The sequence below is a fragment of the Vibrio sp. Y29_XK_CS5 genome (genome assembly GCF_024181835.1).
Lineage (GTDB): Bacteria > Pseudomonadota > Gammaproteobacteria > Enterobacterales > Vibrionaceae > Vibrio > Vibrio harveyi.
The window spans coordinates 1379567-1494909 of record NZ_JAMZAM010000001.1; the positions used below are offsets into that span (position 1 = coordinate 1379567).

Annotated in this window: 107 protein-coding genes (1 of these 107 cut by a window edge); 53 read left to right on the forward strand and 54 right to left on the reverse strand. The window is 45.4% G+C overall.

The genetic code is table 11. The features are described 5' to 3' along the window. The 3 genes from NL647_RS06190 to NL647_RS06200 all read right to left on the reverse strand — a co-directional run bounded on the left by NL647_RS06190 (position 1) and on the right by NL647_RS06200 (position 3068). On the reverse strand, positions 1–1413 hold the full coding sequence (locus NL647_RS06190) for a PTS mannitol transporter subunit IICB (protein ID WP_367618287.1): 1413 nt from the start codon (positions 1411–1413) through the stop codon (positions 1–3). A gap of 13 nt (positions 1414–1426) precedes the next feature. Next, positions 1427–1870, reverse strand: coding sequence for a PTS sugar transporter subunit IIA (locus NL647_RS06195; protein ID WP_005425097.1), 444 nt, complete (start codon positions 1868–1870; stop codon positions 1427–1429). 478 nt (positions 1871–2348) lie between these two features. Further along, a complete protein-coding gene (locus tag NL647_RS06200; protein WP_253649829.1) occupies positions 2349–3068 on the reverse strand; it encodes a GntR family transcriptional regulator in 720 nt (239 codons plus the stop codon). Positions 3069–3381: 313 nt separating this feature from the next. Between NL647_RS06200 and mngA the strand changes: the two genes are divergently transcribed. From mngA to manA, 3 genes are all read left to right on the forward strand, one after another. Continuing rightward, complete coding sequence (gene mngA, locus NL647_RS06205) at positions 3382–5316, forward strand: PTS 2-O-a-mannosyl-D-glycerate transporter subunit IIABC (protein WP_253649830.1); 1935 nt, start codon at positions 3382–3384, stop codon at positions 5314–5316. 421 nt (positions 5317–5737) lie between these two features. Beyond that, the gene (gene mngB, locus NL647_RS06210; protein ID WP_253649831.1) at positions 5738–8377 is read left to right on the forward strand and encodes a mannosylglycerate hydrolase; all 2640 of its coding nucleotides are present in this window, start codon (positions 5738–5740) and stop codon (positions 8375–8377) included. Positions 8378–8492: 115 nt separating this feature from the next. After that, the gene (manA, locus tag NL647_RS06215) at positions 8493–9686 is read left to right on the forward strand and encodes a mannose-6-phosphate isomerase, class I (RefSeq protein WP_253649832.1); all 1194 of its coding nucleotides are present in this window, start codon (positions 8493–8495) and stop codon (positions 9684–9686) included. Between the two features lie 246 nt (positions 9687–9932). Here the strand turns inward: manA and NL647_RS06220 are convergent, their stop codons facing one another. Continuing rightward, positions 9933–11705, reverse strand: a complete 1773-nt coding sequence (locus NL647_RS06220) for an SgrR family transcriptional regulator (protein ID WP_253649833.1) — start codon at positions 11703–11705, stop codon at positions 9933–9935. 227 nt (positions 11706–11932) lie between these two features. Here NL647_RS06220 and NL647_RS06225 point away from each other — a divergent pair, with 227 nt between their 5' ends. Next, a complete protein-coding gene (locus tag NL647_RS06225; protein ID WP_009696400.1) occupies positions 11933–12073 on the forward strand; it encodes a hypothetical protein in 141 nt (46 codons plus the stop codon). Between the two features lie 237 nt (positions 12074–12310). Next, positions 12311–12850, forward strand: coding sequence for a redoxin domain-containing protein (locus tag NL647_RS06230; RefSeq protein WP_009701413.1), 540 nt, complete (start codon positions 12311–12313; stop codon positions 12848–12850). A 105-nt stretch (positions 12851–12955) separates the two neighbouring features. On the opposite strand, the gene NL647_RS06235 is transcribed toward NL647_RS06230, so the two are convergent. Continuing rightward, positions 12956–13324 carry a helix-turn-helix domain-containing protein gene (locus tag NL647_RS06235; protein ID WP_050922409.1) on the reverse strand — a complete coding sequence of 123 codons (369 nt, stop codon included), beginning with the start codon at positions 13322–13324 and terminating at the stop codon, positions 12956–12958. Positions 13325–13478: 154 nt separating this feature from the next. Then, positions 13479–14063: an NAD(P)H-dependent oxidoreductase gene (locus NL647_RS06240; protein WP_045486677.1), complete on the reverse strand. Its 585-nt coding sequence runs from the start codon at positions 14061–14063 to the stop codon at positions 13479–13481. 269 nt (positions 14064–14332) lie between these two features. On the opposite strand from NL647_RS06240, the gene NL647_RS06245 reads away from it, so the two are divergent. The 3 genes from NL647_RS06245 to NL647_RS06255 all read left to right on the forward strand — a co-directional run bounded on the left by NL647_RS06245 (position 14333) and on the right by NL647_RS06255 (position 16179). After that, positions 14333–14674 (forward strand): helix-turn-helix transcriptional regulator, encoded by a 342-nt coding sequence (locus NL647_RS06245; protein WP_005452482.1) that lies wholly within the window; start codon positions 14333–14335, stop codon positions 14672–14674. An 85-nt stretch (positions 14675–14759) separates the two neighbouring features. After that, positions 14760–15815: an ACR3 family arsenite efflux transporter gene (gene arsB, locus NL647_RS06250; RefSeq protein WP_253649834.1), complete on the forward strand. Its 1056-nt coding sequence runs from the start codon at positions 14760–14762 to the stop codon at positions 15813–15815. 151 nt (positions 15816–15966) lie between these two features. After that, a complete protein-coding gene (locus NL647_RS06255; RefSeq protein ID WP_005452486.1) occupies positions 15967–16179 on the forward strand; it encodes a hypothetical protein in 213 nt (70 codons plus the stop codon). Between the two features lie 20 nt (positions 16180–16199). Here NL647_RS06255 and NL647_RS06260 read toward each other — a convergent pair whose 3' ends face one another. Both NL647_RS06260 and NL647_RS06265 read right to left on the reverse strand, forming a co-directional pair. Continuing rightward, a complete protein-coding gene (locus NL647_RS06260; RefSeq protein ID WP_187993193.1) occupies positions 16200–16982 on the reverse strand; it encodes a helix-turn-helix transcriptional regulator in 783 nt (260 codons plus the stop codon). Positions 16983–17013: 31 nt separating this feature from the next. Next, positions 17014–17547 (reverse strand): YbhB/YbcL family Raf kinase inhibitor-like protein, encoded by a 534-nt coding sequence (locus NL647_RS06265; protein ID WP_005452491.1) that lies wholly within the window; start codon positions 17545–17547, stop codon positions 17014–17016. A 192-nt stretch (positions 17548–17739) separates the two neighbouring features. Between NL647_RS06265 and NL647_RS06270 the strand changes: the two genes are divergently transcribed. The 3 genes from NL647_RS06270 to NL647_RS06280 all read left to right on the forward strand — a co-directional run bounded on the left by NL647_RS06270 (position 17740) and on the right by NL647_RS06280 (position 21301). After that, entirely contained in the window at positions 17740–18531 is a 792-nt protein-coding gene (locus tag NL647_RS06270) for a PhzF family phenazine biosynthesis protein (RefSeq protein WP_029788593.1), read from the forward strand. Positions 18532–18728: 197 nt separating this feature from the next. Further along, positions 18729–19346 carry an NAD(P)H-dependent oxidoreductase gene (locus tag NL647_RS06275; protein ID WP_009696407.1) on the forward strand — a complete coding sequence of 206 codons (618 nt, stop codon included), beginning with the start codon at positions 18729–18731 and terminating at the stop codon, positions 19344–19346. Next, positions 19343–21301 carry a monovalent cation:proton antiporter-2 (CPA2) family protein gene (locus NL647_RS06280; RefSeq protein WP_005452494.1) on the forward strand — a complete coding sequence of 653 codons (1959 nt, stop codon included), beginning with the start codon at positions 19343–19345 and terminating at the stop codon, positions 21299–21301. The genes NL647_RS06275 and NL647_RS06280 overlap by 4 nt, the downstream gene beginning before the upstream one ends. A 51-nt stretch (positions 21302–21352) precedes the next feature. Here NL647_RS06280 and NL647_RS06285 read toward each other — a convergent pair whose 3' ends face one another. Next, positions 21353–21646, reverse strand: a complete 294-nt coding sequence (locus NL647_RS06285; RefSeq protein ID WP_253649835.1) for a hypothetical protein — start codon at positions 21644–21646, stop codon at positions 21353–21355. A gap of 152 nt (positions 21647–21798) precedes the next feature. Beyond that, positions 21799–22665 (reverse strand): LysR family transcriptional regulator, encoded by an 867-nt coding sequence (locus tag NL647_RS06290; RefSeq protein ID WP_253649836.1) that lies wholly within the window; start codon positions 22663–22665, stop codon positions 21799–21801. A 117-nt stretch (positions 22666–22782) separates the two neighbouring features. Between NL647_RS06290 and NL647_RS06295 the strand changes: the two genes are divergently transcribed. Beyond that, positions 22783–23154: a nuclear transport factor 2 family protein gene (locus tag NL647_RS06295; RefSeq protein WP_009696409.1), complete on the forward strand. Its 372-nt coding sequence runs from the start codon at positions 22783–22785 to the stop codon at positions 23152–23154. A gap of 149 nt (positions 23155–23303) precedes the next feature. Continuing rightward, positions 23304–23540 carry a hypothetical protein gene (locus NL647_RS06300; RefSeq protein ID WP_253649837.1) on the forward strand — a complete coding sequence of 79 codons (237 nt, stop codon included), beginning with the start codon at positions 23304–23306 and terminating at the stop codon, positions 23538–23540. 183 nt (positions 23541–23723) lie between these two features. Here the strand turns inward: NL647_RS06300 and NL647_RS06305 are convergent, their stop codons facing one another. Continuing rightward, complete coding sequence (locus NL647_RS06305; RefSeq protein ID WP_005452504.1) at positions 23724–24818, reverse strand: permease; 1095 nt, start codon at positions 24816–24818, stop codon at positions 23724–23726. A 251-nt stretch (positions 24819–25069) separates the two neighbouring features. On the opposite strand from NL647_RS06305, the gene NL647_RS06310 reads away from it, so the two are divergent. Both NL647_RS06310 and sigZ read left to right on the forward strand, forming a co-directional pair. Further along, on the forward strand, positions 25070–25363 hold the full coding sequence (locus tag NL647_RS06310) for a helix-turn-helix transcriptional regulator (RefSeq protein WP_005433559.1): 294 nt from the start codon (positions 25070–25072) through the stop codon (positions 25361–25363). Then, positions 25350–25910, forward strand: a complete 561-nt coding sequence (gene sigZ, locus NL647_RS06315; RefSeq protein WP_253649838.1) for an RNA polymerase sigma factor SigZ — start codon at positions 25350–25352, stop codon at positions 25908–25910. Before NL647_RS06310 ends, sigZ begins: the two co-directional genes overlap by 14 nt. Positions 25911–25917: 7 nt before the next feature. On the opposite strand, the gene NL647_RS06320 is transcribed toward sigZ, so the two are convergent. Beyond that, positions 25918–26811, reverse strand: coding sequence for a LysR family transcriptional regulator (locus NL647_RS06320; protein ID WP_005452507.1), 894 nt, complete (start codon positions 26809–26811; stop codon positions 25918–25920). An 85-nt stretch (positions 26812–26896) separates the two neighbouring features. Here NL647_RS06320 and NL647_RS06325 point away from each other — a divergent pair, with 85 nt between their 5' ends. Next, positions 26897–28012 (forward strand): linear amide C-N hydrolase, encoded by a 1116-nt coding sequence (locus NL647_RS06325; protein ID WP_074051331.1) that lies wholly within the window; start codon positions 26897–26899, stop codon positions 28010–28012. A gap of 104 nt (positions 28013–28116) precedes the next feature. Here NL647_RS06325 and NL647_RS06330 read toward each other — a convergent pair whose 3' ends face one another. Then, positions 28117–28296, reverse strand: coding sequence for a hypothetical protein (locus tag NL647_RS06330; protein WP_005452512.1), 180 nt, complete (start codon positions 28294–28296; stop codon positions 28117–28119). A gap of 9 nt (positions 28297–28305) precedes the next feature. Continuing rightward, positions 28306–29085 (reverse strand): SDR family oxidoreductase, encoded by a 780-nt coding sequence (locus NL647_RS06335; protein ID WP_053049281.1) that lies wholly within the window; start codon positions 29083–29085, stop codon positions 28306–28308. Between the two features lie 325 nt (positions 29086–29410). Here NL647_RS06335 and NL647_RS06340 point away from each other — a divergent pair, with 325 nt between their 5' ends. Beyond that, positions 29411–30400, forward strand: a complete 990-nt coding sequence (locus NL647_RS06340) for a zinc-binding dehydrogenase (protein ID WP_017190790.1) — start codon at positions 29411–29413, stop codon at positions 30398–30400. 70 nt (positions 30401–30470) lie between these two features. On the opposite strand, the gene NL647_RS06345 is transcribed toward NL647_RS06340, so the two are convergent. Then, positions 30471–31820, reverse strand: coding sequence for an alpha-amylase family protein (locus tag NL647_RS06345; protein ID WP_005452517.1), 1350 nt, complete (start codon positions 31818–31820; stop codon positions 30471–30473). Between the two features lie 591 nt (positions 31821–32411). On the opposite strand from NL647_RS06345, the gene NL647_RS06350 reads away from it, so the two are divergent. Then, positions 32412–33458, forward strand: a complete 1047-nt coding sequence (locus NL647_RS06350) for a hypothetical protein (protein WP_253649839.1) — start codon at positions 32412–32414, stop codon at positions 33456–33458. A gap of 122 nt (positions 33459–33580) precedes the next feature. Here the strand turns inward: NL647_RS06350 and NL647_RS06355 are convergent, their stop codons facing one another. Next, entirely contained in the window at positions 33581–34183 is a 603-nt protein-coding gene (locus NL647_RS06355) for a GNAT family N-acetyltransferase (protein ID WP_009696417.1), read from the reverse strand. 207 nt (positions 34184–34390) lie between these two features. Beyond that, positions 34391–34684 (reverse strand): peptidylprolyl isomerase PpiC, encoded by a 294-nt coding sequence (gene ppiC, locus NL647_RS06360; protein ID WP_079722410.1) that lies wholly within the window; start codon positions 34682–34684, stop codon positions 34391–34393. Positions 34685–34937: 253 nt separating this feature from the next. On the opposite strand from ppiC, the gene NL647_RS06365 reads away from it, so the two are divergent. Continuing rightward, positions 34938–35852: a chemotaxis protein gene (locus NL647_RS06365; RefSeq protein ID WP_005452523.1), complete on the forward strand. Its 915-nt coding sequence runs from the start codon at positions 34938–34940 to the stop codon at positions 35850–35852. An 18-nt stretch (positions 35853–35870) separates the two neighbouring features. On the opposite strand, the gene NL647_RS06370 is transcribed toward NL647_RS06365, so the two are convergent. The 4 genes from NL647_RS06370 to hutW form a co-directional block, all read right to left on the reverse strand. After that, positions 35871–36407: an ATP:cob(I)alamin adenosyltransferase gene (locus tag NL647_RS06370; RefSeq protein WP_005452525.1), complete on the reverse strand. Its 537-nt coding sequence runs from the start codon at positions 36405–36407 to the stop codon at positions 35871–35873. 104 nt (positions 36408–36511) lie between these two features. Then, the gene (gene hutZ / locus NL647_RS06375; RefSeq protein WP_005452526.1) at positions 36512–37042 is read right to left on the reverse strand and encodes a heme utilization protein HutZ; all 531 of its coding nucleotides are present in this window, start codon (positions 37040–37042) and stop codon (positions 36512–36514) included. Positions 37043–37176: 134 nt separating this feature from the next. After that, positions 37177–37680 carry a heme utilization cystosolic carrier protein HutX gene (gene hutX / locus NL647_RS06380; RefSeq protein WP_172581065.1) on the reverse strand — a complete coding sequence of 168 codons (504 nt, stop codon included), beginning with the start codon at positions 37678–37680 and terminating at the stop codon, positions 37177–37179. A gap of 17 nt (positions 37681–37697) precedes the next feature. Beyond that, complete coding sequence (gene hutW, locus NL647_RS06385) at positions 37698–39068, reverse strand: heme anaerobic degradation radical SAM methyltransferase ChuW/HutW (protein WP_009701463.1); 1371 nt, start codon at positions 39066–39068, stop codon at positions 37698–37700. A gap of 166 nt (positions 39069–39234) precedes the next feature. On the opposite strand from hutW, the gene NL647_RS06390 reads away from it, so the two are divergent. The 10 genes from NL647_RS06390 to NL647_RS06435 all read left to right on the forward strand — a co-directional run bounded on the left by NL647_RS06390 (position 39235) and on the right by NL647_RS06435 (position 49472). Continuing rightward, positions 39235–39987, forward strand: a complete 753-nt coding sequence (locus NL647_RS06390; protein WP_049537875.1) for an energy transducer TonB — start codon at positions 39235–39237, stop codon at positions 39985–39987. Then, positions 39987–40685, forward strand: coding sequence for a MotA/TolQ/ExbB proton channel family protein (locus tag NL647_RS06395; RefSeq protein ID WP_005452532.1), 699 nt, complete (start codon positions 39987–39989; stop codon positions 40683–40685). The genes NL647_RS06390 and NL647_RS06395 overlap by 1 nt, the downstream gene beginning before the upstream one ends. After that, positions 40682–41095 (forward strand): biopolymer transporter ExbD, encoded by a 414-nt coding sequence (locus NL647_RS06400; protein ID WP_005452533.1) that lies wholly within the window; start codon positions 40682–40684, stop codon positions 41093–41095. The genes NL647_RS06395 and NL647_RS06400 overlap by 4 nt, the downstream gene beginning before the upstream one ends. Before the next feature lie 26 nt (positions 41096–41121). Next, complete coding sequence (locus NL647_RS06405; RefSeq protein ID WP_005452534.1) at positions 41122–41991, forward strand: hemin ABC transporter substrate-binding protein; 870 nt, start codon at positions 41122–41124, stop codon at positions 41989–41991. A 9-nt stretch (positions 41992–42000) separates the two neighbouring features. Next, complete coding sequence (locus NL647_RS06410) at positions 42001–43038, forward strand: iron ABC transporter permease (protein WP_172581067.1); 1038 nt, start codon at positions 42001–42003, stop codon at positions 43036–43038. Next, entirely contained in the window at positions 43038–43820 is a 783-nt protein-coding gene (locus tag NL647_RS06415; protein WP_009696422.1) for a heme ABC transporter ATP-binding protein, read from the forward strand. The genes NL647_RS06410 and NL647_RS06415 overlap by 1 nt, the downstream gene beginning before the upstream one ends. Positions 43821–44226: 406 nt before the next feature. Then, positions 44227–45858, forward strand: a complete 1632-nt coding sequence (locus NL647_RS06420; protein ID WP_005452538.1) for a methyl-accepting chemotaxis protein — start codon at positions 44227–44229, stop codon at positions 45856–45858. A 639-nt stretch (positions 45859–46497) separates the two neighbouring features. Next, a complete protein-coding gene (locus NL647_RS06425; RefSeq protein ID WP_253650110.1) occupies positions 46498–47445 on the forward strand; it encodes an HlyD family secretion protein in 948 nt (315 codons plus the stop codon). A 3-nt stretch (positions 47446–47448) separates the two neighbouring features. Next, a complete protein-coding gene (locus tag NL647_RS06430) occupies positions 47449–48375 on the forward strand; it encodes an ABC transporter ATP-binding protein (RefSeq protein ID WP_187993202.1) in 927 nt (308 codons plus the stop codon). Further along, complete coding sequence (locus tag NL647_RS06435) at positions 48375–49472, forward strand: ABC transporter permease (RefSeq protein ID WP_033001387.1); 1098 nt, start codon at positions 48375–48377, stop codon at positions 49470–49472. Before NL647_RS06430 ends, NL647_RS06435 begins: the two co-directional genes overlap by 1 nt. Positions 49473–49843: 371 nt before the next feature. On the opposite strand, the gene NL647_RS06440 is transcribed toward NL647_RS06435, so the two are convergent. From NL647_RS06440 to NL647_RS06475, 8 genes are all read right to left on the reverse strand, one after another. Beyond that, entirely contained in the window at positions 49844–50206 is a 363-nt protein-coding gene (locus NL647_RS06440; RefSeq protein WP_253649840.1) for a RidA family protein, read from the reverse strand. A 14-nt stretch (positions 50207–50220) separates the two neighbouring features. After that, positions 50221–51267, reverse strand: a complete 1047-nt coding sequence (locus tag NL647_RS06445) for a lactonase family protein (protein WP_172581068.1) — start codon at positions 51265–51267, stop codon at positions 50221–50223. 80 nt (positions 51268–51347) lie between these two features. Next, on the reverse strand, positions 51348–53801 hold the full coding sequence (locus NL647_RS06450) for a beta-N-acetylhexosaminidase (protein ID WP_253649841.1): 2454 nt from the start codon (positions 53799–53801) through the stop codon (positions 51348–51350). Positions 53802–54182: 381 nt separating this feature from the next. Then, positions 54183–54812, reverse strand: a complete 630-nt coding sequence (locus NL647_RS06455; protein WP_009706204.1) for a bifunctional 4-hydroxy-2-oxoglutarate aldolase/2-dehydro-3-deoxy-phosphogluconate aldolase — start codon at positions 54810–54812, stop codon at positions 54183–54185. 16 nt (positions 54813–54828) lie between these two features. Further along, positions 54829–55773: a sugar kinase gene (locus NL647_RS06460; protein WP_253649842.1), complete on the reverse strand. Its 945-nt coding sequence runs from the start codon at positions 55771–55773 to the stop codon at positions 54829–54831. Between the two features lie 103 nt (positions 55774–55876). After that, a complete protein-coding gene (locus NL647_RS06465) occupies positions 55877–57400 on the reverse strand; it encodes a sodium:solute symporter family protein (protein WP_186175539.1) in 1524 nt (507 codons plus the stop codon). A 223-nt stretch (positions 57401–57623) separates the two neighbouring features. Beyond that, positions 57624–58016, reverse strand: coding sequence for a RidA family protein (locus tag NL647_RS06470; protein ID WP_005425100.1), 393 nt, complete (start codon positions 58014–58016; stop codon positions 57624–57626). A 51-nt stretch (positions 58017–58067) separates the two neighbouring features. Continuing rightward, positions 58068–59513, reverse strand: coding sequence for an amidohydrolase family protein (locus NL647_RS06475; RefSeq protein ID WP_253649843.1), 1446 nt, complete (start codon positions 59511–59513; stop codon positions 58068–58070). Between the two features lie 179 nt (positions 59514–59692). On the opposite strand from NL647_RS06475, the gene NL647_RS06480 reads away from it, so the two are divergent. Next, a complete protein-coding gene (locus NL647_RS06480) occupies positions 59693–60964 on the forward strand; it encodes an amino acid deaminase (RefSeq protein ID WP_253649844.1) in 1272 nt (423 codons plus the stop codon). A gap of 89 nt (positions 60965–61053) precedes the next feature. Continuing rightward, on the forward strand, positions 61054–61917 hold the full coding sequence (locus NL647_RS06485) for a MurR/RpiR family transcriptional regulator (RefSeq protein ID WP_005425077.1): 864 nt from the start codon (positions 61054–61056) through the stop codon (positions 61915–61917). A 155-nt stretch (positions 61918–62072) separates the two neighbouring features. On the opposite strand, the gene NL647_RS06490 is transcribed toward NL647_RS06485, so the two are convergent. The 3 genes from NL647_RS06490 to fdhF form a co-directional block, all read right to left on the reverse strand. Next, positions 62073–62444 (reverse strand): hypothetical protein, encoded by a 372-nt coding sequence (locus tag NL647_RS06490; RefSeq protein WP_005452561.1) that lies wholly within the window; start codon positions 62442–62444, stop codon positions 62073–62075. Positions 62445–62694: 250 nt separating this feature from the next. Then, complete coding sequence (locus NL647_RS06495) at positions 62695–63621, reverse strand: endonuclease/exonuclease/phosphatase family protein (protein WP_253649845.1); 927 nt, start codon at positions 63619–63621, stop codon at positions 62695–62697. A 92-nt stretch (positions 63622–63713) separates the two neighbouring features. Beyond that, entirely contained in the window at positions 63714–67952 is a 4239-nt protein-coding gene (gene fdhF / locus NL647_RS06500) for a formate dehydrogenase subunit alpha (protein ID WP_253649846.1), read from the reverse strand. Between the two features lie 314 nt (positions 67953–68266). Here fdhF and NL647_RS06505 point away from each other — a divergent pair, with 314 nt between their 5' ends. From NL647_RS06505 to NL647_RS06525, 5 genes are all read left to right on the forward strand, one after another. Beyond that, complete coding sequence (locus NL647_RS06505; RefSeq protein WP_253649847.1) at positions 68267–68680, forward strand: hypothetical protein; 414 nt, start codon at positions 68267–68269, stop codon at positions 68678–68680. 137 nt (positions 68681–68817) lie between these two features. Next, positions 68818–70230, forward strand: coding sequence for a TolC family protein (locus tag NL647_RS06510; RefSeq protein WP_005452568.1), 1413 nt, complete (start codon positions 68818–68820; stop codon positions 70228–70230). Between the two features lie 97 nt (positions 70231–70327). After that, entirely contained in the window at positions 70328–72052 is a 1725-nt protein-coding gene (locus NL647_RS06515; protein WP_253649848.1) for an efflux RND transporter periplasmic adaptor subunit, read from the forward strand. After that, positions 72049–75258 carry an efflux RND transporter permease subunit gene (locus tag NL647_RS06520; RefSeq protein WP_253649849.1) on the forward strand — a complete coding sequence of 1070 codons (3210 nt, stop codon included), beginning with the start codon at positions 72049–72051 and terminating at the stop codon, positions 75256–75258. The genes NL647_RS06515 and NL647_RS06520 overlap by 4 nt, the downstream gene beginning before the upstream one ends. A 77-nt stretch (positions 75259–75335) precedes the next feature. Further along, the gene (locus NL647_RS06525) at positions 75336–75806 is read left to right on the forward strand and encodes a cupredoxin family protein (protein WP_253649850.1); all 471 of its coding nucleotides are present in this window, start codon (positions 75336–75338) and stop codon (positions 75804–75806) included. A 62-nt stretch (positions 75807–75868) separates the two neighbouring features. Here NL647_RS06525 and NL647_RS06530 read toward each other — a convergent pair whose 3' ends face one another. Then, positions 75869–77200 (reverse strand): ferric reductase-like transmembrane domain-containing protein, encoded by a 1332-nt coding sequence (locus NL647_RS06530; RefSeq protein ID WP_253649851.1) that lies wholly within the window; start codon positions 77198–77200, stop codon positions 75869–75871. 212 nt (positions 77201–77412) lie between these two features. Between NL647_RS06530 and blaCARB the strand changes: the two genes are divergently transcribed. The 5 genes from blaCARB (at position 77413) to NL647_RS06555 (ending at position 81758) form a co-directional block, all read left to right on the forward strand. Further along, entirely contained in the window at positions 77413–78264 is an 852-nt protein-coding gene (gene blaCARB / locus NL647_RS06535) for a CARB/PSE/RTG family carbenicillin-hydrolyzing class A beta-lactamase (RefSeq protein WP_005452579.1), read from the forward strand. Between the two features lie 127 nt (positions 78265–78391). Beyond that, the gene (locus NL647_RS06540) at positions 78392–78907 is read left to right on the forward strand and encodes a TetR/AcrR family transcriptional regulator (RefSeq protein WP_009700062.1); all 516 of its coding nucleotides are present in this window, start codon (positions 78392–78394) and stop codon (positions 78905–78907) included. Further along, positions 78907–79959 carry an alcohol dehydrogenase family protein gene (locus NL647_RS06545; RefSeq protein WP_172458649.1) on the forward strand — a complete coding sequence of 351 codons (1053 nt, stop codon included), beginning with the start codon at positions 78907–78909 and terminating at the stop codon, positions 79957–79959. Before NL647_RS06540 ends, NL647_RS06545 begins: the two co-directional genes overlap by 1 nt. A gap of 387 nt (positions 79960–80346) precedes the next feature. Next, entirely contained in the window at positions 80347–81330 is a 984-nt protein-coding gene (locus tag NL647_RS06550) for a YopT-type cysteine protease domain-containing protein (protein ID WP_017189508.1), read from the forward strand. After that, positions 81330–81758 (forward strand): CesT family type III secretion system chaperone, encoded by a 429-nt coding sequence (locus tag NL647_RS06555; RefSeq protein ID WP_017189509.1) that lies wholly within the window; start codon positions 81330–81332, stop codon positions 81756–81758. The genes NL647_RS06550 and NL647_RS06555 overlap by 1 nt, the downstream gene beginning before the upstream one ends. 136 nt (positions 81759–81894) lie before the next feature. Here NL647_RS06555 and NL647_RS06560 read toward each other — a convergent pair whose 3' ends face one another. After that, positions 81895–82467 carry a GNAT family N-acetyltransferase gene (locus tag NL647_RS06560; protein WP_188014591.1) on the reverse strand — a complete coding sequence of 191 codons (573 nt, stop codon included), beginning with the start codon at positions 82465–82467 and terminating at the stop codon, positions 81895–81897. 7 nt (positions 82468–82474) lie between these two features. Beyond that, positions 82475–83638: a MerR family transcriptional regulator gene (locus NL647_RS06565; protein ID WP_253649852.1), complete on the reverse strand. Its 1164-nt coding sequence runs from the start codon at positions 83636–83638 to the stop codon at positions 82475–82477. 194 nt (positions 83639–83832) lie between these two features. Here NL647_RS06565 and NL647_RS06570 point away from each other — a divergent pair, with 194 nt between their 5' ends. Continuing rightward, a complete protein-coding gene (locus NL647_RS06570; protein WP_253649853.1) occupies positions 83833–84486 on the forward strand; it encodes a DsbA family oxidoreductase in 654 nt (217 codons plus the stop codon). Positions 84487–84542: 56 nt separating this feature from the next. On the opposite strand, the gene NL647_RS06575 is transcribed toward NL647_RS06570, so the two are convergent. The 4 genes from NL647_RS06575 to NL647_RS06590 form a co-directional block, all read right to left on the reverse strand. After that, positions 84543–85019 carry a hypothetical protein gene (locus tag NL647_RS06575; RefSeq protein ID WP_029788413.1) on the reverse strand — a complete coding sequence of 159 codons (477 nt, stop codon included), beginning with the start codon at positions 85017–85019 and terminating at the stop codon, positions 84543–84545. Between the two features lie 77 nt (positions 85020–85096). After that, a complete protein-coding gene (locus NL647_RS06580) occupies positions 85097–87913 on the reverse strand; it encodes a pitrilysin family protein (protein WP_253649854.1) in 2817 nt (938 codons plus the stop codon). Further along, positions 87910–89613, reverse strand: coding sequence for an ABC transporter ATP-binding protein/permease (locus NL647_RS06585; protein WP_050925764.1), 1704 nt, complete (start codon positions 89611–89613; stop codon positions 87910–87912). The genes NL647_RS06580 and NL647_RS06585 overlap by 4 nt, the downstream gene beginning before the upstream one ends. Before the next feature lie 72 nt (positions 89614–89685). Beyond that, the gene (locus tag NL647_RS06590; RefSeq protein WP_253649855.1) at positions 89686–92025 is read right to left on the reverse strand and encodes a TonB-dependent siderophore receptor; all 2340 of its coding nucleotides are present in this window, start codon (positions 92023–92025) and stop codon (positions 89686–89688) included. A gap of 519 nt (positions 92026–92544) precedes the next feature. On the opposite strand from NL647_RS06590, the gene NL647_RS06595 reads away from it, so the two are divergent. Genes NL647_RS06595 through NL647_RS06620 form a run of 6 tightly spaced genes read left to right on the forward strand, consistent with a single transcriptional unit; the run spans position 92545 to position 97347 of the window. Then, positions 92545–93288 carry a DUF3450 family protein gene (locus NL647_RS06595; RefSeq protein ID WP_253649856.1) on the forward strand — a complete coding sequence of 248 codons (744 nt, stop codon included), beginning with the start codon at positions 92545–92547 and terminating at the stop codon, positions 93286–93288. Positions 93289–93290: 2 nt separating this feature from the next. Continuing rightward, positions 93291–94634: a MotA/TolQ/ExbB proton channel family protein gene (locus NL647_RS06600; protein ID WP_253649857.1), complete on the forward strand. Its 1344-nt coding sequence runs from the start codon at positions 93291–93293 to the stop codon at positions 94632–94634. Then, positions 94628–95140: a MotA/TolQ/ExbB proton channel family protein gene (locus NL647_RS06605; RefSeq protein ID WP_110416242.1), complete on the forward strand. Its 513-nt coding sequence runs from the start codon at positions 94628–94630 to the stop codon at positions 95138–95140. The genes NL647_RS06600 and NL647_RS06605 overlap by 7 nt, the downstream gene beginning before the upstream one ends. Beyond that, positions 95130–95537, forward strand: coding sequence for a biopolymer transporter ExbD (locus tag NL647_RS06610; RefSeq protein ID WP_253649858.1), 408 nt, complete (start codon positions 95130–95132; stop codon positions 95535–95537). The genes NL647_RS06605 and NL647_RS06610 overlap by 11 nt, the downstream gene beginning before the upstream one ends. Before the next feature lie 19 nt (positions 95538–95556). Continuing rightward, entirely contained in the window at positions 95557–96168 is a 612-nt protein-coding gene (locus NL647_RS06615; RefSeq protein WP_253649859.1) for an energy transducer TonB, read from the forward strand. Positions 96169–96171: 3 nt separating this feature from the next. Then, complete coding sequence (locus NL647_RS06620) at positions 96172–97347, forward strand: tetratricopeptide repeat protein (protein ID WP_253649860.1); 1176 nt, start codon at positions 96172–96174, stop codon at positions 97345–97347. 78 nt (positions 97348–97425) lie between these two features. Here the strand turns inward: NL647_RS06620 and NL647_RS06625 are convergent, their stop codons facing one another. The 4 genes from NL647_RS06625 to NL647_RS06640 all read right to left on the reverse strand — a co-directional run bounded on the left by NL647_RS06625 (position 97426) and on the right by NL647_RS06640 (position 100726). Further along, a complete protein-coding gene (locus NL647_RS06625; RefSeq protein WP_367618291.1) occupies positions 97426–97824 on the reverse strand; it encodes an NUDIX domain-containing protein in 399 nt (132 codons plus the stop codon). Positions 97825–97852: 28 nt separating this feature from the next. After that, positions 97853–98368 (reverse strand): GNAT family N-acetyltransferase, encoded by a 516-nt coding sequence (locus NL647_RS06630; RefSeq protein WP_050922842.1) that lies wholly within the window; start codon positions 98366–98368, stop codon positions 97853–97855. A 188-nt stretch (positions 98369–98556) separates the two neighbouring features. Then, on the reverse strand, positions 98557–99963 hold the full coding sequence (locus NL647_RS06635; protein ID WP_017189522.1) for a cytochrome-c peroxidase: 1407 nt from the start codon (positions 99961–99963) through the stop codon (positions 98557–98559). Positions 99964–100573: 610 nt separating this feature from the next. Further along, positions 100574–100726, reverse strand: a complete 153-nt coding sequence (locus tag NL647_RS06640) for a hypothetical protein (RefSeq protein WP_005452601.1) — start codon at positions 100724–100726, stop codon at positions 100574–100576. Positions 100727–100997: 271 nt separating this feature from the next. Between NL647_RS06640 and speG the strand changes: the two genes are divergently transcribed. Then, positions 100998–101528, forward strand: coding sequence for a spermidine N1-acetyltransferase (gene speG, locus NL647_RS06645; protein WP_005452602.1), 531 nt, complete (start codon positions 100998–101000; stop codon positions 101526–101528). 50 nt (positions 101529–101578) lie between these two features. Here the strand turns inward: speG and NL647_RS06650 are convergent, their stop codons facing one another. The 5 genes from NL647_RS06650 to NL647_RS06670 all read right to left on the reverse strand — a co-directional run bounded on the left by NL647_RS06650 (position 101579) and on the right by NL647_RS06670 (position 108551). Continuing rightward, positions 101579–102697 carry an OmpP1/FadL family transporter gene (locus tag NL647_RS06650; protein ID WP_253649862.1) on the reverse strand — a complete coding sequence of 373 codons (1119 nt, stop codon included), beginning with the start codon at positions 102695–102697 and terminating at the stop codon, positions 101579–101581. A 326-nt stretch (positions 102698–103023) separates the two neighbouring features. Further along, on the reverse strand, positions 103024–105180 hold the full coding sequence (locus NL647_RS06655; protein WP_253649863.1) for a prolyl oligopeptidase family protein: 2157 nt from the start codon (positions 105178–105180) through the stop codon (positions 103024–103026). 162 nt (positions 105181–105342) lie between these two features. Next, complete coding sequence (locus NL647_RS06660) at positions 105343–106914, reverse strand: ABC-F family ATP-binding cassette domain-containing protein (RefSeq protein ID WP_253649864.1); 1572 nt, start codon at positions 106912–106914, stop codon at positions 105343–105345. A 342-nt stretch (positions 106915–107256) separates the two neighbouring features. After that, positions 107257–107652, reverse strand: a complete 396-nt coding sequence (tsaA, locus tag NL647_RS06665) for a tRNA (N6-threonylcarbamoyladenosine(37)-N6)-methyltransferase TrmO (protein WP_005452613.1) — start codon at positions 107650–107652, stop codon at positions 107257–107259. Between the two features lie 8 nt (positions 107653–107660). Continuing rightward, a complete protein-coding gene (locus NL647_RS06670; protein WP_253649865.1) occupies positions 107661–108551 on the reverse strand; it encodes a DMT family transporter in 891 nt (296 codons plus the stop codon). 114 nt (positions 108552–108665) lie between these two features. Between NL647_RS06670 and NL647_RS06675 the strand changes: the two genes are divergently transcribed. Together NL647_RS06675 and NL647_RS06680 are read left to right on the forward strand one after the other, a co-directional pair. Next, the gene (locus NL647_RS06675; RefSeq protein WP_253649866.1) at positions 108666–109259 is read left to right on the forward strand and encodes a TetR/AcrR family transcriptional regulator; all 594 of its coding nucleotides are present in this window, start codon (positions 108666–108668) and stop codon (positions 109257–109259) included. Between the two features lie 59 nt (positions 109260–109318). Further along, entirely contained in the window at positions 109319–109570 is a 252-nt protein-coding gene (locus tag NL647_RS06680; protein WP_253649867.1) for a DUF6482 family protein, read from the forward strand. Between the two features lie 16 nt (positions 109571–109586). On the opposite strand, the gene NL647_RS06685 is transcribed toward NL647_RS06680, so the two are convergent. Genes NL647_RS06685 through NL647_RS06695 form a run of 3 tightly spaced genes read right to left on the reverse strand, consistent with a single transcriptional unit; the run spans position 109587 to position 112372 of the window. After that, a complete protein-coding gene (locus NL647_RS06685; protein ID WP_047513985.1) occupies positions 109587–110783 on the reverse strand; it encodes a multidrug effflux MFS transporter in 1197 nt (398 codons plus the stop codon). A gap of 4 nt (positions 110784–110787) precedes the next feature. Then, on the reverse strand, positions 110788–111495 hold the full coding sequence (grxB, locus tag NL647_RS06690) for a glutaredoxin 2 (protein ID WP_253649868.1): 708 nt from the start codon (positions 111493–111495) through the stop codon (positions 110788–110790). A 13-nt stretch (positions 111496–111508) separates the two neighbouring features. Then, entirely contained in the window at positions 111509–112372 is an 864-nt protein-coding gene (locus tag NL647_RS06695) for an MBL fold metallo-hydrolase (protein WP_239924260.1), read from the reverse strand. 106 nt (positions 112373–112478) lie between these two features. Here NL647_RS06695 and NL647_RS06700 point away from each other — a divergent pair, with 106 nt between their 5' ends. Further along, positions 112479–113381 carry a LysR family transcriptional regulator gene (locus NL647_RS06700; RefSeq protein ID WP_017818559.1) on the forward strand — a complete coding sequence of 301 codons (903 nt, stop codon included), beginning with the start codon at positions 112479–112481 and terminating at the stop codon, positions 113379–113381. A gap of 98 nt (positions 113382–113479) precedes the next feature. After that, positions 113480–113905, forward strand: a complete 426-nt coding sequence (locus NL647_RS06705) for a universal stress protein (RefSeq protein ID WP_049537950.1) — start codon at positions 113480–113482, stop codon at positions 113903–113905. A gap of 65 nt (positions 113906–113970) precedes the next feature. On the opposite strand, the gene NL647_RS06710 is transcribed toward NL647_RS06705, so the two are convergent. The 3 genes from NL647_RS06710 to NL647_RS06720 all read right to left on the reverse strand — a co-directional run. Then, the gene (locus tag NL647_RS06710) at positions 113971–114189 is read right to left on the reverse strand and encodes a hypothetical protein (RefSeq protein ID WP_009697073.1); all 219 of its coding nucleotides are present in this window, start codon (positions 114187–114189) and stop codon (positions 113971–113973) included. A gap of 119 nt (positions 114190–114308) precedes the next feature. After that, the gene (locus NL647_RS06715) at positions 114309–115061 is read right to left on the reverse strand and encodes a DeoR/GlpR family DNA-binding transcription regulator (RefSeq protein WP_009697072.1); all 753 of its coding nucleotides are present in this window, start codon (positions 115059–115061) and stop codon (positions 114309–114311) included. Beyond that, positions 115054–115343 carry the 3' end of a glycerophosphoryl diester phosphodiesterase gene (locus tag NL647_RS06720; protein WP_009697071.1) on the reverse strand. The gene runs 463 nt beyond the window's last position, so only the last 290 of its 753 coding nucleotides appear in the window; the start codon falls outside the window, past its right edge; the stop codon is at positions 115054–115056. Before NL647_RS06720 ends, NL647_RS06715 begins: the two co-directional genes overlap by 8 nt.

Consider the following 115343-nt stretch of genomic DNA (forward strand, 5'->3'; position numbering starts at 1 on the left):
TTAGGCTGGTTGCTCAGTCGCGACCGTTTGTTGCTTAATCTTATCCATCAGCTTGTCAAGCGCTGGGTCATTAAGGAAGTTCTTAATTGTCACGACAGGCAAGCCTGTTGCGTTTACTGCGCGGCTTTCTAAACTTTCGTGTGTCACGACAATGTCGGCCTCACTTGGCACTTTTTCGATGGCAAAGTTCTTCACTTCAATATCAATCCCGGCTTGTACTAACTTGCGCTTGAAGGTTGAAGCCCCCATTGCGCTTGAGCCCATACCAGCGTCACAAGCAAATGCGACAAATGAAATTGGTTTGTTTACTTGTTGCGTTGCAGGTTTAATTGCACCTTCCGCTTTCATGTCTTTCATCTCAGAGACAGACTGTTCAAACTCGTCTTCTTTGTTTTCTGCTTTGCTCATCTTCAGAATCGCACTTGCGACAAGGAAGGAAACTATTGTTGCTGTTGTGACACCTGCGATGGTCGCTAGGAAACTGCCTTTTGGAGTAAGAGCTAGGTAAGAGAAGATTGAGCCTGGACTTGGACCTGCTACCAAACCTGCATCCAGTAGGTTGAAGGTTGCGATACCAGTCGCCGCACCTGCAATCATTGCCACAATCATAATTGGCTTCATTAGCACGTACGGGAAGTACAGCTCGTGAATACCACCGAAGAAGTGAATGATGATGGCACTTGGCGCAGAACGTTTAGACAGACCTTGACCAAACTTCGCGTAAGCCAACAGCATACCAAGACCCGGACCTGGGTTAGATGCCACCATAAAGAAGATAGATTTACCTGTTTCAGCTGCCGCCTGCAGACCTAGTGGGTAGTAAATACCTTGGTCGATAGCGTTGTTTAGGAACAGCACTTTCGCTGGTTCATTGATGATCGCAAGCAAAGGAAGGAATCCCGTTGCAACCAAAGCTTCAATGCCCGACTTCACGAATAAGTTAGCCGCCGTTACTGCAGGACCAACAATCTCATAGGCGAATAGACATAAAATCATGCCCACAATACCCAATGAGAAGTTGTTCACCACCATCTCAAAGCCCGAAGGGATGCGATGTTGGATTCGTTTATCCATTTGCACCACAACCCAAGCACTGAGCGGACCCATAATCATTGCGCCGACAAACATTGGAATGTCAGCACCAACAATAACGCCCATGGTACCGATGGCACCGGCAACCGCTCCGCGTTTGTCACCAACAATCTGACCGCCCGTATATCCAATTAACAGCGGCAATAAGTAAGTGATCATTGGACCAACAAGTTCACCAAATGCTTTGTTTGGCATCCAACCCGTTGGAATAAAGAGTGCAGTAATAAAGCCCCAAGCGATAAAGGCTCCGATATTTGGCAGCACCATGGCGGTCAAATGACCCCCGAAGGCTTGCACATTGGCTCGCATGTTTGGTTTCACGTTATATTCCTTTTTAGTATGCTTTTATTATGTCTAGCACTTGCTCCTTAGATGAGGCTTGTGCCAGCTTTGCAATGTTCTCTTCGTCCACAAACATCTCGCTTAACGCTTGAATCACCTCAATGTGGGTATCAGAGTCTTTTGCAGCTAGGGTAATAAGAATGTTGGCAGGACCAAGGTCCGAACCAAAATCAACTGGTGAAGGGAAGATATGAATGCCCAAGCCCGTTTTTAGCACACCGGTTTCTGGACGAGCATGTGGCATTGCCAGTCCTGGGCACAACACATAGTAGGGGCCATTTTCTTCGGTCGATTGGATGATGGCATCCGCGTATTGCTGAGAAACGTAACCTTTGTCTTCTAGGTATTGCGTTGTCTTTTTAACTGCGTCTTGCCATTGGTAAGCGCGGTCATTAATAACATCTACTAGTTCGTGGTCGATTAATTCATACAGCATTTTTAAACCCTATCAACAGTTCGGTTTCGATGGGTTAATTATCAATAAGAGTAGCTAAACCACGCAACCACGCTCCTTTTGTGCAACAAATCACAATTAAATAGCTGTCAATTTGTTTTAATCAACGTAGTTCAAAAATAGACAAAGAAAATTAGCAACAAATTTTCTTTAAGCAACATGTCAATAGGCATAGTTTGAACCCACGCACCAATCCAAACATTTCTAAAATTTACCAATAATATAACTTGATCACATTACGACTCTTGACTCACTATTTATCGTGATTAAATTCAAACTTCATTTTCCACTGATTAGGTTCCAACACGTTTCGAACAGGGACAATCATCACACTTGTTTGCGAAAAGAAATCGAAACGTTGCTTAGTTTCAGCAAATAATGAATAGCAAGTAGATAGTGAATAGCAGATACAGAAAACCCGCCGAGTGGCGGGTTTGAGAAGAAGTGAGTTGTATCGCACTTACGTCTTATGACGTTTCGCCACCAGCGTAAACTTGTAGTCAGTCGATTTGAAGTAGTTGCGGCTGTATTCAAAAACCACATCCCCCTGCAAGAAACCGCGCGTGCGCTTTTCGATGATCGGCTCAGCCGGGTCAATATCTAGCAACTCTGCAATGTCTTGCGGTGGCAATACCGGGATGATTTCTTGCTCACTGCGATCAATCACCATGCCCTTCTCTTTCTCAATAAAGTGGTACTTAGAACCTTGCATCACTTGGTAGGTGAGATCAGGGAACATGTCTGTCGGCAGCCAAGTTTCTTCTACTGTGATTGGGTTGTCGTCAAGGTAACGAACGCGTTTCACGTAAAAGACTTTGTCATCTTCATTAATGTTCAGCGCATCAGCCATCGTGAGCGATGCTTTAGTAATCTCGAACGCGACCACATCGCTGTGCGTCACTGCATTTAGGTGCGCCCACTTCTCTGCAAAACTGGTCTGCTGGTAAATGTCGTAGTTAACCTTGTTCTCTTTCACATAGGTACCACTACCCTGCACACTCTCCAGTTCACCATTTTCAATCAGCAATTTTAACGCTTGGCGAACCGTGACTCGGCTACAAGAAAATTCTTCGCGTAACTGAGCTTCGGTAGGAAGAGCGGTTCCTACTTTGTATTCGCCATCGCTGATCTTCTCGCGAATCGCATCCGCAATCTGGCGATACATTGGCAGTCTTGCCATGTTTACCTCTATAAAAACAATACAAATGACCATTCAAGTGAACTTGTTTGAGACAACTCAAGAACCGAGCACACTGGAGTGAACTATCATTGCAAGAAAGACTTGGTTTATGAGCTCTATAATACGAATTCAGGTCAACATGACAAGCACTTGTTCGCATATCGGCATACAAAAACAAGCCAAAACAATACAACAATAATACATATTTTAATTCAACTGCGATCCTGATCACGGATCATTTGTATTTAAAAGGTATTATTCACATCATTGTTGAATGCACAACAATGTCGAATGTGACAATGGGACAAAAGTTATGAAATTAACCTCTCTTACAAACCCATCGCTGATAAACCTACAAACGACGTTTGAAAGTCGTGACGCAGCGATTCGTGCACTTGCCGACCAGCTAAACCAGGAAGGCAAACTGCATAACAAGGAAGAATACCTACAAGCAGTGTTTGCTCGCGAAGAGCAAGGTCCGACGGCGCTAGGCGAAGGCTTAGCAGTACCGCACGGTAAGACAGATGCAGTAAAAGAGGCAGCATTTGCCGTAGCCACACTAAAGCAAGACTTAAAGTGGCAAGGTCTGGATGAAGACGAAGACGTAAACCTGATCTTCTTAATCGCAATTCCAAATGCGGAAGCAGGTTCAACACACATGCACCTGTTGACCGAACTGACCACAACCCTAGTGGATGACGATGTTCGTGAGGCAGTGCTAAATGCTACAAATGTAGAACAAATTTTCGCTTTGCTTGATGGCCAAGCAGAGCAAGAAGAAAAACAAGACCAATTAGATACAAATGCACCAACCATCGTTTGTGTGACGGCTTGCCCTGCGGGTATTGCGCACACTTACATGGCAGCAGAATACCTAGAGAAGACAGGTAAGAAGCTGGGTTACAACGTGCATGTTGAAAAGCAAGGCGCAAACGGTATTGAAGATCGTCTGACTGCTGAACAGCTCAACAGTGCAACAGCGGTCGTTTTCGCGGCTGAAGTGGCAATCAAAGAGTTAGAGCGTTTTGATGGTATTCCTCGTGTAGAAGTACCAGTTGCTGAGCCAATCAAACACTCTGAGCGCATTCTTAACGAAGCGGTTGAAGCAGGTAAAGCAGGTCGAAGCGCTGGTGCTGCAGTTGCAACCAACGACAAACCGAAGAAGCTACCACTTAAAACTGAACTAAAACAAGCACTGCTATCAGGTATCTCTTACGCGGTTCCTCTTATCGTTGCAGGCGGTACCGTACTTGCTGTTGCCGTGCTATTGGCACAAATGTTCAACCTACAAGATTTGTATGCAGAAGAAGGCTCTTGGCTGTGGATGTACCGCAAGCTAGGTGGTGGTCTACTGGGTACATTGATGGTTCCTGTACTGGCGGCATACACCGCTTACTCATTGGCAGATAAACCAGCACTTGGTCCAGGTTTTGCCGCAGGTATCGCTGCGAACCTTATCGGCTCTGGCTTCCTTGGTGGTGTTGTCGGTGGCTTGATTGCCGGTTACGTCATGCGTTGGGTAAAAGAAAACGTACGTCTAAACCCTGCGTTCAACGGCTTCCTAACCTTCTACCTATACCCGGTTATCGGTACTTTGGTTGCTGGTTCATTGATGCTGTTCGTTATCGGTAAACCTGTTGCTTGGCTAAACCAAGGTTTGACGGACTGGCTAAACGGCATGTCTGGCACCAACGCCCTACTTCTAGGCGCAGTAATTGGTTTATTCGTATCGTTCGACCTTGGTGGTCCAGTAAACAAAGCCGCTTACGCATTCTGTTTGGGTGCAATGGCGAACGGCGTTTACGGCCCATACGCTATCTTCGGTTCGGTGAAAATGGTCTCTGCGTTCACAGTAACGGCTTCAACCATGCTTGCACCTCGCCTGTTTAAAGATTTCGAAATCGAGACGGGTAAATCAACGTGGTTGCTTGGTCTAGCGGGCATCACTGAAGGTGCGATTCCAATGGCTATCGAAGATCCAATCCGCGTCATTGGCTCATTCTTACTTGGCTCTGTCGTAACAGGCGCAATGGTGGGTGCTGCTGGCGTAGGTCTATCGACTCCGGGTGCAGGTATCTTCTCAATCTTCCTACTACACGATGCAGGTCTAGGCGCATTCACTGCTGCGGCAATCTGGTTTGGCGCTGCGCTGATTGGTGCAACTATCTCGACCATCACTCTCATCATGTGGCGAGCACACGCAGTAAAAAAGGGCAAATTTGTCACTGAGGCTGCCGCTCAGCCATAACCCGAATTATTTATACCCAAGTAACTTCAAGCTGCTTGGTTCAGCGAGAATGACTTGGTTTGTAGACGCGGCGGCGATTTGAAGGTCTAGTGGGTCTAAATCAAAAATCGGCAACAAAGTATACATGCCAAGGCAACTCGCCCTTTGGGAGCGTGTCATTGACCCGATTTCTGCTTCAAACAATTTGGAAATAGAGAGCTATTACACTGCATTGTTTTCCTTGAACTCGAATCAATGACAACGCTCTGAATCCTGCAGTTTGAAATCACTTGGGTATATAGATTCGCTCAACACAAACTTTGGGCGTGGGATTTCTGCGCCCTAAATATTCGTCGGCAAGCATAAACGCCGCAAAAACGAATAGAAAACAATCAAATTTAAAACAAATTAACGGCAATTATTGCCTAAGACGGTAAAAGTTATGACTACATCTCGCGTTCATATTACTCCTCACATGCACTGGGATCGTGAATGGTACTTCACTACAGAAGAGTCTCGCATTCTGCTAGTGAACAACATGGAAGAAATCATGACTCGTCTGGAAAACGATCCAGACTACAAATACTACGTTCTAGACGGTCAAACCGCAGTTCTGGAAGATTACTTCGCAATCAAGCCAGAAAATAAAGAGCGCGTACGTGAGCTAGTACAAGCTGGCAAACTGATTGTTGGTCCTTGGTACTCTCAAACGGATACGATGCAAGTATCTGGCGAATCTATCGTACGTAACATGCTTTACGGATTGCGTGACTGTCTAGCGCTAGGTGAGCCAATGAAGATTGGTTACCTGCCAGATTCATTCTCTATGAGCTCTCAGCTACCAGCTATCTACAACGGTTTCGGTATCAATCGCGCGATGTTCTGGCGTGGTTGTTCAGAGCGTCACGGTACAGATAAAACCGAATTCTTGTGGCAATCAAACGATGGCAGCGAAGTCTCTGCGCAAGTACTGCCACTGGGCTACGCGATTGGTAAATACCTACCGCAAGACGAAGAAGGTCTGCGCGCACGTCTAGATAAATACTTCCCAGTGCTAGAAAAACCGTCGGTAACCAAAGACATCCTGCTACCAAACGGTCACGACCAAATGCCTATCCAAAAAGACATCTTCGAGGTGATGGATAAGCTACGTGAAATCTACCCAGACAAAGAATTCAAAATGAGCCGCTTTGAAGAAGTGTTCGAGTGTATTGAAGCCGAGCGCGATCAGCTTGATACCATCAAAGGCGAGTTCAACGACGGTAAATACATGCGTGTTCACCGTACTATTTCTTCAACGCGTATGGACATCAAACTGATCCACGCAGAAGTAGAAAACAAGATCGTAAACATTCTTGAGCCATTAGCGTCTATCGCATGGACACTGGGCTTTGAATACCACCACGGTCTAATCGAGAAGATGTGGAAAGAGAGCATGAAGAACCACGCTCACGACTCGATTGGCTGCTGCTGTTCAGACAAAGTACACGCAGAGATCTTGAACCGTTACATTCTTGCGGACGACATGGCGACCAACCTGATCAACTTCTACAAACGTAAGATTGTTGACCACATGCCAGCGCGCGAAGGTTGCGACAAGCTAGCACTATTCAACCTATTGCCATACGCTCGTGAAGAAGTGGTAAACACCACCATCACTATCCGTGCAGAACAGTTCAACCTGTTTGATGAAAACGGCACGCCAGTTGAGTACTTCATCCAAGATCAACGCGTAATCGACCCAGGTAAGATTGACCGTCAAATCGTTCACTACGGTAACTACGACCCGTTCATCGAATACGACATTCAAATCAAGCACACTGTGCCAGCAATGGGCTTTACTACCCTACACATTCAAGCGAATGAGAAAGGCACGCAAAAAGTGGCGGAGCAGAAGGAGTTCCTTCTTGAGAACGAATTCTACCGCATCAATGTAAACTCAAACGGCACTCTGAACATTTTCGACAAAGAGACAGAGCACCTTTTCGAACAAGCGCTGCGCATTGAAGACGGCTCTGACGATGGTGACGAATACGACTACTCACCTTCTCGTAAAGAGTGGCTGCTGTACTCAGACGAATTCGATGCAGAAGTGAATGTGAAGCACGAAGGTTTCCAATCTGTGGCAACCATCAAGCTGCGCATGAACTTGCCTGAGAACCTACAACAACGTGAAGAGCGTACAGGTCAAAACGGTTACCTAGACGTGAACTGCCAAGTGGTTCTAAAACAAGGTACACGCCGTATTGAAGTTCGCATGGAGCTAGACAACCAAGCAGACGACCACCGCGTTCGCGTATTAGTACCAACACCGTTTGTGTCTGAAACCGTAGTAGCAGACAACCAGTTCGGTTTGATCACTCGTCCAACGAACGATCCAGAAATGGCGAACTGGGAAGCAGACGGCTGGAAAGAAGCACCAGTGCCGGTTTACCAGCTAATGAACTTTGCTGCGGTTGAAAACGCACAAGGTGGTATGGCACTAATGAGCAACGGTCTGCGTGAGTTTGAAGTGATTTCAAGCCAAGGCAATGAAGAGCGTGACACATTCGCCCTAACCCTTCTACGTGGTATCGGCGTATTGGGTAAAGAAGAGTTGTTGCTTCGTCCGGGTCGTCCATCTGGTATCAAGATCCCGACGCCAGATTCACAAGTACGCGGCAAGATCGTCTGTGAGTTCGCACTATTTGGTTTCGCGGGCAACCACATCGAAGCAAACGTAATGGCGGCAGCGCGTGACAACGTGACTCCAATCCAATGCTACAACAAGATCCCTTACAACGCGATGAAGCTGAACGTAGGTGAGCAAAACCTACCGCTAACGCACAGCTTGCTAAACAAATCGCTAGAAGGTGCAGTACTGAGCGTACTGAAGAAAGCGGAAGACGAGGATGCACTCATCCTGCGCGTCTACAACCCATCAGAGAGCGAAGTGATCAACGACACAGTGGCATTTACCTCAGAAGTAACGTCATGGAAAGAAACACAGCTAGACGAGAAAGTGCTATCAAACGAAGTGGACACAGCATCGTTCGGCACGCTGAAGCCGTGTCAGGTTAAGTCTTTCCAAGTGAAGTTCTAATCCGGTTCTTAGGATAAGGTCATCGACTAGATAACCCGTCCAAACCGACTCAGGCTTGCTCTCATCGTGGAGCAAGCCTCTCCTCTTCTTTCGTTCCAATCAAGAGAATATCGCCATGCAACATGCTCTATTCAAACTGGACAATGTGATTCAAAACTACGCTTGGGGTAGCCACACGTCGATTCATGATTTATTCGGCATCGACAATCCAGCGAACGAGCCACAAGCAGAAATCTGGATGGGTGCTCATCCAAACGGTTGTTCAAAGCTTGCTGACACCAAACAACTGCTGTCAGAAGTCATCAACCAAAACAAAACGCAATCGCTGGGTGATTACACCGCAGCACGTTTTGGTGAACTGCCGTTCCTATTCAAAGTACTGGCAGCTGAAACACCGCTGTCTATCCAAGTACACCCTAGTAAGCACAAAGCAGAAATTGGCTTTGCTCGTGAAAACGAACAAGGCATTCCACTTAATGCTGCAAACCGTAACTACAAAGATCCAAACCACAAACCAGAGTTGGTTTACGCGCTGACGTTTTACAAAGCGATGAACGGCTTCCGCCCAATTGAACAGATCTTATCTCTGTTTGAGCAAGCGAACATCTCTACTCTAGAGACAGAAATCAACGCACTGAAAGCCACACCAAACAGTGAAGGTCTTAAAGTGTTCTTCTCAGCAATTATGTCGTTGGAAGGCGAACGCAAACAGCAGGCTTTGAATGAGCTATACGCAAGCCTAGAGCGCCCTGCGAAAACCGCTATGGCACGAGAAGCTTACGGTTATATTCAAGACTTCCGTCAGCATTACGTGGACGATATTGGTCTGTTTTCGCCATTGATGTTGAACACGATTGAACTCGCTCCGGGCGAAGCAATGTTCCTCCATGCAGAAACGCCACACGCATACGTTCAAGGGACAGGTTTGGAGATCATGGCGAACTCAGACAACGTGCTGCGCGCTGGCTTAACACCTAAGTACATCGATGTTCCTGAGCTTATCGACAACACCATCTTCAACGCAATTGACCCAGAACAAATCAAGCTCGCGCCCGTGCATAAACAAGGCAAGCTTAGTTACCCAATTCCGGTGGATGATTTCGGCTTTGAAGTGATGGCTGTTGAAGGCACTGCAACGACTCAATTCGTGCGTAGCGCAGAGATTTTGTTTTGTATCGAAGGGGAAGTCTCGGTTTCTAGCCAAGACGATCACATCACATTGAAAGCGGGTGAATCGGTTTTCGTCTGCAGCAACTCAGTGAAGTACGTTTGCCAAGGTCACGGCACCTTAGCTCGCGCCTTTAACTGATTGGCGAAATGAACTGACAGCTTATTGGATAGCGGCTTTCTGTTATCCAGTAAGCACGCTCCTAACCTAGGTTTGCGCTGATTTTGTCAGTGGTCAGCAATAACCACCTTGTCACGCTCCACTTCGATGACGCTTTTCGAAGACGAGCAGACCGTTACCGTTAATATTCATGGTCCACTCCATCACCAAGACTTTTGACCATACCCACCAGTGTCGAGCGAAGCACATTGGTGGGATTTTTTTACTTTAATCTGCCGACCACACCGAGCGAATATCCGGCCAGCCCCAGTTGGTTAGGGCAACGTCTTCTAGAACACCTTGAAAGCGTAAAGTTTGCGTATGATGGAACATAGGCGCTATCCAATACTCACTGACCAATGTTGAGGCGATCGGCTCTAACGCTTTGAGATAATCCTCTAACGCCGTATAGCCACGTACATTCTCTAGTTGCTCATTCAACCATTCGGCATTCTCTTCTCCCAAGGTGTGATGTAATACGACGTTGCTGAAAAAGTTAGTAAACGCCGAAGCGTGGCGATTGTCATCCAAGTTGATATTGGTGATCACTAACGTCTCATCAAGGGTACCATTTCGAGCTTTTTCACTTAACTCTCGGTAGGTGTACATGACGATATCAACCTTACTTCCCGTTCCCTCTAAATGACTCGCGATTGCACGCGCGCATCGACGCAATGCCGTATAGTTATAGCCGGCAATGGTGATGTTTTTTGGTAGTTTGCTCTCTTCACCAAACGGACGTAATACAGGCTTCCAGTTTGGTAGTAAGTTGTAAGCAGGCACGCTTCCAAACACAATATTTTCTTTGCGCATGACCTCCGTAAGTCGCTCCGGTTGGATTAACTCTGCAATATAGCGACGTTGACTCTGAGAAAGCGGATGCCTAGCATGCTGATTAAACAGAGCGAACAAACATCCATCCTCTGTACGACTATGTTGGCTTGCAGGTGCAGACTCTGCATCTTGGGTCGACATATAATGCCCACACATGCTCTCAGAAAGCTCATCTCTGACTTTTTCCACCTGCTTTTGAGGGGGATTTGCGGCTAAGGATGGGTTTTCCATCTTCTCGTCATTGACGATCCAGATCGTCACCATATCAGTCAGTACTCGACATGCGTAATAACCATCGAACGCCTGCAGCTTTAACCGATGAGCACTGTGCTCAATCACAGAGAACGGACCACTACCAACGACCAAGTTGTTGTTGGCAACGTTGACTTGGCTAACGGGTTGAATGCCATATTTTACACCAGAGATTAGCCCTGCAAACCCCAAGTCTGGCTTACTAAGGGTAAAGACCACTTTTAGAGGATTTGGCGCAGTAATGTTTGCCACATGGGCAAGTTCTTTTTCATACAGTTCGAGTGAACTGAGTTTGGCAAAAAGGCTAACGACTGTATCGGCATTTATCGGTGTGCCATTGTGGAATGTTAGCCCCGGACGAAGATAAAACGTCCATTCATAGCTTTTCTCATCATATCGCCAATGGTGTGCCAGCTCTGGCTTCACCACACCGTAGTAGTCACTCGATACCAAGCAACAATAAATTTGGCGCAAGAAAAAGCGTTCACTGCTGCGGTGCAATTGGTGCGGGACAATACGTTCAAACATGCGTTTATAAGTGAGCTGAATATTGAGTCGACCTTCTTGAACGGATGCACCCGATGTGGTCTTGAGTAGTCGACCAAATGCCGCCTCGTCTTCATCAAGGATCGCTAGCGCTTTTTCATATTTCCCTCGTTTGATCCGCTCCAGTGCGAGGCTTTCCTTTAGTGCACTCAGCTCAATATTTAACAGAAGCGTCGAACGTTGATTTCGCCCTGCTTTTGGTTGCCAACTCAACCATTCTTGCTCCTGCATTTGAGACAGCAAGCTGCGTGCATGGCGAGGAGAAGTAAACAGCAAGTCAGCAACTTCCTGCAATGTGGTTTTGACTTCACCACCAATGCCAAGTGGAGTAAGCCGTTGGTAATAACGAAACAAGTTGAGATCAGACACCGAGCGCCCTCAATAAGTGGGTATAAGTTTATTTTACTCAACTTCATCCGTAGAAAATAAGAAAACTTCCTATCACTTTGTTCCTCTTTTTGCTCCCCTGATAATAAAAATTGGTGATTTAGCGCACTTCCCGCACCTAATTAGGAATAAACACCAGAAATCTACTCTCTTTTTCAGCTCCTCTTTTCTTTGCATACTGAATTCATCAGCAACAAGGAGGAAATGTCATGCGATGTAGAAGCACAACTCAATCGACTGAAACGTTGCCTACCATGGCAGCTTATTTCCAAAAGCGCGTAGCGCAATCAGAAAACAAACTTGAAGTTTTAGCTCTGACTTACATGATCGAATTGTTTAATTGGTCATAACGGAAAGAACAACACCAAGCAGAACTTAGCTCCTGATACCACACCCCCACTTCGTTGTATCTTTAAGTTCTGCTTTTTCTTTTCCCATCTTTTATTCTTGCCATTTCCGACTAGGTTACTAAAAGTTAACTAGTTGAAATGCTTTGAAACAGGGTCTACATTGAAGCTTAAATCTCCAACCCAATAGCTGCTATTGAGAAAGGAGGTTCATGGATAATGACCGATTCAGGAGTCAATATGGCAACTTCAGTAAAACTTAAAGCGGGCGACAATTTCCCTTCTCTTCAAGCAACTTTGCTAGATGGTTCAAGCGTGACATTAGGTCAGCCGCAAGGTGATGCGACTTGGCAAGCTGTATTCGTTTATCGTGGTAAGCACTGTCCTCTGTGTACCAAATACCTCAACGAGTTAGAGGGATACAAACAAGCTTTCGCGGAAGCGGGCGTTGATATTCTTGCAGTTTCAGGCGATTCAAAAGAGCAGCTAGAAGGACACCTAGAGAAACTCGAAATCAGCTTCCCTATTGCTTACGGACTCACCGAAGAGCAAATGAAAACGTTGGGTTTGTACATTTCCATACCGCGTTCAGAACAAGAGACCGACCACAATTTCGCAGAACCCGGTTTGTTTGTGGTGAATGAACATGGCAACTTGCATGTCGTCGATATCTCAAACAACCCGTTTGTTCGACCAGAACTTGGGGCGTTATCACGTGGTTTAGCTTGGATCCGTAATCCAGATAATAACTACCCTATCCGAGGTACGTTAGATTACTAAACGCCTCTCGCTAGACAACAATCAGACATAAAAAATGCCAGCAATACGCTGGCATTTTTATTGGCTTAAACGGTGAATTCGTAGTGCTAAACCACTATTCGGCTATTACTTTCGTAACTCAATTTGGTGCGTTTCAGACCAAATTCGCAAATCATCAAGGATCTTAAGTGCCGTACGCCCAAATTCGGTCAGCTCGTAACTGACTGCTATTGGGCGGTCACTGATAACTTGGCGTACTACCATGCCTTCGGCTTCCAACTCTTTTAAACGTTGGTCAATCATCTTCTTACTGGCGCCGCCAAGCATTCGAGCTAAATCATTGAAACGAACTGGACCATCTTTCAAGTGATAAATCAGAGAGCCTTTCCATTTGCCACCAATCAAGCGCATCCCTTTTTCAATAGCACACGGCTCTGAGCACACATTCGCCACAGACTTGCGACCTTTGCTATCCACACTGATTCTACTTTCCACGATTCACCTCAAGATACGCACCTAATCTAGGTAACGAAAAGTACGTTAGTTACATTTCGTGCTTTAGAGTAATAAAAACATTCCCTCGCCGCAAACAAATAAAAATGGACCGCATACAGCAGTCCACCTTAATTCATCGATTACTCTAGGATAATTAGAAGTTTTCGTTTATATGCGCTTCGAAACGAGCAAAATCATTTTCAATGTCGCCATTCTTCATTACGTCATAGCAAGCAAAAGTCGGTAGTGCACCCATACCAAAGAAGCGGAAGTTAGCGTGCATATGAAGCATTAAATCGTCCACACTTTTACCTTGGAATAAGTATTCATTCTCATCATCAAACGACTCTTTTGGTGCATTGAATGTCAGTGACAGCATGTATTTGCTGTTTGTTTGAGTACCACCCGTACCGTAGTTTTTCTTTGGGTCCTCTGCACTACGTCCATCGAAAGCACATAGCGCGCCCCCCATGCCAGCGGTAAACACGTCATCCATGTATTTTTTGAATGACCAAGGCACAGACATCCAGTTTATTGGGCTTTGGATGATCACTTGATCAGCCCATTCAAAGTGCGCGAGTTGCTCCTCTACGTTGATTTCATCTTGCATTGTCACAACGCGAACCTCATGGTCTTTTGCTTGTAGAAGCGTCTGTGCTTTGTCGACAAGAGAAGCGTTTAGACGACCTTCAGAGTATGGAGATGGCTCGTGTGCATTGATGATCAGAACATTGCTCATGGGATTACCTTTAAATAAGTTCACAAGATGACGCGATAACCGTGGTGCGCCTCATGTGGTTTATTATGGTAACCTAGAGCCACAATGCAATTAGTTAACTTTTAGTAACCTACTAAGATTTTTCATATAACTTTGTTTTTGAAAGAAATATTTCTTAAACTTTTTCTTTATCGTGATTTCCCGATTAAATTTCCATTGAATTGTTGCATCTTACATAGAGCAGGCGTACACTTTATCGCAATTCGACGATTAACTATTAAGGCTTGTCAATGAGTGATAAATGCAACACAACTTGCGGCGTAGCTTTTGAGACCACACAGCAGCAACTTGAGAAGGAACAAGCGTTAGCGGCTCAAGCTAAGGCGCTGTCACATCCCGCTCGTTTGCGCATCCTTCATATTCTGCATACGCTTGATACCATGGGCGGTTGCCTAAACAGTGATTTGGTCTCTGAGCTTGGTCTTGCACAATCTACCGTTTCAGAGCATTTACGTATTCTTAAGCAGGCTGGCTTTATCAGTGCAGAGCCAAACCCTCCTAAGGTTTGCTACCGCATTCAGCGCGACGCGTTTGATCAATTCAATCTAGATTTTTCCAAACTATTTAACTAATTGTCTTTGTGTGCTGGTACGGCGCACAAAGATAAACTATACCTTCAACTATCGCCTTTCGACGATAAACGAATAAGAGAACACTATGACTACTCAAGTTTTAAATAGTGCCAGCGACAAAATGAGCTTCTTGGACCGTTACCTAACGGTTTGGATTTTTGTGGCAATGGCAATCGGTGTAGGTATTGGCGCTACATTCCCTCAAGTTGCAGAGTGGAACGAGTCAATGTCTGTTGGCAGTACAAACGTACCGTTAGCGATTGGTTTGATTTTGATGATGTACCCACCACTCGCAAAAGTGAACTACAACCTACTAGGCAAGGTGACTAAAGACAAAAAAGCCATAACGCTGTCCTTGGTCATGAACTGGATTGTCGGCCCTATTTTGATGTTCATCCTTGCATTGACTTTCCTAGGTGATCATCCGGGGTACATGGTCGGCATTATTCTTATCGGTCTTGCTCGCTGTATCGCGATGGTATTGGTGTGGAACGACATTGGCGGCGGTAACAAAGAATACGGTGCAGCGTTGGTTGCGTTGAACAGTGCATTCCAAATCGTGACTTACAGTGTGATGGCATGGCTATTCATTACTGTCTTGCCACCTGTCTTTGGTTACGAAGGTTTCGTGGTTGATATCTCAATGATGGACATCGCTGAAAGCGTGCTAATTTACCTTGGTATTCCATTTTTAGCAGGCTTCCTAAGCCGTAAATGGCTGGTCGCAGCAAAAGGTGAACAATGGTACAACGAGGTATTTATTCCGCGCATTTCACCAATTACTTTGATTGCCCTTCTGGCGACGATCGTGCTGATGTTCAGCTTGAAAGGCGAAATGATTCTAGAACTGCCAATGGACGTATTCCGAGTGGCCATTCCGCTCGCAATCTACTTCGTATTGATGTTCTTCGTGAGTTTCTTCGTTGGTAAGAAAATGGGTATCGATTACGACAAGAACGCATCAATTGCCTTCACCGCAACGGGTAACAACTTCGAACTTGCTATTGCAGTTTCCATTGCAGTATTCGGTCTGAACTCAGATCAAGCGTTTGCAGGTGTAATTGGTCCGCTTATCGAGGTACCCGTATTGATTGCTCTGGTGAACGTTGCGCTTAAAATGAAGCAGAAATACTATAAATAACAACTCGTAATCATCGCTCAAAAACGCCTTTCATAAATGTGAAAGGCGTTTTTTGTTTGTGTTAATAGGCATAACGCGCTCAACAAATTCTAATATGCTAACTTGAGGGTTAAACAATGTTCTAAATTGAAGATTCAAAAGGAGTTTGGGTATGAATTTAGAATATAAAAAACTGAAGTGGCATGCTGTTCTCAAGCTTTCCCAAGAAACGATTAAATACTTGAATGAAGAAAACAGCAGCAAGCTGAATGACACCGATAAAGTCAGGGCGAACGTTCACGCAGCACAGTTACTTCAGCAACTCTTAACAGAACTCGCTACAACCGATTTAACCCCGCTCCCACCGCAACAAGGGTTCAAGTGACCTGAATGTTGTCGTCGGATTTAGTTCACAACAACCGTTTTGATGTAATCGCTTGGAGTAAGTCCAAACTTCCCTTTGAAGCGTTGGCTAAAGCGTCCTTCGGATTGGTAACCACACAATTGTGCCAACATGGCAACGTTGTAGTGACCGTTTTGCATTAAATACAGAGCATGATTTAAGCGTACTTCCGCGAGAACTTCTCGGTATTGCGTTCCCTCTTGCTTGAGCTTTCTGATCATGGTTGCTCGGCTCATTGCAAAACGTTCAGCGACCCCTTCTAGTGAGTGCTCTTCACCAGGTGAATGTGATAAGTAACGGCTTAATTTTTGACTGAATGTGGTATTGGCGCTGGCAAACAAGTGGTGCAAAACACCTCGTTCCGCGAGTTGTTGATACAACCCCATCACCCAGAAGCTCTGGGTTTCTTGACTCATCGACTGCTGATCAAATGAAAACAGAGCGTTTAACGTATCTTCCAATGCTTTATCCGCCAACAGTGTCGGTTGTTCGCCTTCTCCACCAATGCTCATACTAAGTTCAAGCATGGTCTCTGTTGGCAAACAGTGGAAACTGAACATTCGCGAAAGGAACTTTCCTTTCTGTGGCAAATTCTCAAAGCTCAGCGATGCAGAGGCTTCACACAACAGTAATTCAGAATGAGAGAGATCCAGTGCCGACTCTTTCCAAAATAAACGCTTACTGCCCGTGATGATCTGCACAATACTAGGGGAATGAATCCTCACATTACGCAGTTTTTGTAACTGCTCTGCACGAAACAACGTGACTTGATATTGGTGGCTCATCGATTCCCCTCGCCCTAATTTCTGCTGCACTTTAGCGGGTGTAAGTCGCCGTCAGCTTAGCTTTGTCTAACGCCATGCTATTCAGTGTGAAACCAACCACAGCTGCTGGTGTATTTTCATCTAAATTCAGTTTATCTGTTGGCAGTGCCCAAACCGTAAATTGGTAACGGTGCATGCCGTCAGCTTCTGGAGGGCATGCGCCACCGAAACCAACCGTTCCATAATCGATGCGAGATTCTTTACCACCCAATTTAGCAATATTAACATCACGAGGTAACTCACTGACCGACGCCGGGATATTGAATGCAATCCAATGCCAAAAGCCACTACCTGTTGGCGCGTCTGGGTCGTACGCCGTGATAGCAAAGCTCTTTGTACCAGCCGGTGCATCTTTCCACATCAATTGTGGTGAATGGTTTCCACCATCACATCCCCAACTGTTGTATTCAAAAGTCTTCGCCATTGGGTGACCTTCTTGAATATCTTTACTCGACAGCTCAAACGCTTGAGCCGAACCAATGGTAAGCAAACTGAGTGCCAATACAGATTTAGTCATTGCTTTCATGATAATGTTCCTATTTCTTAAGTTCGGAATTAGTGTATTCCCGAATAGAGATAGCAACCTTTCAATAAGTATCACACTAAATCAGTTTAAGCCAATTTTTGACACTTTAAGTTAAAGCATCACTTAAATGCTTCTCGACACCGAGTACAGACTGATCTGGTTAGCTCATTACCAATGAACAAGGAAGAACAGATGGAATTAGATATTTATATCGTCGACGCATTTACTGACACTCAGTTTAAAGGTAACTCTGCTGCAGTCGTCCCATTAAAAGAATGGTTAACCCCAGACCTCATGCAGAGCATTGCTACTGAAAATAACCTGTCTGAAACTGCTTTTCTCAAGTCTGTCGGTGAAAACCAATATGAGATTCGCTGGTTCTCGCCAATGACAGAAATCGATTTCTGCGGTCACGCCACTCTCGCCGCTTCACTGGTGTTGTTTGAGAAATTAGGCGTACAGGAAAAAATCGAGTTTCATACGTTAGAAGTGGGAACACTCAGCGTAGAAAAAAACGCATTGGGTAAGATCGAAATGACCTTCCCTTTACGAATCCCTCAACCTATTTCCGATATTCCACAAGCACTGATTGAAGGCTTAAGCTGCAAAGTAGAGCGCGTGTTATTGAGCCCACAAGCGTACTTTGTAGTGCTCGAAAACCAAGACGAAATACTCGAGGTTCAATATCAATCCGAACAGCTTAAAACACTTGCTCCTTATGATGTTGTCGTCACAGCAAAAGGAGAAGAGCATGATTTCGTTTCACGCTACTTTTGGCCAGCTAACGGCGGTGATGAAGATCCAGTAACTGGATCAATTCATGCCGGCTTGGCACCTTTGTGGGCAGAAGAACTAGGAAAAACCTCTCTCGTGGCGTATCAAGCTTCCACACGCGGAGGCATTCTTCATTGTGAGGTTAAAGCAGAGCAGGTAAAAGTCTCGGGCGATGGTGTGCTTTACATGCAGGGAAAAATCTTCGTGTAATCGCTCTACTGCATATAGAAAAAGTATCACTTTCGCGAATTAAGATTATCTTCATTTCGTTGAAAGTGATTTTAAACTTTTCGATGTTCTATCCCTAAAGTAGATAGGATAAGGTTTATGAGTTACAGTTTGTTACAGCAATTAAAAGTCTTTCATTCTTATAGCAAAAATAGTTTAGACGCTTAGCAAGGATCCTCATGATAAATAAAAAAGTCCTCATTCTCTTTGCGCATCCTTCCCAGCATCGCTCTGAAGTGAATGCTCCTCTTTTTAAAGCAGCTAATACCGTTGAAGGCGTGACCTGTGTCGATCTCTACGCAGAATACCCGCACTTCAATATCAACATTGACCGCGAACAGCAGCGATTGCGTGACCACGATGTGGTGATCTTTCAATTCCCATTGTACTGGTACTCCACACCAGCCATTTTAAAAGAGTGGCAAGATCTCGTGTTGGAATATGGCTTTGCTTATGGCTCTGAAGGCACAGAGCTTCATGGCAAAACCCTACTTTGCGTGTTATCTGCTGGCGGTAAAGAGGAAGCGTACAAAGCTGAAGGTTATAACCATTTCACCATTCGAGAGCTACTTGCTCCAATCGAGCAAATGTCAGCACTCACGGGGATGAATTACATCGCACCACTCGCGCTATTTGGTTCTCGTACTGCACAAGAAGAAAACCGAATCGATCAGCATGTTGAACGCTACAAAACACTGCTCAATGCGTTAGTTAGCAACACGCTAGACATTGAAGCCGCTGCTTCGCTTATCAAGCTTAACAGCGCACTACCACAACTAATTAAGGAAGCGTCATGACAGGGATATTCTTACAAGCCTTTGTTTACCTTATTGCCGCCGTCATAGCCGTTCCTTTAGCAAAACGTTTAGGCTTAGGCTCGGTGCTTGGGTATCTCATCGCCGGTGTGGTTATTGGTCCAATCATTGGTTTAGTTGGTGAAGAAACAACGACAATTCAACACTTTGCTGAATTTGGCGTAGTGATGATGCTGTTCCTCGTTGGTTTGGAGCTTGAACCCAAAATGCTCTGGGCGATGCGTAATCGCTTAATGGGCTTAGGTGGACTCCAAGTTGGTGGTACAGCAGCACTGATCATGGCGATTGCGCTTTACTTTGGTCAGCCATGGACGATTGCATTAGCGATCGGTTTAATTTTTGCGCTTTCATCCACGGCGATTGTTTTGCAAACCTTTAGCGAAAAAGGGTTAACCAAAACCGAAGGGGGTCAAAACGCATTCTCGGTACTGCTTTTCCAAGATATTGCCGTTATTCCAATGTTGGCGTTCATTCCACTATTGGCACTCCCTGAACTTGTGGAGCAGGCACAGTCTGCAGCGCAATCTGCGGCGGAGCATCACGAAGAGCTCAGCTTAGTTGCTGGACTTCCTGGCTGGGCGTACGGCATGGTCATTACGGCTTCCATCGCTATCGTAGTCGTTGGTGGGCATTTCTTAAGTCGTCCACTGTTCCGCTACGTAGCAAGCTCGGGATTACGTGAAATCTTTACTGCTACAGCATTGATGCTAGTGATCGGTATCGCTGCGTTAATGAGCTTAGTCGGTCTCTCCCCTGCTCTAGGTACTTTCCTAGCAGGCGTAGTATTGGCGAACAGTGAATTCCGCCACGAGTTAGAATCAAACATTGAGCCATTCAAAGGGCTCTTGCTTGGTCTGTTTTTCATTACCGTCGGTGCTGGCATCGACTTCTCTGTGCTGTTCAGCGACTTTGGTTTGATCATCGGCTTGACGCTTGGCGTAATGGTCCTGAAAGCGGCGATTCTCTTTATCCTTGCTTTTATCTTCCGTATCAAAGGCAGCAACCGTTGGTTATTTACCTTGAGCTTGGCGCAAGCGGGGGAATTTGGCTTCGTATTGCTGAGCTTCTCAGTTCAAAACCACGTCATCCCGTTCGAACTTTCGCAAACACTGGCGTTAGTCGTTGCGATCTCTATGTTCCTAACGCCCGGCTTATTTATCTTATTCGACAAGGTTATCCTTCCTCGCTTCGAGAGTGAATCGAATGAGCGTGAAAGTGACACCATTGAAGAACAAGGCACAGTCATCATTGCGGGCATCGGTCGTTTTGGTCAGATCATCAATCGCTTGTTGGTTTCTAACGGTGTTCAAACGGTCGTATTAGACCACCAAGCAAGCCAAGTAGATAACATGCGCCAAATCGGCACACGCGCTTACTTTGGTGATGCTATGCGCCCAGATATGTTGCACACAGCAGGCATTGAGCACGCAGCAGCACTTGTGGTTGCCATAGATAACCAAGAAGCGAGTGTTGAATTGGTCAAATACGTTAAGCACACCTATCCGAAAGTGAAAGTGATCGCGCGCGCTTTCGACCGTGGTCACGGTTATCTGCTTCGACAGGCGGGTGCTGACATCATTGAATCAGAAACATACCACTCCGCTTTAGAAATGGGCGGTCATGTGATGAAGTCTTTAGGGATTCATCCGTTCTTCGTTGAGCAACAAAAAGCGACTTACAAACGAGTAGAAGATCGTAAGTCCGACATGCTTTATGAAGCGTGGGCAGATGATTCGGAAGGCGAACGTTACGACAATAACTTCCGTCAGCTGTTTATTCATCTAGAAGAAAAAATGGCAGAGGAAATGCAGAAGGATCGTCACGATAAGCTTTCGCGTTCCGAACGTGGTTGGACTCCACCACCAAAAGGGTACGCGGACGACTTCAACGAAGAAAATGTTCAAGAACTTCACCTTCCGAAAGAAGACGCTCAATAAACGCGAAAACCTCCCACAGGGAGGTTTTTTATTGCCCCAAAAACAACCGCGTTACATAAGATCACTCATTAAGATCTCGTACTCTTCATTCGCTTCATCCACTAAATGGGAAAGCTCTAACGCATCGGTCTTAGCAAGATTAAACTGCCATGGGACCATATCTTCTTTACCACAAATACGAGTTTGAGCACCGCTGCTTTCAAAAGAAAGATCATCAAACTCGGTAGTATGGTGCTCTTGAAGTTCGACAATTTCGACTTCCAATTTGCCGACGGGATTGACTTCAACATGGGCGTGTAAATCTGAGCTATTCGATAAACAATACTCTCGATGAACTGCAATCATGGCTGCCTCCTTGGTCTGCCAACTGACAACTCATCAAACAGTGTAGCCGAGGGATTTTGAACGTGGGGTGAAATAATGATGAAGATTGATCCCAAATAAAAATGCAGCGGATTAATGCTCGTTACATTCTCAATTTTGATGGAGTCAAACTCTTAGCTTCTGCATGTAATCACTTGCTCAATACGTTCTTCAATTGCTTGAATCGCTAATGTCACAGACATCGGCACATGCGCATGATAAGGATGTAATACGTAAATTGGATTCACTTTTGAGGCTTGTGCATTAGGTACTGGTTCAAGGAGTGGATTCGAGTCCAGAATAAAATCAGGAACAACCCCAAAGCCCAATCCCATCTCTAAAAGACTCACCACATCAAACACGCTGTTCGCTCGATGCTTCACTGGGTATTGAACTTGGTGGTCTTGTTTCTCCAAAAAGAACGTATGAACAATGGGTTCGACCTGCCAATGTTGAGCGATATAAGAAGCATCTTCAATGTCAGATTGCTCCCCTCTCGCGCGGCACAATACGTCACAAAACTGCCCAATTTTCCGCTGTTTAATGTTTGAATCACCAGACGCTCCAACTCGGATTGCAAGGTCAATATTCTGCTGAATGATATCGACATGTTTATCATCACTGATCAAATTTAAATGCACATCGGGGTAATCGGCAAAAGCAGCCGTTAAGGCAGGTAATACGATCGAGCGCATTAATGCGTTGGGAGCCGTCACTGTGATCACTCCCACTGGGGTTTGCTTCAACTCTGCTGCTTCTAGCCACGCCTCTTCCGCTTGCTTCGTCATTTGCGCGCACTGCTGATAAAAGTGCTCACCAGAGGGTGTCAACGTTTGCTTTCTGGTCGTGCGTTTAAGTAAACACGTATCCAACTCCCCCTCAAGTTGTTTGAGTGCAGAGCTCAGTACAGATTTAGAAAGTTCTAACTTCTCTGCGGCTTTGGAGATCGAGCCACACTCTACAATGTGAACGAATAGAGACATCAAACGCAGCTTATTCATCACTTTTCCTCATTGTTCTATTTAGCAGAACATTCCGTTCTTATTCGTTTGTTTTTCTGATTCAATTCTACCTCTATGATTGCCACATAAACAAACACCAAACACAGGAATTTCAGGATGACTCAATCAGTTTTAGAACGCGCTCAAGCAGGCATTTCAGCATGGCAAATCGCTTTTAATAATCAGGACGCTGCAGGATGCGCAGCACAATACGCCGAAGATGCAATCATGGTTGCCAAACCTTTTGGTACATTTGAAGGTCGTGAAGCAATTCAAGCATTCTGGCAAAACATCATGGACCAAGGTTTTAACAGCGTGGACTACACCAACACGAAATGGGAACAAGATAGCGAACAAGGTTACATTCTGACGTCCGATTGGACGATGAACAAAGCGTTTGGTGTGGTGCATAAAGAACTATGGGAGATCCAAGCTGACGGTCTTTCTCGTCTGACCTATGACGAGTTCGAAGTACTTGGCGAACGATAAAAGTTATTGATAGTTATCGCAAATATTTATTCAGTTACATTGACAATAAAATAACCAATCAATATCATTTCAGCCGGAAAAATGTGAACGAACATCACAATAATTATAATTATCCGTCTATTAATAAACAATTGGTTGAATATTTAATCATGTCAAAACTCTTTTTTGCGTCACTTTTGATGCTTTTATCATTTCAGTCTGCGGCGTTTACGCCCAAAGAAGTGTGCTTCGATCAAGATTCGGAGTTTATTGGATGGCTTACCGACGAAGAGTGTGCCGCTTTAAATGGCAACAGTCCTGATGACTTTACTCAAAACTCGGAATATTCACATCCTACGCGAGAGCCAATCGAAGAATCAGAAGAACCCGTAGTCATTGTCTTATAGTAATTAAGCCTCGACTATGAACATTCTTCCGAAAACAAAGAGCCCATTTCGCTGTATTTAAATGGGCTCTTTTTGTTTCCTTATCCCTGACAGGCGCATCCGGTAAACATAAAAAATCCCCAAGTCTGAATGACTTGGGGATTTTTGTTTTTAAGTAATCGTGCTTATCCCGTCTAACTTTTATTAAGCAAAGATAAAGCTGTATAAGTAACCCGCGCCCATTGCCATACTTAGGATGACAAATAGGAAAGCTGCAATCATTTGGTTCTTAAAGATAGATTTCAACAAAATCACTTCTGTAAGACTTGCGCCAGCGCTACCAATGATCAATGCCATAACTGAGCCCAATGCCATACCTTTTTGTACTAACGCCGCACTTAGTGGAATCACTGCCTCTGCACGGATGTACAATGGAATACCAATGATTGCTGCTACCGGAATCGCGTACCACTTCGCTTCACCTGCGTATTCTGCAATCAGATCCGTTGGGATGAAACCATAAATGAATGAACCAATCGCAATCCCCATCATTAGGTAAGGGAACACTTGTTTAAAGTCTTTCCAAGTTGAGTGCCAAATACGAACCCAACGGCTTGGTTGCTTCTCTTCGACAATCGTCGCTGTTGCAGTACCGTCTGATGAACAGCAAGATACTTCCACTTTAGGTTCAGCTTTTGGCGCATCACCACAACAAGATGTTTTCGCCACAACTGGAGCTGGTTCACCACAAGCGCTGGTACCACAGCTAGATGCTGGTTTCGCTTCTTCTTTTTTCTTGCTTGAGTCACCGCAAGAAGTACCGCATGAAGAAGAACCTACTGCTTCGTATGCTTCTGGTTTTACGTAGCGCTCAAACCCAAGTTTTTCAAGTACATAACCTGCTACTACTGATACTGTCATCGCAATAGCAAAGTAGAATACTGCCACTTTCCAACCAAAGGTCACCACAAACAAGCCAATGATCACTGGGTTAAGCAGTGGACTTGCAAATAGGAACACCATCATTGGTCCAAAACCCGCCCTTGCACGCAACAATCCTTTTAAGAAAGGAATCGTTGAACATGAACAGAAAGGCGTAATCGAGCCTAGCAACGCTGCAATAAAGTAGCCCTTACCCTTTTTAGAGCTCAGGATAGACTGAATTTTTTCTGGTGTTAGAAAGTCTTGCAACACACCCACGATATAGCTAATTGCTAGGAATAGAATGATTAGTTCGGTTGCAAGAAACGCAAACATATCAAGCGCTTCTTTGGCCATTGTCATGATTTCTGGATTCATATTTTATCTCCTACTGATGTCACATCAGTAACTGTAAATTTCCTAATGAAGCTGAATTCTTCATTTCTATTTTTCTCGAATTATAGAATTAAAAATCGATGCGTCAACCATTATATTTCGATAAATATCGAAATATAAATTTAACCCTTACTAATCAATAAATTAGATATTGAAATTTTCTTGTTTGCTATTCATCTACACTTTCACTATCATCGAAATGTATTTATCGTCAGTCATTCCAAGAGGTCAGTATGGAACTCGAAGCTGTAGCAAAAGCGCTCAAAGAGCTAGGACACCCTACCCGTCTATGTATCTATAAAGAGGTGGTTAAAGCGGGCTATGAAGGTATCGCAGTTGGTGGCGTACAAGATAAACTTGGCATTCCAGCTTCTACTCTTTCTCATCACATTTCGAGCCTTGCCTCAGCTGGCTTAATCAGTCAGCGTCGTGAAGGTCGTACTTTGTATTGTGTTGCTGAGTATGAATGTTTAGATACGGTTATTGGCTTCCTGCGTGACGAGTGTTGTATCAATGAAAACTGCTAACCTTGAATCGATTTGGAGCGAATACGAACACGCTATTCACGCCTTCTTGCGCTCTAAAGTCAGTAATGAAGATGATGTAGACGACCTCAAACAAGAAATCTTGCTTAAGACTTATCAGAATCTTGGGGATATTCGTGATGTATCGAGCATCAAGTCATGGCTATTCCAAATCGCTAATAACGCCATCATCGATTTCTACCGCAAACGTGCACGAAACCAGCGTGATAATGACCTCATCGCTGAAGATCTGTGGTTTGAAGAACAAGCAGCGAGTCTTAAACAAGAGTTGTCAAAGTGCATTGCACCGTTTGTGCAGGCGCTACCAGAAGAGCAATCGCAACTGCTCTCTTCTATTGAGCTTGAAGGTATGAGCCAAAAGAAGCTCGCAGAACAGCAAGGCATCAGCTACTCGACTCTCAAATCACGTGTTCAAAAAGGACGGGGAGAATTGAAAAAGCTGTTTGAGGAATGTTGTAGCTTCTCATTCGATAAACAAGGTCGCATGACAGATTGCAACCAAAACGGTTCTTCTTGCGATAAATGCTAAGCAGTTTTTAAACCTGCTTATCAAACCATTCGGTCACCAACGCCACCAGCTTTTGATGCACAGGGCTTAACGTATTGCCTCGCTTTAATAATACATAACCTGCACGACCTTCGTTCGCCATAAAGTCTATGTTTAAAGGGACAAATTCGCTCTTTTCATCATGAGCTTGCACTAAATGATGAGGAAGCAAGGCAAAGCCATCATTTTTCAATAGTCGCATCAACACATCAATGTTGCTGATTCGGGAGATATTTGGTGACATCACCTGTTGATTGCCAAGTGCACTGGTACTGAAATTCTCTGCAATGTATTGGTGATGTGATGCGAGGTCCTGCAGAGTCACAACGGGGTTCTGCGCTATCGAGCTTTTCCGATGCGCATAGAAGGTAAACCTCGGATAGCCCAAGTTTATAAAAGACATCCCTTCAGTTGGGAACGCTTTACCACTGTTAAGTACCACCGCAAAATCCGCGTGTTTCGCCATAAGCATGTCTAGCGCTTCATCTCGGCTGCGATGTAACCAATGAATCGCCGTATTTTTGTATTGCTTGCGCAGAGACAGGTCGATGTCTGCGATGGCATCACACGGCACCGACATGTCGTGACAAATCGTTATTTCCGGAACATCCCCTTGAGAGTAGCTATCACAAGAAAGTTCTAAAGACTGCATTTGGTAAAGGATGTGCTTGGCTTGAGTAACTAACGTCGCCCCTACTTCCGTCAAGACTGGTGTTCTTCCTTTGCGTTCAAACAAGATCACATCCCAATCAATTTCGAGATCGCTGACTTGGTGATGCAGCGTCGCCCTGTCTTTCCCGATTACCCTTGCGGCTTGGCTAAACGATCCATGCTCCGCGACAGCAACAAATGCAGTAAGTTGGTCAAAACTGGCTCTGGGCATTAGAAGATCCTCAAACAATAAACCCGTTTATCTTAGCTCAACCGACATTCTTTTGTTGCAAAGTTTGCAACATAACTGAGATTACATGGTGAATATTCCACGTAATAATGACCTCGTATTGAAACGTTACGAGGGCAATTCAATGAAAGGTTTTAGCAAAAAAGTACTTCTAGCAGCATCAGTCGCAATGGCAGTCGGCAGCATCTCTACCGCAGCAAATGCGTGTTCACGTTTGGTTTGGAAGACTCAAGACCACGGTGTATTTGTCTCTCGTACCATGGATTGGATGGAAGCCAATCAGCCAACTATTGACGTTCGCCACGCAGGTCAAACCTACCGTGGATACGATAAAGGCGATGCGCTTACGTGGACATCGAAATACGCTTCTATCGGTGTGAGTATCTACGGCGTGGGCATTATTGACGGCTTTAACGAGAAAGGATTTGCGGCGAATGCATTGTTTTTGGATGAAGAGAACTCTGGCGCGCCACAAGCGGGAAAACAACAAGTTGAAAACTCGCGCTTTGTCGCTTACCTGATCGATAGTTTTGCATCCGTTGATGAAGCATTGAAGCACCTAGATTCGATCCAAATACAACAGTTCAGTCACAATGGCATTGAAATGAAGGGACATTACTCACTAGAAGATGCAAGTGGCGATTCTGCCGTATTGGAATACATTAATGGTGCTTGGCAAGTGCATCATGGCAAACAATATGACGTGATGACTAACAGCCCAGAGTACGCGCAACACTTGAAAAACTGGCAAGAAGCGCAACCAAAAGCGAAGAGTGATGTGAATGGTGAGTTCCCAATTCCGGGTAACATCAACTCTGCTCAGCGCTTTATCTGGAACAGCTATATGAAGGATCAGCTTAAAGAGCCAAGTAGCTACACCAATGGCATTGCGAAACTCGACAGTGTGACCTACAAAATCCCATTGGATGCAGCAAACCGCCCTGTGAATGGTGAAATGCGCGGCTACGCGACCATCTATGGTTTGGTGTACAACTTAGACCAAAAAGTGATGAACGTACGCTATCAGTATGATGACAGCTACACACAGTACTCAGTGGACTTTAATAAGTTGAATGACGGTCATAACTACACGATCAAAGCCGACTTACCGGATCTGTTTGGTGACATTTCATCTCGCTTAGAAAAAGGCGACGGTGTAATGGGTCAGCACTTAGTGAAATAGCTCTGATTATGTAAAAAAACAGAACTTGAAAGGTGTGTGGACAAAAGCACCATTCAAAAAAGCGCCGACATGCTCGGCGCTTTTCCTTTCTATTCGTTTTGTACTCAATGACGCTGCTCTCGATAATGCCCAGGGGAGACTCCCCTCCAAGTGCTATACGCTCGAATGAATGAGTCGGCAGGTAACTTGGCGTATGCCAGCACCAATTGCGGGTCGATATCCATATCGTTAAGCAGCACTTTCCAACTCTGAGGTACGCTGAACTGACTCGCTCGCTTGATCATATCTGATTCCTAAGCACTTTTTTCCATAGTTTGACGCGATATTTTTAGCACCAATTTTCTTGGTAGAAAAGGGACGATCCACTCAAGGATGAACTTCAAACCGCCTTCGTTGAACGCCACCAACTTGCCTTGTTCCATAGCGCTATAGCCACACTCAGCAACAGAACGAGGAGACTTAGCATTTTTGAAGACTTCCACTCCTTGTAGATCCCCTGCGGCAACAAAACCCGTCGCTACCGCACCCGGACACAAAGCTGTGGCAGTTACGTTGGTGTCTCTAAGCTCTTCTGCTATCGCTTGGGTAAACGAAGTAACATAAGCCTTAGTTGCGTAGTACACCGCTTGCAATGGACCTGGCATAAACGACGCCGTTGATGACACATTTAAAATCTTACCGCGATTGCGTGCCACCATGCCTTGCAGGTACAAGTGAGTCAGATTGGTTAACGTCACCATATTAAGTTGCATCATGGCTTGGTCCGCCACGAGATCACGTTCATGGAATTTTCCGTGACCACCAAAGCCAGCGTTGTTAATGAGCATATCAATTTGCAACCCTTGCGCTTCGGTTTGTTCAAACACACGTGAAGCAGATTCAGCTTCAGTCAAATCTTCTGCAATGACAAAAACTTGTACCTTATGTTTGTCGCGAAGCTCTGATGCCAGTGCCTCTAGCTTGTCTTTAGAGCGGGCTACAAGCACTAAGTCTCCACCCTTTTCGGCGTGTATACGCGCTAATTCTTCACCGATACCACCTGATGCGCCTGTAATTAATGCTGTATTTGCCATGTGCTTGTCCTCTAATGTTCTGACTGATTCGCTGTTGGTCACAGCGTAGTTGGTATGGACACAGTTTATGCAATCCAATCACGCCACACACTGGCAAAAGATGCCACCTTGCTTGCCAATCGTGCCACTCATTAAGAGACCTTTGATTACAGAAATTTATTACATTTAAAACAAATGATAATTTTTAGCTCACTTATGCAATAGCTAACATGTCGAAATGACTTCAAGGTGCGTGGGAATACGCATCGAACAACATGGAAATTTCCAACTATCCTAACTTTGTTGGGCTGCATAAATCTGGGTTCCAAACCCTCTGGGGAAACGAATGAAAGCAATCACCTATCAAAAAGATCAAGATACCTTTACTTATACTGACATCGATACGCCAGAGATAAACAGCAGCTTCGATGTACTAGTGAAAGTTCATGCCGTTGGGCTCAATCCTGTCGATGCAAAAGTAAACCTTTGGCACGAGATGGTCGACGGGATAGATGATACATTCGTTGGTGGTCTCGATGTTTCGGGGGAAATCGTTGCCATTGGCGACAAGGTATCAGGTTGGCAGGTGGGCGATCGCGTACTCTACCATGGCAACATGCGTCGAATGAGCGGTGGCTTTGCCGAATACGCAATTCAGGACTCGCGCACGCTGGTTACGCATCCTGATGTTGATCCAGAAATCGCAGCCGCTTCTCCATGTGCAGGTTGGACGGCTTATCGAGCCCTTGTCGACAAGCTGAACATTTCTACCCGTAAGAGTATCTTTATTGCGGGCGGCTCTGGTGGTGTTGGTAGTTTTGCTATTCAGTTAGCTCGCTTCTTTGGCGTAGAAACCATCATAACCACAAGCTCTGCTGCAAACCATGAGTTCGTACGTTCGTTGGGTGCAACACACGTAATTGACTACAAACAAGAGAATGTACGTGAGCAAATTATGTCAATTACTGAAGACTTAGGAGTGGAAGTATCTTTGGATTGCGTTGGTGGCGACAACGACATCTTATGCGCCTCTGTGCTTGGTTTTGAAGGTGAAATGGTTGAACTAGTAAGAACAACTCGCGCAACAGAATACCCAGGCGCTTTCCTGCAAGGACTCACTTTTCATCAGTTGAGTCTAGGCTCAGGGCATGTTCATGGTGAACAAGGCTTTGCTTCAATGGTTAACGCTGGGGTGGAATTCTCGCATATGTTAGAACGCGGTGAGGTTATGGTGCCAAAATTGGAAGTGGTAGAACTAAAAGACGTCGCTCAAGCTCTAGTCTTTATTCGTCAGCAACGAACGGTCGGAAAAATCGTCGCGAAGCTCATCGACTAAGCACTCAATCCCAAGCGACAAAAAGGAAAAGGAAGCGCAAACTCCAAAGCAGTTTACGCTTCAAGGGGTATTATTTCTCTACAAGCAGCATCGCCGATTTTGCTGCCACTTTAATCTCTTCAGTACAAGGCATCTCTTCGCCTGTCATCATGTCTACCAAGGCTTTATTCAAGGTAAGTTGTAGTGATTGTGCTCGTGAAGATTTATTCAGCACTAAGATGCCCTTTTCACCACGTTGCAACACCAACATATCGTCGTTACCTTCAAGCACCGTCATCGGTTCACCATGCACTAGGTTATGGAACGCTACCATCTTCGCCATACGCGTATCTTTCCACGCATTTCGCCATCTTGGTCGACCATCTGCGCCCTTTATGCCACTGGTATCCAAATCCGTGTAAACAAGTGGTACACCTCCATCGCGGCCTAGGATGTAGGCATACGCTAGCCACTCGTTCTCTTCATCCATGACTAAATCCAAGAACACATCGTTATTTGGAATATCGTGAGTGATAGCAAAAGTAATGGCTCGACGGTTCGACAACGCTTGACCAAAACAGTACGGGTCGATCAAAGACTTAAAGCTGCCTTTCTTTGAGAACGCCTTAAAGATGGTTGAGAACAACGGAAAGTCATATGCACCCAATCGTGTCTCTTTCAAATACGGTTCCAAGAACAGCTCATACTCTTCTTCTGTTGCGCCACCATCGGTGATGATCTCACCAAAGATATGCACATCTCGCGTGATCTCTTCTGTCCAAACCAGCTTTAGGTGCTCTAGGGTCATATGCTTCGCAGCATCGATACGGAAACCTTTCACACCCATTGACTTAAGCGCCTTTAAATACGCTTTTTGCTGCTCAACAACGTGCTTGCATACACGCAAAGTTGGTAAGCCAGGATCGGTAGGACCACCAGTGATTCGACCGTTTTGCACTTGCCATTTGTCTTTCCAATCTTTGATCCCAAAGGCTTCAACAAAGTCATTTTCGTCAAATAGCGGCTCAGATAAATCGCCAAATAGAATCAGGTCTTGATACTTGCTCGCATTTTGTTGGTAGTCGTCCATCACGCCTTGACGTGGATACTGTAGATCCGGACGAAGGTGCGCTTCGTTCGCCATATGATTAAAAACGACATCGGCATAAACCAGTACGCCTACATGATTGAGTGCTTCAATCATGTTTTTGAAATCTACTGTGTTACCGAGTGCATTGTCGATAACCCGATAATCTTGAGGTTGGTAACGCTGCCACCAGCGTTCGTCTTGCGCGCTTTTCATCGGTGGAGAAACCAACACCGAGCCATAACCTAGCTCGCTGATTTCCGATGCGCGTTGGGCAATGTCAGCATACTTCCAATCAAAAGCGTGCAAGATAACATTTGCACCTGTTGATAGTGTTTCCTGTAAGCCACTCATGTTTCTCTCCTCGTCGCGTTCGCTCACCCATTGTTACTCAAATTCGTCGTGAGCGAATCCAATAGCCGAAATTATAAGAACTATTGACGCGTCGCCCTCACCCCTTTTGTGTTTCTGCTAGGGGGAAAAACAAGGCGTAGCTCATCCCTTGTTAAGGGTTAAACGTGTGTTTAAAAGCACTTTAACACCATAGAGATAACTAGACATGAAAACATGAACCACTAAGTATCTGTTTTATAAATACTTTATTAAACTCATCATAACCCATGCTTAATCGAGCTAATACGCCTTTTCTCAATAAGAATGAGAGAAAAGAGCGCAACAAGACCATATGTAACAAATATTTAAGAAAGTGAAACTGCTGCTTACGTCACAGTTGGTGCGAATAATAAAACGTTCAAAGTGAAACCTATCCCTTTAATCACCCTTTAGATGGATAAAGAATCCATCAAGTTCAACACTTTAGAACTACACAGCAATACATAGAGCAATGAAACTATGAAGCGCGTCGTCACCTAACTATAGGGTGGTCACCTTTTAAAACTACATATGCAACAATTTGTGCTTATTTTTGAGTGCATGAGGAAAAACATGTCTTTTTGGGGAGTTACATTCGCGATCTGCATTCAGCTGGTTACTGCAGGCATTTTTGGAATGGTCGTAGCGGCTTGGATTGCTTTTAAAGCAGAAACTTATGATAAAAACGATTACCAACATATGTTTTTCCTCGTTAATTTTATCTGCTTTATCCTAGCGCTATTTGCCTCTGTCGGGTTACTAATCTACGGTCTTATTTTTAGTGACTCATCTCATTACTATCAATATCTAGGGCTACCTTGGTTTTTTGCTCTGACTGGTTTTTCGTACCACATATACTGCCATTTAAGGTACAGCAAAGCATACCGCATGAAGGAAATGCAAATGTGGCGTGAACACTGGTATGAAACGTTAGAAATAGAGACCGATGAGGATTTATCTAAGTTTAAACTTGACGATGTCATTCGATTTGGCGCTTGGAAAGCAAGCTCAGAAAAGCAAGCCTCTTGTCTCGATATTTTACCTGCAGGAGAAGAGGTCTATCAGCGGGTTCAACAAGCAAAAGCACTGGCGGCAACCAAAGTACCAGCAGACGACCAGATGGTACTCAATAAGCTAAAAGAGTTTGAAGCCTCTGTTTCAACAGTGTATCGCCTCTCATACAAAGCAAGTCATGCGTTTGGGTTCAAGAATGACGAATCTCACTCCTTTCAACGTAATGTCCGTAGAGGGAACAAAGATACCTACCCAGACCTTGAAGACGAAGTTTCGAAAGTACTGGATGCTCTAAATGAAATTGCCATCGTCACGATATCCAACAACTCGGGCGAGACAATGATCGATGCGCACATCTTTTTGCAATATGCATTAGAAGGGTTATTTGGTGAGCAGGAAATACTGACGAACTATGTACTATGGAGTTATGTAGAACACTTTTATCACGTCAACCCATTCCAATTAGCACTAGAGCTATCGCAAATGGGCGTGAAGGTCCTCAAGAAAGACGGTGAAATCTTTGTCTTTGTCGAAGAGCCAGAACAATCATCGCTACGGTTAGAGGACTTCAATTCAGGAACTCAGTATGCAATGAGTACTAGCTAAAGAAAAAGCCAAGTGATGCTTGGCTTTTTTAATTTTAAGTACGGTACCACATCTAAACAGCATGCTCATTACGCTGTACTTTTTAAAGCGCTCAAAGTCTGTTATTTGCTCCGCTGTTGTTCTTACAACTTTTTGATCATAAGTTTTATTGATTGGTGTTCTTCTGTAGCATGAAACGGCTTCGTACCATTAAAAAGAAATTCGTCATATTTCACACTTGCTTTTGCACTGAACCCCATTCTCTCAAACACATATTGTGAACGAGAACCCGCAGATTCAGCTTGCACAAAACGGAAACCAAGTGCCCGACCATTATTAAGAGCTGCGTTAATCAACGCAGAGGCAATACCTTGACCACTGTGATCATTGCGAACACCGATAAACTTAACTTGTAAATAAGAACGCTCAGGAACAGTAAGCGTCTCAAAGTATTTTGAATTGAGCTCTTTGAGAATAGCCATCATTGAATCATCATCAGCATTGTCAAAAGATAATGCTTCTTTGAGGTCACAACACAATACGCCAGCAATAATTTCATTGTTGCTATCAACTGCGACATAACCTAGATTGCTTTCCACGTTGGTCACACTCATATATGTCAAGTAATCTAGAAACTCTTCGTTGACATGTTCGCTGTCAACTTGATTGCTAGCAAACGAGTCGAAAATAACTTTAGCTACAGAGTCGATGTGTTTGTGTGTAATTGGTTCGATTGTAAATGGCATAATGCACTCCATTGGGAGTAGCACAACAGATGCACTACTCCATGATTAAAAGTAGTGCCAAGGAATCTAAAGGTGAATTCTTGCGGGGCAAGGAGCGGAATAACCAACCGCTCTTTATCGTTTTAGGCGAAGGAATTGTAGATTAATAGTTCGCAGAAGGGAATAATTTTTGCCTACGACCAAGCATCTCTAGGCAGAAACTATTAACTAAGTACGGTAAAGAACCTTCACAACGTGCCAGCCGAATTTAGTTTTTACTAGGTGCGGAGTTAGAACCTCACCTGAAAAGCAAACTTTGTCGAACTGTGGCACCATTTGACCACGGCGAAACTCACCTAGGTCGCCACCACGTTTACCAGATGGACAAGTTGAGTATTTCTTTGCCAACGTCTGGAATTTAGCACCTTTCTTAAGTTGCTTAATGATGTCTTCAGCTTGTTCTTTGTGCTTTACCAGAATGTGTAAAGCGGCTGCTGTATTTGCCATGTGTTTGTCTCTCACTGTTCGGGTGGCGCAAGTTTACCGAAACGCTTCAATATCGCAATGATTTCTCAAATTCAGGCTCTATCTTCATCCATTAATGATCGAAACTCGCAGACAAGTTGATGAAAAGTTACCCATTATTGAACGTTATTTCTCTCTTTATTTGTTCTATTTCCTAAAAAGCTCATTTTTCCACGTTCTACGGTTGAAGCTGTCGCCTTATAAGATTAGATTAGTTACATAAATCAGTGATATTGATAAGGTTATTTTCATGGCAAAAGTCGCAAGTAAAGCGAACCAATCTCAGGGCATGTTGGTGTTTAAACTCACCCTGCAACAGAACTTCGCAATTGGCACACTTAAAGTCCGTGAAATTGTTCCTTACATGCCAACGACCAAGATTCCATATTCTCATCACCACGTGATTGGGACCGTCACGATTCGTGACTTAACGGTACCAGTGATTGATATGGCAGCAGCGATTGGATTCCGTCCGATTCAAGAAGAGGAATACAAAAACTGCTATCTGATCGTGACAGATTGCTTGCGCACGGTGGTTGCGTTCATGGTACGAAGTATCGAGAAAATCATAGAATGTGACTGGAAAGCAATTGAAACGCCACCAGAAAGTGCAGGTCACAACATCTTTGTTACTGGCATTACTCGCTATGAAGAGAAAATCGTCCAAATGTTAGATGTCGAGCTTCTGCTTTCGAAGATCTACCCTCAATATGAAAACACTAAGATTCCTATGTTGACAGACATTGAGCGTGAACGCCTGAAAGCCTTGAGTATCCTTTTAGTTGACGACTCTTCGATTGCACGCAAACAGTTAAGTGACGCGTTGGATCGCATCAATATCCCTTATCAAATTTGCAAAAATGGCTCTGATGCACTCGATTTAATGAAGCGAGAAGCAGAAGAAAACCGCCCTATTGATCTTCTAGTAAGTGATATCGAAATGCCAGGATTGGACGGTTATGAACTTGCATTTGAAGTTCAAAACGATTCCGCACTGAACAACTCTTACCGTATTCTTCACACCTCTCTCTCTAGCGAGATTTGTGTTGACCGAGCTCACCAAGTTGGTGCTCATGAAGCACTAGAGAAGTTCAATGCAGGAGAATTGATTGAAGCTATGCTGCGCGGCGCAAAAGAGCTAGAAGCAAAAGCGATGGCATCATAACGACTTTAGTTTGTCTCGTTATTTACTTGGCATCGTGTAGCTGCGAGACACAAACTCCGTTTCTTCCACTTGATAAATGTGATTGATATAGGAAGCCAAGCTATAAAGCACGTTAGCTAGCAGGTTTGAATAGCGGAACAAAATTGGGGCGGGTTGCTTCTTACCTGAATGCTCTACCGCAACCAATGCGCGAACGACCTTCTTGGCTTGGCAGCGACACAAATGTAATTGGCTGGAAGTTGGGTGACCACCGGGAAGTACAAACCCCTTAAAACCACCGTCAATGCGCGCTTTGATTGCGTCGTAGTCAGCTTTTAACTCATCAACTTCCGCTTCTGTGATTGCGAGCTTGCCGCGGATAGAGCCGTTCACATGGTACACGTTTGGCTGCATGCGAGTTAGGACGTCGCGACTAAAATCATCTAACTCCATCGATAGCACAAGCCCAATTCGACTGCACAACTCGTCTGCCGTAATTTCAAAATCGCAGACCGGACTGTCTTCATAAATGAATGGGTAACAAATCTCGCCAAGTTCCTTACTTACTGGTCTCATGCTCTTTCTCTGTACTTTTGGTCTAATAAAAAGGGAGTTATTATAACCTAACTCCCTTTGGGCATTCACACCCGTTTAGACGATCATTAAGTTAGAAAGCCAGCTTACGCTTTTTCGACTCTCTTGTGACCTTCTTGAAGGTGAACAAAATCAACCAAATCATCACCAGACACTTGGTAAGCCTGACCAAAACCTTTTACGAATAGACCTTGCTCTGCTTTTAGGTTAAATAGAACAAAGTCTTCTAGTTGGCTTAGACCGTCGATGATTTCACCAAAACGATCTTTCATTTGACCAACAACTTGCTGCCACATTTCAGAGTCACGTTCTACAACTGTCGCAACCGCATCAAACGTTAGACGCTTGCGAGCAAACAACTGCTTAGATGAATCCTCATCTTCAATCATCATCAAAGATACGTTTGGATTCTCAAGCAGATTGCGCGCGTGACGAGCAATCTGAGAAATAAGAACGAAGTAACCTTCCTGGTTTTGTACGTATGGGGCGTAACTTACGTTTGGACGACCTTCCGCATCAACTGTTGCTAGTTGAATCGTACGGCGCTCCTGACGAAATTCCTTAATTTCTGGTCCTAGACGACCTTGTAAACGCTCTTGTTTAACTTGCTGATCCATTTTGATACCTAACTTTACTTGTTTTGTGTTTCCGAATTTAAACTCGGTTATTCTTTGATAAACGACGCCACCCCACCTGTTGGCGGATGGAGCAAGCGTCGTATGCATTTAACATTGTTAATTCTATGTTGGAACTACTGATTGAACTCAGCTTGCATTGTACGGAATGCCATTACTTGCTCTTCAATCAGTTCGCGCTTTTCATTACGACCGAGGTAGATCTTAAAGATGTTGCTACCGCACTCAGAGAAGAAACCAAAGTAGTGGCTTTCACGCCCCATAAACGGCTTACTTACTAACGCGATGTTTTTCACGTTATCCAGTTTAAGGTGACCGTGAAGCTCCCCTTCTTTGCCCATTAAGTTGTAGTAACCACGTGCCACTTTGCCTTTCGGGAACGGTGCTTTCACTTCAAAGATTGAGCCGAAAGAATGAACAATCGTCGTTACAGGACCAAAGCCTACAAGACCTTCTAAAATGCTTTGAGCTTGCTCACCCGGAGCCACCGCTACCATTTCTTGAGGTAGTGCTGCAACCACATCAAATTCCGATACGCCAAGGCGCTCTGCCATCGCCGCAGGTAACAGTTGCGGTTCTTGTTCTAGTAGGCTTTCAACCTGTTGCTTAATTGATTCCATTGGTTTTTCCATTTCTTTTAGATGTTAGATACTTTTGGTACGTTTTCGTTCATTTCCGACGTTAGTACCTGAATACATGCCTGTGCGAGAGAAACAGCCCAGAAGCTCCCTGCAAGGGTTAGCACTAAGCTACGCTCTTGAAGCTCGACCAAGCCCTTGTCGTGCCATACTTTGAACAACGGCATTAGGAAGTTAAAGGTGTCTTCACCCATGAAGTTTGGCAGTTTGTTCCCTTGAACAATGCCACGGTCGAAACCTGACTTTAGCGCAGCAAAGAGTGGCTCTAGCGGGCTCTGTTTCATCATCATCGCGATGGTGCTTTGCCCTTCATTGACGGCTTTGACATAAGTGTCTAGCGTGCGATGTTGCATCATGCCGTAACCACCGATGTTACCGCCGGCACCACAACCAACCGGAAGCACTTCTGCATACGTTTTCGCTAAGCTGTTGTATAAGCTGCGTTCACGGTTATCGATCGCCCAATGGTTTACACTGAGCTGCTTCATATGGTGTTTCGACATGAATTTCGCACCGAGCTCGTACATACCAGCTTTTTCAGGCGTGGTTGCCGGTGGTGGCATCTTACCCTTCTCAACTAGGTTCAACATTGGGGCTGTCCCACCAACAACCAGTTGATATAGGTCCAAACCGTGCGCGCCAGTAGACATAAAGTCGTGCAAATCTTGTTCGAGCACTTCCTTTGTCTGATAAGGCAAGCCATATAGCAGATCTATAATGACGGGAATTTTGTCTTCTTTAGCGAGCTCAGCAACGCGGTTCAAGACATCTTCACGATCATCTAAACGCTTAGCACTACGACGTACTTTGGTATTGAAGCTTTGCACACCAAATGAAAAACGGTTGAAACCTCCGTCTAGCGCTCCCTGATACAGCTCGTCCGAGAATCGGTTAATACGCCCTTCTAGGGTAATTTCACAATCGGCGGCTAAAGGGAAATAGTCATGAATTGCCTGACCAAGAATACGAACCTGATCTGCAGATAAATCTGTAGGCGTGCCCCCACCGATATAAACCGCATGAAAAATGCCACTTTGTGTCCATGGCAGTGCTGCTTTCTCTTTCAGCTCTTTCATCAGCGCTTCAAAGTACTCATCAACAAGCTTACGGCTCGCAGCATTTTGGAAGAAGTTACAAAAAGTGCAGCGCACACGACAAAATGGCACATGAATGTACAAGCAACGCTTATTGTTCTTTTGCGTTGTTTCAGAAGTGATCCGTGACAGGATTTCACCTTGTTGTGGCGGTGGCACAGGCATACTGCTACCACCCGCGTGCGCAGAGTGTTTTTTCACAAACGCAAAACGCAGCGGATCGGGGCTGTCACTCCCGAGAATTGATTCGTCAAATTTATAAATGTCGACGCTCATATTTACTCACTTAAAGCCCACCACACAAAGGATTGAGGCTCATTTCAAAAAAACTGTAAAGATCATAATTTGCACGTAATGATAATGCAATTGATAATTGATCTTATTTCCTTTTCGAGCAATAATCTTCCCACTTGATAATGATTCCTACTACCGAGATTTACCCGTGAACGTAAAAAGATATGCCATTGCCGGTGGCGCCTCTTTAGTGGTGCACGCAGCGCTTCTTTTTGTCTCCCAAGAGACAAAAGTGTTTGCAATGCCAGCAGGCAATCCCACCAGCTCGGTAAGCTTGAATTTAGTCTCAGCGCCAAAACCGGTACAAGCGGCTCCTACGCCACAAGAAGTGGTGGAAGAGAAGCACCCGGAGCCAAAGAAACAACCTGAGCCTCCGAAGCCAAAACCAAAGCCTGAGCCGATTAAAAAGACGGTAGAAAAGCCGATCGTAAAAAAAGAAGCGGTGAAGAAAAAACCAGTCCAAAAGAAACCTGAACCGGTTAAAAAACCTCAACCACCAAAACCCGTTGCAAAGAAAGATCCGCAACCAAAAGAAAAAGTGGAAGAGAAAATCGCAAAAGAACCTCAACCACAACAAGCGGCTCCTACTGATCAATCGAAAGGGGCGACATCACAGCCTGTAATGATTGACCAACCGACGTTTGTTTCTCAACCAGTACAACCTCGTTACCCACGTTCAGCGCAAAAGCGTGGTATTGAAGGGGTTGCGCTGTATGAAATTTGGCTTGACGAAAACGGCAACCAAATTAAACAAGTACTTATCGAATCATCTGGTGCAGAAATGCTCGATCTTTCTGCTCTACGTGCCATTAAACAATGGCAGTTTTCACCTCATATTTCTGGCGGGCACAAAGTTGCTCACCGAGTTCAAATCCCAGTTCGTTTTAAGTTGGATGGATAATGGAACAGCTACAACATTTACAAACCCAATTTGGTCTTATGACTTGGCCTTTAGTTATTTGCTCTGCACTTACAGTCATGATCATTGCGGAAAGACTCTTTCAAGTATTCATTAGCCTAGGAGTCGGTAAACGCGCGATTCGCCAAAAGCTGACCAAGCTTGACCCAACCAACAACAAAGACATCGAAGCACTAGCGGATGAGTTTTCGGGTAAACGACCTCTTTTATATCGTGGTGTTGCAATGCTGCTTGCGCATCACTCTTTTTCTAAATCACTGCGTGAAGATGCGGCTGGTATTTGGCTTCAAGAAAAACGTCATCAGTTGCACTCAGGTCTGCGTCTGTTGACCTTGATTGGCGTGATCAGCCCCCTGATTGGTCTATTAGGTACAGTTCTTGGTCTTATCGATATGTTTAAAGGTATTGCTTCTTCTACCGGTAACATTACGCCAAACGACTTGGCAGATGGCTTAGGTCTTGCGATGCGTACGACTGCAGCTGGTTTGATCATTGCGTTACCCGCTATTTCTGGCGCGCAACTGATTGGTCTTTGGGCAGATCGTGTTATCGCTAAGCTTGAACACACACTGAACTATGTAAATCTGTGGCTCGAAGGCATTTCTCTACAGCATGTATCTCCGGAAAACAGCAAAGAAGTCGCGACTGTTGCAAATCATGTTGAAGCGAGAAGTTCATGATTAAGGCACCACAAGACAACAACAGTCATGGCTTAACACCAGACTTAACGCCACTGCTCGACATCATTTTCATCGTAATGGTGTTTTTGATGCTCACTGCAGCAGTGAAGTTAGATTCCCTAGATGTGAACCTACCAAGCACCGATTCCCAAGCTGTGGCTGAGGTGGACAAACAATCAATCACGGTGAACATCCTTAAAGAAGAGCCACACTGGGCGATCAACGGTAAGGCGTACATCGATTGGGAAAACTTTACGATGGCTCTGTTAGAAGAGAGCAAATCAACCGACAAACCTATTGTGATTGGTGCGGAAAAAACCGCAGACATTCAGTCACTGGTTAAGCTTCTTGGCTTTTTACAAGAAAACGGAATTCAAGCGACTCAACTGCTCACTGAAGAGTCGCAATAGAAGAACACAAGATTGAGAACACACTAATGAATAAAACACTTTCGCCCGTTCGTACCGCATTGACTGCAGCCATTACTATGCTTGCTAGTGCGAGCCTATTTGCCAACGAAGCTCCATCAAATGAACGCGTGGTCAGTGCCGGCAGCGCTGTCACTGAACTGTTACTTGCTCTTGATGCAAAAGATAGCCTTGTTGCTGTCGACGTAACAAGCCAACTACCGGAAGGTATGGAGTTACCAAAAGTTGGTTACCACCGTCGTCTTTCTGCTGAAGGTCTACTGGGATTAAGCCCGACTAAATTGATTGGATCAGATGAAATGGGACCAAACACCACACTAGACCAATTGAAATCAGCAGGTGTTGATGTTGAAGTCGTCAATACAGAAGCAAACGTGGAAGGTTTGGTTGATCGTATCGACCAAATTGCGACCATCATGCATCGCGAAGCTCAAGCGACAGCGCTAAAAACTGAAGTTGAAGCACAAGTGAAAGCACTGGAAGGCAACCAACCAGCAAAAGCTGACAAAAAGAAAGTACTTTTCCTACTGATTCACGAAGGTCGCCCAGCAAACGTAGCGGGGTCAGAAACAACACCAGATGCAATCATTCAACTTGCAGGTGGAGAAAACCCAGCAGCAAGCAAACTCTCTTCATACAAGCCACTATCAACAGAAGCTATGGTCGAGATGCAACCAGACGTGATTCTTGTGAGTGGGCGTAGCTATCAAACAATGGGCGGTGCAGATGCCATTCTGAAAGCAATGCCTCTCCTTGCCGCGACTCCAGCAGGTATGAACAAAAACATCGTGACAATTGACGGTCATGCGCTTGTTGGTGGTTTAGGACTTAAGAGCCTTTCAGAGGCGAAGCGCCTAAACGAGCTGCTTTACCCGTAGAGAGATTCAATGCTGTTAAGACGAATTCCTTTATCTACTGCCCTACTCGCGTTATCTGGCATTTTAGCTTTTATCGCAGTAGCGTCTATTACAGTAGGTCCAATGAATATTAGCTTCTCAGACAGTCTGAGAAGCTTAACAGGAGCAGGTTCAGACCTTGCTCCTCATATTCAGTTAGTCATCAACGAAATCCGCCTTCCACGCACCATTCTTTGTATGTTTATTGGTGCGATCCTCGCTATCTGTGGTGTTGTGATGCAGGGGTTATTCCGAAATCCTCTAGCCGAGCCAGGCATCATCGGTGTTTCCGCAGGTGCAGCGCTTGGTGGCGCATTTGCAATCGTCGTATTTGCCGATTTCAGTCAAAACTACCCGACACTAATGAACTTAGCTGCCCTGCCATTTTTCGCCTTCCTCGGCGGTGCAATTACCACGGTATTAGTTTACTGGTTAGGTACGAATAAGTTTGGTACGTCAGTCACCATCATGTTGCTTGCGGGGGTTGCAATCAGCGCACTCTCGGGCGCTGCGATTGGTTTTATGAACTTCATCGCCGATGATCAAATGCTGCGAGACTTAACTCTTTGGTCGATGGGATCGCTGGCTGGGGCAAACTGGTCAGGGATTGGTTTAGCTGCGGTGACTCTCATCATCTTGATGTTCTGGTTCCAGAGAAAAGCCATGTCATTAAATGCGTTGCTTTTGGGAGAATCAGAAGCCAAACACCTAGGTGTGCCAGTACAGAAGCTCAAACGCCAACTTATCCTGTTGTCTGCAGTTGGTGTGGGTATTACGGTGAGTATCTGTGGTGCAATTGGATTTATCGGTCTGGTGATTCCGCATTTAGGTCGTATGCTTGCCGGTCCAGACCATCGCACGCTGCTGCCTATTTCAGCGCTTATGGGCGCACTACTTCTTACCGCTGCTGATATGTTTGCACGAGTCGTTGTTGCACCCGCAGAGTTGCCTGTAGGCATTGTAACCGCATTGATTGGCGCGCCATTCTTTATCTACTTACTGTTCCAACAAAAAGGGAAGATTCTGTAATGAATGACATCGTTCTGTCTGGCAGAAACATCTCCATGAGATATGGGAGCCGAGTGGTACTAGACGACATCAGTATTGATATTCGTGCAGGCGAGGTCACCGCATTATTAGGCCCTAACGGCGCGGGTAAGAGTACGCTGCTGAAGTTATTGTGTGGCGAGATTCCGTCTCAGAATGATATCCAGTTCTTTGGTAAACAAAAAAACGACTGGGAGCCTTCGGAGAGCGCCAAACACGTGGCGATGTTGCCGCAGCACAGCACGCTGACCTTCCCGTTCTTAGCGAGAGAAGTGGTCGAACTAGGTGCGATTCCTCTGTCCATTTCTAATAAAGAGACCACGGAGCTTGCTCTGCAATACATGAAGCAAACCGATGTTTTGCATTTGGCTGATAACCTCTACCCTGCTCTCTCTGGTGGTGAGAAACAACGTTTACATTTGGCTCGCGTATTAACACAACTTCATCTATCCGGTGATAAGAAGATCTTAATGCTGGACGAACCTACCTCTGCATTGGATTTAGCTCATCAACACAATACATTAAAAATCGCTCGTCAAGCGGCAAAAGAGCACAACGCAGCGGTTGTAGTCGTATTACACGATCTTAATTTGGCATCCCAGTATGCAGATCGCCTTGTACTACTGCACGACGGTAAACTTGTCTGTGACGATACGCCATGGAACGCATTAACACCGGAACGCATAGAACAGGTTTACGGCTATCACTCCATTGTGACCAAACACCCTACGTTGGATTTCCCACAAGTTCACGCTGCGGCATAACCTCTATCGATTAACCAAACGACTCATGCCTAACAAAGCCCAATGTTCAATATTGGGCTTTTATTTTGCCTAAATAACACTCAAATTTCCGAGTCTAATCTGTTTTAATCATTCAATAATGTTTTGGATACACAAATAACTAAAATGAACAATAGGTAAATTCTGAATTGCCGTTTAGTTATCAACAATAATACATATTGGGAATTAGAATAATTTATCATTTAATTAATAATCACCCTCATCAATATCGATTAATTATTAACTTATTTTCAAACGAAAGATGAACATTAAGTTTCCAACTTAATTCAGGTTGCGATAAAATTTTTTGCGACATTCATCACACAATATATCTATTCTCCCCCTTAGACTCCGGACTTTTCAAGCCCCCCAAATTTGCAGTGAGTCTATGAAGCTTTCTAACTTAAGTATTAAAAGTAAAATTAGTGCGTTGATATTAATTATCTCCGCCGCCGTAATTGCACTCTCTTTCTTCTTTAACTCTCAAATTAAATTAATCGACGGAAAGATGTCGGAATTTTCTGACACCACAGTTCCGAGTATTTTGTTAGTTAAAAACATTGAAATCGAAGTCGGCATTTTAAGAAAAGATGAATTTTCTTTATTGACGAATGTAAACCATGCTGAGTTTAAAACATGGTTGAAAGGTCTAGATGAATCAGAAAGTAAAGTTGACAACTATATTAAAAAGTATGGTCAGTCGTTATGGGATCAACGTGACCGTGATGCCTTCAACCGTGTCAACGATGCATGGGAAAAATACCGTAGCTTCAATGAAAAATACTCCGCACTGCTTCTAACCAAGCAAGTTGATGAAGCCAACGCAATGCTGCTTGATGGCTTCCCTGCTTTCCAAGAGCTACAAAACGCTATCATCGCTCTTGTTGAGCTAAACCAAACCTTCATTAAAGAAGACATCGACAGCACGCATATCGTGGTAACCGATGCGATTACTTATGGCATCATTGCTATTGTAGCCTTGTTAGCTTTGGGTTTTTCTCTAGGGCTATTCCTTACCAAGCAAATTTGCTCGCCACTTAACTATGTTGTTGAAATGGCGTCTAAGATTGCCTCTGGTGATCTTACTTACCAACTGCCACGCAATAAGATTGGTAATGATGAACTTGGTATCCTTGCCGATGCATGTATCGATATGCAGGCGAAACTTTTAAGTCTGGTTGACAGCATTTCTTCAACTACCGCACAAGTAAGTACAGCAACAGAAGAAGTGAGCGCGATTTCGGAACAAACTTCATCTGGTATGGACGAGCAGCAACAACAGCTTAATCTGATTGCAACCGCAATGAACGAGATGCAAGCAACAGTTAACGATGTCGCCAACAATACCGAAGCCGCATCTGAAACCGCGAATGGTGCGTCGAACGATGCGAAACAAGGTTTAGAAGTCGTTCAAGAGTGTATCTCGCAAATCAATGAAGCATCTGTTGCGATCCAATCTGTTGGCACCATGGTCAGCGAGCTTGAGCAAGACGCATCAAACATCAGCGTTGTCGTCGACGTGATTCAAGATATTGCTGAGCAGACCAACCTTCTGGCTCTCAATGCAGCGATCGAGGCAGCACGCGCTGGCGAACAAGGTCGAGGCTTCGCGGTTGTTGCAGACGAGGTACGTACACTAGCAAGTCGCACGCAATCATCCACAGAAGAGATCGTCTCCATCATTAGCAAGCTACAAAACTGCTCTAAAACCGCAGTGTCTGCGACAAACAACAGCAATGATTTGATTCAAGTGTGTGTTGAACAAGCACAAAACGCAGGTGCAACCATTGGGCAAATCGAGCAAAGCGTGGACAACATTGCAGAGAAAAGCATTCAAATTGCAAGCGCATGTAGCGAGCAGAGCTCAGTCACTGAAGAATTGCATCGTAACGTAGAACACATCAATCAGTTCTCTAGTGAAGTGGCAACGGGCTCTCGCCAAACCGCAGTTGCTTGTCGTGACTTAAGTGAGCTGGCTGTTGGTCTACAAGAAATTGTAAGTCAATTTAAAACGGCTTAACCAATCATTAAAGGCTTCTAGCCTACCTTTACTCGCATATCCAAAGCCCAATGTTCATTCATTGGGCTCTGTTTCTTTTATCGCTTCAGAGAAAACCCGATCGCCGTCTCGATTCTCCAATTTATCCCACCGAAACCCATTAGTATCAGGGTAGCCCGCTATGATTATTCTTTGTGGCGTATAAAGTGTAAAAACTATTTCTATACCCAAGTAACCTCGAGATGCTAGGTTCGGCGAGAATGACTTGGTTTGTAGACGCGGCGGCGATTTAAAGATCTAGTCATTCTAAATCAAGAATCGGCAACAAAGTATACAAGCCAAGGCCCTTATATTTGTAAAGAGTGCCCTTTGGGAGCGTGTCTTTGACTCGCTTTTTTAGTCAAACAAATGGCTGCGTCAAACAACTTGGAAAGAGCTAGCTATTACACTGCATTGTTTTCCTTACTCTCGAATCAATGACAACGCTCTGAATCCTGCATCTTGAAGTCACTTGGGCATAATAATTAATCAATTGATGAATATTGAGGGAATTATCGCCCTAGCCGACTAAAACTTGTCCACGTTACACTGAATACAGTCCCACATTCTTCTGCAACCTGACCTACGATCAGGCTCAACTTCTTGAGGAAGCATCGCATGATGAAGCGAATCATTCTTGGCACCTTTGTTATCACCCTTTTGACCGCTTGCTCAAAAGACGATGGTCAGCAAGCTCTTGGCACACTAGAACGTGACCGCGTCACCTTTACAGCCACCTCAAGCGAAATCATTCGTGCTCTACCCATTAAAGAAGGCAGCCAAGTAACTGAAGGTGAGGTGCTAGTTCAACTCGATACTAAGAACCAAGAAGCGATATTAGCCCGCGCCGTAGCTGAGCAAGCTAAAGCAGATGCTTACCTATTAAAGCTGACCAATGGCGAACGTCCTGAAGATATTGCAGCAGCCCAAGCAAGAGTTGCAAGAGCAGAAGCGCAATTAACCGAAGCTCAAAAGAACTACCAACGTAAAGCAGAATTGGTACGTAAGAGACTCATCAGCCAATCGGAAAAAGACACCGCATTGGCAGCAAGAGATTCTGCGCGTGCCGAGTTAGACTCGTCACAAGAAGAGTTCAGCAAACTTACCGCAGGCTCACGCCCTGAAGACATTGAACAAGCCAAAGCCGAACTGATGGCAGCAAAAGCAGATGTGGCTCTTCAACAGCAAAAACTAGCAGAGCTAACCATTACCGCTACCCGTGATGGTTTGCTCGACAATCTACCTTTTAACTTAGGCGAGCGCGTTCCAGTCAATGGCATCGTTGCCGTGATTCAAGCAAGCCGTGTCCCTTATGCACGTGTTTATGTCCCTGCGACTTATCGAGTTAACTTTATTCCCGGTAAAGCCGTACAAGTCCATGTGGATGGCGTCGAAAAACCTTTAGAAGGAACCGTGCGCTGGGTTGCTACTGAGCCATCATTTACCCCCTACTTCGCCCTAACAGAGGAAGAGCGTTCGCGCTGGATGTACCTTGCAGAAGTCGATTTACAAGACTCTGCTGAATCTCTACCTTCAGGCATTCCTGCACAAGTGGATTTAGCGGAGTAAACGATGACTGAATACGCAATTCAAGCAGAGAATTTGGTAAAGAAGTTCGGTGACTTTACTGCCATCAATAACATCACGCTCAATGTGCCCAAAGGCAGTATTTATGGCTTTCTGGGTCCAAATGGTTGCGGTAAATCTACCACCATTCGTGTGTTAACGGGTCTACTCAGCCCAAGTGAAGGCAATGTTGATGTTTTAGGGTTAGAGATCCCAAGACAATCTGAGCTATTGCGACTCAAAATTGGTTACATGACGCAAAAATTCTCCCTCTACGATGATCTTTCCGTTCAAGAAAACCTCGAGTTTATTGGGCAGATCTTTGGCATGGATACTAAAGCACTTAAAGCTCGCATCGAAGAGCAATTAGCGACATATGGACTTGATCAATTACGTAAGCAACGCGTTGGTGGCATGAGTGGCGGACAAAAGCAGCGACTTTCTCTTGCGGCAGCGACCATGCACAAACCTGAATTGTTGTTTCTCGATGAGCCAACCTCCGCCGTAGACCCGGAGAACCGTCGTGACTTCTGGGAGCAATTGTTTGATCTCTCCGATCAAGGCACCACAATTTTGGTCACCACTCACTATATGGACGAGGCAGAACGCTGCCATCGACTTGCTATTATGGAGGCTGGAGAAATCCGTGCTGATGGTGAGCCGGAGCAACTCATGGCGCAAATGGGTGTGAATATTGTCGAGGTCAAAGCGGATAACTTGCGTGAACTGAAAGAGAAAGTCATAAAACGTGAAGAAGTCCGTTCTGCTGCCCAGTTAGGTATCCGCTTACGCATCCTAATTCATCAACATATCGAACAACCGATTAATTGGTTAATACAAACCTTCCCAGAGCTTGAAGGCTGCGAGATGAACATCGCGCGTCCTAGCTTAGAAGATGTATTCGTTAGTGTAACGGGGGAGGGTCGCCAATGATGAAGTCCATTGCTCGAATGAAGGCGGTGATGATCAAAGAGATTCGACAGCTTTCTCGTGACCGAATCACCTTTGGCATGGTGGTCATGATTCCTCTGATCCAATTATTGTTATTTGGATTCGCCATCAATACCGATATTCGCAATATTCCCGTCGGCGTTGTTGACCAAAGCGGTAGCACCGCAGGTCGCGTTATTACTGAATCGGTAAAAGTGACTCAAGTTGTCGATGTGGTCGAAACCTTTGCCACCGCTTCAGAGGCGGAACAAGCGATACAAGACGGTCTCGTGCGCGCGGCACTCATTCTGCCAAGCGATTTAACTCAGCGTATGGTGCAAGGTCGAGAGCTGGGACAGTGGATTGTAGACGGCTCTGATACCATGATCAGTTCAGCCATTCTCTCGCTGCAGACCATGCCATTGACTGATTTCGACTTTGAGATCCGCCCTGCTCCCACCAAAACTTTTGAAGTCGCGTTGTATTACAACCCGAGCCGGCGCTCAGCAGTGAACATCGTACCCGGTTTACTTGGGGTCATACTTACAATGACGATGATCTTGTTTACCAGTGCTGCCATTGTGAGAGAAAGAGAACGAGGCAACTTGGAATTACTCATCACCACACCAATTCACTCTATTGAGCTCATGGTCGCGAAAATTATTCCGTACATCTTTGTCGGTTTAATTCAGGTATTTATTATTCTTGGCTTGGGGCATTGGATCTTTGGCGTGCCGATAAATGGAGCCATTAGCCAGATATTATTTGGCACCTTGTTGTTTATAGCCGCCAGTTTAACGCTCGGTTTGGTGATATCCACCATCGCCACAACACAACTTCAAGCCATGCAGATGACGGTATTTATTCTCCTCCCGTCTATCCTTCTGTCTGGTTTTATGTTCCCTTATGAAGGGATGCCAATCGCAGCTCAATGGATATCAGAGGCTCTGCCCGCGACCCACTTTATGCGCATCATTCGTGGTGTGGTGCTTCGTGGTGCCGATCTAATGGAGTTATGGCGAGACACAATATGGTTGCTTGGTTTTACCGTGGTGGGCTTAGTCGTCGCCTCTTTGCGCTTTAAGAAATCACTCGATTAGAGCAGAAACAAAAATGCCACTCCGTTCAATACGAGTGGCACTTTATCCCCAAGTAACCTCGAGATGCTGGGTTCAGCGAGAATGACTTGGTTTGTAGACGCGGCGGCGATTTAAAGATCTAGTCATTCTAAATCAACAATCGGCAACAAAGTATACAAGCCAAGGCCCTTACTATTTGCAAAGAGTGCCCTTTGGGAGCGTGTCATTGACTCGCTTTTTTAGTCAAACAAATGGCTGCGTCAAACAACTTGGAAAGAGCTCGCTATTACACTGCGTTGTTTTCCTTACTCTCGAATCAATGACAACGCTCTGAATCCTGCATCTTGAAGTCACTTGGGTATATTATCTCGATAAAAGCTAACGATGTGCCGTTACTGGTACTTCTCACCCGCAGCTGCAACAAACGCCATTTCGACTAAGAGTTCAGGATTCGCCAATTCAACTTTGACGCAAGCACGGCTCGGTGCGCAGCCCTCAGGGAACCACGCATCCCACACTTCGTTAAGGGCATCGAAGTTAGTAAAATCTGTCACGTAAATCGTCACAGATAGAATGCGCGACTTATCGCTGTCAACACTTGCTAGCATTTGCTCAGCTTGGTCGAAAATCTGTTGTACTTGCCCTTTCATATCCGCAGTTGTATCTGCTTCTGCCACCTCAACAAAGTTGGCAATACCGTTGAACACCGTTACATCAGACCAACGTTTGCATGGATTAATACGATGAATTGTCATGTTATTTCTCTTAATTACGGCTTCTCAACCAAACACACAGGCGCACCGATGTCGCATGAGTATCCGGTTGGAGTGATAACGCCAGTTTCCGGATTCCTATGGAAGCTAGCGACATTATGTGAATGTTGATTGGCAACGAGCATCCACTGCCCGTCACGGGATAAAACAAAATCTCTTGGAAACGCGCCGCCGCAATCGGACGCGGCAATTTGAACCGGAGTATTATTCGTTATATCAAATGTGCTGATCAGATTTTGCGCACGGCATGAAATATAGACAAAACGCTCATCCGCAGAGAGACGAATTGCCGACGCCGCTTCTTTGTTCTCTTCATCGGCTAGCAGCTTCACTTGTTGAGTAAGATTCCACTGCCCGCTTTGCTTACGGAGTACCACCAGCGTTTCGGACAGTTCGCAAACAACGTACGCGACAGACTCATCACTATCGAAGACCAAATGACGAGGGCCAGAACCAGGAGGCATCGCGATGCTTTGAGAAAGTGAAAACTTAACTGTCTCACCATCTTTTTTATAGTCATAGAAATGAACACTGTCTGTGCCTAAATCGACCACAGCAAGTTGCTCGGAGTGGTTGAGAAACGTTGCTTGATGCGCATGAGGCGAGGCTTGACGATCAGCATTGGGACCACTGCCTCCCACATATAATTCTGCGATGGATTTCAGAGGCTTACCTTGTTCATAAAGTTGGTAAACACTTACATTACCGGAACCGTAGTTTGCCACAGCAAGCAGCGAGGCTTTGATATCAATATGGCAAGGATAGTCGCCTTCAATTGGTAATGCATAGCTGTCTGTTTTTTCAGCAAAAATCAGTTCTGCACCTTCCAAGCGTTCTACTTCATTAAAGGTATATAACCCCTCTCCTTTGAGCGCAAGGTAAGAAGGGTTACGAACCGTTTTCACCGCTTCAGGAACAAGTTCATTGGTGAGCGTTAATGCGCCAGTAGCAATATCGAGAGAAACACACGCGATGCCCTGACTTTGGCTTGGTGAATCGGTATAGGTGCCTACATAAAAATGTAAGTGACCATTTACTGTCATGAGAAAACCTTTGGGAGATATAAGAGTGCTTAAACGATAAGATGCCGCCTGCGTTACCAGACGGCAATCCCTTTTAGTTATCAATCGGTTAAAGTGTGAAGCAACCGCTCAGTTGGTACGACAATAGCGACAATGGTTTCATCAAAGATAATCGCATTTTCATTGATGATTTGTTGATACGCTTTAGCGTCAGATTGACTAATACCACGGCCCTGCTTGGCGAGCTCAATCAAGGTTAAACTTAAGTCGGCAACTTTGATGGCAGACTCTGCAACTGGCACCGTTTCTACTGACGCCACGTTGGCTGCGAAAATAGGTTTGGCTAGCTGCGCCGCTAACTTAACGCTTTGATAATGCATCGCTAACGCATCCAACGCGGTTTTATCACCTTGAGCATAAACTGCGACCAAATCTTTCATCTCGTACACTGCTAGGCTTTCTACTGGCAATGCATCCGCAAAGCGGTTTAGTCGCTCATACTGGTTGTACAAATCACCCTCGTTTGGCGTAGAGATCCACTTCTCCCAGTGACGAGCGTAGTATTGAGCCGGCTCGATGTACTTCGCTAACGTTTGTAGCGGTGCTTCGTCCGCACCATTAGCAAGACGTTTCAACATCATATTGGCATCGGCATGATGGCGCAGACCAAGCGAAATCTCAGACCATGTATCCATCACCTTCATGCGCTTGTACATGCTGCGCTCATCGGTCAGGTCTTGGCTCGACCATAGGCGCTCAGCAATCGCGTAGCTTCTGGGCCATAAACGTTGCTCGATGGTCATTGAATCGAGGTTCTCACCCCAAATGGTAATTTCTCCACCTAAGATTAGCTGCTGTTCTTTCTCGGTCAGCTCAGCCGGATAGCCACCGTTCGGCTCAGGAATGACACTCCCTGCCATGTCACTGCTCGCGACCAACTCTCCAATCGCAGGCCAACGAACATTGCCTATCAACTGGTAACTAGTGTCTTTCAACTTGCCATCCGCGAAGTCATAGTTGAATTCGGTGTAAGACATAAAGTTATCGAAGTGCCCTTTAAACTTCACACCCGGCACATACTCAATGATGAACACCTCTTCGCGGGACTTACCGTTGTAATCGGTAAACGCACGATAGCTGCCGTCTGTTGCTTCAATAATGGTTAGATTGCCGGTGCGCGGACCGCCTTTGTTGCGTGGTTTCACCCAGTCATAAGTCGCGAATTTCTCACCTTGATGAAGTTGGTCATCTACCGTGATTCCTTTCGGCATTGGGTCATTGCGATAGTGGTAACTGGTTGGCTGCGGCTGATCTAGGTAATAGCCTGTTGAAAGAATACCTTGGTAGCCCTCTTTTGCAGCTCGACCGATACTGTCGTGCCCTTGCCAGCTTTGGATCACAATCGAGGTTGGAAGGTCTTTGTGCCAGATTTCATCCCAGCCAGTCATCTTCTTACCGCGCTGTTCCAGCATCTGTTCAACCTTGGTGTTCAGATACGATTGAAGACCACGCTCACCATCCAGTTTGTTGTCTTTGATGAATTGCTGAATCTTCGGGTTATCTTTCCACTGTTGGTAGTTTGGTTCATCACCACCGATATGGAAGTACTCATCTGGGAAGAGCTCAACCACTTCGTCAAACACACTCGCCAACATCTTATAGAGTTCGGGATTGGTCGGGTCCATTAACGGCTCAAACACACCCCAGCCACGTTGATGCGGATAAGATTGCTCACCCATACCAGACATTAATTCAGGGTAAGCGTGCGCTACTGCCGAAGCATGTCCCGGCAAAGAGATTTCAGGGATAACTCGAATGCCAAGGTTACGCGCGTAATTCACCACATAGCGAATTTCATCTTTGGTGTAGTAATCACCATCTGCTGTGTCTTGCCACAGCTTTTGGTAATTATCGAGCTGGATACGAATCGCTTGGTCATCCCAAATATGCCAATGGAAGACGTTCATTTTTGCTGATGCCATCGCATCGAGTTGGCGAAGGATCACATCAAGTTCAATGAAGTGACGAGAAGTGTCGTAAGAAACGCCACGCCAAGGAAAACGCGGCTCATCTTGAATCGACACCGCAGGCACAAAGTAGCCAGTCGCGTCCGTAGTCACCAACTGCAAGAAGGTTTCCAAACCATGGAAAGCGCCGTAAGGGCGTTCGGAGCGAATGATGATCTGACCATTACGCGATTCAAGTTGATACGATTCATCACTGTTAATGTCTTGCACCTCTGACTTGGGCGCATGACGAATATCAATCACCAGAGTCGCGTCTTTTTCCGACTCAGCATGCCAGTTCAACATTGGTAAGCCAGTTTGACGATATAGACGGTCCATGGTGCGCTTAGCGTTGAACTGCACGCGCGGGGAATCGTAGCCTTTGATGTAAATGCTGAAGGATTTATCCAGTGTGATTTTACCCTGCCCCAACTCTACATTTTGTGGGTAAGGCATTAGGTTAAGATCTGTGTTGGGAGTCATAGCCATCGCTGCCGTTGGAATTGTGATTAAGCCTGAAATGAGTAGTGCTAATGTACCTTTGTTCATCCGCGCCATCCTGTCGTTACTAGGGTCTGTTGATCTTTCGCGGTTAAATTTTGTTCGGATGGGGACGCCTAGTCAAAATCGTTTTAGGCGCGACAAGGAGTGTGTAGCCTAGTCATTCTAAGCAAATACTCCTTAACAAAGCATAAAACGATTTTGCGGGGGCGCCTAGCCGAACCCTCTGGGCAGCGTTTGTTGGTCATTTCTACTGCGTTATCGACTTCTCATGTAGGCTAGCTACATAGCAAAGTCTCTGCCTTGTATAAATATCCAACAATTCGCTGCAAAAATCAGCTCGGAAGTTCAACAGACCCTATAATTATTCAACCCAAGTCACGCTATTTAATGGGGTCTGGTGACTTGGGTAAAAGAGCTCTGTTTGAGTTACGCAACCAGCTCTACTGCTTCACGAACCAGCTTGCCAATTTCGTCCCATTGTTCGTTTTCAATTAAGCTCGGCGCAACCATCCAAGTACCACCGCAGCAAACCACACGGTCGATGGCTAGGTAATCATTGACGTTGCTTTTACCGATACCGCCTGTCGGCATCAGACTCACATCAACATAAGGTGCGAGTAGTGACTTCACCATCGCGATACCACCGCTGGCTTCCGCCGGGAAGAATTTGAGGAAGTTCAAACCCAGCTCTAGTGCTTGCTCAACCTGACTTGGGTTATTGACGCCGGGTACGATTGGCATGTTGATTTCTTGGCAGCGACGCACGGTATTTGGGTTCAACCCCGGCGCGACAATAAACTCTGCACCCGCATCTTTTGCTTGGGTAATCTGCTCTGGCGTCAGTACCGTGCCAGCACCGATGCACATTTGCGGATAAGCATCGCGCATGGCTTTAATCGCATCGGCAGCGGCTTCTGTTCGAAACGTCACTTCCGCAACTGGCAGACCGTTTTCTACTAAAACTTTCGCCAGTGGAATCGCGTGCTCAACCTTATTGATTTGAATAACAGGAATAACTTTGAATTGCTGAAGTTGCTGAATCATTGCTTGGGACATAATACGTTCTCGGAAATTATCGAATTAGATGAGTCATGGCGTCGTTTGGAATGATCGCACCAGGATATTGAATAACGGTTGCTGCTAGTGCGTGACCGAGTTGGGCAGACTGCTCACAGCTTTGCCCGGTCAATCGACCTGCAAGGTAACCAGCAGCAAATGAATCGCCGGCGGCACAAGTGTCGATCACTTTGATGACCTTCTCGGCGGCTACGTAAGCGGTTTGCTTGTCATCACCATGCGACCAAACCAATTTGCAAGGCTCACAGCCACGTTTAATCACGATTTCTTGGCAACCAAAGCGAAGGCAGCGCTGCTCGGCACTTTCCTCTTCACCCCATACCAAGACATCATCGTCTTCAGTGATAAGCGCAATGTCGACTAAAGGCAGAATTTGGCTGTACCAATGCTTTGCCTCTTGTGCAGACCAAAGTTGAGGACGGAAGTTATTATCGAAGATAACCTTGCCTCCAGCTTGTGAGAACTGACTTAACGCCTTTTTAAGCCTTACTTTGCTATCGTCATTTAGAATCGCAATGCTGATGCCACTCAGATAGAGATAATGCAGCTCTCGGTTCGCAATCGCGGCTTCTAATTTGTTGAGCGAAGAGGTAGAGAAGTAACTTTTAACGGCTGCGCTGTCACGCCAATAAAGAAAGCTGCGTTCGCCTTCTTGATCGGTCTGTACTATGTACAAACCCGGAAGCTGAGCAGGGAATATTTCAACAAGATCAGTCGCAATGCCCTCTTGTTGCCAGTTTTCCAGAAGCTCTTGAGAAAGTACGTCTTCCCCAAGACCGGTCGCGTAGGACACTTGGACAGGCTGCTGAGCCGTTAGTCGAGAGAGGTAAAGTGCGGTATTGAGCGTGTCGCCACCAAAGCCTTTGCGAATTGGGTCGCCGCTCAGTTCAATCATGCATTCGCCAAAGAAAGCAATTTTAGTCTGGGATGAATCGGTCATCGTTCACCTACTTTGGATAAATTTAAAATGGTGGCTCGGGGGAGCCACCAGTTTGTCAGGAGCTTATGAGCGAGTTTCTGTTCGAGCCGGAAACTCTCTGCTGTTAAGCGTTTTGATTTGCCGCCGTTGCGCGGTTTTGTAGAGAAGCGTCTTCTTCCAGAACGCCTTTGTCAGACAGTTCCATTTCCATCAGCGCGCGCTCATCATCAAGGATTGCTCGTGCCATTTCTGGTGACACTTGGTTAGCTGGAGTCACTAGGCTTACTGCCACACCAGCGGTTAGGGCAAACAAGCAAGATGGAATCACTGGGTTGCCCCAGAAAGCAGTCAGGTCTGGGCTAAGCATTACTGCAAATGAAGCAATAGACGCACCTGCCAATGTTGCCAATGCACCTTGCCAGTTGTAACGCTTCCAGAAGCGACCCAACATACCGCACACGAACATGCCAGACATAACTGTCGAGATCATCTTAGTGATGTAGCTAATGATGTCGTTAGACGTTAGCGCGAACAGCAATGCACAACCGATCACTACAACCAAAGCCAAGCGAGAGTAATTCAACATGGATTCTTTGTTTGGCACGCGACCGGTGAACATAACGTACACATCACGCAGTAAGATAGACACGCCCGCAATCGCATCGGAACTTGCACTCGACATGGTTGCCGATAGACCTGCAATAAGAACGATAAGACCAACACCTACTGGCAATACTGTTGCCGCGATGTATGGGAAAGCAAAGTTTGCGTTGTTCAGTTCAGGGTCAATCGCATGCGCCGCCATACCAATGACTGCTGGGATAATGGAGAAGAACAAGTACAGCACACCAGAAGCCACGAACGAACGGCGGATGGTTGATACGTCTTTACCTGAGTAGATACGTTGGCGGAATGAAGGCGTTGCAAGTACACCTACACCAATCACAACAGCAAGAGAAACCGCAGGGATTAAACCAAGCTTATCAATCGCAAGGAAGCTCACCGCTTCTGGGTCCATGGCAGAGTACAAGTTATCCAAGCCGCCAATGTGCTGCACTGACAGTACCGCCATCAGGATGAAGCCAACGAATAAGATGATAGCTTGAATGGTGTCCGTCCAAACCACCGCAGTGTAGCCGCCAATAACAACGTAAATGGTAAACGCTGCTGCGATGATCATCTTCGCAGTGCTCAGCTCAATATCGGCAATCCACGCTAGGTACATGCCACCACCAAGGATGTGTGCGCCCAACCAGCCAATAGAAGCGATAAAGATAAGCAGACCAACTACGTTCTTTACGATGCGGTTTGCACCTACGTAGTATGCGAGTTCTTCACTCATGGTCATAAAGTTGAGTTTACGAACTGGCGCGAACCACAGTGCTAATAACAAGATACCAATTGCGCCGCCAATGCCGTAAAGCGCACCAGCCCAACCGTTTGAGTAACCAAAGCCAACCGCGCCCATACTAGAGCCCGTGCCAACCATAGTTGCTACCGTGGTACCTAATACGAGGAACAGAGGTAAGCCTCGACCACCGAGTAGAAAGTCTTCACCTGATTTTTGATTGCGAGAGACAAACCATCCCAACCAAATTAAAAATAAGACATACGCACCGAAGCCGGTAAGAAAAAGTGTACTGTTCATTGAACACCTCTCATATCAAAATCCATCTTTCAGATTGATATAATTCCAGCAGCAAGTATTAGATTTTATTCCAGAAATTATCTAATTTTATTTTTATAGCTTTAGCTAAATATATTAGGCACTACTGCTTTATGAAATTATATTTATGTAGGGAGTGAGAGTGCCAAAAAGATAATAACAGGAAAGTAATTATATTTGGCACTCATTAAGTAAAATGTGAACTTTATCGGCGATCTTCGCGGTAGCAAGTCACATCGACTTCGACTTTCACGTCGACCACGAGATCACACACCATGCAAATACGTGCAGGTGGGTGATCACCAAAGAACTCTCTGAACACTTTATTGAACGATTGGAAGTAACGAGAATCCGTTAGTACCACTTTTACGTGCACCACATCAGCTAGCGTGTAGCCTGCTTCTTCCATAATATCGACACAGTTTTGAATCGCTAGGCGAGATTGGTCAACGATACCGCCTTCTACCACTTCGCCGTCAGTCATTGGTGTTTGACCCGATACGTATAAGAAGCCGCCCGCTTCTGTTGCTCGTGCAAATGGTAAATGTTGACCGCCAGTGCCTACGCCGCCTTCTACACCATAACGTTTAATTGACATAATATTCTCCAGTGATAATGCTTAATCTATAAAATTAATTAATTTAATAAGTTATTGATGGGTATTATTTCTATAAATAAATACGCCATTTCTATTTTCGGTGACTTTATCTTTTAAATAAGATAGCTCGCCATTTACAAATACAGATTCAATACCTTGAGCAACAGAAATTGGATTTTCGAACGTTGCAGTATCTTTAATTGTATTTGGGTTAAATAAAACCAAGTCTGCGTAAGCGCCTGTTTTTATTTCCCCACGATCTTTCAATTGGTAGCGTGTTGCTGACATCCCCGTCATCTTGTGAATCGCTTCTGCCAATGGGAAAAGCTGTTCTTCACGGCAGTAATGCCCCAAGACTTTCGGGAATGTGCCCCACAAACGTGGATGAGGATGCGGGTCATTTGGTAATCCATCCGAGCCCACCATGGTCAACTTATACTTAAGGACACGTTTGACGTCGTTTTCATCCATGCAGTGATAAACCGCACCCGCAGGTTGCAACGCTTTTGCTGCTTCCATAAGAGGCAGTTGCATCTCGTCAGCAATGTCTTTCAGCATCTTGCCAGCGTGTTCTGGCTTGCTTTCAGACCAGGTGATGAAGATGTCGATTTCATCCGTCACCTGTTTTAAATCCAGCGTTGAAGAACTCGCCGAATATGGGTAGCAATCGCAAGACACGTCTTGATGCTCAGAAACCTTATCCATCAAATCCAGCACTTCTACCGTGCGTCCCCAGTTGCCTGCGCCTGCGCATTTCAGATGAGAAATCACCACGGGCACTTTGGCGTACTGCCCAGTTTCAAAGGCTTCTTCCATTGCGCTGATGATTTCTTCAAACTCAGTGCGCATGTGTGTGGTGTAGATACCACCGTGATGACCAAGAATTTCCGCTAGGCGCATCACTTCATCCGCGTTTGCTTGCTTGGCACTCGCATAAGCAAGACCCGAGCTCAAACCCAATGCGCCCTCTTCCATCGCTTGTGCCAGTGTTTGGCGCATTTGCTCGATTTCTTCATCGGTAGCCGTGCGCAGTAAGTCGTCCATTACGTTGTTACGTAAAGTTGTGTGACCGACTAACGCTGCAACGTTGACCGCAGGGTTCGCCGCTTGTACCGCCTTCGCATACTCCGCAAAGGTTGGGTATTTGAAGTCTTCCTGCTTGCCCAATAGGTTCATTGGGTCTGGCGGGGTATCACTGAGTACCGCAGGACTCGCGCTAATTCCGCAATTGCCTACGATTACCGTCGTCACACCTTGGCTGATCTTTGGCAAGCAGTCAGGGTAACGAATCACATTGGTGTCATCGTGCGTGTGCACATCAATAAATCCCGGAGCCAACGCAAGACCCTGACCGTTGATAACCTTCTTTGCAGAAAGCTCGTCTAGCTGCCCTACTTGCTCAATACGATCTTGACGAATCGCAACATCAGCAATGAATGGTGCTGCGCCCGTACCGTCAAATACCCCTACGCTTTTGATAATGGTATCGAACAACATACTTCACTCTCTTCGTCCGTCGTTAACATGATTCCATCTTAATAATTCTTGAAATTTAAACAGTGAAGAAACACACAAAAAACTCAGATTTGTTTGATACTTTCTAACATATTATTTATGGTGGTTAGCAACAAACACTTAATATCAATCACTTAGACCATGTTAGAAGTAGGTGCGCCATGAGAGACAATCGCCAAAAGTGTGATAAAAACTATCATAATGAGTGTGTTACGACGCCAGGTTACGGAGAGAAGGCTCAACCTGTTGCGTGCAATTCCGATGGGTTACACAGTTTGATCCATGAAGAGATCACCCTGCCTGCAGCGGTGATCAAATCTTCTTCATTGAAGAACAACCTCGATTGGATGCAGCGTTTTGCCAATCAGCACAAAGTGAAGTTATCACCGCACGGTAAAACCACCATGACTCCCGCTTTCTTCCAGCAGCAATTAGAAAACGGCGCTTGGGGCATTACCGTCGCAACGCCGGCTCAGGCAGAGATTGCGGCGCTAGGCGGAGCAAAAAACATCATCATGGCGAACCAACTAGTTGGGCGCGCAAATATGACCATCATCGCCAACTTGATTGAAACCCATGGAATCAACTTCTATTGCTGTGTGGATTCAATCCGAAACGTCAAAGCGCTAGAGCGTGCCTTCGCTGAACATCAATTGCCGCTTAATGTACTGATTGAGTTTGGTGTCGAAGGCGGTCGCTGTGGATGCCGAAATCAACAAGATGTGGTTGAGCTCGCCACACTCATCCACCAGCAACCTCACCTTACGCTCAAAGGTATCGAGGTTTACGAAGGTGTCATTCATGGTGACAATGCTGAGCAGGACATCCGTGACTTCCTCAACACCACATTAGAAATCGCAGCCCAACTACAAAACGACAAGTTGATTGAGTCTAAACCTCTGGTCACAGGCGCCGGCTCTGCTTGGTATGACGTAGTTTCTGAATGCTTTGCCAACCTAGAAGATTTTGACGCCATCATTCGCCCAGGTTGCTACGCAATTCATGACACAGGCATTTACCTAGACGCACAAAACAAAGTCATGCAGCGTGCTGAAAACAACCAAGGTGCAGCGTGTGATTTAGGTGGTGACTTGGAATCGGCACTAGAGCTTTGGGCTTATGTCATTTCTCGCCCCGAGCCAACCAAGCTAGTTGCCGGCTTTGGCAAACGTGACGTGGCGTTTGATGCCGGGCTACCAATCCCCGAGCGCGCATACCGCGAAGGTGAGTCAATCTCTATTGAAAGTGCGGTAACGACCGCAGTGATGGATCAGCATGCGTTCATCGAAGTAAACGCAAACAGCGACCTTCAAGTGGGTGATATGATTGCCTTCTCAACCTCTCACCCATGTTTAACGTTTGATAAGTGGCGTGCCGTGGCGGTTTGTGATGATGAGTATCAAGTCACTCATTGGGTGAAAACCCGTTTCTGATGATGAGCTTAGTGAGGCTTTTCGTTATACTTCATGCCAAACCAGTGGAGGCGGCACAATCGTCTCCATGCAAAAGATAGGAACACAGCTTGAGTTTAGAAGTCGATATTATCTCTCAAATCACTGAACGTTTCAGTGCGCTGCGCGATGCCGAAAAGAAGGTCGCGAAGTTGATCATGGACGACATTCAAACTGCCGCCAACGCCAGCATTACTGAACTGGCAGAAAGCGCAGAAGTGAGTGAAGCCACCATCACCCGTTTTGCTAAAGCTGTTGGCTGCAAAAACGTGCGTGATATGAAGATCAAACTGGCACAAACCTTAACGGTTGGACAACGATTCATCCTTGAGCCACCTGATCAAAGTGGCTACCAAGGCATTTATGAGTCGATCAAGCAATCCCTTGATGTAAACCGCAGTTTGATTGTTGAAGAAGATATCGACACTGCTGTGAACTGGCTGCACAACGCAAGGCAAGTGATCTGTATTGGTATGGGTGGCGGCTCAACCATTGCAGCACAGGAGATGCAGCATCGTTTGTTCCGCCTGGGCTACCCTGTTGTGGCGTACAACGATGGCTTGTTATCGCGCATGATTGCAGCGACGGCAGACGCGAACGATGTGTTGGTGATGATCTCAGCCACTGGCTATACCCCTGCCATCATAGAAACCGCGCAATTAGCCAAGCAGTACGGCGTGAAAGTTATTGTGATTACTCCGAAAGACACACCTTTGACTGAGCAAGCCGATTTGGTTCTGCCTATTGAGCACCAAGAGACGGACTTCATCTACAAGCCATCGGCTTCTCGTTACGCGATGTTGGCTTTGGTTGATGTACTTTCGATGGCATTAGCCGTTAATCATAAGCGACGCTCGCGCGATAAACTTCGCCGACTCAAAGTTGCCCTCGACTCTTATCGTGGTGGTTTGGAAAGACAGCCTCTCGGGGATTAAACCGAGGTAACTCATATCGATGACAGTCGAATCCGGAAACGACAAAGCCCGATATTCAACATCGGGCTTTTGTTTATTCGCTACTTGGTAAAGGGACGATTGAAAGATATCAACTACTCACCATGCTATATACAAGTGACTTCAAGATGCAGCATTCAGTAGTATTCGCCCCAAGAGCAATCATGCAAATCAGAGATTATGTAGCTTCTTAGTGAGTTGATTTTAAAATTGAAGACTACTTGCTTGCAGACATTTCGGCTGCGGTCGCTGTAAGTGATATAACCTTCACTGTAAGCCCGCTTACCGTTGGTCGAGGTAATGTCGGCATTGAGTTCTAGATGAGCTTTGTGCTCTTCTACACGCGCCATCATCTCATGTACATCCAGCCACTCTTCTCGGTTCGCCATTTGGATCAGCATCGATTCCGCCTGCGTTTCTAACTTTTGCGGATAAACGTAAAAGCGGTTATAGGCAAAGTAAGCGCTCATTAAAATAAGTATTAACACTGCTGAGGTAGTTCTTGTCATGCAAGTTGCCTCTTATCGTTATGAATTTCTTGTTATACCCGATCCACTTTTGCGTACTGATTGCATAAGAACGGCTTGGGTATACTTTCAGTATAGAAAGCGGATGAAGTTTAGGTTAAAGAATTCACACAAATAACAAGCGACGGCCAGAATCCGTCAATTCCATGACAAGCCGTAGCACAATCTGACCTCATTCTAAATAATTAGAAACTTTGGTTCTTTGATAATCTTGCCATTAAAAAGTACCAGTTCATTGTCCTATTAGAGTCGTAACTAACCTATGATCTGACCCCTTTGGCTGGCTCGACGATAAGCGAGAACAGATTTTTCTGTCAGCCTTTTCTGATTTAAGCCAAAGGTGATCGATGCCTATCATAGCAATCGAAGAGACAGATATGCCTTTGAGTGACGCAGGCCAACTGGCGACAGGTTGGGAATGAAAACGCGAAAACAACTCATTGAACCTAGGACTTATTGCAGATAGGTTAAAGTCCCCAATCACAATCATTTCCGGTGTTGGGTACAAATCAGTAAGGGTTTCTATGGTTCGAATCAGTGCATTTCTGCGTTGCCACAACAGCTCAGTTCTTGGCGAAGGAGGATGTGCTGTCATCAAGGTAATAGGCTCATCTACTTGCCATACAGCGCGAATGACTTCTTGCCCATCAGGGGTGTGATAAATCGAGACTGACTCCAAAGGATAACGACTTAGAATCATCTGGTTAGAAGGGTAACCAACGCCACGCTGCCCTCCGTAATAAAAAGGATAAATATCATCGAGAAGGTGCAACTTATTCCCTACTTGTGTCGAGAGCTCTTGCATCACCACCAAATCCACGGGATGTTTTAGCAAGTAGTTAATAAACTGATTGATGTCTGGGTTTTCGTAGAACAGATTGAACTGGATGATTGTCAGTGGGTGCTCACAGGCTTCGCTGCGGTTGATGTGTGCAGGTAAGAGAAATGGAACAAAAGCACCGCTGATCACGATTGAGGTGAGCGCCTTCGCCCAGCGACGAAAGACTAAAAGCGCGAGAGCGAGACTGAAATAGACGAATAAAATGAGGGCGGGAATCGAGGTCAGATTCTCCGCCCACCAGATATCATGATATTGCCTTGCCACCAGCCAAATTGATGCAGGTAGAAACAACATGATCCATTTAATGACTCTCAGCACACGCACTGCTCGTTTAGCGATTACATATCATAAGCTTATATGTAGTTTGCTAACTCGCCAGTGCGTCGCTGACCAATACGTAGCGTATCAGCTTAAATAGTATGAACTGCTTCCGTTGCAGGCTCTGTATGTAGAACCTTTTCGCTTACTTCCACCTTAACCGCGGCAACCTTGAATTCAGGGATCTTCGCATGCGGATCAGTCGCTGTTGTCGTTAGGCGGTTCACCGGGGATTCAACAAAGTGGAATGGAATGAACACCACACCTTTTTGAATGCGCTTAGTCACAAAGGCATCAATCTCAATGCTGCCGCGACGTGTAGACACCTTCAAACGCTGACCATTACTGATGCCTAGCGCTTCTGCGTCTTCCACGCTCACCATCGCACGTGGACCAGCAAGATTATCCAACCCTTTGGTTTTGCGCGTCATAGTGCCGGTGTGGAACTGCTCAAGCACACGACCAGTCGTTAACACAAGCGGATACTCCTCATCTGGCAGCTCAGCCGCATAACGGAACGGTACGCCCACCATTTGACCTTTACCACGAGTAAACTGGGTTTGGTGCATGATGCGAGTACCTGCTGGGTTGTTCTTGTTGCTCGGCCACTGCACTCCGTTTGGCGTTATCGCCTCCCAACGAAGACCTGCGTATTGAGGCGTCACTCGTGCAATCTCGTTAGTGATATCAGACACGCAGTGGTAGTCCCAATCACTGCCCATTGCATTGGCGATTTCTTGAATAATCCACCAATCTTCTTTCGCTTCACCCGGTGCCGTTACAACCGGATTCACACGCTGAACACGACGTTCCGTATTGGTGAAGTGCCCCGCTTTCTCTGCAAACGAGCAAGAAGGCAGAACCACATCCGCGTATTGAGCGGTTTCCGTTAGGAAGATGTCTTGAACCACCAAGAAATCGAGCGCTTCTAAGCCTTCAATCACATGCGCTTGGTTCGGGTCACTCAATACTGGGTTCTCACCCATGATGTACATACCACGAACGTCACGATGGCAAGCCGCATCAATGATTTCTGTCAGGGTTAGACCTTGCTCAGAAGGCAGATTTGGCGCGTTCCATTCAATCGCAAACTTCTGACGCACAATTGGGTTGTATACCTTTTGGTAACCCGGGAAACTGTTTGGCAAAGCACCCATATCACACGCGCCTTGCACGTTTGATTGACCACGTAGCGGGTTGATGCCACCACCTTCAATACCGATGTTGCCACACAGTAATTGCAGGTTAGCGATAGAACGCACGTTGTCATGACCTGTCGTGTGCTGAGTAATACCCATCGAGTAGTACACAGCGGTACGATCTGCCGTGCCAATCATACGCGCCATTGCTTGAATGTCTTCGGCTTTAACACCTGTAACCAACTCCACTTTATCGAGGTTGTAAGCTGGCGACATCACCTCTTGCAGTAAGGTATCAAAGCCGTCGACACGTTCTTCGATGTACTCTTGATCGTACCAACCGTTCTTGATGATCTGTTGCATGACGCCGTTCAGGAGCATCACATCAGTACCCGGACGGTGCGCCATGTACAACTCAGCATGCTCTGCCATATCGACACGTTTCGGGTCAGCTACAATCAAACGAGCACCGTGATGACGAATTGCTTGTTTGATATGTGAAGCGATAATCGGGTGCGCCGATGTAGTATCCGAACCAATAATAAAGATCACATCAGAGTGCTTAATGCTTGGAATGTCGTTGGTCATTGCACCACTACCGAGTGATGCCTCAAGACCGGTTACACTCGATGCGTGACACAAACGCGCACAGTGGTCGACGTTATTGGTGCCCAGTTCACGACGGACAAATTTTTGGAACGCGTAGTTGTCTTCGTTGGTGGTTTTCGCTGAAGAGAAACCCGCCAATGCGTTGCTGCCAAAATCTTGCTTGATGCCAGAGAACTTGCTCGCAACCAGCTGAATCGCCTCTTCCCAACTTGCAGGCTGCAACCAACCGTCTTTACGAATCAATGGCGTGGTAAGACGCTCTTCACTGCCAATGAAGTCAAAACCAAAGCGCCCTTTCACACACAGCATGCCTTGGTTCACCGGCGAGTCACCGCCTTTCACGTAACGAATCGTATTGGTTGCTTCGTCCACGAACATAGTCAACTTACAACCCACACCACAGTATGTACAAATGGTGTCGACCGCTTTCAGATCTTCAGTACGACCTTGCGAACGGTCACGACTATCGACCATCGCCCCCGTTGGACACACTTGAACACACGCGCCACATTGCACGCAGTTCGAATCGCCCATCAGAGTTAAACCATTCTTGTTACTTCCAAAGTGTGGACGATCGTCTGGACGTAGCGCGGGGCGACCTTGTTTATCACAAACAAAGTTCAGTACACCGTGCACGGCTTTGTCGCGACACGCTTGGATGCACTGACCGCAGCTAATACAGCGGTTAGCATCAAACTCAATAAACTCAGAACTGCGGTCAACTTCGTACTTATGACGCAAGTCTTTCGCACGAAGATCTAACCAATCTTGATGTGATTTAATCTGCAAGGAGAAGTCAAAGCTTTGCTCAGCTTCATATTCGGTGGAGTAATCACGCAGCGCACAATCGGTATTTGCCTGACAACCACATTCTAGACAGCGCGCAGCTTCCTTCATCGCCTCTTCGTTATCAAAGCCCAACTCCACTTCAGCGAAGCTTTGCTCGCGTTGTGCTGGAGTCAGTTCAGGCATGATAGAACGAGCGACTTTTTGGATGTTCTCGAAGTGAAGCGGATCGACTTGAGAAAGTTTCTTCTCTTTGCGCGAGTTGAACGCCGCCTTTGGCATGTCTGCCATATCGCCATTCAAAAACAGATCAATGGCTTTTGCCGCAACGCGACCATCACCCACGGCTTCAACTGCCGTTGCTGGACCACGGCGGAAATCACCGATGCTGAAGATGTTACCCGTGCCTGAGTGCATGGTCTTTTCATCTGCATCGGAGGTGTTCCAACGCGTAAGTGGAATCGACAAATCTTCGCCTTCGAGGAAGCTCAGATCTGGCTTTTGCGATACAGCCGCAATCACGGTGTCGAACTCTTCGGTAAAGAACTCGCCGGTTGGTTTAGGGCTTCGACGACCAGATGCATCCGGATCACCCAACGCCATGCGCTCTAGACGAATCGCACTCACGCGTCCGGTTTCATCGGCAAGGTTTTCTGCAGGGTTGGTCAAGAAGTGGAATTTCACCCCTTCGTGTTCCGCTTCGACAATCTCGTAGTCTTCTGCCGGCATTTCGTCACGTGTACGACGATAAATCAATGTGGTGTCTGCACCAGCACGACGCGCAGTACGAGCACAGTCAATTGCCGTATTACCACCACCAATCACCGCGACTTTCTGACCCGTGACGTAATTTTGCTCAGTAACGTAATCTTTCAGGTAATCAACGCCCAGGTAACAACCTTCAAGGTCGCTGCCTGTGTAATGCATTTCAACCGCTTGAGACGCACCGACAGCCAAACACACTGCATCGTATTCTTCGCTCAATTGAGAAAGCGTGAAATCCACACCCAGTTTTTGGTTGGTGCGAACCTGCATGCCATTGCGGCACATCAGTTCGATTTCTTTATCGAGAATGTCTTTTGGTAGGCGATATTCAGGAATACCATAACGCAACCAACCGCCCGCTTTTGGCATGGATTCAAAGACAGTGACGTCGTAGCCTTCATTCGATAAGTAGTAGCCAGCCGTTAGACCACCAGGACCACTGCCGACGACGGCAATGTTCAACCCTTTGCTTGATTTCTTTTCTGGTACATAGGCTTCATGCGCAGACAAATCCGCATCCGCGGCATGACGTTTAAGCTGACGAATTGCAATAGGCTCATCGACTAACGAGCGGCGACATTCGCTCTCACAGAATGCCGGACATACACGACCAATCGATAACGGCATAGGAAGCGTACGCTTAATCACTTCAATCGCTTTTTGATGATCGTTCTGTGCGATGTGATAAAGGTAGGATTGGATGTCTACACCCGCTGGACACGCGGTTTTACATGGCGCTTCACAATCGGCGTAATGATCCGTCATGATGCGGTTAAGTGCTTTTCTGCGGTGCTCGCTTAACTGCTCTGATTGCGTAACCACATTGAGACCACGGTAAACTTCGAGTTCACACGCGCGTTTAGTGCCGCCACTTTCGATTTCAACCACGCACAAGTCGCACGGCACTTTTTCATTACTTTTGTTCATTCCGCACAGCGATGGGATCTCGACCCCACACACTTTTGCTGCTTCTAAAAGGGTTAAACCCTCTTCTACAATTCTATATTTTCCATCGATGACAATTTCTATCATGCAACCCCCGCAGCAAAGCAAATCCAAATCTGCACAAGTAAAACCATGCATTCTATAAGGATAATCATTTGTAAGACAAGTTAGTGTGATGTAAAACTTATAAACCACATTTTTTACGTGTCATAAAAAGAATGAGCTTCTTGCGCGAAGTCCTAAGAATCAGTGTCCAACAAACGTTTTACTCGTCAGATAATGCGAAAAATGGTTGGCTGAACTATTTTGATAAGAAGAGTAATAAAACATTGACCTTACCCTAAGGTTAACCTTTAGAATCGAGTGGTTTTCATCATTTCATCAAATACACGGGAAAAGGTATGCACCTAAAATCGCTGCATACAACTTGGTTAACTCTCTTCACAACGCTGATGCTATTAGTATCAAGCGTGGCGAATAGTGCCCCTTTGATGAACATCCAAATGATGTCAAATGGCGTGATGAATCATGGACAATCTATGATGATGGACGACAGTGAACATTGTGGCATGCTCGGAATGATGGACGTATCCATCACCGAAGACGGTGAAGTGAGAGAAAGCCGAATGAACTGCGGTGGAGGCTCCGGCATGGTTCACACCTGCTGCACGGCGGCTTGTTCTCTGGTTTTCCTCCCCCTACCTGTCCCTGTCAATCGCGCATTGCCGATCGTTTATCGTGCGGCAATTACTCCTGAAGTCACCTCCCCTGTTGTACACGTCAGCTGTGACCTGTACCGACCTCCAATAATTTAAATCTGTATTGCATTCGACCCTGCGTAGCTATCGCAGGTGGTTTTAATGTGCCAATACGACGCAGATAAATCTGGATTACTGTTTCTGCTTTAAGCCAAACCCTTCTTCGTCGTTTCGGCAAACACTGGATTTAGATTATGGATTTTAGACCATACCGCCTTGCTGCACCTATGTGTGCCTTGGCTTTGGTTTCTGCTCCAACTTTGGTGAATGCGGCGATGCCAAATACAAAAGTGCCGAGCAAAGAAACCAAAGCAGCAAACCTTACTGCGCCAGAGATGCGCACATCATCAAAAAAACTCGCGCAACTGATCAATGTTGCCCTGAGCAATGATGGCAACCGCCAACAATATTCAGCGCAATCCGCTGCGATGCGTGAAACGGGTGTTGCAAGTTCTACCTTGATGGATCCAAAACTCAAAGTGGGTTTTGGTGGTTTACCTGTCGACAGCTTTAAGTTCGATGACGACCCAATGACCAACATCTCTGTTGGTTTAATGCAGCAATTCGAACGTGGCTCCACGCTCGATCTGCAACAGAAGAAAGCCAATCAACAAGCCGATGGGCTTGGGCTTCAAGTTCATGCTCGCGAACTTGAAGTTGCCAACAGCATGACTCAACTATGGTTAGAGCTTGGATATCAGCAAAAAGCTGAGCAAATCTTGCTTGAGAACCGCAAGTTGATGAAGGAGATGGAAAGCTTTATTCAAACCAACTATTCGATTGGTAAGAGTGAAGCGCAAGACCTACTCAACGCTCAATTACAAGTGAGCAAGCTGGATGAAAAACTGCAAGCCAATGCGCAAATGCAGCGACGTCTTGTTTCTCAGCTTTCGGAATGGCTAGGCTCGGACTGGTTAGCGACGGAACAGGCTCTGTACGCTACCAATCAACTCAACTGGGATACACTGAATAGCAAACTTGCTTCCAGCAAAGATTCCACCAAGCACTACCAACAACTTAGTCAGCACCCAATGGTTAAAATGGCCGATGTGAGTATTTCTGCCAATAAAACTCAGGTAGAGATTGCTGAACAAGCTTATAACCCGCAGTTTGGTGTGGAGGTTATGTACGCTTATCGTCAAGCCAATAACATGAAGGGTGAGCCAGCATCAGACTTGGTCAGCGCTTATCTAACCATGGACATTCCACTGTTCACGGGTGATCGCCAAGATCGCAATCTCGCTGCCGCACAATACCAAGTTGGTGCAGCACAATCACAAAAAGACACCTTATTAACGCAGATGAATGCCAAGGTGAACACTTTGCTGGTTGATCGCGGCAACTTAACCCAACGTTTAGAACGTTACCAATCCACCTTATTGCCCCAAGCGAAAGCGCGCATTCAAGCCGTTGAGCGGGGCTACCAAAACAACACAGCGCAGTTTAACGATGTGATTTCAGCCACGACAGACGAATTGGCTCTGCAATTAGAGCAACAACGTCTGCTCACCGATCTCAACATCGCAAACAGCAATTTAGCCACCCTACTCGGTGGTTTCGATTATCAAGTGGCTTCTCCAGAAGCTCGCTCTATCTCGACATATTAATTTGTGATTCCCAAAAACGTTGGGGCTACAGGTGACCGATATAGAGCAGTCAACAACGCTGTAGCGTCATGCGCAAACGGGAAAATAAGGTATAAGAATGAAAACATTACAAGTTGCAACCATCGCGCTGATCGTTGGTGGTGCTTTAGGGTTTGGTGCTAATCATTTTCTTGCGGGCTCAGCTCACGACATGAGTGCGATGGGTGGAACTTCCGCAGCAAGTTCTAATGATCCACTCTATTGGGTTGCTCCAATGGATCCCAACTACAAACGTGATAAACCGGGTAAATCTCCAATGGGCATGGATTTGATTCCGGTTTACGCAGAAGACCTCTCCGGTGAACAAGAGGCGCCCGGTACGGTGACTATCGATCCTTCAGTAGAAAATAACCTCGGGGTCAAAACTGCAAATGTGGCACTACAACAGTTATCACCACGCATCGAAACGGTTGGTTATATCGCCTTCGATGAAAGTCTGTTATGGCAAACCAACGTTCGTGTTGCGGGTTGGGTAGAAAAACTCTACATCAATGCCGTGGGTGAGAAGGTGAAAAAAGGCGATGTGCTTTTCACTCTCTACTCTCCGGAACTGGTTAAGGCACAAGAAGAACTGCTGAATGCTTACCGTACTGGTCGTAAAGGGCTAGTGAAAGGGGCGACTGAGCGCTTAGTAACGCTTGGCGTTGACCGTGCCCAAATCAAATCCATTACTCGTCGTGGCAAAGCATCCCAAACCATTGAAATTAAAGCACCTGCTGATGGCGTTATCGCGAGCTTAAACGTGCGAGAAGGTGGCTATTTGTCTCCGGCTCAAGCGGTGATCAGTGCTGGTCCTTTGGACAATGTTTGGGTTGATGCGGAAGTCTTTGAGCGTCAAGCACATTGGATGAAAGCCGGCTCTCAAGCCACGATGACCCTTGACGCCATTCCGGGTACTGAATGGCAAGGTGTCGTGGATTACGTGTACCCAATCCTCGACCCGAAAACACGTACGTTACGCGTACGTCTCAAGTTCCCTAACCCAAATGGCGATCTAAAGCCTAACATGTTTGCCAATATCGCGTTGCAGCCTGTCACTGACGATGCGGTATTAACCATTCCTAAGTCATCCGTTATTCGCTCCGGCGGTATGACTCGCGTTGTTCTGGCTGAAGGTAATGGCAAATACCGTTCTGCTCGAATTGAAGTCGGTCGTGAAGCTGGCGAACAAATCGAAGTATTACAAGGACTTAAACAAGACGACAAGATCGTAACGTCATCTCACTTCATGCTTGACTCTGAATCAAGCCAGTCAGCAGATCTGTCTCGCATCAACGGCATAGAAGCAGCGGCAGAAACGGCATGGGCAAAAGGCGAAATCACAGATGTAATGAGAGATCACCGCATGCTGACCATTAACCACCAGCCGGTACCAGAATGGGATTGGCCAGGCATGGTGATGAACTTTACTTTTGCTGATGGCGTCGAGATGGGTGACTTGAAAAAAGGTCAGGCTATCGAATTTGAAATGCAGAAAACAGAATCTGGTCAGTATCAAATCGTTGACTATAAGGCAGACAACAGCGTCATTGCAGCAGAAGTTTGGCTAACTGGTGACATCACGATGCTGATGGCTGATTTTGGCATGATTACCTTAAACCACCTACCAGTAGCAGAATGGAATTGGGATGCGGGCGAAATGAACTTCTCTGTCGGTGAAGAGGTGGATTTATCAGGTTTTGAAGAAGGAGAAAAAGTTCGGTTTCTAGTTGAAAAACAAGGAGCTGATTACATTCTTAAACAGCTAACGCCAGCAACAGAGGCGGTTGAGGAATCACTATGATCAGTGCAATTATTCGTTGGTCATTGAGCAACCGTTTCTTAGTGTTGATCGCGACCTTAGCTCTTGTATTAGGCGGACTTTACAGTGTAAAGAATACGCCTGTTGATGCCATTCCGGATCTTTCTGATGTGCAAGTGATCATCAAGACAAGCTATCCAGGTCAGGCTCCTCAAGTCGTCGAGGATCAAGTCACTTACCCACTCACAACCGCCATGCTTGCCGTGCCGGGTGCTGAGACGGTTCGTGGCTACTCCTTCTTTGGTGACTCTTATGTTTATATCATTTTCAACGATGATACCGACATGTACTGGGCACGTTCTCGCGTGTTGGAGTACTTAAGCCAAGTAGCACCAAAGCTCCCACCGAACGCAAAACCAACCCTAGGTCCTGATGCAACGGGCGTAGGCTGGGTTTACAGCTACGTATTACAAGACAAAACTGGCAAGCATGATTTGGCTGATCTTCGCAGCCTGCAAGACTGGTTCTTGAAGTACGAGTTGCAAACCGTTGATGGCGTCTCTGAAGTCGCTACCGTGGGCGGTATGGTGAAGCAATACCAAGTACAGATTGATCCTGCCAAGCTGCGTGCTTACAACCTCACTTTGCAACAAGTGAACATGGCAATCCAAAACGGCAACCAAGAAACCGGCGCGTCCGTTATCGAAGTTGCGGAAGCCGAACACATGGTTCGTACCACGGGTTACTTAACCAGCATTGAAGATATCAAATCACTGCCTCTAAAAGTCACCGAGAAAGGCACGCCGTTACTATTAGGAGACATCGCAGACATTAACCTTGGTCCACAAATGCGCCGTGGTATCTCTGAGTTGAATGGCGAAGGTGAAGCTGTGGGTGGGGTTATCGTGATGCGCTTTGGTGAAAACGCCAGTGAAGTGATTGCGAAAGTCAAAGACAAACTTGCAGACCTACAACGCAGCCTACCAGAAGGCGTAGAAATTGTGGCAACCTACGACCGCTCTACCCTTATCGATTCAGCGGTAGAAAACCTATGGAAGAAGCTTGCAGAAGAGTTCATCGTCGTTGCGATTGTGTGTGCGTTGTTCCTATTCCACATTCGTTCTTCATTGGTTATCGCTCTGAGTCTACCTGTCGGTATTCTTAGTGCGTTTATCGTGATGCATTGGCAAGGCATCAACGCCAACATCATGTCCTTGGGTGGTATTGCGATAGCCATTGGTGCCATGGTGGATGGCGCAATCGTGATGATTGAAAACGTTCATAAGCACATTGAACGAACGCCACTGACCGACAAGAACCGCTGGCAAGTAATTGGCAAAGCCGCAGAGGAGGTCGGCGCACCGCTGTTCTTCTCGTTACTAATCATTACACTTAGCTTCGTACCGGTGTTCGCCTTAGAAGGTCAGGAAGGCAAGATGTTCTCGCCGCTTGCGTTCACTAAGACTTACGCCATGGCAGCGGCAGCAGGTTTGGCAATCACACTCGTCCCTGTTCTTATGGGCTACTTCATTCGCGGTAAGGTGTTACCGGAACACAAAAACCCGGTTAACCGCGGCTTGGTCGCGTTGTACCGGCCGCTGTTGAACACCAGCTTAAAATACCCTAAGACCATGATTATTATTGCATTAGGTCTAATGGCGTCGGCTTACTACCCAACCAGTAAACTGGGTAGCGAGTTCATCCCGCCGCTGGATGAAGGCGACTTGATGTACATGCCAACGACCTACCCAGGTATCTCGATTGGTAAAGCGCGCGAGCTTCTACAACAAACCAACAAGCTGATCAAAACCGTTCCAGAAGTGAAAACCGTATGGGGCAAGATTGGTCGTGCTGAGACTGCAACCGATCCAGCGCCACTCACCATGATCGAAACCGTGATTCAGTTGAAGCCACGCGATCAATGGCGTGAAGGCGTAACAACCGAGTCGCTACGCAAAGAGTTCGATAGTCTGGTTCAGTTCCCTGGTCTTACTAACGCTTGGGTTATGCCGATCAAAACGCGTATCGACATGCTGGCAACGGGCATCAAAACCCCTATCGGTATCAAGATCGCCGGACCCGATCTGAAAGTGATCGAGAAGATCGGTTCTCAGTTGGAGCCAATTCTTAATGGTGTACAAGGCACGGCATCGGTTTATGCAGAGCGTGTAGCAGGAGGCCGCTATGTCACAATCGACATTAAACGTCGTGCGGCAGCGCGTTACGGTTTAAGCATCAAAGATGTTCAGCAGGTGATCTCGACCGCGGTGGGCGGCATGAATGTGGGTGAAACCATCGAAGGCTTGGAGCGTTACCCAATCAATGTTCGTTACCCGCAAGACTACCGTGACTCAGTGGTCAAACTGCAAAACTTACCGTTAGTGACACCAAATGGCGCTCGTATTGCACTGGCTGACGTAGCAGACATTCGTTACGAAGACGGTCCTCCAATGATCAAGACGGAAAACGCACGTCCAAACGGCTGGGTGTTTGTCGACATCGATGGTCGTGACCTTGGTTCTTACGTCGTGGAAGCGCAACAGGTCGTGGCAGATCAACTGGAGCTTCCTGCGGGCTACTCGCTGGCTTGGTCTGGTCAATACGAATACATGGAGCGTGCGAAAGATCGCTTGAGTGTCGTGGTACCAATCACCATCGCCATCATTATGCTGCTGCTTTACTTCAGCTTCCGTCGTGTCGGCGAAGTGATGATCATCATGCTTACCCTACCGCTCGCTATGGTCGGTGGTTTGTGGCTCATGCATATCCTCAACTACAACTTCTCGATTGCCGTCGGGGTCGGCTTTATTGCCCTAGCAGGTGTCGCAGTTGAGATTGGGGTCATCATGCTCGTCTACCTCAACCAAGCGTGGCACTACAAAAAACTCGATGCGGAAGAGAACCAACAGAAGCTTGAGGCGAAAGACCTAACCGATGCCATTCGCGAAGGTGCAGGCTTACGTGTTCGCCCAGTAATGATGACGGTACTAACGGTCATTATTGGTCTGATTCCGATCATGTACGGCGAAGGTACAGGGTCAGAAGTGATGCAACGTATCGCCGCACCAATGATTGGTGGTATGGCATCAGCACTGCTACTGACGCTCTTGGTACTTCCTGCCATCTTCAAGCTGTGGAAACAACGCGAGTTGCGCCCAAGTAACTCAACTCCTAGTCATACAAGTACGCAAGCTGGTAATCAAATCGAAAACGCCGACAACAAAGATCGCACTGGCAACAAGGCGTAATCCCTACCTTCCCCTCAAACAATCCGTTTTGAGGGGAAGTAACCAAGTTATTAATGAATTAAAACAAGGATATAAAAATGAAAAAGACACTAATCACTCTTGCTCTAGCCTTAACTACAACGGCTGCCTTTGCCCAAATGGACCATTCAAACATGATGGATATGCCGGGCATGTCGGCAGTTGGTATGCCTGCAAAAGGGGCAAAGCCAGACAAAGTGGTACACGTTATCTTAGGTGATGACATGACAATCAAGTTCAAGAAGGACGTTAAGATTGAGCCAAACGATGTGGTGCAGTTTGTAGTCATGAACACGGGTAAAATCGAACACGAGTTCACTATCGGTTCTGCCAAAGAGCAGCTAGAGCATCGTGAAATGATGAAGACAATGACTGGTGGGCACATGCACGACTCAGGCAATTCTGTGACGGTAGAACCGGGCAAAGCGAAGCAGTTATTGTGGCATTTCCACGGCGACAACAACGTTGAGTTCGCGTGCAACATTCCGGGGCATGCGGAAGCTGGCATGGTTAAAAGTATCGAGCTGTAGTATCAAATCAAATATACAAAAGGAGCTGTTCATTCAGCTCCTTTCTCATTCAATAACGATTTTTATCTCATTACAAACAGCTCTTCGTGATAGCTTCTTTCAATATTAAATTGACACGCCTCGAGCTCTTTTTTCAATGTTTTTGAGAACGCTTCAGGTCCACAGAAGTACATTTCATACTGATTTAAATGACCACATTGCGCGATGATACGTTCAGCATTTAAACGTGGTGCTTTCAGTGTGTCTATCACATGCAAGTTGACGTTGGCTTGGTGAGCAAGGTGCCATAGCTCATCAACTAAATGGCTATCCACACCACGTGTACAATAAAACAAGTGCACGTTATTGTTACTCGCTTTCGTTTTTAATGCTTCCAAAGCAGCGAAGAAAGAAGCAATACCTACCCCACCAGCAACCCAAATTTGCGGTCTATCTAAATCAAATGCTAAACGACCGTAAGGACCTTCTATCGTGACTGCGTCCCCATTTCGCACTCGTTCATAAAGCCCAGTGGTAAAGTCACCTAGCTCCTTGATTAAGAAACGCAGTTCGTTACTTTCACTACCGGATACAATGGTAAATGGATGCGCATCTTCGTCACCAAAGCGTAAGTAGGCAAATTGCCCCACATTGTGCCCTTGCCAAGACGCGTCTGGTTTTAAAACTAACTCCATCACCTCTGCTTGTGGGAAGTAACGTGTAGAAGTCACCATAGCGGAGTGTTTATTCCGACGTCCAACCAAGCCAAACAAACTGTAAAGTGCGGCGATCGAACCAACGACTGCAAAGGCGACCGTAACGTAGTAAACAGGCTCACCCCAGTACGCGCGTTTTAACAACAGCACGGAATGAATAGCAATCAATAGATAAGCAGCCGACATCAAACGGTGAGAGAGTTTGAACGGTTTGTATTTTATCGCACTCCACAAAGAAACCACCAACAACACCAACAGTAAGTAGAACCCCCACTCACCAAGGCTCTGCCCAAATTCACGTAAACCACTAACCCAAGCTTCAATGCCAGACAAATTACCAGCAGGTCCTGCTCCTGAGTGTTTTACTGGTCTCGCCAATACTCCCGACATAACCAACCATTTCGGCACTTGATACCACAGCCAGTGCACAATACCCAATGCAACACCGCTAATACCTAACCATTTGTGCACTCGATACGCTTTGTCCATGCCATGTAGCCAGTTTTCAACCACGGGCAGACGCATCGCCAACACCATGGTGACTGACATCAACATCAAAGACAAAATGCCTGAATATTGGATCATGGCAGATCGCCATTCAAAGACATTGCTGGAAGAGAAAAGCTGCGGCTCCATCGCAAACCATAATACGGACATCACGGCGATCATTGCCCAGATGATATTGCGGATTGTTTTCATGATTGGTTACTCGGTTAATCGACAACTTTACTTTAGTCCTTCACATGTAAAACAACGTCAATAAGCGTAAAAACGGGTAAAGCTTGGCATATGCAAAGATTCCTACAGAAAAAAGACATGAATCTAACAGTTATTAGAGTATTCACTCGTTATAGTTCCGGGTAATGTCACCAGAGTAAGAACTGGTATTAATAACACTAAGAAAATCAACGATGAAAAAGCTATTTCTGCTGCTCGGATTGTTAGCCTGTTCAAGTGCAACTTACGCCGCCAAAATCAATGAAGACCTCGCTGCAATAGAAGAACATATCTCAGGTCGCATCGGTGTTTCGGTTTGGGATACACAAACCGATGAGCATTGGGATTATCGTGGCGATGAGCGGTTTCCCATGATGAGCACCTTCAAAACACTCGCATGTGCGACCATGCTAAATGACATGGATAATGAAAAGCTCGATAAGAACGCGACCGCTAAAGTAGAAGAACGCAACATGGTGGTGTGGTCTCCGGTGATGGACCGCATGGCTGGTCAAACGACTCGCATTGAGCATGCTTGTGAAGCCGCGATGCTGATGAGTGACAACACCGCAGCCAACATTGTTTTGCGCAGTGTGGGTGGACCTCGTGGTGTGACAATGTTCTTGCGTACCATTGGAGACAAAGCAACCCGACTTGACCGTTTTGAGCCGAGATTGAATGAAGCGAAACCGGGCGACAAGCAAGACACGACAACACCTAACGCCATGGTAAACACCCTGCACACTCTACTAGAAGGCGACGCGCTATCGTATGAATCTCGCATTCAATTAAAGATCTGGATGCAAGACAACAAGGTATCTGACTCTCTAATGCGTTCTGTGTTGCCTAAAGGCTGGTCAATTGCAGATCGTTCTGGCGCAGGCGGTTTTGGCTCACGTGGTATCACCGCGATGATCTGGAAAGAAAATCACAAGCCTGTTTACATCAGTATCTATATCACCGGCACCGATCTGTCACTGCAAGCTCGTGACCAAGTGATTGCTCAGATTAGCCAACTGGTGTTGGACGAATACAAAAATATTTAACACTAACTTTATGATTAACAACGGAGCTCTCAGGCTCCGTTTTTTTATATCTACGATCTTAGTTGACATAGGTAGAACGATCGCTCTACCCTAAAGTAGAACATTCATTCTACCTTAAGAAAACGCTATGTTGAAAGAACAGATCGCCGCCAATTTAGAACAAGCTTTTAGCGAACTTGGGTTTGCAGAGCCGAGTGTCGCGCAGCTCAAAGCCGCTTGTGGCGTGAGCTTGCGAACTTTGTACAAACATTATCCTTCGAAAGAAGAAATGATCGTTGCCGCACTAGAACACCGTCACCAACGCTACCTGAATTTCCTGTTGGATAACTCTCCACAAACAGGGTTAGAGGCGACTCAGCATATCTTCAGTAAGCTCAAACAATGGATGGAAGACTACGCACCGCATGGTTGCATGTCGATGAACGCGGTTGCGGCATTTCCCGAACACGACATCATCAACCAAACCGTGAAAGCACATAAAGAAGACGTTCGACATTTTTTGGGTAAACAGAGCCTTCGCCAAGACCTCGCCACACAGCTGTTCTTATTACACGAAGGGGTATCCAGCGCTTGGCCGGTACTGGGTAACGAGGCTCTGAACTCGGCGCAACAAGCTGTTTTAAGATTGCTAAAGGAAGATTAATCATGACAACACTACCAACCACAATGAAAGGTGTTCTATTGACCGGTCACGGCGGACCAGAAATGTTGGAATACCGCCAAGATATTCCTGTCCCAACGCCAAAAGAGAACGAAGTGCTGATTCGTGTATCCGCAGCGGGCGTGAACAATACCGATATCAATACGCGTATTGGCTGGTATTCAAAAGGCGACAACGACAGCGAGGATGCAAGTTGGAGCGGCAATGCACTGGTTCTTCCACGCATTCAAGGCGCTGACGTCTGTGGCGAGATCGTTGCCGTGGGTAGTATGGTAGATGAACGCCGCATAGGTGAACGCGTTCTAATTGAGCCTTGCTTAAGCGATGTAAATGGCGAAACCATTAATCCACCTTGGTACTTTGGCTCAGAATGCGACGGTGGATTTGCTGAATACACCGTGGTTTCAGCTACGCACGCATACAAACTAAACACGAATTTGAGCGATGTAGAGCTTGCGTCTTTCCCATGTTCGTACTCAACGGCAGAAAACATGCTCACGCGCTCTCGTGTTGCCAAGGGAGATCGTGTCTTGATTTCTGGTGCTTCCGGTGGGGTCGGTTCTGCAGCGATTCAACTTGCCAAAGCACGCGGTGCCATCGTTATTGCCATCACAAGTCCAAGCAAAAATGAACAAGTGCTAGAACTGGGCGCAGATGAAGTCGTGCCACGCAACGCAAATCTTGTTGAAGCACTTGGCAACAACAGCGTCGATGTGGTGATTGATTTAGTTGCTGGCGACCAGTGGTCACAGTTTCTCGATGTATTACGCCCGAAAGGTCGCTACGCGGTCTCAGGTGCCATTGGCGGCGCGATGGTTGAGTTAGATGTGCGCACTCTGTATCTCAAAGATCTCAGCTTCTTTGGTTGTACCGTCCTTGAGCCTGAAGTGTTTGGAAACTTGGTTCATCATATTGAACAAGGCAACATCAAGCCATTGGTCGCGCAGACTTTCCCACTTGAAGACATAAACCAAGCGCAAGCGGCATTCCAAGAGAAGGGGCACGTAGGCAAGATGGTCCTTACCGTGAAATAATACTGATGATGAAGCAGTACTTATGACGAAACCTGAAGAGATATCATATATGTAAGCTATCTCAGGATGAAGATCGGAAAGTAGACTCCAACATGAAAACGGTAGGTTTTGTTTGGCGATGCAACTCAAACACGTACTACCGTTTTTAAGTTCCCGCTTATCTGCAATGAATTTTTAGAGCAAAAACAAATGCTGATAAGGTGATTGGCGCATGTATTGACCCCGAAATCTCCAATCAATTAACTGATTAACGTCAACTCCCCCTTTATCAATTCAAAGCAGTACCCCGCTCAAATCAACAAAACAACGACCATGGCTAACAGGCCACCTTGATAGGTTTTGGTTAATCTTGCTACACACAAAACAAATAACGAAAAGCAGGTAGTTATGCAAGGTGTTACTAATGTTTCTCCTATCAGTCGACCAATCATCTCTACACCAGTTACACAAGCACAAAATCAAGGTCAACTCGGTGGTTTGAGTGTGAGCACACAAACACCGTCAGATGCGATCCGCAATATGATGCTAGAACGTCTTAATAACGTTGCAGCAGCCAACCCAGCACCGATCAGTTCATTATCTCTGAAAAGCGCGACACCAGAACAAAGTGCAGAACCTAGATCAAGGCTACAAAACTTTAAAACAGCAGTACAAACTCTAGGCGATCGTATTTTGCATGCTCTGGTCAGTACGAAAACCGCTTCGTTACGCAATTCAGTAGCAAAACATAACGGCGAGGTAACCATGCAGCTCTCCCAAGTAACGGGCAGCATCAAAAACGCCATTTTGAAAGACACCAATACCTCTGGCGGATGCTGTGAAGCACTCAGCGCACATTGGATGAAGGCAAGAGCGGAAGGTTCTAATTTAGGGGAGCAGTTATTTCAATCAGGAACAGCAAGCGATAAAGGCAAGTTGAATAAAGAGACAATGCAGTCCGTCGCGCAACTGCAAACCGATGGCATGCTTGGCAATCACCAAGAAACTATCACAGAAGGTTGGTTAAGAAGCAATAACATCGAATCGCCTTATAGAGAACTCGGTTCATTATCACGCGTGAGTGGGCAAACAAGCCGTGGCAAAAATGGAGCGGCAGAACTCGCTGCGAAGATCGTTGATAATGGTCCTAAAACATCACTATTTAAGAAGATTGGTCTGGAAGGACCAAGTAATGCACATGCCGTTGCTGCGGCTGTAGATGGGGATAACGTGACGTTCTTTGACCCTAACTTCGGCGAGTTTTCTTTCTCAAGCAAAGAAGATTTCACCAACTGGTTTACTCAGGATTTCTGGCATAAATCAGGCTACGACCTACCAAAATTTGGTTTATCCGGAGAGTTTAGCATCGTCAACTTGGAGGCTAACCATTAATGACAACCACATTCGAGTACCTAGTTAGCAGCTTTTTTGAAAAGAATGGTCTAGAGAGCCCAATCGTAAAAGATGGCATTTACAGTCTGCTTATCAACGAAAAATATCAACTTCACTTCACGCATCAGAATGAAGAGTGGATGGTCCTATATGCAGAGCTGGGTGAGATGAACCCAATATCAGAGCAACTGGCAAAGAGCAATATCTTTGGTGAATATTGGCCTTCTCACGTTGTTTCTCATCAAGAAAACACCGCGGTTTTATGGTCTCAACAACCTATTGCGATGCTTAATGTGGCAGCATTAGAAGCATGGGTAGAGTGCTTTATTCAGGACCTTATCGAAAAACAGGCTGCGATTTCTGATGTGGATCCAACCCCAGAAAACACTCAGCCAACAAATATCCGACCGCATATGATCTCAGTGTAAATACACCCAAATAACCTTGAGATGCTAACTTCAGCGAGAATGACTTGGGTATAGACTTAGCATAAGTAACGCCCGCGTGATTGGGCGTTACTTATTCGTGGATTGAGCGCGGCAACACCAGATTGCCTTATCTCTTTTACCAATACGCAGGACTATCCAAACCTTGCACGCAAGAAGATGTGCCTTGAGTTGGCGTCAACTCACCTGTAAATGATTGTGCCAACCAACCATGTGGAAAGCTCAAGGCATGTGGCGCTTTGAACTGCTCCTCGGAGACTTGTTGGAACCCAACGCGCGAATAGAAGTTAGGATCGCCGTAGGTAAATACCAACTCAATGCCTTGTTGTTTTAAGTGTTCCAGGCCAAAGTTGATCAAGGCTTGTCCTACGCCTTTTCCTTGGCATTCTGTCAGAGTTGCCATTGGTGATAACAGATAACCTACTTCACCACTCTCAAAGCGTAGTGGCGTAAACAACACACCTGCAATTAAACGTTCACCTTGTTTAGCCACAAAGCCTTTTAGCTCCTGTTCTGGGGTTGTTGTCAGTAAGTCACCGACGAGCGAGCCGATGGTTTTGCCTTCTACTTCGCCTTCAGAATCAGAAAAGGTTTGAGTAAATAAAGCGATCATCTCGCTGCTCATTACTCTCTCGTAAGGAGAAAATGTGTAGTTTGTTTTTTGTGTGTTTTGATTTGTTGTTTCGTTCATTTTTCTATCAATCTTTTTGTAAGATATACATCTGATACGCCACTTCGTTACGACGGCGTTTAACGATATCTAATTCAACTTGTATGTCTTTTAATGCTTGCGATTCCAGCATCTCAGCTTTCAAACTTTGCACACGCTCATCTAAAGGAACGTAGTAGTTATCCCATGCCTGTTGGCTAATTGGGAACGTCTCTAGCGCATGGTATCCCGCTGCATTTGCTTGCTTAATTCGCTTCTCGACACTGCCCACATCTGGGTACTCTTTTTTCCAGAACGCCACCGTATCTTCACTTGGAGTATCGGTGTTCCAAACCAAATCGCTCAGCACTAAAATACCACCTTCTTTAAGCAATGGACGCCATGCTTTGAATGCGTTCTCCACGCCCATGATGTATGCACTGCCTTCTGCCCAAATGACATCGGCCGAGCCTTCTGCAAACGGGAGCTCTGTCATGCTGGCACACACTGTTGTGATCTTGTCCCTTAAACCGAGAGTTTGGGCTTTGCCTTTCAGGCGCTGCAACGATGGTTCGTCATTATCAACAGCAGTAACATGTGCGTGTTGAGCCAGCGTGCGAGTCGCGATACCTTGTCCACAGCCGATTTCCAGAATTTCATCAGGTTGCGTAGGTAGCATACTCAATGCCTTCAAGGTGTCTTGCTCTGCTCCCGGACCCCAAAATTCCAAGGCTTCATATACGCGGAAGAAGTCCGCCATGTAATCTTCATGAGTGTTCATATCTTTTGATAACCAACGTAAGTGAAGGGCTTCTTTCTCGCTAAAACCTTGCGTCATAAGCCATTTCAAGTGCGCATCCGGTGCAACTTCATCCAACGATTCATGCCAATCGGTTAACGGTGTTTCGCCCAGCAGCGCCGCCAAAAGCTGACGTGATTTCTGCTTTTGCTCAATCTCTTCATCGAGGAGCCTGAGCCTTTCTAGCATCAATTGGCGATCTACTTTAGCTTCCAGACAGGCTTTACACTCCTTGAGCGTCAGTCCGCCGCTTTGCAATTGCTGGATCAAACGCAAGCGTTGTAGATCCGCATCGCTATACGCGCGGTAGCCGTTGCTTAACCGTTGCCCTTTGATGAGCTCAATCTTCTCGTAATAGAGCAATGTGGTGCGAGACAAACCCAGCATCTCTGCCAGTTCCGATATCCGATACATGTAATTTTCCTCAGCGCTGATGAAAGCATCTTAAACTGTAGAGTTATAGACAGGTCAACATGAATTGTAGGAAAAGATACGATCAAAGATAAAACGCGGAGAGAAAAGCATCAGGTTACTTAAAGGTAACTGGTTGAATTAACACTCTTGGTCTCCATATCCATTTTATAACTCGAAAAAGTAAGGTCTGCTTTATGGAATCAGTAATCAAAATCGATGTAGTTTCAGATGTGGTTTGCCCTTGGTGCATCATCGGCTACAAACGCTTACAACAAGCAATTCAAGAGCTAGGATTGGAAGACAAAATTGAGTTGGAATGGCAACCGTTCGAATTGAACCCAAACATGCCAGCAGAAGGAGAAAACCTACGCCAGCACCTAGCGAATAAATACGGCACAACACCGGAAGACAGTGTTCGTGCACGTGATAACCTGACTAATCTAGGCAAAGAAGTGGGGTTCGACTTTGATTACTTTGATGACATGAAGATGGTCAATACGCGAGATGCGCACGTACTGCTGCAATGGGCGGATCAATTTGATAAGCAAACTGAACTGAAGTTAGCCCTATTTACGGCGTTCTTTGGTCAACGCAAAGATGTCTCTGACCGAAGCACACTGGCAGTAATTCTGACTGAGATTGGTTTAGATGCAAATATGGGCATCGCCACCCTAGACGATGCAAGTAATGCTGACTCTATAGAGTATCAAGAAAGCCAATGGCATCAACTTGGCGTAAGCTCAGTGCCAACGGTAGTCTTCAATATGGAAAGTGCCGTGACAGGCGCACAACCAGTGGAAGTGTATAAACAAATCCTAACAGAGTATGCGGAGAAGTTAGGACAGTAAGGTTGAAGACTCGCGAGATAGGCATATCGTTCACTTCGATACGCCTATCTATGTATTTACTTACAGCTTGGTATCAAGGTCTGATACATGGTTTTAAAACCTCGCAAAGACACGTCTACCTTTTCAACTTTTGGTGCATCGCCTTTCAACTCAACCTTCAACGAATTTGCTTGGTAAAAATCATTAAGTTGCTCGACTGGCACTGTAGCCCAATGTGTCTTTCCTTTGATCCAAACATCCATAGTAAACGCTTGTCCATTGTCTAATGATGCTTTCGCTGCGTAGCCCAACTCTTCTCGTAACAAGCCGTTAAAAAAGAGTAAGTTCACACCTTCTGTCGTGCATCGCAATGCAACAGTATCAACGTTAGCGTCACTTCTGACACTTGAAACCCCAAGGATTACAGCTTCGCCGGTATCAAAACTCTTAGATTCGTAGTGTTCCCAATCTTGATAGGTGTTAGTCAGTTCCAAACCTGCATTTGCGCTAAATGCGACCGCTGCTAATAATCCTATTAGTCGTTGTTTTTTCATCTCTTTAACCTAAACCTCAACCACGCTCTGACTTCTACTATCACGTGGTTGAAGCCTTTACTTAATTGGTAACACGATTATTTAGCTGTGTTTTCTGGTAATAACACTGCTTCAAAACGTGTCGCTTGATTCAAGAACTGACGCATAATTGCATCCACTTTCTGTTTGCTTGCTTCACTGTTTGCTCTACGTTGTGCTTGAATCAATCGTGGGCTATCGGTAAGAAGGTACGATTGCTCCATCGCATTTAACATCCCTAAATCAGAACGTAGATAACGATCAATCTGATCATCGCGTTGCAGCAGTTTGTTTTCTAATACTTGTTCATCAGCCCCTGTTTCAGCCACAGAGCTCAACACCGAATGAGTCAGAGAGATCAATTCATCCACGCGCTCAGGTGCACAAGTGAATAGGATTCGCCCTTCCGCTTGAGGGCTATGAACATCTTGCCAGAACCAACTCGCTACACCATAAACACCTGAGGCCTGCTCACGAAGTTTAAGGCGAAGTTGCTCCTGAACCAGTTCGCCACTGAGCTCCAAATAGTAAGCATTGTCAGGTCGCCACTGTGAATCTTGAGTTAGGTAGATTTCAACTTCTGCCCTCGGCTCTTTTGAATCTGGCGTGCTGTAACGTACTTTTGGTGAAGACGCTTTCACTTCATAGTACTCACGAGAAACTTCTTTTACCTTGACTGAAGCAAGGTAGCGCGCAGCCAGAGATTCAATTTGAGCCGCAGATATGTCACCCACAACGAAATAGGTATAGTCCGTTTTTCCCGCAACATACTTCTGATACACCTCGCTCAGACCTTGAACTGTATAGCTTGCAGCACGTTCCCCATTGTCGCTATAAACCGTAGGAATATCAGGGAAACGTAACTCTGAGACTTTGCGAACAAATCGATCTGCACCATCAAATCGAGCACCACTAAGTTTTTGCGCCATCTCAACTTGATACTCTTTCAACGACTTCTCCGAAATAGGGCTTGCGGCTAATTTAAGATGAAAAAGCTTCAACATTTTTTCGAAGCTCTCAGTCTTCGCCCAACCAGAGAATCCTTGTTGGTACTCATCGACGAGTGTAGACATCACCACTGGATTGCCGCGGAAAATAGTTTGAATATCCGCCTGAGGTACAACGCCCACTCCGGTATCATCCACTAAGCTAACCGCCGTTTTTAACGCATGATAATCTTGTTGAGGAATTGAGCGCGTCCCACCAGCAGTAAGCGCTTTAAAGTGCACCTGACCCGGATTGCTATCACTATAACGGTAAACCAATTTGCTCCCGTTACTTAGGCGATACTCAGTGATTCGGTGCTCCGCCCACTTTCGTTCTTGCTTTACGCTCCCCACTTTCGGATCGACCACAGGCAATACGGCTTGGCTTTCATCAATAAACCACGGTGGTTGCTGCTCTTGCATCGTGGTTTGCCATACTCCTTCTACCCATTTCTCATCTAGTTTTGGCTTACGCTTATCAGAAGGTTGGGTTAACAGAATCAATCGTGACTTAGGTGCGATGATCTGCTTGAAAGCATCATTCACTTGTTGCGGCGTAATGCGCTCTAAGAAGTACTTGTTAAGCTGATAAGCTTGTTCCTTGTCGATCAAGGTTTGTCCACTTGCCGCTGACACCATTAAGTCGCCAGCAAGATCGATGCTATAGTCTTTTTTGCCTTTCCCTCTTTCAATCACACCTTTCAAGCGGCTGATTTCACCGTTAATCTCTTGCTCAGAAAAGCCATGTTGAGCTAGCTGAGAAACAAACTTAAATAAGCCCTGAGTTGCTTGCTCATACTCACCGTCAACCAACTGTAGAGAGAACACTGCTTGCGTCGTTTCTCTTCCAACATTTGATGAATAGAAGTTTGCCGCATTAACTACGTTGTCTTCATCTTGTTCCCAACGTTGCAAACGCACATTGAGCAAACGAGTCGCGATTTGATGTGCAAGATCATCTTGGTAGCGTGCGTAGCTGAGATCAGGCTTGAACTCAGAAAAGAAACTGACTTCAACGGAAGGTGATGAATATCCCTCTTCAGAAACCGTGTCACTGCGCCAACCATCGATGAGCGGAATACTATAATCTACTGCTTCCAGCGACGTATCTGGCGCGCGGTCATGACCTAACTTACGCGAAATGAGCTGTTTCATTTGCTCAGTGTTGACGTCACCCACGATGACAATCGACATATTGTCCGGGCGATACCACTTGTTATAGAAATCAGCAACTCGATATTTCGAGACATGTTGGATGGTATAAGGATCACCAATTGGGTCACGAGTTACGTATCGGGAACCGGCCATCTCAATCGCACTTTTCTTATCCCCTAAACGTAACATTGGTCCCAATCGAGCGCGCCATTCCTCCAATACGATGCCACGCTCTGCGTCTAAGTCGCCTTTCAGCATGGTGACATTACTTGCCCAATCTGACACAACATCCATCACCAACTCGAGAGTTTCTGGGTTGTTGTTTGGAAGATTCAATGTGTAGACGGTGTTCTCAAAGTCCGTAAAAGCGTTGATGTCCACGCCAAACTTCATGCCCGCTTCTTCCAAAACCTTGATTACTTCGTTCTCGGGGTAATGCTTGGTGCCATTAAACGCCATATGTTCAACAATATGAGCAACACCACGCTGGTCATCTTCCTCGTTCATTGAGCCAGCATTCACAACCAGACGAACGTAGACCCGCGATTCAGGATTGGTGTTTTCTGCTATGTAATAGCTCAGCCCATTTTCTAGTTGCCCAACGTCCGCACGACGATCAAAAGTCAGTGTTTGTGTAAGATCGAGGGACGACTCCACCGTTTTATTTGGCGCAAGTACCTGACAAGCACTTAAAAAGACGCCGCTTGTCAGGATCAGTAATTTATTAATCTTCATGAATATTTGAACGATTGAGTTTGAGTACATAAGGTGATCTGATTTTGTTCTTCTGCCCCACCTTCACGATGAGAGACTTCTACAACATGTGTCTCTGGTAACTGCTCTGCCATAACCGCGCGAATAGAACAATAACTTTCAGGATCAAGTGCTGACATTGCCTCATCTAAGAACAACCACTGCGGTTTTTGAACTAGGCTTCTCGCTAACATGATTTTCTGAAGCTCGCCGCCAGAAACGCTTTGTTGCCAGTTACTTTGCCGATCCATTTGTTCAGCAAACTTCGCAATACCGGCTTGATTTAATGCATCGATGAGCACATCGTCAGAGACTAAACCGCCGCTTGGATACAATAAGATTTCGCGTAATGTTGCGTTCGGCAAATACGGTTTCTGAGGAATAAACATACACTCGCTGTCGTCAGGCATGCTGATGTCGCCACTTTGATATGGCCATAAACCCGCAAGCGAGCGAATAAAGGTACTTTTACCACCGCCAGAAACACCTTTAATAGTGATGCTTTGATGAATAGATCCGCTTTGTTCAGACAACAAAGTCTGCTGGTTCGGAGAGAACAAGTTGAGATCACGCCACTCCGGTTGTTTTGATAATGGTAGAGCGTTAGTAGTCGGTAACATCTCTAACTGAGTGTGGAAAGTAATAAGACGATCAGTGACTGCACGCCAATCTGCGACCTCTTCATAAGAGTCAACAAACCAACTGAAGGCTTCTTGTACTCGGTAGAAGCCAGTCGCAGTTTGCATCATATCGCCCAATTGAAGTGCGCCGCTCATCAAGCGCGGCGAAGCGACCAAATATGGAAAAATACGCGCAACTTCGTTATAGCCACTCGTGAACGCGCCGTATTTTAGCTTCATACCTGTAAGTTGCTGCCAGTTGTCCCAAACCTTGCTAAACAGATTTTGTGTGCGATGGTTTTCAGCAAGTTCACCACGCTGTAATGCAATGGATTCAGCATGTTCACGCACTCGCATCAAATGAAAACGAAAGTCTGCTTCACTTTTTTCTTGTTCAAAGTTAAGTGGCACCAAACGTTTTGCGATCTTGTGTGTTAACCAAGTACCGACGATAGAGTAAATGATAGCAACCCAAACCATGTAGCCCGGAAGCACCCATTCGCTCCCAGCAAACTCAAACGTAAAGCTGCCAGACAGGTTCCACAAGATGACCACAAACGAGAACAGACTTGTCACAGTTCGAAGTAAACCAAGTCCCATCTTTAAAGTATTATCGCAAAAATCCTTCACATCCTGAGAGATACGCTGATCTGGGTTATCACTGTCTGGATAGGTCAGTTGATGTCGGTACAAACGCTTTCCACCCAACCATTTTTGTAAAAATGCATGGGTTAACCACCGACGCCAACGGATCCGCAATGTTCTGCGTAAATACTCCTCGGCCAAATCAACAACCGTGTAAACCGCCATGATCAACACAAATTGACCCAGCATATTCCAAAAGTTATTCCATTCTTCGTTTTGCATAAGATTGAAGAAGTCACGGTTCCAGTTACTGTAAAGAACCGCTACCTCAACGATCAGATAATTTAAACCGACGACTAAGCCCAAAAGCAGCCAAGCAATGCGCTTTTCATCACTACGCCAATAAGGGTGTGCAAGTGACCATACTTGCGCGAGGAAAGGTTTGTCTTTTAAAGACAGGGGAGAATGGTTAGACATGTTGCACCAAAACGACAAGGCAACCAGCAGCCAAAACTACTGGTTACCCTTAATCAAACAAAAGAAAATAGATTAGAATTCGTAACCTAGCTCTAGCCAGAACTCACGACCTGGAGAGTACAATCCGTAATCACCTTGACGGTCCGCCTTGAGTTCATCTTGTCTAACTTGATCTAAGACGTTTAGAACATCCACTTGAACGTACGCAGAGTGTGTACCAAATAAGCTTGGCTGATAACGAAGTCGAGTATCCCATTGAGTATGTGTGCCAAAGTTGTAACCTCGATAGATTTCGATCCCATCGACAGTGTCTTGATACTCATGCTTATCGACTGGCGCTTTGATATATACTTTGTTGGCCCACGTTAAGTTGTAACGAGGGATATCCATATTAATGCCAACGCGAGCAACCCACTCTTCTGTGTTGCTATTAACCTCTTGCTCCATTTGAGCCTTTGTCATTAGCTTGCCATCATAGATAACCGCCTGATTTGGTTCGCTAATTTCAGCCCTATCTGAAATCATGTAATCAGCAGCTAGACTTGTTGTCCAGTTTGTTGGGCCTAAAACCCAAGGGGTTATATTGCTAACTTGCAGTGTGTAAGTATCGACAGAGAAGCTAGAGCCATTGTAGTAGCTGTATATTTTTTTACCGCCAGTATCGGTCACTTTGGTATCAATACTTTTCTTATAATCACGGTATACATAGCCAGCTGAAATTAAGAAGTTACCTGCAATCTGATCAGCCCTTAAACTCACTTCATCTGAGAACTCAGTATCTAAACCTTCTACTGATTTGTAATCACGAGTTTCACTATCATTAAGCTTCAAGACCTCTCCCGCCAATTTCATCGACGCAAACGAACGTCCATAGTAGCGGTTTAGACCGACATTCAATGTTGTTTGATCCGTTGCAAACCAAGAAGCACTAAAGCGAGGAGCTATATTTGTGTTCTCGAGATAGTCGTCTCTCTCAACTCGAATTCCTGGTCGAATAGTAAAGTTATTCCAATGAATAACATCTTCAGCATAAAACGAATAATCTTGGTAATCGGTAGACACTGAGCCCTTTCGGGTTGTACTCGTACGCTCATCAAATATACTTCCAAAAAAGTACATTACCGTTTTCTGAGTCACGTCATTGTCGCGATTAAAGTCAAAGCTTGTTTTCTTGTAACCTGCACCAATAGAAGGTAAATGAGATGTGCCCGCTAATTCCAGACGATCAAATTCATAATGAAGCTTCAGTTGAACGTTCTGCTGCGTAAGCTGACTATTACCATAACCGCCTTCCTCATAATCCATACCATTATCTAAATCACTGGTAACTAACGCATATGTTGCGTTTGATTTACGTTCATCAGTAAATTGGTCATATGCAGCAGTTGCGGATAATTGACCAGAGCCTAATCGCTGGGTCCATTTTACAGTCGAACCATAAGCCAGATGCGTATCCGTAACATTGTTATCTAAGTTAGTGGCAAAGTACTTACCTTCCTCATAATTAGACAAACGGAAGCCAAGCTCTAGTGAGCGTTCAACACTTGGTGTCCAATTAAAGTTTGCAAGGAAGTTATCTGATAATCGATTGTGATTTCGGTGATCGGTATCCCCATTTTTATTAATTAAACGTTTTTGCTTAATGTCTGACTCTCGTCGACTAAAGCCTACAACCATACCGATATCTTCTGTCAGTGATTGCTCAGCCATTACACTAAAGAAGTTCTTTTTGTAATCAGGTTGAAAATCAGCGCCATATCCATTTGGCACAACATTATTCACTTTTTCCTTTATATTGCGATCGACCTGCATCTCCGCCCACTCTGACTGGGTGGTTCTATAACTCAGTTTTACTCTATCTTCACCGTTGTATTGACGAGTTTCAGCAACAACTGCACCTCCAGTGAAACCACCTAGGCTGGCTGGAACATTTGATGTATATACTTCGACACCCGAAAGTAAGTTCGCGTCAATATAATATGCTTGCTCAGAACTTTTGCTCGGAACAGTGCCAACGGTGCCGTCGAATAAACTGCCATTTGGATCGAGATCATTATTAACATTGACTCCGTCGATCATATAAGCGGTTTGGTCAGGGTCTGCACCAAGTATGGATACTGAAACAGGTTTGATCTCACCACCTTGAAAACCATCTAAATCACCACCAGCAAAACGAACATTTGGGTTGTCTTTTAGGTAGTCAGTTAAGTTGCCGTTAGATGAAGGAGTGTCTTTAATGTCATCAGCATCAAGTGTTTGTTTAGTTGAAAGCTCATCATCTCTTGTGTCTGTCACATTTACAGTTAGATCGGATGGAGTTTCGGACGGCGTTTCCGTTTCTGCATAAACGTTAGATACGGAACATAGCGACGCAATGGTCGCTGCAAGCAAAGTTTTGTTGAAAGGGTGCATTGTAAAAGCTTGTAAGTGATAATCGTTATCATTAATGCTATCAACAAGTCATTCAACAAGTAAATCCCACTAACAGCTGTGATAAGCACAGAATAATGTGTTAGATACCTTGTTCTATTAATAAATAGATAACATTCACTCAGCCTATAAAAACAAGTCTAACTCTCTCAAATCCCTTATGCGAAAAGAGCTAAATGAAACCAACTCTCATTTGGAATAAAATGTCGAAAACAAACGAATAGGCAAACATTTCGTTAACATGAGTTTTTTATAAAAAAATCATTTTTGTTAACGCAATCGATAAAATGGAAAACGCGTAGTTATAACGATAATTTCTGACAACTCATTTTCCATCTGAGTTCATTTATTTTTTAATTAATTAAAATTCAGCAACTTAACTCAAAAACCGAAGAGTAAAGTAAAAAATAACGCTTCACTTCCAATTAAAAACAATTATCATTCCCAAGATTTTAAGATTATTCGTTAGAATAAAACCAACCAAAAACAGTACTCAAACTGATGATTAAACCTCGTTTTACATCCTTAGCAATACTCTCACTTTGTCTGCAAAACACAGCTTTTGCAGAATCAAACACTATCCAGCACCTTCAAGAGCAAGTTGGTAATATCGAATTATCATCTTCGGAGCAAAAAAAAGTCGAGAGCATTGATGACCAAACACAATTGCAACGTGAAGTGGTAAGAAACCTCGACCACGAAATCCGGTTACAGTCTCGCTACCAGCAGCAGCTCACCAAACAGCTTCAACAACTGGAAAATGCGATTCAAAACTTAGATGGCAAGATGGAGAACATCCGCCAAACTAAAGTGAACTTGTATCCGTTATTAGAGCAAATGACGACGACGCTCAAGGAACTGGTTTTAGCGGATATCCCTTTTGATAGAGATTCAAGACTTGAACGGGTACAGCAACTGACGTCAGAGCTAGATAACCCTCAACTGACCGATGCGGAAAAACTCGAACGCATCCTTATCGCTTATCAAACCGAGCTCCAATACGGGTCTCAAGTAAAAGCTTGGTTTGGTCGATTAACGCCTAATCAAGAAGTTCAATACCTGAGAGTTGGCCGTCTAGGTTATTACTACCTATCACTTGATGCTGCAACTGCTGGCGTATGGCAATCAGAAAGCCAACAATGGATGACATTATCAGTGGATGAGACCAAGCAGGTTGAGCGAGCACTTACCGCGTTCAACAGCGGCATGACCTACCCTGTTCTTACCCTTCCAAAGGCGCAGTAACCATGAAAAACTTCCTCTGGAAACCAAACTATTCACACCTGTTGAGTGCCATTTTACTGGTTATTTTTAATATTGCTCCAGCAGTAGGTGCCAATACCATCGAAGAACGTAGTGGAAGTGACACTCTTCAAGAAATTTTTAAGCGTGTAGAACAAAGCAGCAAAGAAGACATTCAACGTTACAAGCAATTGAAATCACAAAAAAGTCATCAGCTTCAAGAGGTTAATGGGCAGGTTGAATCCCTACAACTCAAGCTGCAAGAGTTGAATTCAAGCAATGCGAAGCTTGAAGAAGCCATTATCGCACTTCAAGAAAAGCTAAGTGACAAACAAAAACAAGTGCAGCTTGCACAGGCGGATATTGAAGAGGTTATAGAGCTGACATCCGCGCAACAAAACAACTTTATCTCTAACAATAAACCTCTCGCTACATGGTTTGATAGCCAAACACTCTTACCTGTTCAGAAAAATAATTTCAGCATTGCTTCTATCAATAACCTCTGGCTTGCGATGGTTCAACAAATCTCAGCCTCCAGCCGAGTAAACGTTGTAAAGGGAGAGATACTGCTTCCCAACGGAAACATTGAAAAAGCACCAGTTCAACTAGTGGGGGCATTTAGTCAGTTTTCGCAAGATTATGGTTGGTTGGAATTTGATGGAGCTCGTCAACAATGGCGACAAGTCTCACCACAACCGCAGCTTGATATCACACAAGGACAATGGGCAGTCGATCCAAGCTTTGGATTTGGTTTTGATGTTTTAGCGAATCAACCGAAATGGTACGAGAGCTACTTGGCTGCAGGCATGGTTGGTGCGCTTATTGTTGTTCTAGCCGTAATTGGCTTTTCTATCGGAATTGCTCGCTTGATTACTTTGACGAAAGAAAAGCAGGCGGTAAAAAAACAAGCGAGTCAGTTGGATGAACTTTCAGAAAACAACATGTTAGGTCGTGTACTCATGCAACTGAAAAACTGCAATGCTCATCAGCAAATGGAAGATGTAGTAGATGCAAACGTGAGTCGAGAAATGCCTTGGCTGCACAGAGGTATAGGTACCTTGGCCGTACTAGCAGCCATTGCTCCGTTAATGGGACTGCTCGGAACCGTTGGCGGCATGATTGAGACCTTTTCAGTGATCACCTCTCAAGGCGTCACAGATGGAGAACTGCTTTCTGGCGGTATTGCTGAGGCACTACTCACGACCAAGCTGGGACTTCTGGTTGCCGTTCCTCTGCTCATCTTGCATTGCTTAGTTAAAACTCAAGCTCAGCAACTTGCAGAAATCATAGAGCATCAAGTAACCAGTTTGGTTGTAGATATTCGTTATGGGAACCAAGGAACATGCTAGAGCAAGTGCTCGCTGCACGCTTACCGATGGATCACCCAATTATGTGGTCTATCGGCTTAGTTTCACTTGTTATGTGGGGTCTCATCCTACATTGTTACTTGCGTTTTCATACCTTAAAGAGCACGGACTTAAACACTCAGTTCTCGCAAAAGATCAAGCAATACTCCGGTATTCAGGACAACGAGCGCCTCTACCTTGAAAATGGATGGTTAAGCGAGATTAGACAACACCTCAGTGTTGGACTTAATGAGATACGTCTTTTTGTCCGAATTCTGCCAATGCTTGGGTTACTCGGCACAGTGGATGGCATGATGACCTGTTTTGAGCAGTTGAACAGCGATGATGTTCTAAACGCAGTGTCGGAAGGCATCAGCCAAGCGATGCTCACCACACTAGCAGGATTGCTCGCAGCACTGTCTGGTATGTACCTAGCTTACAACCTCAAGAGACAGCAGGAAAAACTTTTAGTCCACTTCGCCAATCAATGGAAACCCTATGAAAATTAAATCCTTCACAGATAGAGAAGAGTCACCTCAAGTTGACCTTACTCCTTTGATCGACGTGGTCTTTATTCTGTTGATCTTTTTTATTCTATCGTCGAACTTTCAAAAAGAGTCGACGATGGAAGTCGATAGACCCAGTGCATCCAGCTCATCATTGAAACCAAAAGCAGAGACCATTTCGGTGAGTGTCGATCGCGATCATAATATTTGGTTTAACGGACAAAACGTCAACCTCAGCCAGCTTCAATTCCAAGTAAAAGCTTACTTGGTCGATAAGAAGCCAACCAATGCGATCGTGAATGCCGACCGCAGCTTAGATACGGGAACGCTCATTTCCGTCATTGACACTTTACGCTTATCAGGGCTAAACAATGTTGCTATCGCTACCAAAGAGCAGTAAATCAAAACTGCTAGGTATATTGGCAGCTGCTGTATTCATCAATTTGCTATTGGTTGCTCTCCTGCACCTTTTGATATCAACGCCTAGGGCAAAACCAGAACGTAGTTCAAACCAGATCTATGTCCAAACAATCACATCGCACAAAAAGCCCAAGGAGCTTGAGGTTACTAAGCCTGTCGTGGTTGCAAGCGCGCCTACTTCAGCTCCTGCTCGTCCTGCGTTGGTTGACTTTACCATCCCAGATATGGACAGCATGGTCACGTTGCCGGAGGTTACTTTTAAACCCAGTGATGAAATAGATGTCCATTTAACTTTTGATTTTTCTTTTTCGGGAGCGGATGTTCATCAAGGCAGTCAATTTCAATCTCAGGTTGTGATGGCAAAACCCACTTATCAGATTCCCCCAAAATACCCGACGAAAGCCAAACGAAACGGTATTGAAGGGCACATCACTTTCTCTTTGTTAATAAGCCAACAAGGTGAAGCAATACAGTACAAAGTGGTTGAAGAGTCTCCGAAAGGCGTTTTTCTTCGCTCATCATTGCGCTCCGTAATGCGCTGGAAGTTTGTTCCTCCACAATCTGGAGAACAATGGCAACAAGTTACATTGAACTACAGCTTAGAGGACTAAATAGTGAGATTTACAGCCCTGCTCTGCTTAGCCTTTCTCAGCTTTACAACGCATGCACAAGTGGACATTGAGACATTTGAGCAATACCAGAAATTAAGCCGTTTTTTGGAGAGTGACGACTTCGAGATAAATGCCTTTGCACGATTTCACGATAACCACCAAGGTAGTAATGCGGAAACTCAAGAACTGACAAAAAGCCTTTATTTACAAGCTTGCTTAAAGCTAGAAATGTTGTCGTGTGCCCTCGACAGAACAAACGAATTGCTGACACTAACAAGGAATTCCGCTAATCGTGAACAACTCCTTCGTCTCGCCGTGCAGCTCAATTATCAAAACCAACGTTACTTCGATGTATTGAGCCAATTCGCAGTATGGCAAAAACTCTACCAATCAGAGCTGGAAAAAGGACAAGTCAAACTGACGGACGCACTAATTGCTGAGGTTAGCACCATCGCAGGACATAGTGCTTATCAGCTTGAGAAGTGGCAAGAAACTGCAACCATTATGAAAGCTGCAGTAAAGCTCGACGCTACACAGCAACGTTATCAATTACTTTTAGCAAGCTATCAACGATTAGAAGCATTTGAAAAAGAGTATGCCTTGCTGTTGAAAGTAACCGAGCTCTATCCAAACCAAGATAAATTCTGGTCGCGTTTGGCTCAATCACACATTCACTATGGGCAGAATGCGAAGGCAGTTGCCTCACTTCTCGTCGTTAAAGATTTACATAAACTCACCGAGCCGCAACGAATTCTTCTTGCGCAGCTGCAACTTGAAGCTAAAACTCCGGCTCTTGCTTATCACACTTTGAGTGAATATACGCCTTCTTCAGAATACCAAGAGAAGGTCAACAAGTTGAAACTTCACGCGCTGCTAAAATCCCGTCAGCGTGATCAGGCAATTAAGTTGTTAGACTCGTTATCTCAAGCAAGTTCATTAGCCATCAAAGCACAGCTGGCTTATTCAGAACAACGCTGGGAGCAAGCCGTCCCGCTATTAAAGCAACAAATTAAGCAGCAACCAGAGAACCAGAGGTGGCAACTGCTTAAGGCAATTGCTCATTTTGAATTGCATCAGTATCGACAAGCAAAATCATTATTGGAATCTTTACTTGGAGGCAAGTTTGACAGCTCTGCCAAACAATGGCTGATTCAAATCGATTATCTGAATAACGATTAGAACAAAGCTCGAAAGACAACGCCCGTAATGCTCTCACATTACGGGCGTGTTACTTTCTATCAGTGACTCAAGGATGCGCTATTTAACCAGTCCTTGTTCCACCAACTGAGGGAATACGTTATTGCGAAAAATCGTACTTATCACGACGTCATCGACGTTTGAAGAATCTATCCATTGGCACTCTTCGATTTCATTACTGGCAACCACCTCGCCCGAGTAATCGCTAACGAAGAACACATCCATGACCAAAGTAATGCCGTCTTTATCGTGCGCTGGTGCTTCAAATCGCCCAAACAATACCAAGTTCTCTTCCGTTACCTTAATCCCCACTTCTTCATGTAGCTCGCGACATAATGCTTGCTCTGAAGTTTCGCCACTATCAAGTTTGCCACCTGGCGCGTAGAAGGTGTCTTTGCCTTTTGAACGTAACACCAGAAGTGCGCCGTTTTTAATGATGATACCTGCTGACTTATGCATATTGTGCATCTTGCTTTCCTTCTAAGCGTTAGAGAAACTTCTCAATCAGAACTTCATTGATATACTGACCGTTAATCTTGGCGTGCTTCTTTGCCGTACCAACTACTTCAAAACCATGTTTTAGATACGTGGCAAGTGCGTTAGGGTTGTCTTCTCTCACATACGCAAACAGCTTTTCATAACCTTTCGATTTCGCATCAGCAAAGGTAGCGGTAAACAGAGCCGAAGCCACACCCTGGCGACGATACTTTGCATCAACGAAGGTACCGATAATACCAACGTGCGCAAACGCCTTGGTATAACTGGCGAAAGGCTCTACGTTTTGGAAACCCAGCACAGTTCCCTCTTCTTCACTCTCATCGATTAGGTTCAATGCCACATTAAATACGCCCATTTCAGGAAAGCTATCAATAAAGCTTTCTTCCTCTTCTGTCGTAAAGGTGGTATCGAGAATCGTATATAAGCCCTCTTCGATAATTGGGTTCAATACTTCGGTAATGCCTTGAGCGTGTTGTTTTTGTGCGTTCTTAACTATCACTTTCATAATATTTTTCGTTCTTTTTATATGGATGAAATTAAGGCGTCATTATCATCTAGAAGGGTCGACAAACCAATCACTAAAGTGCTGATTTGGTTGAGTTCGGAGCATAAAAAAGACCACCTCAGTTCAAGGTGGTCTTAAGTGTGGGAGCTATCTTTTATCAAAGATTCGCTTTGGCATATTACTTAAGCTTAACTCAATGGGCGGCCTTCATAGTCACCCGTCAAGGTTTTGAGGAAGGCTTTGATAGCGTCAACTTCTTGTTCTGACATCTCCACACCGACTTGATACTTACCCATGTCGTAGATGGCTTTGTTTAACGTATCCGCATGACCATCATGGAAGTATGGCGGCGTCAGTTCAATGTTGCGTAATGTTGGCACTTTGAACTTATGCTTATCTTCTTTATTGCCAGTGAAGTTGTAGCGGCCAAGATCTGCATCGGTCATTTCTGTGCCACGGTCTGCGAAGTAATCGGCTTTCATACCCATGGTTTCAAACGTTTCACCACCCATGGCTTCACCTGCGTGACAGGTTTGGCAGTCGTATTTCTTGAACAACATCAAACCATATTTCTCATGTGAGTCCAGTGCATCCGTATTACCCATCAAATACTGGTCGAAACGGCTGTTTGGTGTGGTAAGCGTTTTCTCAAACTCGGCAATCGCGTCCGTAATGTTGTTGCCATTGATGTTACCTGAATAAACCTTTTTGAACATTGCGACCATTTCTGGGTCTTGGCTTAACTTGTCGACAATTTCATCCCAATCCACAGAGCCCATTTCAATTGGGTTAAATGGAGGACCACCAGCCTGATCTTGCAGATCTGCAGCACGACCATCCCAGAATTGCAGTTTGTTGTACACGGCATTGAAAACAGTTGGCGCGTTAATACCACCGACTTGACCATGAATGCCAACAGAGGTTACTAGTCGGTCCACGCCGCCTGTATCAAGGCTATGGCATGATGCACATGAGACACTATTGTCTCCTGACAATCGCGTGTCATGATAAAGCACCTTACCCAACTCAGCTTTATCTGCATCAGTTTCAAACGTGGTGTAAATTGGCTGTAAGACTTTGCCTTTACGCTCTTCAGATACAGGCGATTGCGCATGACGCTCTGATCGTTTTTCGCGAATCCACTTTAACAGCGTGTGCTTTTCATCTTTTGACATGCTTGCTGACCAGTGCATGGTCAGGTAAATCGCTGGCGGCATGGAATCGTCGTAAAGCACTTTCTCAAGTCGAGCAAGCGCAACCTCAGACACCGGGTTACTTTGCTTCACGTCATCAAACAAATTGGTCATATCAAAGTGGCGCATCGCGACTTTGACGTCCGCTTCCATTATCTGTTTCGCGACTGGCATTTCTGAGTAGAAAGGCATTTCGCTATTTGGTGTATGGCAGTAACCGCAGCCTTTGTCTGCCAGTACTTTCATTGCTTGGTAATCCAACGTAGATTGATCTAACGAGCTAAATTGCGTCAGATTCTGTTGAGCTACCTTTTTATCGTCTTGGTTCACCATGTAAACGGTACCGAAGTAAGCCACCAAACCAACTCCCACGATCCCTAGTGCTATTTTCTTTTTATTCATAACTGTTCCCCTAAATCAGTTAAGGCGAAAGTTATTGAAATGCCCAAATATTTAAAAATGGGAAAAAGGAATTGATATTAATCGAATATTTAGATGAGCAACTAATTTAACATCTAAAGTTTATAAAAACAGACACTTGTGGAGATAAGTAAAAAATACAACATAAAAACAACAACTTAAAACCAAAGCTTTTATTGATATGAGTCAAAAATGGTATATATACCCAAGTGACTTCAAGATGCAGGATTCAGAGCGCTGTCATTGATTCGAGAGTAAGGAAAACAACGCAGTGTAATAGCTAGCTCTTTCCAAGTTGTTTGACGCAGCAATCGGGTCAATGACACGCTCCCAAAGGGCGAGCTGCCTTGGCTTGTATACTTTGTTGCCGATTCTTGATTTAGAATGACTAGATCTTTAAATCGCCGCCGCGTCTACAAACCAAGTCATTCTCGCTGAACCTAGCATCTCGAGGTTACTTGGGTAGAACCACTATGAATCAAAATTGAATAAAAATAAATCAGAGGGAAATAAAGTAGGAATTTAGGAAGGAATTGTAGGCACAAAAAAAGGCAGCTCGTGAGCTACCTTTTTCGCAAGTCAGCAAATTAAATTATGCTTTCTTAAGATCTTTAGCTGGGTAAGTTAGCGTTTTTTCGCCAGCTTTAACGTGCGCGTAAAAACCGCCGCTGCTTAGACCTGTAACAACCATTTCGCCTAGCTCGATACCTTTAGTAGCTACTACTACGTCACCGATTGAAAACATATTTAATACCTTGTGTATGTAGATTATGACCTTAAGTCGTTGGCGGTATTTAATCTGAAATCGCACCCTTAAACTAATCAGGTTTTTTGTCGTTATGATTAACTTTTATTATTACCAAAGTCCTTATATTTAAAGGGATTGTAAGGGTATGACGAAGATCGCTTTTACCGTCTTAAACTCAGAGAAGTAAAGGGGAGATTTCCCCCTAATGAGCTAAGATGGAGGAATCATAATTACCTTTGATTATGCTTTTGCTCTCTGGAGATAAACGATGAAAAATGGTCTCACTATTCGTGCTTTAGAACGTTCAGACCTGCGCTTTATTCACGACCTCAACAACAACCGCAATATTATGACGTATTGGTTTGAAGAGCCGTACGAATCCCATGATGAATTAGAGGAACTTTACCGCAAGCACATTCACGATGATGCTGAGCGCCGCTTTGTCGTAGAAGATGAACATGGTGTATTAATTGGTTTGGTAGAGTTAATAGAGATTAATTACATTCACCGTAGTGCAGAATTTCAAATCATCATCGCACCAGACCATCAAGGACGTGGCTACGCGGAAGAGGTCATCAATCGAGCTTTGGATTATTCGTTCTCGATTCTTAACCTGCACAAAATCTATCTTTTGGTTGCTTTAGACAACGAAAAAGCCGTTCACCTATATCAAAAGTGCGGCTTTATTGAAGAGGGGCATTTGGTGCAAGAGTTCTTTATCAACGGCAGCTATCGTGACGTAAAACGCATGTACATTCTACAAGAACAATACCGCGAAAAACTCGAGAACAATCAATAACAATAAAACAACGGTAAGCGAACACCTGCTTACCGTTGTTTTAAACTGATTTATTGGTTTTTCCAGTTGTAACCGACACTTAGGAAATACAACGCTGGGTCATCAAAGTTCGCAACGGGAATGCCCGCCAATTTGATTTCAGATGAATCAATTAGCATTGCTTCAAATGCTACAGATACCGAGCTTGCTTCATCAATCTTGTAATCAAAACCAGTACCCAAACGATAAGATTTACCAGCAGGAATCGTAAGGTCACCGTTTGACTGATCTGCGTACATACTCGTATCAAACGCAAAACCCGCATTCCATGTCACCTTACTGTTGATCTTGTATTGGGATCCAATCGCGACTTGATAAGTATCTTGTGTTTCCACTCCCATCAAGGTGTCGTACGCGCTCCAATCTTGCCAGTTCAAGTTACCCATAAGGGCAAGTTTGTCGTTTAGCTCATGATAAGCACTAAATACTACCTGTTGAGGTAACACTGCGCTGGTTGTCAGGTCTTTATCTGCGAAGTCGAATTCTGCTTCACTAGAATAAGATAAACCTAAACGTGTGCCCGAGTTCAGCTCATAAAGCGCGCCAACACGACCATTCACTTGGACATCGGTATCTTCAATACCACCGGCTAGCGAAGTTCCGTCCACTTTTACATCCATATCAAGAATCCCGTAGTGAACGCCAAGCGCAGCACCCACAGACCACTGTTCGTTGATACGGTAAGAAACAGAAGGCTGAACCGTTACGGCTTGAGTGATGGCATTAGGAATATCGATACGGTTAAAAAGCTGGTCATATTCCAATCCCAGACCATAATTCCCATACATACCAATGCCTAAAGTCCACTTGTCGTTTACCTGTTGGCTATAGAAGGCTGAGCCAAGAGGCACGTAACCTATGATATTACCGGCATCTCCACCATCGATGGTGTCTAGCGTTGCATCGCCATACAAGCTAATCAGATGACCAGAGAAAGATTGACCCGCTACATTGGATAAACCTGCGGGGTTAGCCGCCATTACTGAGGCATCATGCGCTCGCGCTGCCATACCAGCAGAGGCTAAACCAATATCTGTGGTAGAAGTCTCGTACAAGTACAAGCCTCCAGCCTGAGCTGCTGCACATGAAAGGAGGGACCCCACAGCAACGAATTTGGTAAGATTTTTCATATTATATTTATTCCACTTAAGCTAACGATACCCAAGTGACTTCAAGGTAGTGCGCTCCCGAAGGATGAGGTTACTTGGGTGTACATACGTCATCCAATCCCCTTCAAAGAACAGGTAAGTAAACAAACTTTGGATAAGTAAGGACGGACTATTCAACGTTGTATAAAACTAAGTGGAAGCATAATAGGAAGTTCTATCACCTATGGTTATATGCGTTATAACCTTATTTTTATTTGGCTGAGAGAAACAAAAAAACGCAGCCCGAAGACTGCGTTTTAATCCCAATGCGAATGAGCTTAAGCCCTTTGTTTATTTCGCCCTTTCACTTACAGCTTTTCAACACCCATATTGAACAAAGTAAAGCTGTAAACATCGGCAGTTTTCTCGATAACCTTACTAGTCGGAGTGCCTGCACCGTGACCTGCATTGGTTTCGATTCGAATCAAAGTTGGGTTTGTACCCGCTTGTTTCGACTGTAGCTCAGCCGCAAATTTGTAAGAGTGCGCAGGGACCACACGGTCATCGTGGTCACCCGTTGTCACCATGGTTGCCGGGTATTTAACGCCGGCTTTTACGTTATGAACTGGCGAGTATCCTTTGAGGTAATCAAACATCTCTTTACTTTGCTCTGCTGTACCGTAGTCATAAGCCCAGCCAGCTCCTGCTGTAAAGGTGTGGTAGCGAAGCATATCCAATACACCCACTGCTGGCAGTGCCACTTTGAACAGCTCTGGGCGTTGCGTCATCACCGCACCAACAAGTAAGCCGCCGTTCGAGCCACCGTTAATAGCGAGCTTTTCTGACGAGGTGTAGTCTTTATCGATAAGGAACTCCGCTCCGGCAATAAAGTCATCAAACGAGTTTTGCTTCTCTAACTTGGTGCCGGCATTGTGCCACTCTTTGCCGTACTCGCCACCGCCACGAATGTTCGCGACAGCGTAGATACCACCCATTTCCAACCATGCCGCTCGGCTTGGGCTGAAGTAAGGTGTTAGGCTGATATTGAAACCACCATAACCATACAAGATCGTTGGCGCACTGCCGTCCATCGGAGTGCCTTTCTTGTAGGTGATGATCATTGGAATCTTAGTACCGTCTTTCGATTTGTAGAACACCTGACGAGATTCAAATTGTGCCGGATCGAATGGTGAGTTCGATTTGTGGTAAACCTCGCTATCACCGTCTTTGATGTCTAAACGATAGGTCGTGCTTGGTGTCTTGTAATTGGTGAAAGAGTAGTAGACTTCAGCGTCTTCTTTCTTACCCCAAAAGCCGTAAGCACTGCCGATGTCTGGCAGCTTGATTTCACGAATGAACTTGCCGTCCATGTCGTATTGTTTGACCATAGAAAGGGCATCAACAATGTAGCTTGCGAATAGATAACCGCCCGCGGTTGATGGGCTAAGCACGTTGTCAGTTTCAGGGATTAAATCTTTCCAATTCTTCGGCTCAGGGTTGCTCGCATCCACCGTCACCACTCGTTTATTTGGTGCATCTAAGTTGGTGACCAAATACAGCTTGGTGCCTTTGCTATCAATCACCCAAGTATCAGAATTGGTGTCATCCAAAATGGTTTGCAGCGGACTGTCTGGCTTGGTCAAATCTTTGAAGAACAGCTTATTGCCAGACGTTGAAGTACTTGCCGAAATAAACAGGTAACGTTGGTCGTCCGAAGTGTAACCACGAACGTATCGGTGCTTCTCTTCCTCTGTACCGCCGAAGATAAGCTTATCCTCACTCTGCTTAGTGCCTAGCTCGTGATAGTAAAGCTTGTGTTGGTCGGTTTTTGCCGAAAGCTCGCTGCCTTCTGGCTTGTCGTAACTTGAGTAGTAGAAACCTTTGTTCCCCAGCCAGTTTACGCCGCTGAACTTAATATCCACTAGCGTCTCACCGACAGGCTTTTTGGTTTCGGCATCAAGCACAATCACTTTGCGCCAGTCGCTACCGCCTTCTGAAATGCTGTAAGCGACTAAAGAACCATCTTTGGTGAAGCTCACGTTCGCCAACGAGGTCGTACCATCTTCGCTAAAGGTATTTGGATCGAGAAAAACCTCAGGCTTGCCATCATCAAGTTGGCGGTAAAGCACGTCTTGGTTTTGCAAACCGTCGTTCTTGTAGAAATAGGTGTATTTACCTTCTTTGAATGGACGCCCTAACTTCTCGTAATCCATCAACTGAGTTAAGCGTTCTTCAATCTGGTGACGATAAGGAATTTGCGCCAAGTAATCGAACGTGACTTGGTTCTGCGCTTTGACCCAATCCGCCGTTTCTTTACTGCGGTCGTCCTCTAACCAGCGATATGGGTCACTGACTTTGGTACCAAAATACTCGTCCACTACATCGACTTTCTTTGTCGTTGGGTACTTCACCGCCATTTTGTGTACGTGTTCAACCAACTCCTTTGTTGAGTCTTCGGCATAAGCACTCGGCAATATGCCCGTCATCGCAAACGCGGTCACCAGTGCTAAGGTTTTCTTTTTCATAGACTTCCTTTTCTGTTTTTGTTTTATGTAATGCACCAAGCATCTTACCTATATTAGAGAAATGATTCTAATCGTCTGAATAAAGCTGTGAATCCACGGAGACAAAGTGACTCACTTTGCCTCCGTGAGATAGACAAACCTCGGTTTATAGACCGACTTGCATTAACTCAGTTCAATGCTTCGAGACACACCCGACTCCGCGGCAAAATCTTGGTCATGACTGATAAGAACAAAGCCTCCTCGATAAGCGCTTAGCGCCTGAGCGAGCATGATTTTCGAATCCAAATCGAGGTGATTATCTGGCTCATCCAAGAGCAACAAAGGCTGAGTTGGTTGATGGCTAACAATCAGCATCGCAAGCTTCATTTTCTCGCCGCCACTCAATACGCTGCCCAAACGAAAGACACTGTCTCGGCGAAAGCCAATGCCTGCTAGTAATGTTCTGGCATCGCTTTCTTTCATCCCCTCACAATGTTGCATTAGGTTTTCCAACATGGAGAGTTCAGGCTGTATCGCACCAAAGTGCTGGTCGAGATAATAAAGCGGCGTATTGATTTGTAGCTCACCACTTTGCAGTGAGAACTCCCCCAAGAGGGTTTTCAGTAAGGTCGATTTACCGCATCCGTTTTTGCCCAATAAATGCAATTTATCATCCGCATGAACTTGCGCAGTGATGGGTTGAGCCGACCCAAATGGCAACATGCCTTCTAAAAGCGACACAACTTTTCGTGAACGGTTTTGACTGTCTGCCAAATACAACTTTTGCCCTTTGATTTGCTCTTTGCGCACTCGCAAGCTTTGCTCTTTCTCTTGCAGATGCGCTTGGCGAAGTTGCTCATTTTTATTACGACTGGCGGCTCGGGCTGTGGCTTTGTCTTTCATTCCATCCAGTAAGATTTTCGGCTGACTGCCATCCTTTCTCAGCTTGTTACCTTGAGCCGCTATTTGTTCTGCTTTCTCCCGATTGCGCTGAGCTTGCTCTTCCAATTGCTTTTTTTGTTTATCGACAGCAGCTAATTGGCGTTCCACCGCTTGCAGTTCGGTGCGCTTTTGCTCGGCATACACGTCGTAATTACCACCAAACACTTGTAAGCCCAAACAGGATAGTTCCCAGATTTCCTCCATCTCGCGCAACAATTCTCGGTCGTGACTGATGAGCAGAACCGCGCCTGAGAAACTGCACATCGAATGAATCAACCACTGCTTAGCATGTGTATCAAGATGGTTCGACGGTTCATCAAGGATCAGCAATTCCACTTCGCTGTCGAACAACTGCCACAGTTGCAAACGCGCTAACTGTCCGCCACTCAATTGCGAACAAGGAAAGTCTGGCTGTGGCGGCAACCCCATGGCTTCTAACTGCCTAGCAAGTTGGATGGGCAAATCCCATTGTTCACCCACCACCTCAAACAAATGCTCCGAGCAATCGCCCATCTCGATCTGTTTGAGCGCGCTTAGCACGTTGTCCTTTGCTAAAAATTGGGCAATCGAAAGCTCTCCCCCCAACAAGTGAGATGGTTGCTGGCGATACACCGCAAAGGACCTTGGTAAGGTGACCGTACCGCTGGTTGAGGTTTGCTCACCGCTGAGTATCGATGCAAACACCGATTTTCCAACACCGTTACGTCCGACTAACCCAACACGACGTTTGGTCATAGAACATGAGATTTGCTGAAACAGCGTTTCGCCATTACCAAATTGATGGCTGATATTGTAAGCCTGTAAGACTGGCATAATTTGCCTCCTGTATAACAGGGACAACAGCCGTAGCTTGAGATAAATCTAGAGATGAGATCGATGCATATACACGCGCCCATAGAAGCGCTTCAAACAGAAAAACGGTAACTGCAAAGAAATATCGGAAAGTGAGCTACGCCTACTAACCCTGTAAATCCAAAAAATAAAATGAGAGTTGGATGACAGGTTTAGTTGTTCATGTTGGCGTAATCTCCTAAAGAAGTGATGGGTAAAGTCTAAAGGTTTTCTTGTATAAAAAGCAAGCAACTTCTGTCACAAGCCGCTTTCAGACCTAGAGCTCGTTTGGGTGCCCTCGCTTACATGGGCACAAACCTAGAACTATGCTTCAAAGTAAATTGCAGGTTTGATATCAACCAAAGGCGTGCTATCTAAGCAGTCCAAACCACGCACTTTAATAACTCCCTCGTCGATAGACTCAATCGGTATTACCGCCGCGCCAATAGGGTTTGGTCTGTGCGGAGAACGTAACGCAAATGTGCCCTTCTTTCCTTGCATCATTTCAGGTTGGCGGTTCGCACCAGAAAGCCAATACAGAACCAGTATTTTCTGTCCAACTTCAAGTCCTACAAGCCCTTGGTAATACTGAGATTTAAGTTGAATTTCACACACAGGTCCATCTTGTGGCTGAATGTTATTTGGGCACTGAGAAACCTCAGTATATGGCGTACGAATTTGCCCAATAAACTCAAGTTGTGGGGTTTGAATTGTGTTCATATCAACCTCTATTTTTGTTCTAACTTCATCGCTGAAAAAGCGTAAATGGTAATAGTGACCAAGATGATTGAACCACCAAGAATGCTTGCCATTGCAGGAATTTCATCAAAGAAGAGTAATGCCCAAAGTGGTGCTAGCACGGTTTCAATCATCAGAATCATGCCAACTTCAGGTGCAGTGATGTAACGAGTCGCAACTTGTGAAAGCACACGCCCAAACGGCGCAGTAAACAGCCCCATCAAGCCCATAATCAGCCAAGTGTTCGCGCTGTAAGTTGAAGGCGTTGCCCAAAACAGCATTGCCATCGCTAAGAACAGCCCACCAAAACCAACGCTTGCCATGCGGCTTACGTGCTGATGCTTACGCAATTGCACCTGGTTGAGCGACAAACACACCACAGCAAACACTGCTAAGCCATCGCCAATCCAGTTACCCGATTTAAAAGAACCAGAGACCACAATCGCAATACCTACCATCACAGCAACAATCGCAATCCACGTCGAACGCTGGGTCACTTCACCCAAAAACCACCAGCTAAACAATGCAGCCAAAGCTGGTGCTGCACTCAGAATCACAAAGGTATTCGCAACCGTAGTGAGCTTAATGCTCATCACCAAACCAGCGGCACTGCCGAGCATCAATAAGCCGGACAACAAGACATGCCAGCCGCTCTCTTTCACCGCTCGAACCAGACCGCGCTCATCGCGAAGCTGGATAAATATTGGCATCGAAATGGCGGTAAACAAGCCAAATAGAAATGCGGTATCCACACCACTCACGCCCGAAAAGCGAATAAAAATTGGGTCGAGGCTCATCAGCAGTGCACCAACCAAGGTGATCATCACCCCGGCAAAGCGTGCGCCTTTGGCGTTTAGGTTATTCATTAATGCCGTCGTCATCGTCTTTCTCCTCAAAAAATAAATCATACTCGTAAGTATGATTTTCTAATTTCGGAGTTGTGTCAACAAAAATCATACCGTATAGTATGATTATCAAATCAAGAGAATCTGAGCATGAGCAAGATCGAGCAAAACCGAGAGAAGAAACGCCGAGCTATTTTGGAAGCCGCGAAAGAGAACTTTTTGTCCGAGGGATATGTGTTAGCGAACATGGATAAAATCTCCGCCCAAGCAGGCATGACAAAGCAAACCGTGTATCGCTACTTCCCATCTAAAGCAGTGCTATTTGAAGCAACATTGCGCCAGATAGGTGAAAACATGGATGGTGGCTTCATTACTCACCTACAAAAGAATGATCTGCGAGAAGCGCTGAACTCATTTGGTGAACACTTTGTTTCTTTCCACCTTTCTGATGAGCACTTGGCGACCTTCCGCTTGTTGATTGCAGAAAGCGCCAAAGCGCCTGAGATCACGACGATCTTCCGCGAAGTCGGTCCGGACGATACCGATGCTAAGCTCACTCAGTTCTTCCAAGATCGTTTCGATATTAAGGAACCAGAAACACAGATTCGCCTCTGGACAGGCATGCTACTGTCGATTCGCTCTGGCGTTTTAATGGGAATGGAAAAGCCAACGCAAGCTGAGATAAAGGAACACGTGCAAGAGGTGACTGAGTTCTTGTTGGCAGCAATCGAGCATCAGAAGTGAACTAAAATCCATCGCTCGCCGTAATAGCCAAAGAGTGAAAACACCAATGGGAAACGGCTATGAATCTTTTGATTGAATCGGTCGAGGGTGGTATCTACCTCGCTTACAATGTAGAAAACCATACAAAGTCATTGATATTGAACGAGCACAAAAGCCCGCTCAAATTTGCCAGCCTTTGCGAGGCAAGGAACCATTTTCGAGGAGAAGGATACTCCTCTGCAAAACTGGTTCACCTCAACGCATCCGATGAGATGTGTGGAGAAAGAATACGCTGTGACATGCCATTAGAGATTGAATTGAGCTGGTATTAACACCAGCTCTTAGCTATCAGACCTGAGCTTTGCCTACAGCGATTTGGCGCTTCCTCATCATCAAGACCATGGTTGACAACAGTGACATCATATACACTATTGCCAGCGCAGTTGTGCCATCCACATTCAACGCGCTCGCTATAGCGACGAGGACTGCACCTCCCATCATTCTCAAAAAGCCATCAATGGAAGAAGCTAAACCAGCACAATACTGAAATGGTTCCAACGCCATGGAAGTCGCTGCGCCAGCCAACAAGCTAAATCCGCCGCTCGCCATTCCTGCCATCAGGAAAAATCCACCAACTTCACCTTCGGGCATTAATACCAAGCCTATTCCTGCCATTGCAACCATGATCGTGCCGGTTAATACCGTATCAATACGTCCCAACCTGTTCATCACTTTAGGTGCAATCACACTAAATAGGATTTGAGAACCGCCAATCAAGCCAAACATCATAGAGAACTCGACTTGGCTTAAACCTCCTTGCTGCATTGCCACTACTGGAGCGACAGAAACATAAGTTAAAAGCCCACCAAAACTCAACAGGTTTGCCAATGCAAACACCTGGAAGTTCTTATTACTTAGAATGTCTTTGATATTGCAACGCAATGCCACCGTGTTCTCGATATCAACCGACACCTTAACTGGCTTTGGGCTGTCAAATCCGACGGTCGCTAACACCATAAGTAACAGTGCCAACCCTGCCATCATATAGAAGCCACCAGCCCATCCCCAAGCCATGGCTAAACCACTACCAATCAATGGCGCGATGGTTGGAATCGCACTAGTAACACCGCCGATGTAACTCAACAGCCTTCCTGCATCATTTCCTTGGTAATTGTCTCGTACCCACGCCATAGCGGTGATCATGGTAAAGGAAGCCCCAATGCCCTGCATTCCTCTCGCGATATATAGTACTTCCATATTCGGTGACAATGACGCAAGAATACTGCCCATCGCGTAAACCAACGTACCAAGCACAGCCGAAAACCGACGACCAAATCGGTCTGAGATTGGCCCAGCTAATAACTGGCTCACCCCCAGAGCAAGAATATAGATAGAGATGGTTTGGCGCATATCACCATCGCTAGCACCAAACACATCCATCATCTGAGGAATGGACGGCAAATACACGTCAATAGCAAGAGGTCCAAGTGGTACTAAAGCGAAAACAACAATCAGTGGCAAAAGCCTATTACCTGCCTTCTCCATGCCCCTACCTCACCGTGCGATCAGCATAAACTTGAGCAAAGAGTGCCACTTGAGTTCGCTGTGAAATGATCTCTAAATAATCGCGCATTATCTGAGGTATCGAAAGCTCACCGATCATAGTTAGATTTCTCAGCTCCGAAAACAGCGCGATGTCATCAATCGTCAGATCTCGTGTTGTGTTTACAACAGACATCATATCAACCTCAGGCACCATCTTGAGCAGTGCGCCCTCAAGTTGAGGTAAGTAATCTTCGGTCGTGCTCAGCAACTCAGCTAAAGAAGCACCTAAATACTCTTCTCTAGAGTGAACAAATAATGCCATTGCCGACTCCGTGCTGAGTTCAGGGAGCCCAAGCAATGGCATGCGCGGATAACACAGCTTGGCAGTATATGGCTTCAAATCATCCAACATATCCTGAACGATGGTCGATAGTGTATAGCGACTAAAATAAGGCTCGACGTTAAGGGAACTAGGAAGTTGGTCCAAAAAAGCAAAAATATCGAGACTCTCCGTCATAAGCTCTGTTTGCTTTTCCGCAGCAGAAGTGAGCTGCAAAATAGGAACGGTAAACTTTTCTAGTTTCGCTGCGACGGATGGTTCGAGCTCTCCCAATGGGAATGTTGTGACCTTAACATCTAGATTCTTCAACCCAATTAATGCTTTAACTCGCGTACAGTAAGGACAGCTATCAAACGTATGTAATGTCATCATTTTCCTGTCCCTCCTAGTTTCCATGCCAGATGGAATAAGCCATACGCTCTACATGAGCAGGAAGGTTTTTTTCATAGCCTACCCAATGTTCGAACTCTGGTAGCTTCACTGAATGCTTGAGTTCTTCTGGAGTCTTACCAGCTTGCAAACCACTCCAAACCGCATCAAACAGCGCTTTGTTAAATTGATAATCTTCTTCAAATGCTTCGGCTGATGAGACAGGCATATGACCACTAATGACAGTGTCAAATGCTAATTCATTCCGCGCACGTTCAAAGGTATTCAAAATGCTTACGTAGTTATGCGTATTCAAACGGTGTGGTTCATTAACCATACCCGGCAAATGCCAATCAACGGCGAGTAGGACTTTGTCTTTCGGCATATGAATGATGCTCATGCAATCCCCATCATTAGGACCGTAGTAATGCAAATCGACTTGTTTGCCACCTAAACTCACGCTCATGGTGTCATCATATGTTTGATCTGGTTGAACAACGCGATTCTCTAAGTCTCGACTTAAAAGCTCAACACACTTTTCTTGAGAGATGAACTCTGCTCCCTGCTCTTTAAAGATCTGACCACCGCGAGAGTGGTCAAAATGGTCATGTGAATAAATCACTTTTTTGACTGGTTGCTTGGTTAGCTTGCTAATTTCTTGCATCATTTGCTTGGATCGCGCTTCACCGGACGGGTCCGTCACAATCACCCCTTCAGGCGTTACAACGACTAAGCTGTTATAGAAATACTGCGAGTATTGATAAACACCATCTTTCAACTCAATCATCACTGGTTTGGTTGGGTCAAATTGCACCGCTTCAGCCGCTACCGTTGAGCTCATCAAAAGCCCGCCAATCATAGCTTGGTAAATCATCTTCATAGGACACCTTTTGTCTTACTTGTCTTTGGTGTTGCTAAAGATAATTTGTATACTTTAATGAAACAATTGAGTAAAAAGTAACTTCATAACATACAAAAAGTATCGAATGGACAAATACAAAAACATGCAACTGCTCTGCACCGTGGTAGAGAAAGGCAGTTTCGCAAAAGCAGCAAAAGCATTAGGTGTTACACCCGCGATTGTCGGGCGACATATTGCAGCCATGGAAAGCGAGTTAGGGTTTGTACTTCTTAATCGCACAACTCGGAGCATGCAACTGACCCCAGGAGGCAGAGCCTATTACGAGGGGTCACGTGCGATTCTTGAAAACATAGAGCAGTTAGAAGACTCTTTAACTAGCGCCCACCAACTGAATCCAACCGGATTAATCAGACTTTCAGCCCCAGATGCAATGGGACCTTTTCTGATGAAAGCGATTAAGGCATTTCGCCAAACCTATCAGCACATCCGCTTTGATTTGGTGTTGTCCAATAGTCACGTAAACCTGATTGAAGAAGAGATTGACCTAACTATCCGTCTCTCATATGACTTACAGGATTCTTCCTATATTGCAACGAAACTAGGCAGTTCTAGCTTTGGATTGTACGCAGCACCAAGCTATATCCTTGAACACGGGCAGCCAAATCACTACAAAGAGTTAGAGCAGCATGATTGCTTACACATGGGGCGCTCGCGTTACGGTGATAACTGGGTGCTGCAGGTAGAAGGTAAGAGCATCACCTATCGCCAACCATGGGCGGCAGTCATTTCCGATACCCATACTCTAATCGCCGCCATGGTAGATGGCATGGGAATCTCTATGATGCCGAGTTTGTTTGTGCACAAAGAACTAAAACAAAATACTCTTGTTGAAATCAAAGGTGTTGCTGAATTCCCGCTGGTCAATATTTACGGAATGTATCCTACACGTAAGCATGTGCCCTACCGTTTATCTTTGTTCTTAAATCACTTAAAAGCATGGTTTCCAAAACATTTGCAACAAGCATAATTTGCCAAAACTTTGAGCTATTTCGGGATCTTATCAACACATTTTTTGTTAAAGGCGTACTATGCTATTGGTAGTGTATTCCACAAGAGGGCGTGGTTATGAAATACAAACATATCCTAGTCGCACTGGAACTGTCTGATGAGAGTACTGTGTTGATTGACCGAGCGGTATCTATGGCGAGTTATCTCGATGCCGAGATTTCTTTTATTCATATCGATGGTACTCATGGCGAAATTTATCGTGAGCTTGTCGATATTAAAGCAAACCCAGACCAAAGACCGTTGAATGAACATTCAATGGAGTGCTTGAAGTCCTTTAGCGATTACATGGAGCAACCATTGAAGCACTTCTTCGTAGGCACTGGTGATTTAGCGGACAAACTGGAAGTGACTATCAAAGAACAAGAAGTTGATCTGCTGATTTGTGGTCACCATCAAGACTTCTGGAGCAAGATCATTTCTTACTCAAGACATCTGATCAACAAGTCTCCGGTTGATATTCTAGTTGTACCAATTCACGAATAGCGTGAATGAACCATCCCAAAAGCCGCCAACGATGGGCGGCTTTTTTGTGTTTCTTGTTGGCTCAATTAAGGATCTATTTCACCAATCGAATACAGCACCAACTCTTGTGGGTTATTCCCTTCCCCTAACGAGTGAATGTCTTCCCCTTCTTGTTTAAGCTCGTTAATCAGTTTGAGCGCTTTATCTTGCTTCACACCAATAATGGTCGGCATTTCAGAGGCCGAGACACCAAAACGCGTTGCAATAAGCAAGTTTTTCACTTTGGTTTTATCCGATTCAAACATGACATGACCTCTTTAATTTCAATTATCTAAGCATAGCGAATCGCGATGAGAAAGCACCATGCCAACTTGAATAGATAACGGATTTTCCTAAGGGCTAGACAAACAAGGAAAGTAAAAGCTTAGTTACTGAAAACGCGATCAAAATAACTGAGTGGTGCCACCTTGGTATTGGCCCTTCGTTGCCACTTACTGCTGTTTGCCACCAGCCACTTTTGTTCTGAATTGGCTAAAATCGCTTGGCTCACTTTGGCTTCTCGCAACTCATGTTCCATCGCAAAAGCATGAGTATCCCCTTTAGTGCTACCAAGATTAATCTGCGCGGAATGAAGTTCGGCGATTTCGGTTACACCTGCGCAACCGATAATGCCAATATCTGCGGAAAACTGAGCGAAAAAGTGCTCCGCCGCACCATCTACTACATCGCGGTCATTGGTACGAATACGCCCACCCGGAATCCAAGTTTCAATGTTCTCAAAATGAGAAAGAATGTGCGCCGCTTCGAAGTTATTCGTCACCACGCGAAGCTCACTGTGGTGGACTAAACGCTCTGCAATCAATGCGATGGTAGTACCGATACCCAAAAACAAAGTCGCGCCGTTCGGGATGGCTTTGACCACTTCATCTGCAATGATCTGCTTTTCTTGTTGATTGGTGACTTGGCGAGAAGCATAGCTGCGATTACTCAAGGTAGCAGGCAATCCGACACCACCATGATGGCGTCGGGTCAGTCCTAATTGGCAAAGCTGATTAATGTCACGTCGAATGGTTTGCGTCGTGACTTCGAAGCGCTGAGCAAGTTCTTCTATCGCACAATATTCTTGCTGATGAACCAGTTCAATGATGCTTTGCTGACGGACGTTGAGGTTATTCATTCAATGCTGCTTCTCGTCTGACTGCAGTCGCTTCAACTTTATAACTCTGTGGTGTGTCTGTGATCATCATGTCCACACCCCACAGCCAATGCGCTTCAACTAATTGAGGGAAGTTCGGTGTATAACAAAATAGTTGGTAGCCAAACTGCTTGATTTGCTTAGCCTGCGATTCGGTCAGGAAACGGTAATCACAATGCACGCTGTAAGCATCAATGTGTTGTAGCACGATAGCAAAATCATCAGGAATCTCTTGCCACAACTGTCCTCTTCTCACTTCTGGCA

Bases quoted from the DNA above. Each gene is read 5' to 3' on its own strand.
- NL647_RS06195 (WP_005425097.1), bottom strand. From the start codon at position 1,870: ATGCTGTATGAATTAATCGACCACGAACTAGTAGATGTTATTAATGAC.
- NL647_RS06200 (WP_253649829.1), bottom strand. From the start codon at position 3,068: ATGGCAAGACTGCCAATGTATCGCCAGATTGCGGATGCGATTCGCGAG.
- mngA (WP_253649830.1), top strand. From the start codon at position 3,382: ATGAAATTAACCTCTCTTACAAACCCATCGCTGATAAACCTACAAACG.
- mngB (WP_253649831.1), top strand. From the start codon at position 5,738: ATGACTACATCTCGCGTTCATATTACTCCTCACATGCACTGGGATCGT.
- manA (WP_253649832.1), top strand. From the start codon at position 8,493: ATGCAACATGCTCTATTCAAACTGGACAATGTGATTCAAAACTACGCT.
- NL647_RS06225 (WP_009696400.1), top strand. From the start codon at position 11,933: ATGCGATGTAGAAGCACAACTCAATCGACTGAAACGTTGCCTACCATG.
- NL647_RS06230 (WP_009701413.1), top strand. From the start codon at position 12,311: ATGGCAACTTCAGTAAAACTTAAAGCGGGCGACAATTTCCCTTCTCTT.
- NL647_RS06240 (WP_045486677.1), bottom strand. From the start codon at position 14,063: ATGAGCAATGTTCTGATCATCAATGCACACGAGCCATCTCCATACTCT.
- NL647_RS06245 (WP_005452482.1), top strand. From the start codon at position 14,333: ATGAGTGATAAATGCAACACAACTTGCGGCGTAGCTTTTGAGACCACA.
- arsB (WP_253649834.1), top strand. From the start codon at position 14,760: ATGACTACTCAAGTTTTAAATAGTGCCAGCGACAAAATGAGCTTCTTG.
- NL647_RS06255 (WP_005452486.1), top strand. From the start codon at position 15,967: ATGAATTTAGAATATAAAAAACTGAAGTGGCATGCTGTTCTCAAGCTT.
- NL647_RS06260 (WP_187993193.1), bottom strand. From the start codon at position 16,982: ATGAGCCACCAATATCAAGTCACGTTGTTTCGTGCAGAGCAGTTACAA.
- NL647_RS06265 (WP_005452491.1), bottom strand. From the start codon at position 17,547: ATGAAAGCAATGACTAAATCTGTATTGGCACTCAGTTTGCTTACCATT.
- NL647_RS06270 (WP_029788593.1), top strand. From the start codon at position 17,740: ATGGAATTAGATATTTATATCGTCGACGCATTTACTGACACTCAGTTT.
- NL647_RS06275 (WP_009696407.1), top strand. From the start codon at position 18,729: ATGATAAATAAAAAAGTCCTCATTCTCTTTGCGCATCCTTCCCAGCAT.
- NL647_RS06280 (WP_005452494.1), top strand. From the start codon at position 19,343: ATGACAGGGATATTCTTACAAGCCTTTGTTTACCTTATTGCCGCCGTC.
- NL647_RS06285 (WP_253649835.1), bottom strand. From the start codon at position 21,646: ATGATTGCAGTTCATCGAGAGTATTGTTTATCGAATAGCTCAGATTTA.
- NL647_RS06290 (WP_253649836.1), bottom strand. From the start codon at position 22,665: ATGAATAAGCTGCGTTTGATGTCTCTATTCGTTCACATTGTAGAGTGT.
- NL647_RS06295 (WP_009696409.1), top strand. From the start codon at position 22,783: ATGACTCAATCAGTTTTAGAACGCGCTCAAGCAGGCATTTCAGCATGG.
- NL647_RS06300 (WP_253649837.1), top strand. From the start codon at position 23,304: ATGTCAAAACTCTTTTTTGCGTCACTTTTGATGCTTTTATCATTTCAG.
- NL647_RS06305 (WP_005452504.1), bottom strand. From the start codon at position 24,818: ATGAATCCAGAAATCATGACAATGGCCAAAGAAGCGCTTGATATGTTT.
- NL647_RS06310 (WP_005433559.1), top strand. From the start codon at position 25,070: ATGGAACTCGAAGCTGTAGCAAAAGCGCTCAAAGAGCTAGGACACCCT.
- sigZ (WP_253649838.1), top strand. From the start codon at position 25,350: ATGAAAACTGCTAACCTTGAATCGATTTGGAGCGAATACGAACACGCT.
- NL647_RS06320 (WP_005452507.1), bottom strand. From the start codon at position 26,811: ATGCCCAGAGCCAGTTTTGACCAACTTACTGCATTTGTTGCTGTCGCG.
- NL647_RS06325 (WP_074051331.1), top strand. From the start codon at position 26,897: ATGGTGAATATTCCACGTAATAATGACCTCGTATTGAAACGTTACGAG.
- NL647_RS06330 (WP_005452512.1), bottom strand. From the start codon at position 28,296: ATGATCAAGCGAGCGAGTCAGTTCAGCGTACCTCAGAGTTGGAAAGTG.
- NL647_RS06335 (WP_053049281.1), bottom strand. From the start codon at position 29,085: ATGGCAAATACAGCATTAATTACAGGCGCATCAGGTGGTATCGGTGAA.
- NL647_RS06340 (WP_017190790.1), top strand. From the start codon at position 29,411: ATGAAAGCAATCACCTATCAAAAAGATCAAGATACCTTTACTTATACT.
- NL647_RS06345 (WP_005452517.1), bottom strand. From the start codon at position 31,820: ATGAGTGGCTTACAGGAAACACTATCAACAGGTGCAAATGTTATCTTG.
- NL647_RS06350 (WP_253649839.1), top strand. From the start codon at position 32,412: ATGTCTTTTTGGGGAGTTACATTCGCGATCTGCATTCAGCTGGTTACT.
- NL647_RS06355 (WP_009696417.1), bottom strand. From the start codon at position 34,183: ATGCCATTTACAATCGAACCAATTACACACAAACACATCGACTCTGTA.
- NL647_RS06365 (WP_005452523.1), top strand. From the start codon at position 34,938: ATGGCAAAAGTCGCAAGTAAAGCGAACCAATCTCAGGGCATGTTGGTG.
- NL647_RS06370 (WP_005452525.1), bottom strand. From the start codon at position 36,407: ATGAGACCAGTAAGTAAGGAACTTGGCGAGATTTGTTACCCATTCATT.
- hutZ (WP_005452526.1), bottom strand. From the start codon at position 37,042: ATGGATCAGCAAGTTAAACAAGAGCGTTTACAAGGTCGTCTAGGACCA.
- hutX (WP_172581065.1), bottom strand. From the start codon at position 37,680: ATGGAATCAATTAAGCAACAGGTTGAAAGCCTACTAGAACAAGAACCG.
- hutW (WP_009701463.1), bottom strand. From the start codon at position 39,068: ATGAGCGTCGACATTTATAAATTTGACGAATCAATTCTCGGGAGTGAC.
- NL647_RS06395 (WP_005452532.1), top strand. From the start codon at position 39,987: ATGGAACAGCTACAACATTTACAAACCCAATTTGGTCTTATGACTTGG.
- NL647_RS06400 (WP_005452533.1), top strand. From the start codon at position 40,682: ATGATTAAGGCACCACAAGACAACAACAGTCATGGCTTAACACCAGAC.
- NL647_RS06405 (WP_005452534.1), top strand. From the start codon at position 41,122: ATGAATAAAACACTTTCGCCCGTTCGTACCGCATTGACTGCAGCCATT.
- NL647_RS06410 (WP_172581067.1), top strand. From the start codon at position 42,001: ATGCTGTTAAGACGAATTCCTTTATCTACTGCCCTACTCGCGTTATCT.
- NL647_RS06415 (WP_009696422.1), top strand. From the start codon at position 43,038: ATGAATGACATCGTTCTGTCTGGCAGAAACATCTCCATGAGATATGGG.
- NL647_RS06420 (WP_005452538.1), top strand. From the start codon at position 44,227: ATGAAGCTTTCTAACTTAAGTATTAAAAGTAAAATTAGTGCGTTGATA.
- NL647_RS06425 (WP_253650110.1), top strand. From the start codon at position 46,498: ATGAAGCGAATCATTCTTGGCACCTTTGTTATCACCCTTTTGACCGCT.
- NL647_RS06430 (WP_187993202.1), top strand. From the start codon at position 47,449: ATGACTGAATACGCAATTCAAGCAGAGAATTTGGTAAAGAAGTTCGGT.
- NL647_RS06435 (WP_033001387.1), top strand. From the start codon at position 48,375: ATGAAGTCCATTGCTCGAATGAAGGCGGTGATGATCAAAGAGATTCGA.
- NL647_RS06440 (WP_253649840.1), bottom strand. From the start codon at position 50,206: ATGACAATTCATCGTATTAATCCATGCAAACGTTGGTCTGATGTAACG.
- NL647_RS06445 (WP_172581068.1), bottom strand. From the start codon at position 51,267: ATGACAGTAAATGGTCACTTACATTTTTATGTAGGCACCTATACCGAT.
- NL647_RS06450 (WP_253649841.1), bottom strand. From the start codon at position 53,801: ATGAACAAAGGTACATTAGCACTACTCATTTCAGGCTTAATCACAATT.
- NL647_RS06455 (WP_009706204.1), bottom strand. From the start codon at position 54,812: ATGTCCCAAGCAATGATTCAGCAACTTCAGCAATTCAAAGTTATTCCT.
- NL647_RS06460 (WP_253649842.1), bottom strand. From the start codon at position 55,773: ATGACCGATTCATCCCAGACTAAAATTGCTTTCTTTGGCGAATGCATG.
- NL647_RS06465 (WP_186175539.1), bottom strand. From the start codon at position 57,400: ATGAACAGTACACTTTTTCTTACCGGCTTCGGTGCGTATGTCTTATTT.
- NL647_RS06470 (WP_005425100.1), bottom strand. From the start codon at position 58,016: ATGTCAATTAAACGTTATGGTGTAGAAGGCGGCGTAGGCACTGGCGGT.
- NL647_RS06475 (WP_253649843.1), bottom strand. From the start codon at position 59,513: ATGTTGTTCGATACCATTATCAAAAGCGTAGGGGTATTTGACGGTACG.
- NL647_RS06480 (WP_253649844.1), top strand. From the start codon at position 59,693: ATGAGAGACAATCGCCAAAAGTGTGATAAAAACTATCATAATGAGTGT.
- NL647_RS06490 (WP_005452561.1), bottom strand. From the start codon at position 62,444: ATGACAAGAACTACCTCAGCAGTGTTAATACTTATTTTAATGAGCGCT.
- fdhF (WP_253649846.1), bottom strand. From the start codon at position 67,952: ATGATAGAAATTGTCATCGATGGAAAATATAGAATTGTAGAAGAGGGT.
- NL647_RS06505 (WP_253649847.1), top strand. From the start codon at position 68,267: ATGCACCTAAAATCGCTGCATACAACTTGGTTAACTCTCTTCACAACG.
- NL647_RS06510 (WP_005452568.1), top strand. From the start codon at position 68,818: ATGGATTTTAGACCATACCGCCTTGCTGCACCTATGTGTGCCTTGGCT.
- NL647_RS06515 (WP_253649848.1), top strand. From the start codon at position 70,328: ATGAAAACATTACAAGTTGCAACCATCGCGCTGATCGTTGGTGGTGCT.
- NL647_RS06520 (WP_253649849.1), top strand. From the start codon at position 72,049: ATGATCAGTGCAATTATTCGTTGGTCATTGAGCAACCGTTTCTTAGTG.
- NL647_RS06525 (WP_253649850.1), top strand. From the start codon at position 75,336: ATGAAAAAGACACTAATCACTCTTGCTCTAGCCTTAACTACAACGGCT.
- NL647_RS06530 (WP_253649851.1), bottom strand. From the start codon at position 77,200: ATGAAAACAATCCGCAATATCATCTGGGCAATGATCGCCGTGATGTCC.
- blaCARB (WP_005452579.1), top strand. From the start codon at position 77,413: ATGAAAAAGCTATTTCTGCTGCTCGGATTGTTAGCCTGTTCAAGTGCA.
- NL647_RS06540 (WP_009700062.1), top strand. From the start codon at position 78,392: ATGTTGAAAGAACAGATCGCCGCCAATTTAGAACAAGCTTTTAGCGAA.
- NL647_RS06550 (WP_017189508.1), top strand. From the start codon at position 80,347: ATGCAAGGTGTTACTAATGTTTCTCCTATCAGTCGACCAATCATCTCT.
- NL647_RS06555 (WP_017189509.1), top strand. From the start codon at position 81,330: ATGACAACCACATTCGAGTACCTAGTTAGCAGCTTTTTTGAAAAGAAT.
- NL647_RS06560 (WP_188014591.1), bottom strand. From the start codon at position 82,467: ATGAACGAAACAACAAATCAAAACACACAAAAAACAAACTACACATTT.
- NL647_RS06565 (WP_253649852.1), bottom strand. From the start codon at position 83,638: ATGTATCGGATATCGGAACTGGCAGAGATGCTGGGTTTGTCTCGCACC.
- NL647_RS06570 (WP_253649853.1), top strand. From the start codon at position 83,833: ATGGAATCAGTAATCAAAATCGATGTAGTTTCAGATGTGGTTTGCCCT.
- NL647_RS06575 (WP_029788413.1), bottom strand. From the start codon at position 85,019: ATGAAAAAACAACGACTAATAGGATTATTAGCAGCGGTCGCATTTAGC.
- NL647_RS06580 (WP_253649854.1), bottom strand. From the start codon at position 87,913: ATGAAGATTAATAAATTACTGATCCTGACAAGCGGCGTCTTTTTAAGT.
- NL647_RS06585 (WP_050925764.1), bottom strand. From the start codon at position 89,613: ATGTCTAACCATTCTCCCCTGTCTTTAAAAGACAAACCTTTCCTCGCG.
- NL647_RS06590 (WP_253649855.1), bottom strand. From the start codon at position 92,025: ATGCACCCTTTCAACAAAACTTTGCTTGCAGCGACCATTGCGTCGCTA.
- NL647_RS06595 (WP_253649856.1), top strand. From the start codon at position 92,545: ATGATTAAACCTCGTTTTACATCCTTAGCAATACTCTCACTTTGTCTG.
- NL647_RS06600 (WP_253649857.1), top strand. From the start codon at position 93,291: ATGAAAAACTTCCTCTGGAAACCAAACTATTCACACCTGTTGAGTGCC.
- NL647_RS06605 (WP_110416242.1), top strand. From the start codon at position 94,628: ATGCTAGAGCAAGTGCTCGCTGCACGCTTACCGATGGATCACCCAATT.
- NL647_RS06610 (WP_253649858.1), top strand. From the start codon at position 95,130: ATGAAAATTAAATCCTTCACAGATAGAGAAGAGTCACCTCAAGTTGAC.
- NL647_RS06625 (WP_367618291.1), bottom strand. From the start codon at position 97,824: ATGCATAAGTCAGCAGGTATCATCATTAAAAACGGCGCACTTCTGGTG.
- NL647_RS06630 (WP_050922842.1), bottom strand. From the start codon at position 98,368: ATGAAAGTGATAGTTAAGAACGCACAAAAACAACACGCTCAAGGCATT.
- NL647_RS06635 (WP_017189522.1), bottom strand. From the start codon at position 99,963: ATGAATAAAAAGAAAATAGCACTAGGGATCGTGGGAGTTGGTTTGGTG.
- NL647_RS06640 (WP_005452601.1), bottom strand. From the start codon at position 100,726: ATGTTTTCAATCGGTGACGTAGTAGTAGCTACTAAAGGTATCGAGCTA.
- speG (WP_005452602.1), top strand. From the start codon at position 100,998: ATGAAAAATGGTCTCACTATTCGTGCTTTAGAACGTTCAGACCTGCGC.
- NL647_RS06650 (WP_253649862.1), bottom strand. From the start codon at position 102,697: ATGAAAAATCTTACCAAATTCGTTGCTGTGGGGTCCCTCCTTTCATGT.
- NL647_RS06655 (WP_253649863.1), bottom strand. From the start codon at position 105,180: ATGAAAAAGAAAACCTTAGCACTGGTGACCGCGTTTGCGATGACGGGC.
- NL647_RS06660 (WP_253649864.1), bottom strand. From the start codon at position 106,914: ATGCCAGTCTTACAGGCTTACAATATCAGCCATCAATTTGGTAATGGC.
- tsaA (WP_005452613.1), bottom strand. From the start codon at position 107,652: ATGAACACAATTCAAACCCCACAACTTGAGTTTATTGGGCAAATTCGT.
- NL647_RS06670 (WP_253649865.1), bottom strand. From the start codon at position 108,551: ATGACGACGGCATTAATGAATAACCTAAACGCCAAAGGCGCACGCTTT.
- NL647_RS06675 (WP_253649866.1), top strand. From the start codon at position 108,666: ATGAGCAAGATCGAGCAAAACCGAGAGAAGAAACGCCGAGCTATTTTG.
- NL647_RS06680 (WP_253649867.1), top strand. From the start codon at position 109,319: ATGAATCTTTTGATTGAATCGGTCGAGGGTGGTATCTACCTCGCTTAC.
- NL647_RS06685 (WP_047513985.1), bottom strand. From the start codon at position 110,783: ATGGAGAAGGCAGGTAATAGGCTTTTGCCACTGATTGTTGTTTTCGCT.
- grxB (WP_253649868.1), bottom strand. From the start codon at position 111,495: ATGATGACATTACATACGTTTGATAGCTGTCCTTACTGTACGCGAGTT.
- NL647_RS06695 (WP_239924260.1), bottom strand. From the start codon at position 112,372: ATGAAGATGATTTACCAAGCTATGATTGGCGGGCTTTTGATGAGCTCA.
- NL647_RS06700 (WP_017818559.1), top strand. From the start codon at position 112,479: ATGGACAAATACAAAAACATGCAACTGCTCTGCACCGTGGTAGAGAAA.
- NL647_RS06705 (WP_049537950.1), top strand. From the start codon at position 113,480: ATGAAATACAAACATATCCTAGTCGCACTGGAACTGTCTGATGAGAGT.
- NL647_RS06710 (WP_009697073.1), bottom strand. From the start codon at position 114,189: ATGTTTGAATCGGATAAAACCAAAGTGAAAAACTTGCTTATTGCAACG.
- NL647_RS06715 (WP_009697072.1), bottom strand. From the start codon at position 115,061: ATGAATAACCTCAACGTCCGTCAGCAAAGCATCATTGAACTGGTTCAT.